Genomic DNA, 114384 nt, shown 5'->3' with positions numbered 1-114384 from the left:
CGGGCACCGGCTCTTGGGCGCTCCGGCTCCGTCCACCCGCCGGTCCGCGCTCCGCTCCCCGGACCGCCCTATTGCACATCGCCGCTGGTGGAGCCGGTGAGGTGGGCGCCACGCCCGAGGTCGCCCGGAGGGATGCCCGGATGGTGGCCACCGCGGTCGCCGGCGGGCTCCGGCGCGGCGCCGACCGCACCCGGCCCCTCCGGCCGGTCGCCGTCCGACCCGCCGTCCGGCACGCCGTCGCCGAGCGTGAGCCGGGAGACGATGCGGTAGCGGTCGCCGCGGTAGAGCGAGTGCACATATTCGACCGGCCGGCCCCCGGTATCCGTGGTCAGCCGCTCGAAGAGCAGCGCGGGCGAGAGCACCGGGACGCCCAGCAGCCGCGCCTCCGCCTCGTTGACCACCGTCGGCTCGATGGACTGCACCGCCTCATGGACCCGCACGCCGTGCCGCTCCCGCAGATGCGCGTGGAGGTGTCCCTCCGACAGCTCGCGCGCGGTGAGATCCGGCAGCAGCGGCGCCGGCAGGTGCAGATGCTCGATGGCGACCGGGGCGCCGTCGACGAGCCGGAGCCGGGAGGCGGAGTGGATCCGGTCCGCGGGGGAGATCCGCAGCTTGCGGCCGATCCGGGCACCGGCCTGGACGGTGGCGAATGCCAGCAGCCGGCTGGACCAGGTGCCGGGCGCCCGCGGGACGCCGAACGCCCGCTCCCCGGGGGTCAGTTCCTGGGTGATCTTCCCGGGCGCCACGAACACCCCGCGGCCCTGCTCCCGTACGAGCAGACCCATGGCGACGAGGTCGTCCACGGCGGCGCGCAGGGTCGGCCGGGAGACGCCGAACCGGGTGCTCAGGGTGCGCTCGGAGGGGAGGGCGTCGCCGGGCTTCCGTACGTCGATCAGTTCCCGTACGCCGGCCCGCACCCGCTCCCGTTTGAGCATCGCCCCGGGTGCCGCCCCCTGTGTCCCGCCGTCCCCGCCGTGAGCCCCGCCGTCCATGCGCACCGCCGCTCCCCCCGCTCCAACTGGTCTGCTGGTCAAGCGGAGTTTACCGGTCGGCGCGCGGCGGGGGAGGGGTGGCGGCGCCCGGCCCGGTGGCGCTTGCGCTGCCGTCCCACTCGCCCTGGACCGTGAACTCAACGTACTACAGGGTCACTTGACGACATCATTGGTCCATGCCACCTTCAGGCAGCACCTCGGCATGGGACGCCCGGTGAGCCGCTGACTGGTAAACTGGTCAAGCGGGCGGGCCGGTCACGTGGTCGCATGCGGAGCCCCCACGCAAAGGAGACGCCCTCGTGTCCCGAACCCCCCGCACCCCAGGCCGCCGGCTGCGCACCGCCCTCGCCGCCGCCGCGAGCGCCGCACTCACCGTCACCGGACTCGCCGCCACCGCCGACGCCGGGACCCCCGCGGACGGCGCGCCCGCCCCGGCCGGGCAGCACCCGGCCGCCGGTGGAGTGCTCTTCGACGACTTCGACTACACCGGCCACGACGACCCGGCCCTCGGCTCCCACGGCTGGACGGTGCGCTCCGGATCCGGCGGCCCCGGTGTCCCCGGAGCGACCTGGGCACCCGAGAACGTCACCTTCGCCAAGGACGGCGGCAACTCATTCATGACCCTGCGTACCTCCACCGCCGGGACCGCGGCGAGCACCCGGCAGGCCGAAGTCCACACCCGGGACATGAAGTTCGGCTACGGCACCTACGCGGCCCGGGTGAAGTTCCAGGACGCCCCGGCGCCCGGCCCCGACGGCGACCACCTCAACCAGGCGTTCTTCACCATCAACACGCTCAAGGCCCCCATGGACAAGGACTACGCCGAGTACGACTTCGAATACCTGCCCAACGGCGGCTGGGGCGAGAGCGGCAGCATCCTCTACACCACCTCCTGGGACACCTTCAATCCCGCCCCCTGGGAGGTGGTGAACCAGACGACGCAGCGGCGCGGCAGCTTCGCGGGCTGGCACGACCTGGCGGTCACCCTCGACTCCGGTGGCATCATCTACTACGTCGACGGGCAGGAATTCGCCCGGCACGACCCGAAGTACCTCCCCGAGAAGCCGATGTCGATCGACTTCAACCAGTGGCTGATCGACCTCGAAGGACAGACCGGCACCGCGGCCCGCGGCTACGACGAGCAGGTGGACTACGTCCTGCACGTCAAGGACCAGGTCCTGACCCCCGCGCAGATCACCGCGGCCGTCGACGAGCGCCGCGCCGCGGGTACCGCTTTCGAGGACACCGTCCCGGGCTGATACGCAGGAGAGCCCCCGGGCGGTGCCCCCCCCGGGCCACGTAGGGGGGTGCCGTACATCCCGGGGCTGACCGGCACCCTGCCCGTAGCACTCCAGACGTACAGCAGGACCCATACGCGGACTGATTCGCCGGACCCCCCGCGGCTCGTAGTTTCTTGATCAAGGCTCGAAGATGATCGAGAGGCAACGGATATATGTACGGCAAGGCATTCGCCCCGGAATACCAGGGCGAGCTCGGCTCGGCACTGGGCGTCAACTCCTCCTACGAGGACGTACTCTCGGCGGCGCAGCGCGCGCGCTCCGGCGCCGGGACCCCACTGGAGCGGGCGCGCGCCGCGCTCGCGGTCGCCGAGGCCAACCGCCGGCTGGGCAGGGTGGACGACGCGGGCGCCGCCTGGCGGGACAGCTACCGCAGCGCCCGCACCGCGGGTGACCCCGGCGCCATGTCCTGGGCCCTGTGGAGCGGCGGCACCCTCGCCCGGCAGTGCGGGACGCTGCCCCTCGCCCGGCGGCTGCTCACCCACGCCGTCGGCCTCGCCGCGGACAGCGGCGACCGCCTCGCCCACGGCTACTCCCTCGCCGGGCTCGCCGAGACCGGCCGCATCCAGGGCGACTACGCCGCGGTCGCCGAGCTGCACGAGCAGCTCCTGGAACAGGGCCGGGCGCACGGCGAGGCCCGGCACATGGTCTGGGCGATGTCCGGCATCGCCCAGATGCACCGCAACACCGGCGACCACGCCAAGGCGCTGGAGCTGTTCGAGGAGTCCGCCCGGATCGCCACCGAGGCCGATGACGCCCGCGGCCGGGCCTGGTCGCTGCGCGGCATAGCCGACGTCGTCTCGGTGCAGGGGGACCCCGACCGGGCGCTGGCGCTGCTGTCCGAGGCGGAGGTCATCTGCCGTGCCATGGATCTGGCGAGCGCGCTCGCCTACAACCACAAGATGCGCGGCAACGTCCAGTACCGCGCAGGTCGCTACGAGGAGGCCCGCGACACCTACGCCCTCGCGCTGGCGGAGTTCGCCGACATGCACGAGCCGCGCGGCGTCGCGCTCTCCCGGCTGGGCCTGGCCAAGTCCCGCGCCCGCCTCGGCCGGGACCGCAGCCGTACCCTCGCCGAACTCGACATACTGGAGCGGGACTTCGGCCGGATCGGGCTGCGTCACGCCAAGGACATGGTCATCGCGTTCCGGGCGGAGCTGACCGGGCCGTCGGCGCCAGGAACTCCCGCTCCGCACTGCGATGCCACCACGCCCCGGTCTCCCGCAGTTCCCGCCAGGTCGTGAAGCGGTAGCGGTAGACCCGCGCCCGCACCCGCGCCGGCGGCAGATCCGGGAAGGGATTGCCGCGCAGCAGTCGCAGCGTGTCCCGGTCGTTCTCCAGCAGCCGCTCGACGAACGGGACGAACCACGCCCGCGCATAGGCGGGCGAGAGCGCCGCGAACCACATCAGCCAGTCCAGTCGCAGGTGATACGGCGCGAACTGCCGCGGCAGACGCCGCACCGCGCCGGGCTTCCCGTGGAACTCGTAAGCGCGCCAGACCGTGCCGGGACCGGTCACCGCATCCGCCGTGCCTTCCACCACGATCTCCCGGCGCACCTGGGTGATACTGCCGAACGCGCCGTAGGAATTGACCAGATGGAGCGACTCGTACGACGTGTTCATCCGCTGCTGCCGGGTCAGCAGATTGCGCGCCGGACGGTAGCTCAGGCCCAGGACGAGCACGCCGAACGCCAGGACGAGGGCCTCGAACCACACCGGTGACCCGGTGGGCGTGCCGTGCGCAGCGGGCAGCAGTGGCGCGGCGGCGGAGAGGGCCAGCGCGATCGTCACCCAGTTCAGCCAGGCGAAATTGCCGGACAGCACCAGCCACAGCTGGGTCACGGCCATCGCGAGCGCGGCCCAGCCCGCCACCGGCTGCGGGGTGAACAGCAGTACGGGGAAGACGAGTTGGGCCACATGATTGGCGGCCACCTCGACCCGGTGCAGCGGCTTCGGCAGATGGTGGAAGAACCAGCTCAGCGGGCCCGGCATCGGCTGCGTCTCGTGGTGGTAATACAGACAGGTCAGATCGCGCCAGCAGCTGTCGCCGCGCATCTTGATCAGCCCCGCGCCGAACTCCACCCGGAACAGCACCCAGCGCAGCAGCCACATCACCACCACCGGCGGATCGGTGGCGGCGTTGCCGAGGAAGACGGCGAGCGCCCCGGCCTCCAGGAGCAGCGACTCCCAGCCGAAGCCGTACCACGTCTGCCCCACGTTCACGATCGACAGATACAGCACCCACAGGGCCGTCCACATCACCATCGCCGCCCACAGCGGCACCGCATCCGCCGCGCCCGCCGCCACGGCCGCCGCCAGCAGCGCCCCGCACCACGACCAGGCCGCGAAGAAACGGTCGGAGTAGTGGAAGTGGAAGACCGAGGGGGCGGCGCGGAACGGCACCCGCGCCACGAACGCCGGGACCGGCAGCATGCCGCGGGTGCCCATCAGCGCCCGGAACTGCCGGGCGGCGGCGACGAACGCGATCAGATAGAGGACGGCCAGCATCCGCTGGAAGACGAGCCGGCCGAGCCAGTAGTGGGTATCCGAGAACCAGTCCACCCGCCATGGGTAGCACTGCGGACGGGTGACCGGCGCCGCCGACATGCCGCGCCCGAAGCGGCCGGGCGCACGCGCCGCGGGGTCAGCGCGGGCCCGGGGAGCCGCCGCCCCACACGGCGCTCCAGTCCTGCCAGGAGGTCAGCGGCTTTCCGCCGGGGCTGTCGGCCCGCGGCACGTTGCGCCGCTGGAGGCGCGCGGCGCGGTCCCTGATCCGCCCGAGCTCACCGTAGAGCGACGCCCCGGGGCACGTCGTCAGGAAGCCGTCACGGTGCCCGGAGATCGCATGGAACACACAGCGGCTGCCCTCCGGGAACCGGCTGCCGTCGTTGGAGGAGAACAGCACCGCGTTGCCGCGCGCGTCGACCCCGTAGAGGCCGAGCTTCCACGCGGCGAGCCGCGCTATCGCGTTCAGCATGGCCGCCGGCACCGCCGTTTCGCCGCTGAAGTTGCCTATCGCCGCTATGCCGACGGTGCCGATGTTGAAGCCCTCGGTGTGCGCCCCGACGACCGGGCCGTCGATGCTGCCGGCCCGCCCCTCGTAGATCGCGCCGGTGCGGTCGACGAGGAAGTTGTAGCCGATGTCGTCCCAGTGCCGGCTGGCGATGTGGTCGTCCTGCACGGTCCGGATGAGGTCGGGGACCTCGGCCGGGGTGTAGTCGTTCTCGCTGTTCGTGTGGTGGACGAACACGGCCTTCACGGTGTTGGCGGTCGGCGCGTCCGGATCACGCGGGGGCGTCGGCCCGGCCTGCCAGGCGGTGCGGGAGGCGATGGCCGGCCGTGCCGCGGCGAACCGGGGCGGGGTGTCCGCGGATTTCGGCCGCGCACGGGAGGGCCGCGCGGTGCGGGCGGCGCCCGACGGCCCGGCCGATTCACCGGCGGCCAGTGCGACGCCCACCGCGCCCGCCGCGGTCGCCTTGCCCGCTCCGCGGAGCAGCCTGCGCCGGTCGATCGCCATACCCGCGAGCGTAAGACGGCCGCCGCCGGCGCGCATCCGCAGGTCACGGCCGTGCGGGCGGGCACGGGCCGGGCGGGCGGGACGGCCGGGGCGGTCGGGGAAGGGTTCGGGCCCGGGGTGGCCGAGCGGCCGGGGCGCCCGGTGCGGGACATGGCAAAGGGGCCGGTGCGGACACCGGCCCCTCGGTCAGGTACGTGAGCGGGTCACTCTGCTTTGAGCTACAGCCCCGCGAGGTGGAGCTGGGAGGACTTGAACACTCCATCTACCCGCTCACCCTCAAGCGTACTTAACGGGGCGAAACGGGCAAGTGGAGGGGTGTGGGCGCGGACGATGTCCGGCATTGGTCGCGACCGCCACTCCAGTCACGCAAAGAGGGGTGGTATTTCCGCCTTCCGATGACTTGTGCCGATAGCCGGGAAAAGTCGAGCGCACCGCGGGTGACGTCGTTACTCTTGGGGGCGACGGACGACCTTTCTGGGAGACGCCAACACCATTGGCCCCGTCGCGGGAACGCCACAAACCCTGGCTGACCTCCCGGTTTGTGAAAGAGGCGCCACCGCGTCGGAACCAATACCTCAATGAAGGAGTGCGTGGTGGCAATGCACAAGGCGCAGTACAAACAGCCCCGTCAAAAGCAGGGCGACCGTCCCGGTCGCCTCAAGGAAGTCCGCAATCTGGAGGTCTGGGACCGGGCCCCGGTCCGCCTCGCAGGCTGCGATGACGATCCCACCGAGCCGCACATCTTCCGCGGCATCGACTGATCGTGCGGCGCCGCTCCCGACCGACCGGTCAGGGGCGGCGCCCCAACAGGCACAGCAGTTTCGTCCGGTCGTCCGCGTCCGCGGGAGCCTCCACCGGGTCGGCGAACAGTCCCGATGCGCCGAGCCCCGGGGCATACGGCTCGACCTCGCGCAGCGCCGCGGTCGCCAGCTCGCCGGGCAGCCCCTCATCGGCGCCGATCGCACGGGCCAGATCCCATGAGTGCACCACCGCATCGGCCATCATCTGGCGGCAATAGGCGGGGGCCGGGCTCGTGCCGTACGACAGCTGCACGGTGCGGTCCAGCGCCCCGGGTCCCGAGAACGCCGCCACCGCGGCCACCGCGGCCCGCTCCCAGACGCCGACCGGATCGTCCCCGAGCCGGTCACCGTCGAATTCCGTGCCGACCTCGGCAATGCCTGCGCCGTCCCGCACCAGGCGCGGCACCCACAGCTGCTCGACGGTCAGGTGGTTCACCAGATCGCGCACCGACCACTGCGTACACGGCGTCGGGGCGTCCCACTGATCGTCCCGGACAGCGCGCACCCGGCTGCCGAAGAGGGCGATCGCCTCGCCGTGGATCCGCAGGAGCTCCTCTGTGTCCATGCCTCCCGAGGATAGGAGGGGGCGCCGACAATGCCCTCCCGACGCACCCCGGCCGGGCGTACCGCGCCCGGCCCCACCACCTCCCCGCCCACCCGAACGGCGGAACGCCGGCGGGTGATTTCCACGCCGGAGGCGGGAGCTGAAGGGGCGTGGACAGGGGCAGGGGAAGCGGTGCCGGCCGGGGTGGGGCGGGCCGGCCGGCACCGTACGGCCGGCAGCGGTCAGCGGGCGTACAGCTGACGCTGCGGCACGATCTGCTGGCTCTGGCTCGGGCTGGACCACAGGAGTTTCATATGGGCCTCGCCGGTGCCTTCCGTGTAGTCGACCCGGAGGGAATGCCGGTGCCCGGCCTTGAGGGTGACCGTTCCCTTGTCGACCTTCGGCCCGTGCGGGGTGCTGCTGTCGATCACCGGCTTCCCGTCGATCCACACCCGGACGGTGTCGTCGGAGACGGTACTGAGGGTGTACGTCTCGTCGAAACGCGGCTCGATGCTGCCGGTCCAGCGGGTGCTGAAATGATCGGCGGGGATCTTCGGGTCGGGTGACCCGTCGAAACGGTAGGACTTGTTGACCGTGGCGTCGACGCCGGTCACCGCGGGCGGGCCGGTGAAGGAATCGTTCGCCCAGCTCTGCGCGGTCAGCCCCTTACCGGTCCCGGCGGGCGCCGCCGCCGGAGGCCGGATGGCGAGCCGGATGACGCTCGCGAGGGGACCGGTCGCCGCGCCGGACGGGGTGAGGTCGAAGCCGTCGCCCGCCGGGGTGACCCGCACCTTCTGCGAGCTGCCCGCCACCTGTGCCGAGGTGATCGTGAACGGGGACTTGGCCGTGAGGTGCAACGGACGGCCGGCCTCGGGCCAGGAGGTGACCGACGCGTAGAGATCGTCGCCGCGCCGGGAGACCGCACCCCACGCCGGGTCCGCGACGAGCCCGGTGTGCCCGGCGCCGTGCACCGCGTCGCCCTGCCCGTGCGAGCCGAGCCAACGGCCGGTCTCGCGCAGCCGGTCCACGGACGGCTGCGGGATGCGCCCGCGCTTGTCCGGGCCGACGTTCAGCAGGTAGTTGCCGCCGCGGCTCACGACGTCGAGGAGGTTGCGGACGACGGTGGCCGGCGACTTCCAGTTGGTGTCGTATTTCGCGAAGCCCCAGTGGTCGTTGAGCGTCATGCAGCTCTCCCAGAGCTGCCCGTCGACCGGCTCGGTGGGGATCTCCTGCTCCGGCGTGCCGAAGTCACCGTCGGCCACCTCGCGTTTGCCGACGCGGTTGTTGACGATCAGATCGGGATTCAGGTCGTGCAGATACGCCTGCAGATCGGCGCCGTCCCGGCGGGACCAGGCGTTGGTGGGGTTGTCGGCGTCCCATTCGCCGTCGAACCACAGCAGCGCCGGATCGTAGTTCTGCACCAGCTCCTTGAGCTGGCCGTACATCCGCTTCTTGTAGCGCGGGAAGGTCGCCGGATCGGCGAAGTCGGGGTCGTGCCAGTCCCAGATCGAGTAGTAGAAGCCGAGCTTGATCCCGGCGGCGTCGGACGCCTTCTTCAGCTCGGCGAGGATGTCGCGGTGCGGGTCGAAGGAGGAATGGTCGCGCAGATTCCAGGAGTTCTGCTTCGTCGGCCACATCGCGTAGCCGTCATGGTGCTTGGAGGTGATGACGATGTAGCGCTGGCCCGCGTCCTTGGCGGCCTTGACGATCGCCTCGGCGTCGAAGTCCGCGGGGTTGAAGGCGGCGGCCTGCTTCTCGTACGCATCGTCGGGAATCTTGCACTCGCGCTTGATCCACTCAGCGTTGCGGCAGACCGTCCCGTCGGGCCGGGTGTATTCGCCCTCCAGGTTCGAGTACGCGCCGAAGTGGATGAACATGCCGAAGCGGTCCTGCCGCCACCAGGAGGTGCGGTCCGAGGTGAACGGATCGTCGGTGGCGTGATTGGTGCCGGGCCCGGCGACCGGCCCCGGCGGGGCCTTTGCGGCAGCCGGGGGAGTGCCGGCGGCCAGTAGCAGGGCGCCCAGCAACAGCAGGGTTCCGAGCAGCCCGGCCGGTCTTGTGCGGCTGTGCATCGCTTGCTCCTTCGGTCAGTTGGTCACGTCCGTGCCTCCTGTGCCACCCCGCATGGTGCAGTCACCGGCACCCCGACCGGAAGACCTCCGACACGACAAACATCGGAGCATCTGATGCAAGGCAGGTCAGAGGAAGGGGAGTTGAGGGGGAGTTACCGCCCTTGGCGTGTACGCAGAGGGTGCAGACCTCGGATCTAAGTGGTGATGGGAGGTGAGCGGCGGGCGTCGTGGCGAACGAGCCCCGGGCGATGGCCGGTTCCGTTCCCTGCGCGGCGCCCGCCGGGTAGCGCCCTGTGGTCAGTGCTCTGGAAAACAAGCGGAGGTGCCTGTTCAATTGGGCGCGGCCGCACCTCATTGGAGGCACCATGGACGCCGTCGCCCCATCCGCCGCCGACGCCGCCACCACCGGAGGCCCCGGTGACCGGCCATCCGTCGCCCCGCCCGCGATCCGCTCGGCCGGACACGAGCGCGGCTACCCGGAATTCCTCGACCGCGCCGCCCGCATCGCCACCGGCCTGCGCGCCCTCGGGGTGGCCCCCGGCGACCGCATCGCCCTCGTCATGCGCAACGAGCCCGCCTACCTGGAGATCACCGCGGCCGCCGCCTGGGTCGGCGCCTCGGCGGTACCCGTCAACTGGCACTTCAAGCACGACGATCTACGGCATGTGCTCACCGACAGCGGCAGCCGGGCCGTGTTCGTCCACACCGACCTGTTGGACGCGGTGATGGCGGTGCTGCCCGACGGCGTGCCGGTCATCGAGGCCGCCGTGCCCGCCGGTGTCGCCGCCGCCTGCGGGCTCGCGGCCGCGCCCGCCACCGGCGAGCACCCCCTGCTCGACCGCTGGCTGGCCGGCCACGAACCGCTCGCGGAGCCGGCCGCGCAGCGCCCGCCCACCGTCATCTACAGCTCCGGAACCACCGGGCGCCCCAAGGGAGTTCTGCGGGAGCCGGTCGCGCAGGAGCGGCTGGCCGAGGCGGTGCAGGCGTTCCTGGAGTACTTCGCCGTCGCTCCCGGGGGCCGCACCCTGATCCCCGCTCCGCTCTACCACGCCTCGCCCAGCCAGCATGCGGTGCTCGCGCTGGCCGCCGGCCTGGATGTCACGCTGATGCCGCGCTTCGACGCCGAGGAATTCCTGCGGCTGATCGAGGCGCACCGCATCGAGCAGGTGCAGGTGGTGCCCACCATGTTCGTCCGCCTGCTCCGGCTGCCCAAGGAGGTGCGCGAGCGCTACGACCTGTCGTCGCTCACCTCCGTGGTGCACGCCGCGGCGCCCTGCCCGCCGCATGTCAAACACGCCATGATCGACTGGCTGGGGCCGGTGCTGCGGGAGTACTACGGCGGTAGCGAGACCGGCGCGGTCACGTGGTGCGACAGCGCGGAATGGCTCGCCCACCCCGGCACCGTGGGGCGGGCCGAGGGCACCGCCGGCGTCGCGGTCGTCGGCCCCGACGGACAGGTGCTGCCCGCCGGTGCCACCGGCGAGATCTACCTCAAACCCTCGGACAACTGGCCGGAGTTCACCTACCTCGGCGACCCGGACAAGCGCGCCGCGATGGAGGCGCCGGGCCTGCCCGGATACGTCACCATCGGCGATATCGGCCACCTCGACGCGGACGGATATCTCTATCTCAGCGATCGCCGCAACGACATGGTCATCTCCGGCGGCGTGAACATCTACCCGGCGGAGATCGAGGGCGCGCTGCTCTCCCTCGAAGGGGTGCGGGACGCGGCGGTGTTCGGCATCCCCGACGAGGAGTTCGGGGAGGTGCTCGCCGCGCATCTGCAGACCGAGCCGGGAGTGGTGCTCGGCGCGGAGGCGGTACGCGCCCATGTCGCGGAGCGGCTCGCGGGCTACAAGGTGCCCAAGGCCGTGGTCTTCGAGGAGCTGTTGCCGCGCGACGAGTCGGGGAAGCTGTTCAAACGGCAGCTGCGGGACCCGTACTGGGCGGGCCGGGACAGCGCGATCTGAGGCGGAGCGGAGCGGGGCGGGCCCGCCTCCGGGCCCGCCGGTCCCCACCAGCCGCCTCCCGGGATCCGTTGCGCCGACTACTTGACATGCTTATAACAAGTCTCGAATTATGTGGCGCCGGGGGGACCGAGGGGACAGGAGATGCCCATGGCTGCCCAACGGCGCGCCACGACCCGGGACCTGCGGCGGGGGAACCGCTCCGTACTGCTGTGGTCCCTCTACTTCGACGGGCCGCTGAGCCGGCAGGATCTCAGCGCCCGCACGGGGCTGAGCGTGACCACCGTCTCCACCGTGGTCGGTGAACTCCTCGGCGAGGGCGTCGTGGTGGAGGCCGGGGCCGTCGACTCCGACGGTGGCCGGCCGCGCATCCTGCTGCGGGTCGACCCCGACCGGCGTTACGTCATCGGGGTCGATGTCGGGGAGACCCGGGTCCGCGTGGAGCTGTACGACCTGGCGATGAACGAGCGGGCCAAGGCCGACCACCCCCTGGAGAGCGGTCGGCACGACGTCGGTCCGGTGGTCGAGCGGATCCTCGCGGGGCTGGACGAGGTGATCGTGGCGGCGGCCGTCGACCCGGCCGACATTCTCGGCGTCGGGGTGGCCGTCTCCGGCGTCGTCGAGCGGGTCGGCGCGAGCGGGGGCGGCGCCCTGGTGCACGGCCAGACCTTCGACTGGGATGCCGTCCCGCTCGGCCGGCTGCTGCGGACCGGCACGGGTGCCCACCCGGGCACCGCCCTCCCGCTGCACATCGAGAACGGCGCCACGACCCTCGGCCAGGCCGAGATGTGGTTCGGCGCCGGGCGGGGCGCCGACCATGCCGTGATCGCGCTGATCGGGTCCGGCGTCGGCGCCGCCGTCGTCGCCAACGGCAGCTTCTACCGCGGCGCCACCAGCAGCGCGGGGGAGTGGGGGCACACCGTCGTCCAGGTCGGCGGCCGCCGCTGCCGGTGCGGAGCGCGCGGCTGTCTGGAGGCGTACGTGGGCGCCGAGGGGATCCTGGACCGCTACCACCAGGCCCGCCGCGGGCGGCCCGCGCCCGGCGCCGACGAGGAGTCCGCGCTGGCCGGTCTCCTCGCCGGCGCCGACAGCTCGCCCGCCGCACGCCGGGTCCTGGACGAGACCACCGTCTACCTCGGTGCCGGCATCGCCAACCTGGTCAATCTCTTCAACCCGCGGCGGATCATCCTCGGCGGCTGGGCCGGACTGCTGCTCGGCGGGCGGCTGTTGCCGCAGATCCGCGAGGCGGTGGCCGGTCAGGCGCTGCGGCACCCGTACGAGCGCACCACCGTCGAACTGTGCAGGCTGGGTCCGGATGCGGTGGCGCTGGGCGCGGCGACGCTGCCGGTCGAACGCTTCCTGGCGGCCGGGGGGACGTCCTGAAGGGCGTGCCGCCCGGCTGGCTGCTCCCGTAACGCCCCTTCCGCGAGGCGGAGTTGACTGGCACTATGCCCATGCCCGTGCGCATCACATAACCGAACTCTGTTCATGTATATGAGCCCTGGCGCCCATGGCGCGCAGTCGCCTTGCCCCCGCTTTGGCTTCCGCCTGTGGCTCCTATGGATGACTCCCGGAGGCGTGATCATGGAACGTCGGCAATTCCTCGCCACCGGCGCCGCGTTGACGGCCGGCGCCGCACTCCCCGCTCTCACCGGCCGGTCGGCCGGGGCGGCCGACCGCGGCGCCCGTACCGCGGCCGGCCGGCTGCCGGCCCGCGCGGAGATCGTCGCCGTCCTGCGCCGGGTCGCCGACCACTGGATCGGCGCGCACGCCGACCCCGGCGACAACCAATGGGCGCGCGCCACCTTCTTCAGCGGGCTGATGGCGCTGCACCGCCTCACCCGCGAACCCCGCTATCTCGCCTACGCCACCGGCTGGGCCGAGAAGCACTCCTACGGGCTGCACAACGGCGTCACCACCCGGCACGCCGACGACCACTGCGCAGGACAGGCCTACCTCGACCTGTACGCGCTGGACGCCTCGCCCGATCCCGCCAAGATCGCCGCCATCGAGGACTCGCTGGCGCGGATGGTCCACAACTCCGACCAGAAGCACGACGACTGGTGGTGGGACGACGCGCTGCACATGGCGATGCCGCCGTTCGCCCGGCTCGGCGCGCTGCGCGACGACCCCGCCTACTGGGACGCGATGCACGCGCTCTACACGCACACCAAGAGCGCCGAGGGCGGGCCCGGGCTGCTCGATCCCGGCACCGGCCTCTGGTATCGCGACAAGCGGTTCCTGCCGGGCGGCATCGCCTCCCCGAGCGGGAAGCCCGTCCTGTGGTCGCGCGGCAACGGCTGGGTCGCCGGCGCCCACGCCAAGGTCCTCACCGTCCTCCCGGACAGCTACCCCCATGTCCCCGCCTACCGGGCCGCGCTCGCCGCCGAACTCACCGCGCTGCGCGGCATCCAGCGGCCGGACGGGTTCTGGAATGTGAACCTGGCCGACCCCGCGCACCTCCCGGGCCCGGAGACCAGCGGCACCGCGTTCTTCACCTACGGGACGGCGTATGCGGTGCGTACCGGGCTTGTCCCCCGGGACGCCTTCCGGACGGTCGCCGCCCGCGCCTGGAACGGCATGGTGGACACCGCCCTGCACCCCGACGGCTTCCTCGGTTACGTCCAGAACGTCGGTGACCGGCCGGAATCCAGCCAGCCGGTCACCTACGACTCCACCGCCGACTTCGGCGTCGGCGGCTTCCTGCTGGCGGGTACGGAGCTGGTGGCGCTGGGCGGCGGCTGAGGCCGGCCACCGTGCCCGGCCGCGGAGGCGGCGGCCGGGCACGGCGCGGCCGGGCACGGCGCGGCCGGGCAACGCCGGTGCAGGGCCACCGAATTGACCGAGACCGTGTCCGGTGGCCCGCATGGTGGCGGGGGCCTGGCCGGGTCCGCCACCGCGGCCGTCATGTCTCCGGTCAGCTCGGGACGATCTGCAGCTTGCGGCCGGTGCCCTGCTGGAAGGTGTCCAGCGCCTTGGCGTACTCGTCCAGGCCGAAACGGTGCGTGATCATGGTCTCGGAGTCGATGACGCCCTTGCCCAGCAACTCCACCGCACGGCCGTAACTGTGCAGGATCGCCATGCTGCCGACGATCCGGATCTCGTCGTTGTAGATGCGGAACGGCGAGAAACGCGCCATTTCCTGGTCGGGCGCGCAGCCGAACTGCTGGAAGGTGCCGCCCCGCACGGGCCGGGTCAGACCGTCCTCGATGGCCCGGATGTTGCCGGTGCAGTCGGTGACCACCTCCCAGCCGCGCGGGTGGTCGGCGGCCAGCGCGTCCGCGCCGGTGGCGACGGCGTCGGCGCCGAGCTTGCGGGCGACCGCGAGACGGTCCTCGTTGATGTCGACGACCGAGACCGAGGCGGCGCCGGCGCGCTGGGCGACCTGGAGGTAGAGCAGGCCCATGGTGCCCGCGCCGTAGATGAGGAAGTGATCGCCGAGCTTGGGTGCGACGAGGTCGAAGCCGCGCACGATGGTCGACAGCGGCTCGATGAGCGGGGCGTGCGTGAGCGGCACGGTTTCCGGCAGCCGGTAGCAGTTGCGGACCGGCACCTTGACGTACTCGGCGCAGGCACCGTCGACCGTGATGCCGATGGTGCCCCAGTGTTCGCAGAGGTTGCCGCGGCCGATGGAACAGAAGTGACAGGAGCCGCAGTAGATCGCGGGGTCGGCGGCGATCGCGTCGCCCTCGGCGAATTCCGTGACGCCCGCACCCAGGGCGACGATCTCACCGGAGAACTCGTGCCCGGGGATCACCGGATAGCGGGTCGGCCCGAACTCGCCCGCCAGCATGTGCACATCGGTGCCGCACAGACCGGCAGCGGTGACCTTGACGACGACCTCGCCGGGGCCGGGCGTCGGGTCGGCGACGGTGGTGACCGACAGCTGGTTCGGTTCCTCGAGGACAACAGCACGCATGGTGGTCACAGCCTTTCGGAGGAGGAAGCGGGGAGCGGGGGCGGGAGGGGTATGGGGATGGGCGTACGGGTGCGGGCTCAGCCGACGGATTCGGCGGCGCGCAGATTGCGCGACTCGACCTGCTTGATCTTCTCGACCTTGGGCGCCGAGCCGCCACCCGCGAAGTCGGACACCAGCCAGTGCTGGAGGCACACCAGCGCCGCCTCGATGCCCATCGTCCGGGCGCCGAAGCAGGCGATCTGCGCGTCGTTGGACTTGCGGGCGCGCTCGGCGCTGTAGCTGTCGGGGATCTGCGCGGCGCGGATGCCGGGGACCTTGTTGGCGGCGATGGCCATGCCGATGCCGGTGCCGCAGATGAGGACGGCGCGCTCGTGCTCGCCGCGGGCCACGCTCTGCGCGACGCGCTCGGCGACGTCCGGGTAGTCCTCCGCCGCGGTGGCGCTCAGGTCGGTGACCGGGTGGCCCTGGCCGGTGAGGTAGGCGGTCATCGTGTCCTTCATGACGGTCCCGGCGTCGTCGGCGCCGATCGCGATGCGGTACGGGTGCTGCACGGTGGTCTCCCTCGGGGCTGGGCTGGGGCGGGTCTCGTACGGGCGGCGGGTCAGCCGCCGGAGATCTCTTCGAGGACCTTGCGCAGGCCCTCGGTGTCATGGGCGAGGCGGCCGAGGAACAGCCCGTCGACGGCGCCGGCCAGTTCGCCGTAGGTACCGGGCCCGGCGGTGCCGCCGTAGATCAGCCGGCCGCGCACATCGTGATCGCGCAGCGCGCCGCGGACGGCCTCGGCGACGATCCGGACGTGCCGCGCGGGTGCCGGTTCGTGGGCGCCGATCGCCCAGACCGGCTCGTAGGCGATGACCACCTCGCTGCCCGGCGCGGCACCGGCCAGCGCGGCCCGTACCTGGGCCAGCGTCTCCTCGACGGCCGCGCCGGTGTCCGCGCCGCGTCGTTCGCCGGCGCAGATGACGGGGACCAGGCCGGCGTGGGTGGCCGCGCGGGTCTTGGCCGCGACCGTCTCGTCCGTCTCGCCGAAGTGCCGGCGGCGCTCGGCGTGCCCGACCTCGACGTAGCGGGCGCCCGCCTCGGCGAGCATCCCGGCGGAGACCTCCCCGGTCCAGGCACCGCTGTCGGCCCAGTGCACATCCTGCGCGCCGAAGGCGATACCGGTGCCGGACAGCAGCTCGCGGGCGTCCGCCAGCGCCGGGAAGGACGGCAGGACGAAGAGATCGACGGGGCGGGGGAGCGCGGCCAGCGCGTTGTCGAGCGCCGCCACGTCCGCGAGCCACGTCCGGGTCTGCGCCAGGCCGAAGTAGAGCTTCAGCGAGACACCGATCACCGGGCGGTGGTCCGCGGGGGACGTCGAGTTCTCAGGGATCACGTCGTTCATGGTGCATCGAACATAATCACATGTGAAGTTCTCAAATCAAGGCGTGAACTTCACGAGATGGTTGTGATTTCTGCGCCCGCAGCTACCTCCCGCCACACACGGTCACCATGGCGCGCTCGTCCGCGCTCACTGCCGTACCGCCTCCACCAGCACCAGCCGCTCCGGGAACAGCGTCGGCGCCCGCACCCCCACCTCTGCCAGCACCCGCCCGGGAAGCGTCACCCCCTTCTCCCACCACGGCAGGACGGAGGGGGACGGGCCCTCGGGGCGGTCGCCCGGCGCGAGCGGCGTCACCCGGTGGTCGGCGTCCGGATCCAGCCCCGGCAGCCGGACCCTTCCCGCGGGCGCCTGCACACTCGTCGCCGTCTGGACGAGCGCGAACACCGCCCGCGCTCCGTCGGCGGCCACCACACCGTGCACCCACAGCGCCGGATCGGGGTGATCGCCGCGCACCACCGTCCCGGTGTGCAACAGCGGCCGCAGCTCCCGGTACAGGGCCACCCACTCCGCCAGCCGCGCCCGCTCGGCCCCGCTCGCCGCCGTCAGATCCCACTCGATGCCGAAGTGCCCGAACAGCGCCGTCCCGGCGCGGAAGTCGAGGGTGTGGGTGCGCCCCGTGGTGTGCGCCACCGGCGCCCCCACATGGGCGCCGAGCAGCTCCGGCGGCAGCAGCAGCCCCGTCCACCGCTGGATCCGCTGACGCTCCAGCGCGTCGAGGCAATCGCTGGTCCACACCCGGTCGGTGCGCTCCAGCACCCCCAGATCCACCCGGGCGCCACCCGACGCACAGGACTCGATCTCCAGCCGCGGATGCCGGGCGCGCACCTCGTCCAGCAGCCGGTAAGCGGCCGTCGTCTGGTGATGCGCGGCCGCGTCCACCAGGTCGCGGTTGTGGTCCCACTTGAGATGGTCGATGCGGTACTCGCGCAGCAAGGCGTCCAGCCGGCCCAGGATGTGCGCGTACGCGTCGGGGCGCGTGAGGTCGAGGACCTGCTGATGGCGGGAGGCGGGCGGCAGCCGGGACGGGGTGGCGGCCAGGAGCCAGTCGGGGTGGGCACGGGCCAGATCGGAGTCCGGGTTGATCATTTCCGGTTCCACCCACAGGCCGAACTCCAGGCCGCGCGCGTGCACGGCGTCGATCAGCGGATGCAGCCCGTCCGGCCACACCTCCTCGTCGACATACCAGTCGCCGAGTCCCGCACGAGCGTCCCGCCTCCCCCGGAACCACCCGTCGTCCAGCACGAACCGCTCCGCGCCCGCCTCGGCCGCCGCCCGCGCCAGCTCCTTAAGGGTGGCCAGATCCTGGTCGAAGTAGACCGCCTCCCAGGTGTTGAGGGTGACCGGGCGTGCGGAGGCCGGATGCCGCGCACGCTCCCGCAGATGCCGGTGGAAGCGGCCGGACAGTTCGTCCAGCCCGTGCCGCCCGTAGGAGCCGTGGACCCAGGGCGAGGTGTAGGAGGAACCGGCGGCCAGGCGGATCTCGCCGGGCAGCAGCAGCTCCCCGCCGGCCAGCAACGACCGCCCGTCGGGGAGGCGTTCGGCGAGCGAGCGGTGGTTGCCGCTCCACCCCACATGCAGCCCCCACACCTCCCCGGACCGGAAGCCGAAGCCCGCCTCCCCGGCGATCTGCAGCAGCGTCGCATCGCTGCCGGTGCGCCCGCGGCGGCCCTCCCGCAGATGGCTGCCGAGCGTGAACGCATGCCGCTGCGGGGCGCGTTCCCGCAGATGCCGTCCGGTGAGATCGAGGATCTCGGTGGCCTGCGCCGGAACGGGCAGGGCGGGAGTCAGCTCGGTGAGGTGATACGGCCCGGGGCCGGTGTTGGTGACGCGGGCGCGCAGCCGTACCAGCCCGGCCACGGTCAGCTCGGTCTCCAGGGTGAGCGCCAGGCCGCCGTCCTCGTCCACCGCCTCGACGGTGAGCCGCCCCGCGGCCTCCCGCCCGGATGGCCGTACGGATCTGCCGCGCACCGTGAACGCCGGTGCCGCGCCGCCGGTTTCGCGATGGCCGCTCAGCCCCGGGGTGCCGGGCCAGCCCGCGGACTGCTGGGGCAGCACACTCAACGGGACCGGTGCGTCCGGTGTGCTGGAGACCTTCTGGGCGGCATCGGCGCGCACCAGCGCGGCGAGCTGCGCGGGCGTCAGCTCACCGAGATCCGCGCCCCAGTGCGGGACACGCGGCAGTCCGCCGCCGGAGAGGTCCAGGACCAGGCTCGTACCGGCGGCCCGGAAATGCAGAAGAGCGTCCATGGGCGGGTGTCCCCTTCGTGACGCGTGGGCGGCGAACGGTGGCAACACGGAGCCCGTTTTCCTACCCCCGGTGCGGCGAGGGCATTCGCCCGGGACATCCACCGGGGACATCGGGCACCACCGCGATGACCCCGGAGGTAATCGACCCACCGGTCACCGGCTGGAAATGTGGGGGGCACCGCGGTACTTCGCACCGCGACGCACGACAGCGCACCCGGCGCGGCACCTCCCATCCCGTGTGACAGAGAGGCACTCCCATGAGCGCGTTCGCCCTCGCCCACCTCCGGCCCGGCCGGCCGCACGCCGATATCGCCCGCTACCTGGACAGGATCCAGGCGACCATGGACCCCTTCGGCGGGCGGTTCCGCGTCCACAACGCCCAGGTCGAGGTCCGGGAGGGGAACTGGCCCGGCTTCGTGGTGGTCATCGAGTTCCCCGACCTCGACCGGGCCCGCGCCTGGTACGACTCACCCGCCTACCAGGACATCCTGCCGCTGCGCACCCGGCACCTCGACGGCGACGTGATCCTGGTGCCGGGCGTCCCCGCCGACTACGACGCGTCGGCGACGGCCGCGACGAGGCGCGCGGCGGCCGGTGCCTGAGCCGTGCCGGGCCCGCCCGCCGACCTCACACCCCGGCCAGATCCGCCAGGACCCTCGCGCGCGCCAACTCCTCGGCCCCGCCCGCGACATCGTCGTGATCCGCGCTCCACAGCGCGCTCTCCACACCGCGCGCCACCGACCAGGCCAGCAGCCGTGCCGGGTCCTCGCCCAGCACGTCGGCGACCAGGGCGAAACGCTCCCGTAGCAGCGGCCGCGGGTCCGGGTGGGCGAAGGGATCGTCGGTCTGCATCAGCAGCGGCCAGGGGTCGTACGCCGGGTCGCCGATCATCGGCTTGGGGTCGATGGCCAGCCACGGTCCGCGCTCCGACGCCAGGACGTTGCCCGGGTTGAGATCGCCGTGCACCACGACGTCCCGGGTGGCCGTGTGCGGCAGTGTGCGCAGCAGTTCGGCGCCGAGCGTGACCAGCCCGGCGTCGTAGCCGGGGCGCAGCCGGAACATCCGGTCCTGCAGGACGTCGGCCCACTCGGCACACACCGGTCCGACCCGCTCCAGCACCCCCTCGGCCGGGGCGGGAGCGGCCCACAGCCCGCGCAGCAGACCGGCGGCGACGGTCAGCTGCCCGGCGGGCGGCAGCGTGGCGTCGCCGAGCGGGGTGCCGGGCGTGCACCGCTCGATCAGCAGCGCGCCCCGCTCGCGGTCCCAGCGGTGCAGCCGTACGGCGCCGTTGCCGCCCCAGGTGTGCAGCGCCGGCGCCTCGCCGTCGGCCTCGCGGTGCGGCCAGGTCACCTTGAGCACCGCGGGCGCGCCGTCCGGCCCCTCGGCCGGCGCCACCCACGAGCAACTCCCGCCGTGGAAGGGGGCGCCGAGCCGCAGCTCCCAGCGTTCCTCGATCTCCCGCACGATGTCCGGCAGCCGGTCGAGCCAGGCCCGCCCCGAAGGGGTCCGGCCCATTTGCGTGATCACGGGGAGTCCGGCCGGGAACCGGTCGCCGGGGAACGGGGTGTGCGCCATCCGAGCAGGGTACGGGCGTGCCCGTCGTCCCTGCCCTCCCGGTGGGCCGCAGGAGCCGTGCGGCCGTACGGGGGACCGCGCCGGACACCGGCCGCCAGCGGCGTTTTCCTGCGATCGTCTGCTGATATGTGTCGGGCATGAGCGCCCACAAACGGTTTGCCGCCCTCACCCTGATCGCCGCACTCGCCGTCGGGTGCGGAAATGGCGATGTCTCGCCGGGGGCCGCGCCGCCGTCCCAGGAGGCGGAGCCGAGCGGCAACGCGGGCGCCCCGCCGGCCAGGGCCGACGGCCGGCGGCCGTTCACCCTCGTCGCCTCCGGGGACGTCATGCCGTCCTACCCTGGCGTGCTGGAGACGGCTCAGGACGACGCGCCGGGCGCCGGCTACGACTACCGCCCGATGTTGGCCGGGGTGAAGTCCGTCATCTCGTCGGCGGACGTGGCGCTGTGCCAACTGGACGCGCCGCTGGGCCCGTTGGAGGGCCCCTTCAGCGGCCATCCCGTTTTCCAGGCCCCGCCGCAGCTGGCCACCGCCCTCAAGGACACCGGCTACGACTCCTGCTCCACCGCCTCCAACCACACCCTGGACCAGGGAGTGGAGGGTGTGCACCGCACCCTGAAGGCGCTGGACACGGTCGGGCTGCGGCATGTCGGCTCGGCGCGCAGCGCCACCGAGGGCGCCCGCCCGGCGCTGCTGCGGGCCCGCGGCGGCGCGCGGGTGGCCCAGCTCTCGTACACGTACGGCACCAACGGGGTCCAGCGCCCGGCGTCCGCGCCGTGGACGGTGAATCTGATCGACGAGCGGAAGATCACCGCGGATGCGCGGGCGGCCCGCCGGGCCGGTGCGGACGTCGTGGTCGTCAGCCTGCACTGGGGTACCGAATACCGCACCGCGCCCAATGAGAAGCAGATCAAGCTCGCCCAGGCGCTCACCGCCGGGCAGACCGACGGCCGCCCGGACATCGACCTGATCACCGGCACCCACGCGCACACCCCGCAGCCGTACGAGAAGGTCAACGGCACCTGGGTGGTCTACGGCCTCGGTGACCAGATCTCCGGTGCCATGACGAAGCCGCAGGGCAACTGGGGCAGCATCGCCCGCTTCCGGTTCGCCCCGCCCGACGGGCCGGGGGAGCGCTGGCAGGTCACCAAGGCCGAGTACATCCCGCAGCTCGCCGCGCAGGGGCCGCCGCTGCGGATGCTCAACCTCGCGAGGACCGGCAAGAAGAAGCACGCGAAGGCCCGCACCGCGATCCGCGAGGCGGTCCTCGGCCGGGACGCGGCCGAGGACGGACTCAAGCGGGGGAAGTGAACGGGCGGGTGCCGGGTGCCGGGTGCCGGGTGCCGGGTGCCGTGTGCCGGGTGCCAGGGTGCCCGGGGTGCGGAAACGGGCCGGTGGCGGGGCGTCCTCGCGTACGTCCCCGCCGTCCCGGTGTGAAACGCTGGTGACGAACCCCGTCGGCGAGCCAGGGAGAGGACCGGAGGGCAGTGAGCGAGAGTGCGGCCGTCCGGCCCCGTAACCCGCGCGGCCAGGGAGAGCGCCTGCGGGAGGAACTCCTGCGGGCCACCGAGCACCTCCTGGAGGAGGTCGGCAGCGAGGACGCGCTGTCGCTGCGCGCGGTCGCGCGGGAGGCCGGAGTCGCCGCCCCGAGCATCTACCGTCACTTCGCCGACAAGACCGAGCTGGTCTGGGCGACCCTGGAGATCAGCTTCGAGCGGCTGGCGCGGGCGATGGCCGACGCCGCCGCGAAGGCGGACGCCGACGATCCGGTGGCGCGGCTGCGCGCCCAGCTGCGCGCCTACTGCCGCTACGCCGTCGCGCACCCCGCCACCTACCGCCTGCTGTACGAGACCCGGCAGACGCCGGTCGGACCCGAGCGGCTGGCCGGACATCCGGCGGGGCTGCTGGTGCGCAGCTGGCAGGGCGCGCTGACGGCGTGTGAGGAGGCCGGCTGGCGGGTGCGCGGCTCGCGCGCCGAGGCGCCGTATGTGCTGTGGTCGTCGGTGCACGGCCGGGTCATGCTCTGGCAGGTCATGCCGAGCCGCAAGGACGCGCGGCGGCTGGACCGCTTCGTGGACGAGATCCTGCAGTTGCTGCTGGAGCGCTGAGAGCGGCGGGCGACGCCGCCCGGCCGTTCTGCCTTTTCGGGCACCGCCCTGTCATCACCTGGGCCGTTTCGTTGGGCTCACCAACGCGCCACCGGCCCGTCGACCACGCCTGCCCGGACGTCTTCCTCGTCAGCTCTCTCTCGGCAGAGCCTGATCGAGGAGGATTTCGGCCGCCGCCCGCGCGTGCCGGCCGTAGTCCGCCTCGTCCAGCACCATGGCGCGGCTGGCCGCCCCGTCCGCGAGGGTGGCCAGTTGCTCGGCAAGTGAGAGGGGTTCGCGGCAGCCCAGCTCCGCCACCAAGGCAACGATCAGTTGCACCATGCGCAGCTTCTGCTCCCGGGCGTAGGAGTGCACGGCGCTCTCCGGGTCGGGGAACTCCGCGGCAGCATCAATGAACGGACATCCGCGCACCGGAACCGCGTCCGCCACCGGCTGGTCGAACAACGTGAGAATCCGGTCACGCGGAGGGATGTCCTCGCGGGTCAGCACGCCTTCCAAGGTGGCCCCCGACAGTGCGAGGCCCTGCAAATGGGCGATGACCAGATCGTTCTTGGTGCGAAAGTGCGCGTAGAGCGTCCGCTTGGAGACCGGCGCTTCCTCCGCGACCTGTTCCATGCCGGTCGCGGTGATGCCCTGGGTCGCGAACAGCCGGGCGGCGGCAGCCAGAATGCGCTCCCGCCCGCCACGCCCCCGCCGCTGGGGAGCCGTTGCCGCCGTACTCACCGTTGCATCCATGAGGAAAGTATACGCATGCGTTTACTTCATTCGTCATGCTGCGCTAAGGTGACCTGCGTATGTAAACGGTTCCGTTTACATGAGCTCTCCGTCACCAAGGAGTCCCATGAGCAGGTTCGTTCCCACTGAGCTGAGCGGCTGCGCGGAGAAGCTGATACGCGGCCGGCACGCCACCCGCGCGTTCCGTCCGGACCGCGTACCCGAGGACACCATGCGCACGATCTTCTCGCTGGCCGGCACCGCGCCGTCCAACTCCAACGCACAACCGTGGCAGGTGGAGGTGGTGAGCGGCGCGGCACGTCAGCGCCTGGCCGATGCCTTGCTGGCGGCCCACGCCGGCAGACGCACCTCGGTGGACTTCCCGTATGCCGAGGGGATGTACGCGCAGGCGCACCGGGCTCGTCGGGCGGCGTTCGGCGCCGAACTGTACGGGGCGCTGGGCATCGGCGCCGACGATCACACGGCACGTGCGGCCTACGACACGGAAAGCCTGCGCTTCTACGGCGCCCCGCACGCGGCGTTCCTCTTCGTCCACGGTGAAGGAGAGGCGCGGCTGGCCGCGGATGTCGGCGCCTACATGCAGACGCTGCTCCTGGCGATGACCGCGTACGGCGTGGACAGTTGCCCGCAGGGGTTGTTGAGCTTCTACGCCGACACCGTCCGTTCCGAACTCGGCGTCACCGGAGGTAAGTTGCTCGTCGGCATCTCCTTCGGCCATGCCGACGAGGCCGCGCCGGTCAATCGCGTCAAGACCGAGCGCGCTCCACTCGAGTCGACCACGGCCTTCCACGGCTAGGCCATTTCGTTTGGGTCATCGTGCGGACCGGAGGGGCGAAGCCGGTGGCCACGTTGGTCCGCCGGGACGGGGATCACGGCCCGGATGCCGAGGTGGTGAAGGTGGTCGCGGAGGGCGCGGGAGGAGTGTGCCGTGTCCGCCAGGACCGTGTCCGGCCTCGTGCAGGGCCGTCCACGGCGTCGGGGAACGCGCAGGCGTGCCATGACGTCGGGGGAGGCGGGCGCATCGCCACAAAAGCGGCCTCACCCCTGTCCGGTGACGCCTCGCCACCCCGCCACGGATACCTGCCCTCTACATGTGTAAGTTTACGAGTGTTAGGCGAACCGTCGACTCATGGCGCACGCCCCCTGCCGGCGTGCGCGCGAGAAGCGAGATGAGCGAGATGACACTTTCCACCGCCCCGGCGCCGCTGCCCGTCGAGCCCCCGGCCGGCTGCCCCTTCGACCCCCCGGCCGAGTTCGGCACGCTGCGCACCACGGAGCCGATCTCCAAGATCTCCCTCGCGGACGGCAGTTGGGCCTGGCTGGCCACCCGCTACAGCGACATCCGGGCGATCCTCGGCGACACCCGCTTCAGCTCCGACACCACCGTCCCCGGCTACCCGCTCAGCGGCATGACCGGCGGCGCCAACACCGCCAACCGCGGCTTCATCCGCATGGATCCGCCCGAGCACACCCGGCTGCGCCGGATGGTCACCCGCGAGTTCATGGTCAAGCGGGTCGAGGCGCTGCGCCCGGAGATCCAGCGCATCACCGACGAGCTGTGCGACGCGATGGAGCGGGCCGAGGGGCGCGCGGCGGGCGGGGTGGACCTCGTCGAGGCGCTCGCGCTGCCCGTCCCCTCGCTGGTCATCAGCCTGCTGCTCGGCGTCCCCTACGACGACCACGACGTCTTCCAGTCACTCACCGGCAAGCTGCTCTCGCGCACCATCGCCGACGACGAGCGGGAGAGCGCACGACGCGAACTGCGCGACTACCTCGACCAGTTGGTCACCGGCAAGGAAGCGGCGCCCGGCGACGACATCCTCGGGCGGCTCATCGTCGAGCAGCAGCGAACCGGCGAGATCAGCCATGACGACGTGGCCGCCTTCGCCGCCCTGCTGTTGATCGCAGGCCACGAGACCACCGCCAACATGATCGGTCTGAGCGCCCTCACCCTGATGCGGGACACGGAATCCGCCGAGCGACTGCGCCAGGAGCCCGCGCTGATCCGTGGCGCCGTCGAGGAACTGCTGCGCTTCCACAGCATCATCCGCAACGGGCCGCGCCGGGTCGCCACCGCCGACATCGAGATCGGCGGACACCTCATCCGGGCCGGCGAGGGCGTCGTGGTGGCCGTACCGTCCGCCAACCGTGACGAGAGCGTCTTCGCCGACGCCGACCGTCTCGACGTGAGCCGCCCCAACGCCCAGCACCACGTCGCCTTCGGCTACGGCATCCACCAGTGCCTCGGCCAGGCACTGGCCCGCGTCGAACTCCAGGTCGTCATCGGTACCCTGCTGCGCCGCTTCCCGGACATGCGGCCCGCCGTGCCGGTCGACGAGATTCCGTTCCGCACCGACATGGCGATCCACGGCTGCCACGCGCTGCCCGTCACCTGGTGACACCGGGCCGCCACCCCACCCGTATCCTCCCCTCACCATCCCCATGGAGCTTCCTGCCATGAAGATCACCCTTGACGCCGACAGGTGCTGCGCCGCCGGGCAGTGCGTGCTGATCGCCCCCGACGTCTTCGACCAGCGTGACGAGGACGGCGTCGTCGTCCTCCTCGACGCCGCACCGCCCGCGCAAGCGCACGACGCGGTCCGCGAGGCCGCCGCCATCTGCCCGGCCGCGGTCATCGAGATCCACTCATGACCACCGCCACCGCCCGGCCCATCGCCGTCGTCGGGGCCTCGGCCGCCGGGCTCGCCGCCGTCGAGGCGCTGCGCCGCTTCGGCTGGAGCGGCCCGCTGACCCTCATCGGCGACGAACCGCACCTGCCGTACGACCGGCCGCCGCTGTCCAAGCAGCTGCTGCACGGCACCTGGGAGCCCGAACGGCTCCAACTGCGCACCGCCGAGCAGCTCGCAGGGCTCGGCCTAGACCTGCGGCTCGGCACCCGGGCGACCGGTCTCGACACCGCCACCCGCACCCTCACCCTCGACGGGGGTGCGCAGCTCGGCTGCGCCGGCGTGATCATCGCGACCGGCGTCACCGCCCGCACCCTGCCCGGCGCCGACCGGATCGCCGGAGTGCACACCCTGCGCACCCTCGACGACGCGCTCGCGCTGCGCGGCGCGCTCTCCGGCGCCGGGCGCCGCCTGGTGGTCGTCGGCAACGGCGTGCTGGGCTGTGAAGCCGCCGCCGTGGCACGGGAGCTGGGGCACGAGGTCACCCTCGTCGGCCGGGACCCGGTGCCGATGGCCGCCGCCGTCGGCGCCGAGGTCGGCGAACTGCTCGCGGAGCGGCACCGGGCCCGTGGGGTGCGCCTGCTCACCGGAGCCGTGGACGGCTTCGAGACGGCCGAGGCGGCGCCGGACGCCGGGCGGACACCGGCCCCGCAGGTCACCGCCGTGCACCTGGCCCATGGGAGAGCCCCCGCCGGTGCGGGCGCAGCCGGCGGGGGAGGCAGCGTGCTGCCCGCCGACGCCGTGCTGCTCGCCATCGGCTCCGACCCGGCCGTCCGGTGGCTGGACGGCGACCCGGCCCTGGACACCACCGACGGGCTGCGCTGCGACGCCTACTGCGCCGCGGCGCCCGGCGTCTACGCCGCGGGCGACGTCGCCCGCTGGGAGCACCCGTTGCACGGCCGGCCGCTGCGCTTCGAGCACCGGATGAACGCCACCGAGCAGGGCATGGCCGCCGCCCGCAACCTGCTCGCGGAACTGGCGGCCCCGACCGGGTCCGCCCCGGACGCCGCCGACCCCGCGCAGCAGCGCCGGCCGTTCGCCCCGGTGCCGTACTTCTGGTCCGACCAGTACGACATCAAGCTCCAGGCCTACGGGCTCACCACCGGCGCCGACCGGGTCGAGACCACCGTGCTGGACCGGGCCGGATGCCGCGCCGTCGCCCTCTACGGACAGAACGGCAGCGCCACCGGCGTCCTGGCGGCCGGCCTGCCGCCCCGCCAGGTCCGCGCGCTGCGCGCGGTGATCGCCGCACCCACCCCCTGGGAGGAGGCGCGCGAACGGGTCCGGGCCGCCACCACCGCGGACTGACCGTGCCCGACCGCGGCGGCGGTACCCGATCACGAGCGGCTGTGCCTGATCATGGAGGCATGGCCGACTCGTACGTACGGGTGCGCGGCGCCCGTGAGCACAACCTCCGCACCGTCGATGTGGACATCCCGAGGGACGCGCTGGTCGCGTTCACCGGGGTGTCCGGATCGGGCAAGTCCTCGCTCGCCTTCGGCACCATCTACGCCGAGGCGCAGCGCCGCTACTTCGAGTCGGTGGCCCCTTACGCCCGGCGGCTGATCCACCAGGTCGGCGCCCCGAAGGTCGAGGACATCACCGGGCTGCCGCCGGCCGTCGCCCTGGAACAGCGCCGCTCGGCGCCCACCTCCCGCTCCTCCGTCGGCACCGTCACCACCCTCTCCAACACCCTGCGGATGCTCTTCTCCCGGGCCGGCGACTACCCCGAGGGCGTCACCGAACGGCTCGACTCCGACGCCTTCTCGCCCAACACCGCCGTCGGCGCCTGCCCCGAATGCCACGGCCTGGGCCGCGTCCACCGCGTCACCGAGGACTCGCTCGTCCCCGACCCGTCGCTCTCCATCCGCGACGGCGCCATCGCCGCCTGGCCCGGCGCCTGGCAGGGCAAGAACCTCCGCGACATCCTCGCCGCCCTCGGCCACGACACCGCACGCCCCTGGCGCGAGCTGCCGCGGGCCGACCGCGACTGGATCCTGTTCACCGACGAGGAGCCGGTGGTCACCGTCCACCCGGTCCGGGACGTCGGACGCATCCAACGCCCGTACCAGGGCCGGTACATGAGCGCCAAGCGCTATGTGCTGCACACTTTCGCCGACTCCAAGAGCGACACCCTGCGCAAGCGCGTACAGGGCTTCATGGTCGCCGAACCCTGCCCGGTGTGCGACGGGCGGCGGCTGCGCCCCGAGGCGCTGGCGGTCACCTTCGGCGGCCAGGACATCGCGGTCCTCGCCGGCCTGCCGCTGAGCGCCCTCGCCGACCTGCTGCGGCCCACGGCGCAGCGGGCGGACGACGAGGTGGCCCCGACCCTCGCCCGCGATCTGGTCGCCCGTATCGAGGTGCTCACCGAACTCGGCCTCGGCTACCTCAGCATGGACCGGCCCTCGCCCACCCTCTCGGCCGGCGAACTCCAGCGGCTGCGGCTCGCCACCCAGCTGCGCTCCGGCCTGTTCGGCGTCGTCTACGTCCTGGACGAGCCGTCCGCCGGGCTGCATCCGGCCGACACGGAGTCCCTGCTCACGGTGCTGGGCCGGCTCAAGGAAGCCGGCAACTCGCTGTTCGTCGTCGAGCACGACATGGACGTGGTGCGCCGCGCCGACTGGCTCGTGGACGTCGGCCCGCACGCCGGCGAACACGGCGGGCAGGTGCTGCACAGCGGCCCGGTCGCCGGACTCGCGGACGTCGAGGGTTCCGCCACCCGCCGCTTCCTGTTCACCACCGAGCCGCCGCCCGGGCGCACCCCCCGCATCCCCTCGGGAGAGCTGACCCTGCACGGCATCACCCTGCACAACCTCCGCGGTCTGGACGCCGCCTTCCCGCTCGGTGTCTTCACCGCCGTCACCGGCGTCTCCGGGTCCGGGAAGTCGACGCTGGTCACCCGGGTCCTGGCCGAGGCCGTCGGCGAACACCTCGGTGCCGAGCGGGACGGTGCCGCCGGGTCCGGCGAGGCGGCGGACACCGACTCCGGGCCGATGGCGCGGGCCCAACTCACCGGCGCCCGGGGCCTCGCGGCCGTCGACCGGCTCGTGCGCGTCGACCAGAAGCCGATCGGCCGCACCCCGCGCTCCAACCTCGCCACCTACACCGGGCTGTTCGACGCCGTGCGCAAGGTCTTCGCCGCCACCGACGAGGCCCGCGCCCGCGGCTACACCGCCGGCCGCTTCTCCTTCAACGTCACCTCCGGCCGCTGCGAAACCTGCCAGGGCGAGGGCTTCGTCGCCGTCGAACTGCTCTTCCTGCCCGGCACCTACACCCCCTGCACCGCCTGCCACGGCGCCCGCTACAACCCCGAGACCCTCCAGATCACCTACCGCGGCCGCACCGTCGCCGACGTCCTGGCGATGACCGTCGACACCGCCGCCGGCTTCCTCGACGACGTACCGGCCGCCGCCCGCAGCCTGCGCACCCTCCAGGACGTCGGCCTGGGCTACCTGCGGCTGGGCCAGCCTGCTACCGAACTCTCCGGCGGCGAGGCGCAGCGCATCAAACTCGCCACCGAACTCCAGCGCGCCCGCCGCGGCCACACCCTCTACCTGCTGGACGAGCCCACCACCGGACTGCACCCCGCCGACACCGAGGTGCTGCTCAGCCAGCTGCACGGCCTGGTGGACGCCGGCAACACCGTCGTGGTCGTCGAGCACGACATGGGGGTGGTCGCGGGCGCCGACCACGTCATCGACCTGGGCCCCGGCGGCGGCGCGGACGGCGGCCGGATCGTGGCCACCGGAACGCCGGCCGAGGTCGCCGCAGCTCCGGGCAGCCGTACGGCGCCCTATCTGGCCCGCCGGAGGGCGCAGCCGGGGACGTCGTGACAGTCGGTTAATGTACCCAGGTCACATCACCGAGCATCACGCAGCACGACGAAGGGGGCACCTCTCGTGGCAGACATCGAGAAGGCCAGGGCGCAGTTCGACCGGTTCGACGGCGACAAGGACGGCCTGGTCACGCCGGACGAGTTCAAGCGGGCGATGGCCGAGATGGGCGACCCGTTCGTCACCGGCCCGATCGCCGAGTCCGTGATCAAGAGCAAGGACACCGACGGCGACGGCCGGATGTCCTTCGACGAGTTCTGGCAGGCGCTGCAGGACTGACGGCCGGCACGGCCCTCACACCCCCTCTTCTGCTGCCCCCGCGGCCGCACGCAGCGCCGCGAGACCGCGGGAGATGGGGGGCTGCCGCTCGCTGCCGCGGCGGACGGCCGCCACGAACCGCCGTACCGGCGCCGGGTTCCCGCACAGCGGTACCCGCACGACCGGGCAGCCGCCGGGGACCGGGGCCAGGCGGGGCAGCAGGCAGATCCCGAAGCCGTGCGCGACCAGCGCGGCGATCGCGTTCCAGTCGACCGCGCGGTGGCGCACCCTCGGGCTGAACCCTGCCGACGCGCAGGCGGCCGCCAGCAGTTGATGCTGGTCGGCCGGATCGCCCGCGCCGATCCAGGTCTCCGCCGCGGCCTCCGCCAGCGGTACGCCGTCCGCCGCCCGCGCGGCGAACGGATGCCCCGCCGGGACCAGCAGGTCCTGCCGCTCCTCCAGCGCGGTCCGCTGGGTGAACCGCGCATCGTCCGTCGGCGGGAGGCCCGGCGCCGGAATGACGACGGCGATATCGGCCCGCCCGGCCAGCAGCAGCTCGAAGCGGTTCTCCCCGGGATCCTCGCTGATCTCCACGTCCAGCCGCGGCAGTTCACGGCGCAGCCGCGCGGCTGCCGGCGCGATGACGCCGCTGATCGCCGTCGCGACACCGGTCATCCGCAGCCGCCCGGCCCCTCCTTCGCCGTGCTCCGCCAGATCGGCGCGGGCCTCCTCCCAGCGGGCGAAGAGCGCATCGGCGTGCCCGACCAGGGCCAGGGCCGCCGGGGTCAGCCGTACGTTGCGCCCCTCCGGCACCAGCAGTTCCAGCCCCGAGCCGCGCCGACAGCTGCCGTAGCTGCTGCGAGACCGTCGACGGCGTCAGACGCAGGGCCCGCGCGGTGGCGGTGACGGTGCCCTGTTCGGCCAGGACGCGGAGGGCCTGCAGACGGGGATCGATCACGCGCCGATCGTACGCAGCTGCCACATGATTGCGTGCGGAAACATTCGATGGACCCGAACGAACCGGAGCCCGGATGCCGGCGGCATGAACGAGCTGAGCGGGACGCTGCCCGAGGCCTTTCTGCCGGGGCTGTGGGCGGGCTACGCGCTGGCCGTGCCCGTCGGGGCACTGGCCGTGATGCTGGTGAGCGTGACGGCCCGGACATCGTTCCGGGTCGGCGCCTCGGCGGCCCTCGGGGTGGCGAGGCGCCGACGGCCTCTACGCCCTGCTCGCGGTGGCCGGCGGAGCCGCCCTCTCGGACGCCGTCGCCCCGGCCGCGGGCCCGCTGCGCACGGCCGCCGCCGTCCGGTTGCTCGCCATGGCCGCCCGCACCGCGGTACGGGCGGTGCGCAACCGGGGGACCGCGCCACCACGCGCCGGAAGGGACGTCCTGGGACGCCCCCTCCGGGCCTATCTCGCTTTCCTGGGGCTGACGTTGGTCAACCCCTGGGCGATCCTCTACTTCTCCGCGCTGGTGCTCGCGGGCGGCGCCGGGGCCGGCGGTCTCGGGACCGCCGGCGACGCGGCCTTCGTGGCCGCCGTGACCACCGCCTCCGTGAGCTGGCAGCTGTTCCTGGCCGCGGGCGGCGCTGCGCTGGGCAGGACGCTGACCGGCCCCCGGGGGCAAGCCGTCACGGCGGTGGTCTCCGCCGTGGTGATCTCAGCGTTGGCGATCGGCCTGCTGCGCTCCGGATGACGTGCCCACCGGCGGCGGCGCCGCCTGGTCCCCGGTGCCCCAGGCGGACGGCTGCGCGCCCACGGTGAAGGACAGTTCACGTCCCGAACGCAGATCGTCGGTCGTCAGGTACGTACGGTCCCGCTCCTGGCCGTCGAGGCGCACCGACTGCACATAGCGGTGGGCCGCCGAGGTACCGGGCGCCTTGACCGTGAAGTGACCGGACGGGTAGTAACCGCGGTCCAGCTTCAGGTCCACCCGGTCGAAGACCGGCGTGCTCAGCCCCCAGCTGTCGGTGCCCGGCTGCACGGGGAACACCCCGATCGCCGAGAGCACCATCCACGCCGACATCGTCCCCAGATCGTCGTTCCCGGTCATCCCGGTGGGAGTGTCCGTGAACAGCGTCAGCGCCGCGTGCACCACGTCCGTGGTCTTCCAGGGCGCCCCGGTGGAGAGGTAGGTGTACGGCGCGATCAGGTCGGGCTCGTTCTGCGGGTTGTACTTGTCGGCGTTGTAGTAGTCGTACGGGCCGTTGACCCACACCTCACGGGCCGTCTTCTCCGGGTCCTTCAGCAGCTGCGGGTAGGCGAAGAAGGAATCCAGCCGCTCACCGGCCTTCTTCTTGCCGCCGATCAGGTCCAGCATCCCCGGCATGTCCTGCGGGACCATCCACTGGTACTGCCAGGACGTGCCCTCATGGAAGCCCTCGCTCTTTGCCGGATCGGCCGGCCCGGCGAACGCCCCCTTCGCGTCGCGGGCGCGGAAGAAGCCGGTCGAGGTGTCGAAGATCCTGCGGTAGTTCTGGGCGCGGGCCGCATAGCGGTCGGCGTCCGCGCGGTGCCCCAGGTCGCGTGCCATCTGGGCCAGCATCGCGTCCGACAGGGCGTATTCCAGGGTGGCCGAGGCGCCGTGGTCGAAGTCCGAGTCGCCCGGCTTGGCGTGCTCGCGGCCCTTGAGGTACGGCGCGAATCCGTCCTTCAGGTACTGCGCGTTGGCCTCCCGTCCGACGGCGGGCGAGTCGGCCGGCGGCACCCCGTCGGCGTTCTTCTTCAGCGCCGCGTACGCCTCCTCCTCATGGCCCTTCAGCAGCCCCTGCTGATAGGCGTTGGTGAGGAACGGGGTGACCGGATCGCCGGTCATGATGTTCGTCTCGACCGTTCCGTAGCCCCACTTGGGCAGCCAGCCGCTCTCCTTGTCGATGCGCAGCACCGAGAGCGCCATGTCCCGGGACTCCCGTGGCGCCAGCAGCGCCAGCAGCTGCGCCTGGGTGCGGTAGGTGTCCCACAGCGACCAGTTCTGGTAGTAGGTGAAACCGTGCGCGCGGTGCGGCTTCTGGTCCCAGCCGGTGTACCGGCCGTCCACATCGCTGCCGATGTTCGGGGCGAGGAAGGACCGGTACAGCGAGGAGTAGAAGGTGCGGCGCAGCGCCCTGTCGCCGCCCTGGGCCTTCACCAGGCCGAGCCGCCGCTCCCAGGCGGCGTTCGCGGCCTCCTTCGTGCGGTCGAAGGAACGGCCGCCCTCGGCGCGGAGGTTGCGGGCGGCGCCCGGTGCGTCGACGTAGCTGACAGCGGTGGTCGCCTCGACGGTGCGGTCCTCGCGGGTGTCGAAGCGGGCGTAGGCGCCGCTCTTCCCGGTGGCGGTGGAGTCCTTGGAGCCGGCCGTCACCTTGTCGCCGTCCCAGGTCCCGTAGGAGGCGAAGGGCCGGTCGAAGCGGGTGAGGGTGTGCAGCGTGTAGGGCTTGGTGTCCTGGCAGAAGCCGCGCCCGGTCAGGGTGGTGCGGATGGTGCGTGCGTCCAGCACCTCGACGTGGCTGGTGACCGTCTTGTGCAGGGACTGGCCGACGTTGAGCAGCACATTGGCCTTGCCGGTGGCCGGGAAGGTGTAGCGCTGCTTGCCGGTGCGGGTGGTGGCGGTCAGTTCGGCGTCGATCCCGCCGTACGACTTCAGGCCGACGCGGTAGTAGCCGGGGCGCGCCGACTCGTCGTCGTGGCTGTAGGAGGCCGCGTATTTCGCGTAGTCGGTCTCGGTGATGTCGCCGGTGGTGGGCAGCACCGGCAGGTCACCGCCGAGGCCGCAGCCGACGCCGGAGATGTGGACGGCGCTGAAGCCCCGGATGTGGTCGTCGTCGTAGCCGTAGCCGGTGGTGTGGCCGGTGTCGGGGGAGAGCTGCACCATGCCGAACGGTACGGCGGCCCCCGGGTAGGTGTTGCCCTCGTTCTGGCTGCCGATGAACGGGTTGACCAGATCGGTGAGCGGGCCGGCGGGCGGCTCGGCCCGCGCGGCGGGGGCGGCGAGCGCGCCCCCGAGGAGCGTGGCCGCCAGCACCGCGCCGGCGGTGCGCAGCCGGTTGCGACTGAGCCATGGCATGGGTCCAGACCTCCGGGAGTCGTCGCTGAGCGGCCGCCCGGCCGAAGGAGGTGGGGTACCGGCGGTCGACAACGTTGTCAGAGCGGGCTCATTCTTGGTTGCCGGGCAGGAGCACGTCAAGAGTTCGGTGCCGGGAAAGCCGGGAGCTCACTTCGCCGGGTCCCGGCGCCGTGCGCGCCGCCGCGTCCGGCCCGCCCGCACGTGGCGCGCGGGCAGGCCGAACTCGCCGATACGGGCCGGACGTTGCCGCGCCACGGCCGCGCCGTCACGCGCGGCGGCCGCCGGTCACGGCGTACCGCACGCCATCGAACCCGGATCGGAGGCGTCCTTGATCAGCGCACGGTGCGCCGCCGCCAGCCGCCGCACATCCGGTTTGACCACCTTGCGGTCGTAGGTGAGCAAGCCATTCAACTCGCCCTCCACATCGGTGATCTGGGTGTAGACCGCGCCGTTGCCGCCCTGGCAGGCGAGCGTGCGGACCTTGGCGAGCTCCGCCAGATAGTCGTCCGTGTACTCGGCCTGGTCGACGCCGACATAGGTGTGCTGCACCGGCCAGGCATGCCCCGGCACCGCCAGTCCGAGACCGCCGTACTCCCCACTGACCAGGGCGCGTCTGCCGTCCGGCGCGGGGAGCTGGGCGCTCGGGTAGCCATGGGCGTCGGCCACGTCGCCGTTGCCGCCGTCCTGCGCGCCGCAGCAGTTGAGCCCGCTCATGTTGTTCACCAGCCGGGTCGGGTCCCAGGCCTTCGCCTGGTCGGCGATACGGGCCTGGTCGTACTGCCCCCAGCCCTCGTTGAAGGTGACCCACATGATGACCGCGGGACTGCTGCTGTGCTGGTCGATCATCCGCTTCATCTCGCGCTCGTACTCCGCGCGGGCGGGCGCCGACGGGCTGGTGTCGTTGTCCATCGCCGGCATGTCCTGCCACACCAGCAGACCCAGCTTGTCCGCCCAGTAGAACCAGCGGTCCGGCTCGACCTTGATGTGCTTGCGCACCGAGTTGAAGCCCATGGCCTTGTGCATCTTGAGGTCGTACGCCAGCGCCTCGTCGGTCGGCGCGGTGTGCAGCCCGTCCGGCCAGAACCCCTGGTCGAGGGTGGCCATGGAGAAGACCGGCTTGCCGTTGAGGACCGTACGGGGCGTGCCGTCGATCTTCTTGACGCCGATCTCGCGCATCCCGAAGTAGCTGCCGGTGCGGTCCGCCCCCCTTCCGGAGCCGACCGTCACCTTCAGGTCGTACAGATGCGGATCGTCCGGTGACCACAGATGCGCCCTGGGCACGGGCACGGTGAGCGGTTTGCCGGTGCGGCCGCTCGCCCGGCCCACCTCCCGCTTGCCGTCGTAGGCGACCGCGGTCACCGGCACCCCGTCGCGTACGCCGCGCGGTTCGACGGCCACCGACCGGCCGGGAACATCGGGTGTGACCTTCAGGCTGCCGGCGTGGTCGGCGGCGACCGGTTCCATCCAGACCGACTGCCAGATGCCGGACGAGGCGGTGTACCAGATGCCGCTGGGGTCCAGCCGTTGCTTGCCGATCGGCGGGCTCGCGCCGTCTTTGGCGTCCGTCGGGTCGTGGACGCCGACGATCAGCTCCTGGGTGCTGCCGGGCTTCAGCGCGTCGGTGATGTCCACGGAGAACCGGTCGTAGCCGCCCTGGTGCGTGGTGACCTTCGTGCCGTTGACGTACACCTCGGCCCGCCAGTCGACGGCGCCGAAGTTGAGGTCGAGCCGACGGTCGCTGCCGACCTTCCAGCCCTTGGGGACGCCGAAGGTCCGGCGGTACCACATCCGGTCCTCGTGCCGCTCGATGCCGGAGAGCTGCGACTCCACCGGATACGGGACCAGAATCTTCTCCCCCAGCCGCTTGCCGACGGGCGGCGCCTCCCCCTGCTGCGCGGCCGCGAACTGCCATTCCCCGTTGAGGCTTTGCCACTTGTCGCGGGTGAGCTGCGGGCGCGGGTACTCCGGGTGGGCGTTGTCCTTGCCGACGTCGTCGGCCCACTTGGTGCGCAGCTGGTACGTGGAGTCGTTGCTGCCGGTCGCCCAGTAGGCGGCGATGTCCTTGCCGTCGGCGGTGGCCAGCCCGCCCTTGCCGTCGTAGTGCAGATCGGCCTGACCGCCGTGTCCGACGACCGGCTCGTCCAGCGCGATCAGCAGGACCGACGGGTCGTCGGGGGCCGGCTTCGCCTTGCCCAGCGGCCAGCGGGCGCCCCCGATCACGGCGTCGAGGTGGTCGGTGAAGGCGGCCGGGGGAGCGGTGAGGTCCTCGGGGAAGTCCAGACGCAGGGTGCGGCCGTCGGGGAGCACGGCGGCGTCGGCCGGGCCGTCGTAGTCGAAGCCGTCCGGGAGGGTGAGGGCGGACTTCGGGACGGGGCTCTTTTTTCCGCCGGGCGGGGTCCAGTTCAGGTGCAGGGACGAGCCGCCGAAGTGTTCGAAGTACTCGATCTTGATGTCGTAGGCGTGGCCGGCCTGGAGGCTGACGGCGGGTGAGGTCTGCTCGCTGTCCCAGTCGTCGACCCAGTGGTCGATCACGGCCTTGCCGTCGATCCAGAGCCGGAATCCGTTGTCGCCGCTCATCGCGAAGGTGTGCGCGCCGGTGGTCTGCGGGGTCAGCTTCCCGGTCCAGCGGACGGTGGCGTCGTCGGCCTGTCCGGTGGCCTGCTGGAGGCGGGAGTCCAGGCTCGCGAAGTCGATGACGGGATCGACCGCGGTGGCCTTGAGCTGGTCGAAGTCGAAGGCCCCTGGGGCGGATTGGGTGAAGTAGTCGCCCTTCAGGCCGTGCACGACGGGGGTGTCGCCGGTGGCTGCGGACGCGTCCGGGCCACCGGGGGTGAGGGACAGCAGCGCCGCGGCGAGGGTGGCCGCGAGTGCTGCGCCGAGGGGGCTGCGGCCGCGTCTCTTGGGCGTGCGGCGGCGCTGGGTGAGCAGGAACGGGGAACGCACAGGACCTCCGAGGTCGGGTGTCTTCCGGCTCTGCCCCTTGCTTCACGCATCTTGTATAACGTTGGAAACAAGGGCAGTTGGCATGACAGCACGCCGTCCGCACGCTGTCCAGAGTCATGACAACGACCGATCCGGAGCGCCGGACCGGCACGGGAGGAAGCGCCGATGAGGGTCAGTCTCAAGGACGTGGCGCAGCGCGCGGGCGTCTCGATCAAGACCGTGTCGAACGTGGTGAACAACTACCAGCACGTCACCCCCGCGATGCGCAGCCGCGTCCAGCAGGCCATCGACGAGCTCGGCTACCGGCCCAACCTCACCGCCCGCCACCTGCGCAAAGGCCGTACCGGCATCATCGCGCTGGCCCTGCCGGAACTGGGCAACCCGTACTTCGCGGAGCTGGCCGGCGCGGTCATCGACGCCGCCGCCCGGCACGACTACACCGTGCTGCTCGACCACACCGGCGGGCTGCGGGAGCGCGAGATCCTGGTCAGCCAGGGCTTCAGCGCCCGGGTCATCGACGGCCTGATCCTCAGCCCCATCGAGCTGGAGACGGAGGACCTGCGTGCCCGCAGCGACGACGTGCCGCTGGTCCTGCTCGGTGAGCGGCGCTACGACCTGCCCTACGACCACATCGCCATCGACAACATCGCCGGCGCGCGGGCCGGGGTGCGCCATCTGCTCGACCTCGGGCGGCGCCGGATCGCCTTTCTCGGCGCCCGCCGGGACCGTACGCACCAGCCCGCCCACCTGCGACAGGTGGGCCGACAGGCCGAGTTGGCCGCCTGGGGGATCGCCGACGACGACGGACTGATCGGGCACACCTCCGGCTGGGACCGGCCGGACGGGGCCGGGGCGATGGCCGCGCTGCTGGACGCCGGGCAGCGTCCGGACGCGGTGTTCGCGTACAACGATCTGATCGCGATCGGCGCGATGCGGGTGCTGTCCGAGCGCGGTCTGCGGGTGCCCGAGGATGTCGCGGTGGTCGGCTTCGACGACATCACCGAGGGGCGCTACGGCGCCGTCACGCTGACCACCGTGGCACCGGACAAGCAGGTCATCGCCCGGCTTGCGGTCGAGTCGATCATCGCGAGCCTGGCTGGTGAGCCCAGCAGTCCGCGCCAACTCCAGCCAGAATTCACCCTGGTGGCGCGGGAGAGCACGTTGGGGCGGGGGTGAGGCCCGCCCGGACCGGTCGCTGCGCGAAGGGTTTACACAGCTCTTCCAACGTTATAAATATCGCTGCGGACAACGGACTTGACCGCCCGAGATGGGGTTCTGCCATGCATCCGCACGCTCGTCGACACCGTTCCGCCCTGGTCGCGGGGCTCACCCTGAGCCTGGCCCTGACCGTCACCTCCTGCGCCAAGTCCGAGGACGACGGCGGAAAACCGTCCGGCTCGTCCGGCGGCTCCGGCAGCCAGGCCGTCGAGGGACCGTCCTCCGGCAGCACGGCGGGCTGCACCCTCGACACCTACGGCGCGAAGAAGCTCGATCTGAAGAACGCCACGGTCGGCTTCTCCCAGTCCGAGAAGGAGGCCAACCCCTTCCGGATCGCGGAGACCGCCTCGATCAAGGCCGAGGCCGAGAAGCGCGGCGTCCACCTGCTCGCCGCCAACGCCCAGTCGCAGTTCTCCAAGCAGATCAGCGATGTCCAGGACCTGATCGCCAAGGGCGTCGACCTGCTGGTCATCGCGCCGCTCAACTCCGACGGCTGGGAGCCGGTGCTCACGTCGGCCGCCGCCCGGCACATCCCGATCGTCACCATCGACCGCAAGATCAACGCCAAGGCGTGCAAGGACTACGTCAGCTTCATCGGCAGCGACTTCGTCGAACAGGGCAGGCGCGCCGCCGACCGGATGATCGAGGCGACCGGCGGCAAGGGCGAGATCGCGATCCTGCTCGGCGCCGCAGGCAACAACGTCACCACCGAGCGCACCAAGGGCTTCAAGGACCGCATCAAGGACAAGGCCCCGAAGCTCAAGGTGGTCTTCCAGCAGACCGGCGACTTCGCCCGCGAAAAGGGCCAGCAGGTGACCGAGCAACTCATCCAGTCCCAGCCCGGTATCACCGGGATCTACGCGGAGAACGACGAGATGGGCCTGGGCGCCGTCAACGCCCTCAAGGGCGCCGGGAAGAAGCCCGGCGCGGTCAAGATCGTGACCGTCGACGGCACCCGGAACGCGGTCCAGGGGATCGTCGACGGCTGGATCTCCGGAGTCATCGAGTCCAACCCCCGCTTCGGTCCGCTTGCCTTCCGGACCCTGGACTCCTTCACCCAGGGCAAGAAGGTCTCCCAGGACATCGTCATCCGGGACAGCGCCTACACCGAGGACAACGCCAAGTCCGACCTGGACAAGGCGTTCTGACGGTGCCCTGGACACTTCCCGGACCACCTCCCGGACCACCTCCCGGACCACCTCCCGGCCCACCTTCCGGTGAGCGCGCCGAGGTACTCGCCGTCCGCGGCCTGACCAAGACCTTCCCCGGTGTACTCGCCCTGGACCGCGTGGACTTCACCCTGCGGGCCGGGGAGGTGCACGCCCTGGTGGGCGAGAACGGCGCCGGGAAATCCACCCTGATCAAGGTCCTCACCGGCGTGCACCGGCCCGACAGCGGCGAGCTGTGCCACCACGGCCGTGCGGTCCGCTTCGCCACCCCGCTGCAGGCCCAGCACGCCGGGATCTCGACCATCTATCAAGAGGTCAACCTCATCCCGCTGATGAGCGTGGCCCGCAACCTCTTCCTCGGCCGCGAACCGCGCACCCGCCTCGGCCTGATCGACTTCCGGCGGATGCACCGGGCAGCGGAGGCCGCCCTGCGCGACCTCGGCGTCCCCGTGGATGTCCACCAACCCCTGCACACCCTGGGAGTCGGCGCCCAGCAGATGGTCGCGCTGGCCCGCGCGATGTCCCGCGACGCCCGCGTGGTCATCATGGACGAGCCCACCTCCTCCCTCGAACCACGCGAGGTGGCCACCCTCTTCGACGTCATCCGGGCCCTGCGCGACCAAGGCGTCGCGGTCGTCTACGTCAGCCACCGGCTCGACGAGCTCTACGCCGTCTGCGACGCCGTCACCGTGCTCCGCGACGGCCGCACCGTGCACACCGGACCGCTCGCCGACCTGGACCGGCTGCGTCTGGTCTCGCTGATGCTCGGCCGTGAGATGGGGGAGGTGCGCAGTGAGGGCGTCACCAAGTTCAGCGGCACGCACGAGGGTGCTGCGGCCGAACCCGTCCTGGAGGCAACGGAGTTGACCGTGCCGCGGCGCCTGCACGGCATCTCGCTCACGGTCCGCCCCGGCGAGGTGGTGGGCCTCGGCGGGCTGCTCGGCTCCGGCCGCAGCGAGACCGCCAAGGCCCTGGCCGGTGCGCTGCCGGCCGGTGGCCGGGTCACCGTCGCCGGGCTTCCGGTCCGCCGCGGCTCGACCGCGGCCGCGCTCCGCGCCGGTATCAGCCTGCTGCCCGAGGACCGCAAGGCCGAGGGCATCCTGCCGGGGCTCTCCGTACGCGAGAACATCGCGCTGGCCGCACTGCCCCGGCTGACCCGCTTCGGCCTGGTCAGCCGCCCCCGCGTCGACCGCATCGTGGACACCTTCGTCCAGCGGCTGAACATCAAGGCATCCGGCCCCGATCAGAAGGTCGGCGAACTCTCCGGTGGCAACCAGCAGAAGGTGCTGCTCGCCCGCTGGCTCGCCATGCACCCCAAGGTCCTGCTGCTGGACGAACCCACCCGGGGCATCGACATCGGCGCCAAGGCCGAGGTGCAGCGGCTGATCGACGAACTCGCCGAGGACGGCCTCGGGGTGTTGCTGATCTCCTCGGACCTGGAGGAGCTGATCGAGGGCGCCGACCGGGTCGTGGTCCTCAGGGACGGGACGGTGGTGGGCGAACTCGCCGGGGACGAGGTCACCGAGGACCATCTGATGCGCGCCATCGCCGACGCCGCACTGCCCGCCGCGGTGCCCGCACCGTCCCCGAAGGAGGCCGCCGACCATGGCTGATCTGGCGCTCCGCCGCCTGCCCACCGACCGCGCGGCCCTGCTGCGCGGCCTCCAGGACTACGGCGTCTACGTGGGCGTCGTCGTCCTGCTGCTGGTCAATGTCGCCGTCACCCCGCACTTCGTGACCGGCGAGAACTTCCGCACCCAGGCCGTCCAGGTCGCCCCCGTCATCATCGTCGCGCTCGGCATGGCGCTCGCCATCGGCAGCGAGGGCATCGACCTGTCCGTGGGCTCCGTGATGGCGCTGGCCACCTCGATGGTCTCGCTCTACCTCGGCTACGGCCCCTGGGTCGCGCTGCTCGCCGCCGTCATCGGGGGGATGGCGGTCGGCCTCGCCAACGGCGCGCTGATCGCCTTCGTCGGCGTCCAGCCCATCGTCGCGACCCTCGCCCTGATGGTCGGCGGACGGGGCCTGGCGCTGGTGCTGCTGCCGCAGCTCAAGGACGTCCGCGACCCCGGCATGGCCCGCCTCGGGTCGGGCACCGTGGCCGGCATCCCGTATCTGGTGCTGATCGCGGCGGGGCTCGCCCTGCTGGTCGGCTTCGTCGTCCGGCACACCCTCTTCGGCCGCCGGCTGCTGGCCATCGGGGACAGCCGTCCGGCCGCCGCGCTGGCCGGGCTCCCGGTCCGCCGGGTGCTGCTGCTGGTCTACCTCGGGTCCGGCGCGCTGGCCGCGCTCGCCGGGGTCCTGGCCACCGCCCGGCTGACCGCCAGTGACCCGACCTCGCTGGGCACCCTCATGGAACTCTCCGCGATCACCGCGGTGGTCGTCGGCGGGACCCCGCTCAGCGGTGGCCGGGTCCGGATCGGCGGCACCGTCGCCGGCGCCGTACTCATCCAGCTGCTCACCGCCACGCTGATCAAGCACGACCTGCCACCGTCCTGGACCCAGATCGCGCAGGCGGTCGTCATCGTGCTCGCGGTCCGCGCGGCACGGGAGCGGGGGAAACGATGACGTCACTGCGTACCCCGGACCGCGTCGGGAGGACGGCCGCCGGCGCGTCGTCCGCCGCCCCGGGCGGTCCGACCCGTATTGAACGGCTCAGTTCCCTGGCCCAGCAGCACGGCGCGCTCGCCGCCCTGGCGGTCATGGCGCTGGTCGCGGCGCTCTCCTTCGACACCTTCGCCACCGCCGACAATCTCCAGAACATGGCGGTCTCCTCCGCGTTCCTGGCCGTGGTGGCGCTGGGCATGACGTTCGTGATCATTACCGGCGGCATCGATCTGTCCGTCGGCTCGCTGTTCGCCCTCGGCGGCGTCCTCGCGGCCTGGGGATCCCACTACGGCACCCTCGTCGCGCTGTTGCTGCCGCTCGCGGTCTGCGCGCTGATCGGGCTGGTCAACGGCCTGCTGATCGCCCGTTCCCGGCTGGCGCCGTTCATCGTCACGCTGGCCGCGATGCTCGCCGCCCGCGGTCTGCTGCTCGCGGTCACCGACGAGGGCGCCACCACCTATCTCGTCGCCAAGGACTCTTTCTTCGCGCGTCTGGGCCAGGGCGAGCTGCTGGGGGTCGGCGTCCCGGCGTGGATCACCCTGGTGCTGTTCGTCGGGGGAGCGGTGCTGCTGCGTCGTACGGGGTTCGGCCAGCGGGTGTACGCGGTGGGCGGGAACGAGGACGCCGCCGCGCTGATGGGCACCCCGGTCGCCCGCACCAAGATCCTCGTCTACACCCTCTCCGGTCTGCTCGCCGGACTGGCAGGCGCCCTGAACGCCGCCTGGCTCGCCTCCGGCGTCACCATCCTGGGCACCGGTATGGAGCTGGAGGCGATCTCCGCCGTCGTCATCGGCGGCACCCTGCTGACCGGCGGCTTCGGCTTCGTCAGCGGCTCTCTGGTCGGCGTGCTGCTCTTGAAGGTCATCCAGAACGTCATCAACCAGATCGGCTCACTGGACTCCTCCTACCAACAGGTCGTCAGCGGCGGCTTCCTGGTGCTGGTGGTGGTGGCCCAGACGTGGCTGGGGCGACGGGCCCGGCAAGGGTAGGGCGGGCGGTTCCGGAAACGGCCGAATATTGACGTATGCACGTCAAAAATCATGAGGGGTCTGTCTTGCTCTCTTCAGGGGCACGTGCCTCAATGGGCAGCGCTTCAGGTCGCTGACCCCCCATCAGCTCCGCATGCGGTCGGTGGCCTATCCCCCTCACGAAGGCGGTCCCCCCATGAAGCACGTCAGGCAGCTCAGACACGGTAAGTCCGTCGCCGGCGCCGTACTCGGCGTCGGCATCGCGCTCGCCGGCACGCTCGCGATGGCACCGGCCGCGACCGCGGTGACACCGGACACCGCGACCCTCTCGTTCGACTGCGGCAGCTACGGTTCGGGCACGGCGACGCTCACCGCGACCCAGGACGGCACCGCCGCGACCATCGATCTGTCCACCTCCGCCATCACCTCCCCGATCGACCTCGGCGCGAACTCCGTCTCCTCGAAGCTGACACTCACCAAGAACGGTTCCGGGACGACGGAGTTCAGTGGCAGCTCCAACCCGGCGATCCCGGCCGGCAGCGCCGTCTCCACCGGCCCGCTCACCGGCACCGTCGCCGCCGGCGACAGCCTGGAGGCGACGTCGCTCCAGGTGAAGGTGCTCGGCATCACCGCCACCTGCAACGCCACCTCCCCCCAGTCCCCGGGCCCGTTCGTGTTCTGACCCGCCCGGCATCACCACGCACGACAGGGGCCGCCGGGCATCAACTGCCCGGCGGCCCCTGTCAGGTGTGTCCGTGGCAGGTCACGCGGCCACTACCACCGCTGACCGCTCCCGCTCACAACTGGTCCTTGCCCCCGGGCGCGTCGGAGGCCTGGTTCGCCGTGGCCAGCTTGGAGCGCTTGCGGGAGTACGTGAAGTAGATGACCAGGCCGATCAGGAGCCACACCACGAAGCGCACCCAGGTCTGCCACTCCAGGAAGGTGATCAGCCAGATGGAGAAGCACACCCCGATCGCGGGCACCACGGGCATCCCCGGGGTACGGAACGTGCGCGGCAGTTCGGGGCGCTTGTAGCGCAGCACGATCACCGAGACGCACACCACCACGAACGCCAGCAGAATGCCGATGTTCGTCAGCTCGGCGGCCTCCCCGATCGGCAGGAAACCCGCGATGGCGGCCGAGGCGACACCGACGATCCAGGTCACCCGGGTCGGCACATGGTGCTTGACGCTGGTCTTGGCGAACCACTTCGGCAGCAGCCCGTCGCGGCTCATCGAGAACCACACCCGGGTCACGCCCAGCATGAAGGTGAACATCACCGTCAGGATGCCGATGATCGCGCCGACCGCGATGACATCCGCCAGCCCGCTCAGGCCCACCGACTTGAACGCCGTCGAGAAGCCGCTCTCCGGGTCGATGTCCTTGTAGTTCTGCATGCCCGTCAGCACCAGGCACGCCAGCACGTACAGCACCATCGAGATCGCCAGCGAATACATGATCGCCTTCGGCATGTGGCGCTGGGCGTCCTTGGATTCCTCGGCCGCCGTGCTCATCGCGTCATAGCCGAACACCGCGAAGAAGACCGTCGCCGCACCGGTGAACGCACCGCTCACACCGAACGGGAAGAACGGCTCGTAGTTGCCGGTCTGGATGTGGAAGAAGCCGACCACGATCACCAGCAGGACGACCAGCACCTTCAAGCCGACCACGATCGTCTCGAAGCGCGCGGCGTTCTTGATGCCGAGCGTCAGCAGATACGCGATGAGCAGGCACAGCGCCGCGGCGAACAGGTCCACCCGGTGGCCGCTGCCGGTGCCCGGCGCGCCCAGCATCCAGGCGGGCAGATCGACGCCCATCTCGCCGAGCAGAAAGCTGAAGTAGCCGGAGATGCCGATGGCGACCACCGCCACGATCGCGGTGTACTCCAGCAGCAGGTCCCAGCCGATGAACCAGCCCGCCAGCTCGCCGAGCACCGCATAGCCGTAGGTATAGGCCGACCCCGCCTTCGGGATCAGCCCGGCGAACTCGGCGTACGAGAACGCCGCCGCCGCGCTCGCGATACCGGCGACCAGGAACGAGACCAGGACCGCCGGCCCCGCTTTCCCGTTCGCGACCGTACCGGCCAGTGTGAAGATGCCGGCGCCGATGATGCCGCCGACGCCGATGGCGGTCAGCTGCCACAGGCCGAGCACCCGGCTGAGCTGCTGCCCCGCGCCGCCTTCCGGCTCCTCGATGTGTTCGATCGGTTTACGGCGCAAAACGCCCTGTCCCGCGCGCAGCCCCATGCGTGATCCCTCCGTATGGTCCGTCTTGGTCCGACGGCGGATCATCATGGCCCTTCGGCGGCGCCTAAGGAAGGCGACTCCCTAGTACTTCCGGCACTTACCGGCAGACGTACACGGGAGGGGTGTCAATCGGCGTCCTCCAGCCGGAAACCGACCTTCAGGCCGACCTGGTAGTGGTCGATGTCGCCGTCGACGATATGTCCGCGTACCTGGCTGATCTCGAACCAGTCGAGGTTGCGCAGAGTCTCCGAGGCGCGCTTGATGCCGTTGCGGATCGCGGCGTCCACGCTGTCCTGGGACGTGCCCACGATCTCGGTCACGCGATAGGTGCGGTCGGTCACGGTGGTCTCCCTCGCCGGGGCGGCGCTCCGCCCGTCCACCCTCCACCGTGCCTCAGGCCGGCCCGCCCCACCAGCGGAGCGGCGCCGGTGCCCGACGCGCTCCCGGGGCGGCTACGGGACGACGGTGACCGGCCAGCGCCCGGCCTTGACCAGGCGCACCGCGACCGACCCCATGATGCGGTGCCCGGCCGACTCCGAAGCGCCGACCACCACCGCGTCGGCCTTGAGCTCATCGGCCATCTGCACCATGCCGTTGTACGGGTCGCCGCGCAGCGTGTGGAACTCCCAGCGCACGTCGTATATCCCCTGCAGCCGCTCGGTCGCGTGACGGATCTCCGCCATCAGCTCCTCGGCCACCTCGTTCGTGGCGTCCACGACGGGGGCACCCATCGCCGCCCCGGCCGGCAACACCGGCTGGACATAGACCAGGACGAGCTTCGATGCCTGGCGTCTGGCCAGCCCGGCGGCGTACGCGGCGGCGTGCCACGACGAGTCGGAGCCGTCGATGCCGACGACGATGACCTTCGGGCCGTCCGTTCCGCGCTCGAAAGGCGCGGGGGTGTTCTGCTCCACAGCAGGGAGGTTATCCGTACGTGCGTGCTGATGAGCCCCCGGGCCGGGGCGTCGTGCGCCGTGGGCCGCCCGAAGGGGTCAGGCGGGCTCCGGCGGCCAGCTGTCCGGGGACAGCACACCCAGCACATACGCCCTGGCCACCAGCGCGGTGCGGCCCTGCACCCGCCAGCGGCGGGCCAGCCGGGCGAGGTGGTAGTTGACGCCGTCGACCGTCAGGCCCAGAGCCGTGCCGATCGAGGCCGTGGTCGCGCCCCCGGCGGCCAGCGCAAGGATCCGGGCCTCCACGGGGCTCGCACCGGCGCGCGGGGCCGGCTGCGGGGCCGGGTCGCGCACCCGCAGCAGCGCCAGCAGCGCGGGCGGCCGGACCGAAGGGTCACCCACCGGATCGACCGTCAGTTGCCCCTCCCGCTCCGCCCCGTCGGAGCCGGCCCGCCACTGCACCTCCACCGGATAGCGCGACCGGTGGCCCAGCCGCAGTGCGTTGGCGAGCCGGGCGAGCTGTTCCTTGGCCCGGGGCCGGAACAGGTCCAGCAGATTGCGGCCGCGCAGCTGCCCCGGAGCCACGCCCCACTGCTCGGCCATCGCCGGATTGGCGATCAGCACCTCGCCGTCGGCGTGGCACACCGCTATCGGGGTGGGGATCCGGTCCAGCAGGATCAGGAAGTAGTTGCGCCACGGACCGGCCGCGTACGGCCCGGCCGGGTCGATCGGCCCGTGGGCGCCCGCCGGGCCGATCGCGCCGGACGGCTGCCCGCCCGCGGCGTGGTCACAGGCCTGGTCGTCCATGGACCCCGCTCCGGTCCGGGCGCAAGAGTGCGCGGCAAGAAATCACTGCACAATCATGCAGTTGCCCGGTCGTGACCCGCACACCGGGCCGGTCACGCTGGAGACATGACCGACACCTTCGCGCTCCACTCCGACGAACGCGCCGCCGATGACGGCATTCCGGTCGCCGACCTTTCGGCGGCAGGTCTCACCACGGCGCCCATCCAGCAGGCCATGGACCTCGCCAGGACCCACGGCCCGGTCTTCAAGCGCAAGTTCCACGACCGCGAGACCCTCTTCGTCTCCTCGCTGGACCTGGTCGCCGAGATCGCCGACGAGACCCGTTTCGCCAAGGGCGTCTCGGTCGTGCTGGAGAACGTCAGAGAGTTCGCCGGTGACGGTCTGTTCACCGCCTACAACGACGAGCCGAACTGGGCCAAGGCACACGAGGTGCTGATGCCGGCCTTCGCGCTCGGCTCGATGCGCACCTACCACCCGGCGATGCTCAAGGTCGCCCGCCGCGTCATGGGGAGCTGGGACCGCCGGGTGGCCGACGGCGGCGCCATCGACGTCGCCGACGACATGACCCGGATGACGCTCGACACCATCGGGCTCGCCGGCTTCGGATTCGACTTCGAATCGTTCGCCCGCGACACCCCGCACCCCTTCGTCGAGTCCATGGTCCAGTGCCTCAAGTGGAGCATGACCAAATTCTCGCGAGACCCGGACGCCGACCACTCCGCCCAGGACGCGGCGTTCCGGGCCGACGCGGACTACCTGGCGTCCGTCGTCGACGAGGTCATCGCCGCCCGGACGGCGAGCGGCGACATGGGTGACGACGACCTGCTCGGCCTGATGCTCGGTGCCACGGACCAGGGGGACGGCGCGGCCGGCAACGGCCCCACCCTCGATCTCGCCAACATCCGCAACCAGGTCATCACCTTCCTGATCGCCGGCCACGAAACCACCTCCGGTGCGCTCTCCTTCGCCCTCTACCACCTCCTCAAGGACCCGGCCGCGCTGCGCATGGCCCAGCGCGAGGCCGACGAACTGTGGGGCGACGACAGCGACCCCGACCCGTCCTTCGAGGACATCGGGCGGCTGCCCTTCACCCGGCAGGTCCTCAACGAGGCGCTCCGGCTGTGGCCGACGGCCGCCGCGTTCAGCCGGCAGGCCCGCGAGGACACCGTGATCGGCGGCCGCTACCCGGTCAAGGCGGGGGAGCTGATGACGGTGCTCACGCCGATGCTGCACCGCGACCCGGTCTGGGGCGACAACCCGGAGATGTTCGACCCGGCCCGTTTCGGCCCGGAGGCCGAGGCCGCCCGCTCGCCGCACGCGTACAAGCCCTTCGGGACCGGCGAACGCGCCTGCATCGGGCGGCAGTTCGCGCTGCACGAGGCCACCATGCTGCTCGCCCTGCTGGTGCACCGCTACCGCCTGATCGACCACACCGACTACCGGCTGCGCATCAAGGAAACGCTGACCCTCAAGCCCGACGAGTTCACTCTCACCCTGGCCGCCCGTACCCCCGCGGACCGCGCCGCGACCCGCGCCGCCCTGGCCGTGCTCCCCGGCAGCGCCACCGCCGACGACCACACAGCCACCGACGACGGCCTGCCGACCCGGGCCGCGCAGGGCACCGGGCTGCTCCTGCTGCACGGCACCAACTACGGCACCTGCCGCGAGTTCGCCGAACGGCTCGCCGACGAGGCCACCGGGCTGGGCTTCGCCGCCGACGTCGCCCCGCTCGACGCGCACGCCGGCGCGCTGCCCGCGGACCGGCCCGTCGTCATCGTCGCCGCCTCTTACAACGGTCAGCCCACCGACGACGCGGCGGCCTTCGTCAACTGGCTCCGCACCGCACCGGAGGCCGCCGCGGCGGATGTGCCGTTCGCCGTCCTGGGCGTCGGCGACCGCAACTGGGCCGCGACCTACCAGCACGTCCCCATGCTCATCGACGACCGCCTCGACGCGCTCGGCGCCACCCGTCTGCTGCCCCGCGCCGAAGCCGACGCCTCCGGGGATCTCAGCGGCACCGTCAAGGAGTTCACCGCCGCGCTGCGCGCCGAGCTGCTGGCGCGCTACGGCGACCCGGCGAGCATCGGCGCGAGTGCCCCGGCCGCCGAGGACACCGGCTACACCGTCACCGAGATCACCGGCGGCCCGCTGGACGCGCTGGCCGCCCGGCACGACCTCGCCCTGATGACCGTCACCGAGGCATACGACCTCACCGCGCAGGACTGGCCGCGGCCCAAGCGGTTCCTGCGGATCGCGCTCCCCGACGGCGTCACCTACCGCACCGCCGACCACCTCGCCGTCCTGCCGGTCAACTCCCCGGCGGCCGTCGAGCGGGCCACCCGCGCCCTGGGCGTCGACCCGGACACCCTTCTCGCGCTGCACGCCGGCCGCCCCGGCCGCGACACGCTGCCCGTCGACCGGCCGCTGACCGTACGCCAACTGCTCACCCACCACCTGGAGTTGGGTACCCGCCCGACGCCCGAACAGGTCGCCCTGCTCGCCGCCGGCAACCCCTGCCCGCCCGAGCGCACGGCCCTGGAGAACCTCGCCGAGGACGACCCCCGCACCGTCCTCGACCTGATCGAGGCACACCCGGCGCTGCGCGGCGCGCTGAGCTGGCCGGCGATCCTGGAGCTGCTGCCGCCGCTGCGCACCCGGCACTACTCCCTGTCGTCCTCGCCCGCGGCGGACGCCGGACACGCCGATCTGATGGTCTCCCTGCTGCCCGGCGGCACCGGCTCCACCCATCTGCACACGCTGCGGCCCGGCGACACCATCCTGGCCCGGGTCCAGCCCTGCCGGGAGGCCTTCCGGCTCGATGCGGCCGATGACACCCCCGTCATCATGATCGCGGCCGGCACCGGACTCGCGCCGTTCCGCGGCGCCGTCGCCGACCGCGTCGCCGCCGGCCAGAGTGCCCCCGCGCGGCTCTACTTCGGCTGCGACGACCCCGACGGCGACTTCCTGCACGCCGCCGAATTCGCCGCGGCGGAGGCCGCCGGAGCGATCTCCGTACGCCCCGTCTTCAGCGCCCGCCCCGAACACGGCCACCGCTTCGTCCAGCACCGGATCGCCGCCGAGGCGGACGAGGTGTGGGAGCTGCTGGCGGCCGGCGCGCGGGTCTACGTCTGCGGCGACGGCAGCCGGATGGCGCCCGGGGTCCGGGCCGCCTTCCGCGACCTGCACGGCGGCCGGACCGGCGCCTCGGTCCAGGAGTCCGAGGCCTGGCTGCGCGAACTGACCGCCTCCGGGCGCTACATCGAGGACGTCTACGCGGCCGGCTGACGCCCCCGGGTGCAGCGGATGTCCCCCGGCGGCCACGGGTACTGGAACTCGTGGCCCGCCGGGGCCAAGGTGGAGGGTGCGGCCACCGGAGCCGCACCGTTCGACGGCCGCAGGCCAAGGCCCGCGGCCCGACTTGGGGGACACACGGCATGACCAAAGCTCTCATCATCGGCGGTGGCATCGCGGGGGCGGTGACCGCGATGGCCCTGCAGAAGGCCGGAATCGAAGCGGAGATCTTCGAGGCCTACCCGACCGGCGCCGACGACGTCGGTGCCTTCCTCGTCGTCTTCGCCAACGGCCTGGAAGCACTCCGGGTGATCGACGCGCACGGCCCCGTCGTGGACCACTCCTTTCCCGCGCAGCGGGTGGAACTCATCGACGACCGCGGTACCCGTATCGGGGAGCGGCCCCTGTCGGGTGTCGCGCAGGGCGCGGAACTCGGCCCGCGCACCCTGCGCCGCGCCACCCTCTACCAGGTCCTGCACGCCGAGGCGGCGCGCCGCGGCATTCCCGTGCACCACGGAAAGCGGCTGGTCGGCGCCGAGACCGTGCACTCCTCCGAGGGGAAGCGGGTGGTCGCGTCGTTCGCCGACGGCTCCGCCGCCGAGGGTGACCTGCTGATCGGCGCGGACGGCCTGCACTCCGTCACCCGCACCCTCATCGACCCGGCCGCGCCGCGCCCCCGCTACACCGGCCAGAACACCGTCTGCGGCTACACCCCCGACGCCAAGAACCCGCCGGCCCCCGACACCTACACCATGATCTCCGGCAAGCGGGCCTTCCTCGGCTGCACGCTCGCCCCGGACGGCTCGGTCTGGTGGTTCGCCAACGTCCCCGGCACCGAGCTGGACCGGACCGACCCGCAGGCCGCCGACCCCGCGGAATGGCGCAGGACGGTCGCCGCGCTCTTCGATGACGACGACACCCAGGCCGCCGCCCTCGTCCGGGCCACCGGCGAGCGGATCACCGTCTCCAACGCCTACGACCTCGCCACCACCCCCATCTGGCACACCGACACCATGGTCGTCCTCGGCGACGCCGCGCACGCCGCCGCGCCCAACGCCGCCCAGGGCGCGTCCATGGCCATCGAGGACGGCATCGTGCTGGCCAAGTGCCTGCGCGACCACCCGGACCCCGAGAGCGCCTTCACCGCCTACGAGGCGCTGCGCCGCGAGCGGGTGGAGAAGGTCGTCGCGGCCAGCGGCGGCATGGCGCGGCGCAACGCCTCCGGCGCCGCCGGCCAGGCCGCCCTGCGTGCGGAGCGCACGCGCGCCGAGGAGCGCCCGCAGGGCGACGGCACGGACGACCGTGACTGGCTGACCGGCTACCGCATCGAGTGGTGAGCGCGGGGGCGGCGCGGGCGGCGGGCTACTCGCCGTCCGCGCGCCGCCCCTCCGCCCCCGGCAGATGGATGACCACCAGCACGAGCGCGGCGACGGTGAAGTTCCGGGTGGCCGCGTCCAGGCCGTTCCAGTCCTTCGACTGCCACATCGCGAACCACTCGCCGCCTATCGCCAGGAACCCCGCGCCGAACAGCGCCAGCACCATCAGCAGCCCGAGGGTGGTCACCCGCCGGGCCCGCGCCACCGTGCCGCGGCGCAGCGCCATGAGCCACAGGCCCGTACCGGCCAGCAGTGCCACGGCGGCCACCGACTCCCAGGCGATGATCGCCATATAGGCGGCGTCCTGCGCGGAGTGCGAGGTGATGGCACGCCACATCAGGTCCTTGTCCTTGAACGTGGTGTCCATGGCCAGCACATGCCGGACGAACTCCCGATTGGTGTCGAAGTCGGTGATATTGCCGAAGGCCACGAGCGCGATGTACAGCGCGACCGTGGCCGTGAGCACCCCCGCCGCGACCGGCAGCGCCGTTCCGTGCTTCCTGGTGGTCATGCACTCTCCCTGAATGTCCGTGATCGTCGGGGTCGCCGTCCGTTTCCGTACCGGCCACCCGCCCCTTGGTCCCTGCCGTGCCCAACTCCCGTACGCTGCTGCCCACTCGACCGGTTGACCGGCCGGACGAGCGGCCGGACCGGCCGACGAGCCAGGGGAGAGCGGACGATGAACAAGACGCGGTGCGTGGGGACGGTAGCCGTCGCGGCGGCGACGGTGATCGCGGTGAGCGGCCCGGCGGGTGCCGAGCCGTCCGCCATGACATACGGCACCAGCACGTCGGTGGGCGTCCACAACGCCTACGAGAAGGACAAGTATCCCTACTTCGCGGACGCCTTGGACTCCGGCGCCGCCCTGCTCGAACTCGACGTCTGGTCCAACGGTTTCGGATCGTCCTGGCGGGTCTCGCACAGCAATCCGATCGCGAACAACAATAACTGCGAGAACGCCCAGGCCCCCTCCGAACTGCGCACCAAGAAGCGCGACCAGGATCTCGGCGGCTGTCTCTCCGACATGAAGGCCTGGCACGACGCCCACCCCGGACACGGGCCCGTCCTCGTCAAGGTCGAGATGAAGGACGGCTTCAACGCCAAGGGCGGCCGGGGGCCCGCGGAGTTCGACGCCCTCGTCCGGCAGAAGCTCGGCGACGCGGTCTACGGCCCCGGCGATCTGGCCGCCGGCCACGCCACTCCCGACGAGGCCGTGCAGGCCGGCGGCTGGCCCGCGCGCTCCGACCTCGCCGGCAAGTTTCTCTTCGAGCTGATACCCGGCACCGTCGAGGAGGGCAACCCGGTCGACAACCTCTGGACCGATGTGGAGTACGCGGGCCACCTCAAGGACCTCGCCGGGAAGGGGGAGTTGGCGCGGTCGACGGCCTTCCCCGCGGTGCACGGCGCGGCCGCCGGCGACCCCCGCGAGCGCTACTCCGACCCGGCCCTGCGCCCCTACTTCGTGGTGTTCGACGGCGACGCGGCGACGTATCTGAACGGCAGCATCAACACCGCCTGGTACGACGACCGGCACTACCTGCTCGTCATGACGGACGCGCACAACGTCCCGCCGGTCATCGACGGCACCCGCCCGACCGAGGCGGAAGCGCTGGCCCGGGTCAAGCAGCTCGCCGCCGCGCACGCCAGCTTCGTGACCGCCGACTGGTATCCGCTGCCGTCCGTCCTCAAGACGGTGCTGCCGCGCGGCGCCTGAGAGGGGGCCGGCGGCGGGGGCCCCGGCGCTCAGCTCACGAGGTCGCCCGCCGGTAGAGCGCGGCCACTTCCGCGCCGAGGCGGCTGCTGTACGACGTGGCGTCGTCCCCGCCTTCGTCCTGGCCCCCGATCACGCCGATCAGCGTGCCGGTACCGGTGGCCGGGTCGAGGTCGGTGAGCATCGGCCCGCCGCTCGTTCCGTTCGGGAACCCCGCGCAGGAGAAGCGGAGTTGGGTCGGACTCGCGGCGTCCACCGGGTGCCGGCAGCCGATCGGCGCGTCCTGGTCGTCGGGATAGCCGGTCAGCTGCGCCGGGCGGCCGGCCGGTGCGTCGAAGCGGATCCGTTCGGCGCCGGTGACGTCCTCGATCCGGCCGCCGTCCCGTGCCGCCGCCCCGGAACCCTTCGGCCCCACCCTCCGTACCCGCAGGAACGCCACGTCGCGGTCGGGGTCCCGGTCGCTGATCCAGCGCGGATCGACATCGATCCGGGTGGGCACCCACAAGCCGTACGGCACGATCCCGTCGTGCAGACCGGGGGCGAACACCAGCCGCGTGTGGAACCCGCCGTCATGCACGCAGTGCGCGGCGGTGACGACGAGATCGCCGGCCGGCGCGTGCACCACGCTCGCGGTGCAGTGGTGCCGGGGCTCGCTGTCGTCCTCGGGGGAGAACAGCGCGCCTATCGGCGGCGAGGGGGCGGTGGGCGCCGCTTCCGGCGGCCGGGAAGCGGGAAGCGGCGCGTGCCTGCCGCTGGGTGTTCTCCCCACCGCAGGCCCCGGCTGCTCGGTGTACGGCCCGGCCCGGACCGCCGCCGCGGCCCCTTCCCCGACACTGCGCGCCGGGAGGTACACGCCCGCGGCCACGTCCCCCGCGGCCAGATCCGGGTCGCCCCGCCCGCTCCCCAGCAGCAGCGCGCTGCCGCCCCCGACGACGGTCAGCAGGGCGAGCGCCAGCGTCGCCCGCAGCGGCAGCCCGGCGCGCCCGCGCCCCGTACGCGGCGGCGGGCCGTGCGGCGGGGCCCCCGGCGCCGCGGCGTCCGGATCCGGTGCCCTGTTCCGGTCTCGGATCGGTCCGGTGCCCAGGTCCCCGCCCGGTTCGTCGGCCGGGACGGGCCCGCGTTCGCTCGTCTCCACCTGCTGCCGCCTCGCCGTATCAGCCGGTGGCACGTCGCCGGAGGGCCGGGATGACACCGGAACCAGACATTTCCCTCAGTCTGCTGCACGGCGTCCCGGCCCGGTCCGGTGTCCCCGCCGCGCGCGGCCCGCCGCGGCCCCCGCCGGCCCGGCCGCAGCCCCCCGGCACGGCACCCGGAGCCACCGGGTGCCCCGCTCACCCATTCAGGTGGCACACCACCTGCCGCGCGCCACCGGCACCCGCCCGCCAAGGAGCGTCGCCAAAGTCCCTCCCCGGCTCACGCCGGAAGGTGCCCCCAGCCTCGCGGCGCCCGGCACGCACAGCCCCACGCCTGAACGGCGCGGGACCCCTCTGTGCTGTCGGGATCGTCCCGGGACGGCCGGTACCGGGACGATCCCGACAAGGGGGCGGGCACGGGTGCCAGGCGTCGCGAGGCAGGCGGGAGTGTGACGACAGCCCCTAGGCCGCCGCGTTGTGCCGGAACAGGGTTTCGGCCAGTCCGGACTCGTTGGGGAAGTCCATCGGGACGATGCCAAGGCCCGTCCAGTCCGTTCCGTCCGTCCCCTCCAGCAGGCTCTTGACCTGGGGATTGAGGCGGTCCGCGTTGGAGCGGGGCGGCAGCAGTGCGGAGGTGCTGACGTAGTTGACGAACAGCTTGCCCGGCTGGGCGGCGGCCTTGCGGAACTGCGCCTCGACCTTCGGGTACTTCGCGAAGGGCTCGGCCATGTAGTCGTCCTGGATGTCGAAGAGCTCCGGATCGGCGTAGCGGACGCCGCCCAGCCCGTCCGAGTCCGCCAGCAGCACGACCTTGCCGCGTGCCTGTCCGAGCGTCGGCAGGCCGGCGTCCAGCCGGAACAGCGACCGGTAGCCCTTGTCGTCCAGGTAGACCTCGAATATCCGGCGGAACTCCTCGGCGGAGACCTCCGAGTACTCCTGCTTGACCCGCATCAGCACCGTCTCGCCCGGGTGTGCCTCCAGGAACGCCCGGCAGGCGTTGAGCACATCGCCGAACATCAACTCCTGGTAGAACGCGCCGTGGTGAATGGCGAACACCCCGTCGATGGCCCGGCACCGTACGTCCAGGAAACGGATGCCGCTGTTGAGCTGGGCGTCGATCGCGGTGTTCTGGCAGGCGACCCACGGACCGCCCACTCGGGCGCCGGAGTCGTGCGTGCCGGGGATCGTCAGCCGCTGGACGGGCGTGCCGTCACCGAGCGCGGACATCCAGTCCTGCGCGGACAACGCCGCCGCCCGGCGCGGTGCCGCGCCGGCCGTGAACTGCCCGCTGCCGACGCCCGCCAGCACCCCGACGGCCGACAACCCGGCCGCGCCCCTGAGGAAACCTCGCCGATCCAGCCCCATCCCGCTACCCCTGCCCCTTGAGTCGGCACGGCGCACGACTGCCCCGGTGCGCACGCGTGATCGAAGCATCGAACCACACCGGGGGCCGCACCGGCACCCGGCCGACGGACCCGGGATCCCCGGCCGGGGGAGAGTGCCTCAGGGGCCGCGGCGAGAAGGCCGCGGCCCCGCGGTACGGATCAGACGCGGACCGAGAGCGACAGCGCGAACCGCTCCGCGCTGTCCGTCCACCACTGGCTCAACTCCATGCCGCTCGCGGCGAGTTCGGCGCGCATCCCGTCCTCGCGGAATTTGCTGGAGACCTCGGTGCGCACCTCCTCGCCCGCGGCGAACGACACCGCCAGATCCACCCCGGGGATCTTGACCGTCAGGTCCTGCCGGGCCCGCAGCCGCATCTCGATCCACTCGTGCTCGGCGTTCCACAGCGCGACATGGTCGAAGTCCGCCGGGTCGAAGTCGCCGCCCAGCTCGCGGTTGATGACCTGCAGCACGTTCTTGTTGAAGGCGGCCGTCACTCCCTGCGCGTCGTCGTAGGCGGCGACCAGTGTGGCCTCCTCCTTGACGAGATCGCAGCCCAGCAGCAGCGCGTCGCCCGGGGACAGCAGGCCGTGCACGGACCGCAGGAACGCCGACCGCTCCTCGGGGAGCAGATTGCCGATGGTGCCGCCGAGGAACGCCAGCAGCCGCGGCCCGGGGGACGGGGGGAGGGTCATCTCCTGCAGGAAGTCCGCGACCAGGGCCTGCACCGTGAGGTCCGGATGGTCGGCGAGCAGCCCCTCACCGGCAGCGGTCAGCGCGGACTCGCTGACGTCGACGGGCAGATAGGTCCGCAGCTCCGTCAGCGCGGCGATGAGGTGGCGCGTCTTGTCGGAGGACCCCGAGCCCAGCTCGATGAGGGTGTGGGCGCCGGTGGCCGCGGCGATATGGCCGGCGCGGGTGAGCAGGATCTCCCGCTCCGCGCGGGTGGGGTAGTACTCGGGCAGCCTGGTGATCTCCTCGAACAGTTCGCTGCCGCGGGCGTCGTAGAACCACTTGGGCGGCAGCTGTTTCGGCGTACGGGTCAGCCCCTGGGCGACGTCGGCGCGCAGCGCGGCGGCGGTGGCGTCGGCAGGGAGGATGCGGGTGATGCTGAGGGGGCTCACGCAGCGGGCTCCTTGAGCGGGGAGAGGCGGACGTCGTGACGGGTGGCGGTCAGCAAGGTGCCGTCGGGGACCTCGGTCCAGTGGGGGGAATCGTCGTACGGCTCGGAGGCGACGACCGTGCCACCCTCGGGAAGTGCCAGGTGGAACAGCGTGTCGCCCCAGGTCGTGGCGGCGATGGTGGTGCCGTCGGTGAGCAGCAGATTGAGCCGTGAGCCGGGCGCGGCCGCCGCCACCGCGAGAACCGTGTCGGCCAGCGCCTCGCCCGGGGCGTCGCCGCTCGTCAACCGGTGCTGGACCAGCGCCCACAGCAGCGCGGTGTCACATCGGGCCTGCAACCGCAGCAGCTCCTCGGCCGGCAGCGCGGCGGCCTGCCCGGCGAGCGAGCCCGGCCAGCCGGCCACCGCGCCGTTGTGGCTGAACAGATACCGGCCGGCGGCGAACGGCGCGGCGGCCGCCTCGGCGTCCGCGCCGGCCTCGGTGGCATCGCGTACGGCGGCGAGCAGTGCGCCGGTGCGCACCACCCGCCCCAGATCGGGCAGCTGCTCATCGGCCCAGATCGGCCCGGCCCGCCGGTAGCGGGCGGGCACCGGGTCGCCGGGCGCGTACCAGCCGACACCGAAGCCGTCGGCGTTGACCGTGCCGTGGCGTTGCAGACGGGGTGCCCACGACTGGCGGTACAGGCCGTGCGCCGGCTTGAGCACCACCTCGCCGAACGGTATCTCCGGTCCCAGGTAGGCAAGGTGACGGCACATCAGATATCGGCGTCCGCGGCGGTGCGGAAGCCGGAGAAGATCTGCCGCCGGAGGGGCAGGTCCCAGTTGCGGAACGTCCCCCGGCAGGCGACCGGGTCGACGGCGAACGAGCCGCCCCGCAGCACCTTGTACGGCCCGCCGAAGAACACCTCCGAATACTCCCGGTAGGGGAAGGCGGCGAACCCCGGATACGGCAGGAAGTCGCTCGCCGTCCACTCCCACACATCACCGATCAACTGCCGTACGCCCAGCGGTGACTGGCCCTCCGGATAGCTGCCCACGGGGGCCGGCTGCAGATGCCGCTGGCCGAGGTTGGCGTGCGCCGGCGTCGGCTCCTCGTCGCCCCAGGGGTAGCGCATGGTCCGCCCGGAGGCCGGATCGTGCCGCGCGGCCTTCTCCCACTCCGCCTCGGTCGGCAGCCGTCGCCCCGCCCAGCGTGCATAGGCGTCCGCCTCGTACCAACTGACGTGCAGCACCGGCTCGTCGGTCGGCACCGGCTCGGTCACCCCGAACCGCCGGCGCAGCCACCGGCCGCCCTCGTGGCGCCAGAACAGCGGTGCGCGCAGCCCGTGTTCGCGCACCTGCGCCCAGCCCTCCGGAGCCCACCAGCGCGGCTCGTCATAGCCGCCGTCCTCGATGAACCGCTGGTAGGCGCCGTTGCTGACCGGTGTGGTGTCCATCAGGAAGGACCGCACCGGGCGGTGGTGCGCGGGGCGTTCGTTGTCCAGCGCCCAGGGTTCGGTGGACGTCCCCATGGTGAACGGGCCGCCGGGCACCAGGACCTCGGTCGGCAGGATGCCGTCCGAGGTGACCGGCGGCGCCGGCGCCGTGAGCGCGGCGGGCCCGCGGCGCAGCTGATGCGTGATGAGCATGGTCTCGTCGTGCTGCTGCTCATGCTGCGCGATCATGCCGAAGGCGAAGCCGGCGTCGAGCAGCGGACCGCCGCGCAGCGGAGTGCTCTCCAGGACGTCCAGCACCCGGCCGCGGACCTCGGCGACATAGCCGTGCGCCTCGGCGGGCGCCAGCAGCGGCAGCGAGGGGCGCGCGGCGCGCGGATGCTCGAACGCGTCGTAGACGGAATCGATGTCCGGCCGCAGCGGGTCACGCCCGCCGACGGCGCGCAGCAGCCACTGCTCCTCCTGGTTGCCTATGTGGGCCAGGTCCCACACCAGGGGGGACATCAGAGGAGAGTGCTGCGCCAGCAGGTCGGGCTCCTCGACGCACGTGGTCAGCAGGCGGGTGCGGTCGCGGGCGGCGAGCAGCGCCGTGGCGGCACGCTCCCGGAGCGTCTCGGGATCCATGGTCACGGACTGTCCTTCCCAAGAGTGAGCTCGCCCCCGGCCGCGGGGGGCGACGAGGGGCCGGTGAGGCCCGTGGGGGCGGTCAGGTCGTCGGCGGGTGCGGCCGGCTCCGCGTACAGGGCGTCCAGATGGTCGTCCGCGGGGCAGCGCCCGCGCGCCACATAGCGCTCGGTGAACTCCCGGACGGCCGCGAGGACGTCCGGCGAGGCGCCGAGCCGCGGCAGCGCATCCTGCGCGGCGGCGAAGCAGCCCACCGCCGCGGCGTGCAGCTCCGGGTCCGTCAGCGCCCCGCGTGCCGCACGCCGCCACAGCGGATTGCGCGGCGCCGGACGCGAACCGGCGGTCTCCGCGAGGGGCTTCACCAGGCGGTAGGCACGCTCGGCCGCCTCCGGATCGTCGAAGAGCGCGGCGGTGACGGCCAGCGGCACGATCCACCCGGCCTCGCCCGCCTGCGCGTCGATCATCCGCAGCTCCAGGTGGCCGCGCGGCCGGACGGGCGGGAAGAGGGTGGTGACGTGGTAGTCGAGATCGTCGACGGTGGGCGGCCTGGGCACGCCCGTACGGACCCACTCGCGGAAGGTCAGGCCCTCGGGTGCGTCCCAGACACCGTCGTCGCAGCGGATGCACATCACCGGGGCGTCCAGGACATAGCGCGCCCAGGCGCCGCGGAGATCGGGGTCCTCGGGCGGGGCCAGGGTGCGGTCCGGGTCGAGCTGCGACCACACGACCTGCCGGGTGGTGCGGTAGCCGGTGGGGCAGCCCTCACTGGTCGGCGAATTCGCGAAGGCCGCGGCCAGCACCGCGCCCAGCAGATGGGCCAGCAGCCACCGCCGGCCGTGCCCGAGCGGCCCCGGCTCCTCGTACCCGGCGTCCACGCACACCTGCACGGACGCGGTCGCGCACATCATGGAGCGCCCGGCACCGCCCCAGCGGTCGAAATACGCCTCCATGGCGTTGTACCGCGGGTCGGTGAGCACACGCTGCGGGGCGTGCCACGGATTGTGGCCGTGGCCCGCCATGCCCAGACCCATGTCGCGCATCGCGGGACGGACCAGCGCGAGATCGGCGGCGACCGACTCGATACACGCGGTGAGGGTGGTGGCGGGGAGCGAGCTGAGCTCCAGCTGGCCGCCGGGTTCGAAGGTCAGGAGGGAGTTGAGGGGGAGGGTGCGCAACGCGGTGGCCGCGGCGTGCAGCCGGGACGGTTCGACCGGACATCGGGGGTTGCGTGCGTCGTGGACCAGCCATTCGATCTCGACGCCGATGCGCCGCGGCGGACCTGTCTTGAAACATATTCCGCGCAGGTGAGCTTCCAGGTCCGCTTCCGTCGCCGCAGGTCGTACGGGCATCGTTTCCCTCTCCCCTCCGGGGTGGCGGCAGGTTTGCCGACCTCCACCTAAGCGGGTGCGGGCGATGCGCTCAAGGGCGCAACCCCGCCGCGGACGGCGAAGGGCGGGCGCCCGCCGGGGGAGCGGACCGGCCGGGGGAGGGGGCCACCGGACGGGGCCGCGACGCCCGCTCGGCGGCAGGACCGCCTTCCCGCCCGCCATCCCACCGTAGGACCGGTCCGGGCAGCGGCGCATGTGCGGCGGGAGCGGGCCACGAGGCGGGGCGGAGGGGTCCGCCCGTTCGAGTGAGGGGCGAGGGACGCCCGCGGCGGCGCCGCCGGCGTCCCGGCGTTCACTGGCGGTAGCCCGCCAGGAAGCGGCCGATCCGGCTGATCGCCGCGTCGAGGTCGTCTGCGTGCGGAAGGGTGAGGATGCGGAAGTGATCCGGGCGCGGCCAGTTGAAGCCGGTGCCCTGGACGACCTGGATCTTCTCCCGGAGCAGCAGGTCGAGGACGAATTTCTCGTCGTCGTGGATCTTGTGTACGGCGGGGTCCAGACGCGGGAACGCGTACAGCGCGCCCTTGGGTTTGACGCAGGAGACGCCCGGGATCTCGTTCAGCCGCTCCCAGGCCACATCGCGCTGTTCGCGCAGCCGGCCGCCGGGCAGGACGAGATCGTTGATGCTCTGCCGGCCGCCGAGCGCCGCCTGGATGGCGTACTGCGCGGGTGCGTTGGGGCACAGCCGCATGGAGGCGAGGATGCCCAGGCCCTCCAGGTAGTCCGCGGCGTGTTCCTTCGGGCCGGTGACGACCACCCAGCCGGAGCGGAATCCGGCGACGCGGTAGGACTTGGACAGGCCGCTGAAGGTCAGGCACACCAGGTCGGGGGCGACCTCCGCGGCGTGGTGGTGGACCTCGTCGTCGTAGAGGATCCGGTCGTAGATCTCGTCGGCGAAGACCATCAGCTGGTGACGCCGGGCGAGGTCGAGCATGCCCTCCAGGAGCTCGCGGGGGTAGACGGCGCCGGTGGGGTTGTTGGGGTTGATGATGACCATCGCCCGGGTCCGGTCGGTGATCTTCGAGGCGAGGTCGTCGAGATCCGGCAGCCAGTCCGCGGACTCGTCGCAGAGGTAGTGCACGGCCTTGCCGCCGGCGAGCGTGGTGACGGCGGTCCACAGCGGGAAGTCCGGGGCCGGGATCAGCACCTCGTCGCCGTCGTCGAGCAGCGCCTGGACCGCCATCGAGACGAGTTCGGAGACGCCGTTGCCGAGGTAGATGTCATCGACGTCGACGTCCGGCAGCCCGCTTTGCTGGTAGTGCTGGGCCACCGCGCGGCGGGCGGAGAGAATGCCGCGCGAGTCGGTGTAGCCGTGTGCGCCCGAGAGGTGGCGGATCACGTCCTGAAGGATCTCCTCGGGGGCCTCGAAGCCGAAGAGCGCCGGGTTTCCGGTGTTCAGCCGCAGCACGCTGTGGCCGGCCTCCTCCAGGGCGTCCGCGTGGCGGATCACCGGCCCGCGGATCTCGTAGCAGACGTCGGCCATCTTGTTCGACTGCTTGAACTGCATGCGGCGGCCTCCCGGTCCTCGCTCACCGCGTGCCGCGGCGGCATCCGTCTTCGGTGGTGCGTCGTTCCCCTGCATTGTCGGCACACCGTACTTGGTTTTACCAAGTCCCAACTTGGAAAATCCAACCACATGTCTATGCTGGTGTCATGCCGCGTCGAAGTTATGACCAGTACTGCGCCGTCGCACGGGCCCTGGACACCGTGGGCGACCGCTGGACGCTCCTGATCGTCCGGGAACTCCTGGGCGGCTCCCGGCGCTACACCGACCTGCACGCCGACCTGCCCGGCGTCAGCACCGACATGCTCGCCTCCCGCCTCAAGGACATGGAACGCGACGGCCTCGTCACCCGCCGCCGGCTCACCCCGCCCGGCGCCGCCTTCGTCTACGAACTCACCGCCCGGGGCCGCGGCCTGCTGCCCACCCTCACCGCCCTCGCCGACTGGGGCGCCCCCGCCCTCGACGAGAAGCGCCCCACCGACGCCGTCCGCGCCCACTGGTTCGCGGTCCCTCTCATCGCCCGCCTCGTCCGGCACTTCAGTACGGGGCCGGAGGCCGGCGGCGCCATCGAGGTCGTCGACGTCACCCTCGACGAGGGCGAGTTCCACGTCGTCCTCGGCGACGCCGGACCGGACGGCGGCGGGTTCGGTGACGCGCCCGGCGCGCGCTACGCGGAGGGACCGGCCGAGCACCCCGACGTCCGCCTCCGGATGGACACCGCGACCTGCGCCGAGGTCGCGTACGATCACCTCTCCCTCGCACAGGGCATCGAATCCGGCCGGATCGAGGTCACCCTGACGGAGGGACACGTGCAGCCGGCACAACGGCGGCGGGAACACCCGAGGAAGAAGGCGGCAACGGCATGACGGCGCGTCCCCTGGCGGTCTTCGACCTGGACGGCACCCTCGCCGACTCCGGTCACCGGCAGGATCTGCTCACCCGCGCCCCGCGCGACTGGAAGGCCTTCTTCGCCGCCGCCACCCAGGACCCGCCACTCGCCGAGGGCGTCGCCCTGGCGCTGCGCAACGCCGAGGACTGCGAGGTCGTCTACCTCACCGGCCGCCCCGAGCGCTGCCGCCGCGACACCCTGGCCTGGCTCGCGGAGCACGGCCTGCCCGAGGGCCGGCTGTGGATGCGCCCGCACGACGACCGCCGTCCGGCGCGGCTGACCAAGCTGGAGATCCTGCGCCGGATCGCCCGCGGCCGCGAGGTCCGGCATGTCGTCGACGACGACGAACTCGTCTGTGACGCCTGCGAGACGGCCGGCTTCCGGGTGGTGCGGGCCCGCTGGGCGCGCCCGTCCGAGGAGATGCAAGACGCCCAGGAGCGGGCGGGGCGTACGTAAGGACCGGGGGCCCGGCCCACGGCGCGCACGCCTCACGCACCGTCAGGCGCCGCCACCCGTACGGCAGAGCGTTCCGGGCGTGGTGAGCGATCGGCCGTCCGTTCGGCGGCTCTGACGGGGCGTGTCCCCGAGCGGCGGGTGAAGCTCGGGAAATGGACCAAGCATCAGCATCCCGGGCGCGCCCGCGCCCCGGCCTCGCGCTCCTGCTGGCCGCGGCGACCCTCGTCGGACCTCTCATCCCGGCGGCCGTGGCCGTGGCCCCACCGGGCCCCGGAGGGCGGACCGCATCCGAACTCGCCGATTCCGATGCTGCCGACGCCAAGGCACGGGCGGCCGCCGCCCGGCGCACCGGCTCGGCCTGGCTGCCCTACTGGGACGACGTCGAAGCCGCCTACCAGGACGCCCTTCAGCACGCCTCCCAACTGCACACCGTCAGCCCCTTCTGGTACGAAGCCACTTCGGCCGGGGTCAAGGGGCATGACGGCGCCGGGCGCCGCCGCATCATCAACGGACTGCACCGTGCCGGTATCAAGGTCGTGCCCACTGTGACCGAGACCCTCGACGCCGACGCGATGGGCGACCTGACGCACGATCCGCAAAAACGCGGCGAGCATGTCGATGCCCTGCTGCGGATGGTGGAGAGCCGCACGTACGACGGCGTCGATCTGGACTACGAGAAGATGGCGGTGACGGGGGACAAGGCGGCCCGCGAACGCGTCAGGACCGGATACAACGCCCTCACCTCCGACCTGTGCGCGCGGCTGCACGCCCGCGGCAAGGAGTGCGTGGTCACCGTGCTGGCCCGCGCCTGGGGGACGGGCGAGGCCTACGACTACGCCCACCTCGGCAAGGTCGCCGACCGGGTCCGGATCATGGGGTACGACCTGCACTGGTCGGGCGGCGAGTCCGGGCCGCTGTCATCCAAGGGCTGGTACGAGGAATTCCTGCGCTACGCCACGAACACCATCCCGAAGCACAAGATCGAGGTGGCGTTCCCCGGCTACGGCTGGGACTGGGTCAAGGGCACCGTGGGCGGTGCCGGGCACGTGACGTGGAAGGAGGCCGAGGCGCTGCGCAAGCAGGAGGGCGCCACCTACCGCTTCGACGCGGCGTCCGGCACCCCGCACTTCACCTACCGGCAGGCCGACGAGGAGCACGAGGTCTGGTACCAGGACGCGCGGGGCGTACGGGCCCAGATGCCGCTGCTGAAGAAGTACGGGGTGCGGGGCACCGGGCTATGGGCGCTCGGGTTCGAGGACCCGGACTCCTGGGCCGCGCTCCGCGGCGAGTAGGTGCAGCGCCGCCGCGGACGGCGAACCGTCCGCGGCGGTGTACATCAGCACGCCCTGCCCGGAGCCGTCGGGCGTCTGCAGCATCTCGAACGCCAGCTCCATCTCGCCCACCAGCGGATGGTGGAAGCGCTTGGTGCCGAAGGTGCAGTTGCTGACGACATGGCGTGACCACAGGGTGCTGAACTCGGTCGACTTCATCGACAACTCGCCGATCAGTTCGGCGAGTTGCCGGTCCTCGGGGTGGGCTCCCGCCGCCACCCGGAGCGAGGAGACGGCCCGCCGGGTCTCCTCCTCGCGGTCCGGATACAGCTCGCGGGTGTGCGGGTCGAGGAAGAGCAGCTGCTGGGCATTGGGGCGGTGCTGCGGGCGCCCGGGGCTGTCGAAGTCCAGATGTCCGGCGACCAGCGCATGCCCGAGGCGGTTCCACGCCAGGATCTCGAAGCGCGGCCCGAGCGCGACGGCCGGCACCCCGGCCACGGCGGCGAGCAGCTGCTGCACGCCGGGGCGGACGGTGTCGGGGCGTACGGCGGGGCGCCGGCGGGGCTGTGCGGGGCGGGCCAGATCGCGCAGATGCGCCTCTTCGTCGGCGGTCAGCCGCAGGGCGCGGGCCAGTGCGTCCAGGACGCCGTCCGAGGCGTTGTGGCTCTGCCCCTGTTCGAGGCGCGTGTAATAGGCGACGCTGACGCCGGCCAGCTGCGCGAGTTCCTCACGGCGCAGGCCGGGGACGCGGCGGCGCGTGCCGTACGGGACCAGCCCGACGTCCTCGGGCCGCAGCCGGGCACGGCGGGTGCGCAGGAAGTTCCCCAACTCGGCGGGTGTGTCCAGGGCGGGTGAGTCCATGCCGGTCAGTGTGCTGCATCGCCCGGCCGCGAGCGTGTCCCTGTCAGTACCAGGCTGGGCGGGGACGGCCCCGGGGAGCGGGACGGTCTGCCGGAGACTGTTCCCTCAGGGATACCGACCGCTTAGTATGCCGGTGGCGAAGGGGCCACCGCGCCCCGCGCCACCCGCGTATCCGAGGTCTGTGGAGGCACCAGGTGAAGGCATGGCGCGTACACGCGAACGGCGAACCGCGTGAAGTGATGCGGCTGGAAGAGGTGCCGGACCCCCAGGCGGGCCCCGGGCAGCTGCTGCTGCGCGTACGGGCCGCCAACATCAACTTCCCGGACGCGCTGCTGTGCCGCGGCCAGTACCAGGTCCGGCCGCCCCTGCCGTTCACCCCCGGCGTGGAGATCTGCGGCGAGGTGCTCGCCGTGGGGGAGGGCGCCACCGGTGAGATCGGCGCGCGGGTCCTCGCCCAGCCGCCGCTGCCGGACGGCGGATTCGCCGAACTCGCGGTGGTCGACGCCCGGACCGTACGCCCGGCACCCGAGGCACTCGACGACGCCGAGGCCGCCGCGCTCCACATCGGCTACCAGACGGGCTGGTTCGGACTGCACCGCCGCGCGCACCTCCAGGCCGGCGAGACCCTGCTGGTGCACGCGGCGGCCGGCGGCGTCGGCAGCGCCGCCGTACAGCTCGGCAAGGCCGCCGGCGCCCATGTCATCGGCGTCGTCGGCGGCGCGGAAAAGGCCCGCATCGCCCGCGAACTGGGCTGCGACGTGGTCCTGGACCGGCGCAGCGACGACATCATCGCCGGCGTGAAGGAAGCCACCGGCGGCCGGGGCGCCGACGTCGTCTACGACCCGGTCGGCGGCGACGCCTACGCCAAGTCCGTCAAATGCATCGCCTTCGAGGGCCGCATCATCGTCGTCGGCTTCGCCGGCGGCGCCATCCCCACCCCCGCCCTCAACCACGCCCTGGTGAAGAATTACGCGATCCTGGGCCTGCACTGGGGCCTCTACAACACCAAGGACCCGGCCTCCATCGACGCCTGCCACGACGAGCTCACCAAGCTCGCGGCGCAGGGCGTCATCAAACCGCTGATCGGCGGGCGGGTCCCGCTGGACGGCGCCGCCGAGGCCGTCCAGCGCGTCGCCGACGGCACCTCCACCGGACGGCTCGTCGTCCTCCCCGGGCTCGACCCGCAAGCGGAGGACGCCCGATGACCGACGCCGAGGACCTGCGCCGGCGCACCGCCGCACTGCTCGCCGCACACCCGCCCGCAACCACCGAACCGCTGGAGTTCCTGCGCGCCCGATTCGACGCCGGGCTCGCCTGGGTGCACTTTCCGGCCGGGCTCGGCGGACTGGACGCCCCGCGCGCCCTGCAGGCCGTCGTCGACGCCGAACTGGCGGCCGCGGACGCCCCCGACAACGACCCGCGCCGCATCGGCATCGGCCTCGGCATGGCCGCGCCCACCCTCCTGCGCTACGGCACCGACGAGCAGAAGCAGCGCTTCCTGCGCCCGCTGTGGACCGGCGAGGAGGTGTGGTGCCAGCTGTTCAGCGAGCCCGGCGCCGGCTCCGACCTCGCCGCGCTCGCGACCCGCGCGCGGCGCGACGACGCGGACTGGACCGTCGACGGCCAGAAGGTCTGGACATCCGGCGCCCACCAGGCCCGCTGGGCGATCCTCATCGCCCGCACCGACCCCACGCTGCCCAAGCACCGCGGCATCACGTACTTCATCTGCGATATGACCGACCCCGGCGTCGACGTCAGGCCGCTGCGCCAGATCACCGGCGAGGCCGAGTTCAACGAGGTCTTCCTCAGCGGTGTCCGGATCCCCGACGCCCACCGCCTCGGCGAGGTCGGCGAGGGCTGGCGGGTCGCTCAGACCACGCTGATGAACGAGCGGGTCGCCATCGGCGGCGCCCGGATGCCCCGCGAGGGCGGCATGATCGGCGTCGCCGCCGCGGCCTGGCGCGCACACCCCGACCTGCGCACCCACGACACCCACCAGCGGCTGCTGAGGCTGTGGGTGGACGCCGAGGTCGCCCGCCTCACCGGAGAACGGCTGCGCCAGCAGCTCACCAAGGGCCAGCCCGGACCGGAGGGCAGCGGCTTGAAGCTGGCCTTCGCCCGCCTCGCCCAGGAGATCAGCGGCTGGGAGGTGGAGTTCCGGGCCGAGGACGGCCTGACCTACGACGACTGGACGCTGCGCCGCCCCGAGGGCGTCGACTTCACCGGACGCCAGGCCGGCTACCGCTACCTGCGTGCCAAGGGGAACTCCATCGAGGGAGGCACCTCCGAAGTGCTGCTGAACATCGTCGCCGAACGCGTACTGGGGCTGCCGCCCGAGCCGCGTACCGACAAGGACGTCGCGTGGAAGGACCTCCCCCGATGACCGCCCCCACCGCCGGGCCCGGCGCCCCGACGCCCGACCCCGACCTCCTCTACTCCGAGGACGAGGAGGCCCTGCGCGCCGCCGTACGGTCGCTGCTCGCCGACCGCAGCGATCCGGCCACCGTCCTCGCCGCCCTGGAATCGGACATCCCCTACGACAGAGGGCTGTGGCGCGCCCTCGCCACGGACATCGGCGCGGCCGGCCTGCTGGTGCCCGAGAAGCTCGGCGGGCAGGGCGCGACCGCCCGCGAGGCCGCTGTCGTCCTGGAGGAGTTGGGCCGCTCCGTCACCCCCGCCCCCTACCTGACCAGCGCGGTCCTCGCGGTGACCGCCCTGCTCGGCTGCGCCCCGGACCAGGAGGAGGCCACCGGGCTGCTCGCCGCGCTCGCCGGCGGCGGCACCGTCGGCGCCCTCGCCGTGCCGCTGCCCACCGCACCGGGCGGGCCGGCCCATGACGCGGTGCGCGCCGACGCACGGGGCACGCTCACCGGCCGGGTCACCTCGGTCGCCGATGCCGCGGCGGCCGAGGTCCTGCTCGTCCCGGCCCTGGGTCCGGACGGCCCGGCGCTCTACGCCGTCGCCGCCCCGGCGGACGGCGTACGCACCGAGCCGGTCACGCCGCTCGACCTCACCCGCCCCCTCGGACACCTCACCCTCGACGGTGCTTCCGGCCGCCTCCTGGCCACCGGGGACACCGCCCGTGCCGCCGTGGAACGCGCGCTGCTCACGGGCGCCGGACTGCTCGCCTCCGAACAGCTCGGGGTCGCCGAGTGGTGCCTGGCCGAAACCGTGCGCCACACGGCGGAGCGCACCCAGTTCGGCCGTCCCGTCGGGTCGTTCCAGGCGCTCAAACACCGCATGGCCGCCCTCTGGCTGGACGTCGCTTCCGCCCGCGCCGCGGCCCGCAACGCCGCCGACGCGCTGGCCACCGGCAGCCCCGACGCGGCGGTGGCGGTGGCCGTCGCCCAGGCGTACTGCGCCCCGGTGGCGGTGCGGGCCGCCGAGGAATGCATCCAGCTGCACGGCGGCATCGGCATGACCTGGGAACACCCGGCGCACCTGTACCTCAAGCGCGCCAAGAGCGACGAGATCGCCCTCGGCACGCCCGGCCGGCACCGCGACAGCCTCGCGGACCTGGTCGCCCTGAGCGCGCCCTAGGGGGAGGGGCGAGGGGAGGGGAAAGGGGGGAGGGCCCGGCGGTCCGGAGCGGCGCTCCGGCCACCGGGCCCGTCGCCTGCGGTCAGGCGGTGACGGCGAAGGGCCTGCTGTAGTCGGCGGCACTGCCGGTCTCCACCGCCACCTCCAGCGCGTAGGAGGCGCCCGGCGGCACCAGCGGCAGCGTCACCAGCGCCTCGCCCTGCGCGCCGGCGCCCGCCCGCGGGGCGACCAGCGCCAGCCGCTCGGAGTCCTCGGAACCGGTACGGGTGGTGAGCCACACGTCCACGTCCTCGCCCGTGTTGTTGGTCCACGCGACGGAGAAGCTGCCGTTCACCCGGAAGCTGAGGCCTTCGATCGGCGCCGTCACCTCGATCCGGTCCGCCTCCCGAGGGGTCGGTGCGGTGGTCGGTGCCGGCGCGGCGGTGGTGGCCGGCGCGGGGTCCCCGCCCAGGGCGGAGGTGGCGGCGCGTGCGGCGGAGCCGTTGCGGCCGGGGGCGCCGGCATGGCCGGGCGTGGCGGTGTGGTCCGCGGACGCCCCCTTCTGACCGCCCCCCTGGGACGGGGCGACCGCGAACACCAGCCAGCAGCCGGCGGCGGTGGCGGCGATGGTGATGGCCACGTCCCTGGTCATCGAGGCGGCCCTGCGCATCGTCTTCTCGTTTCCTCGGGGGGAAGGACGGGCCGAGACATCCCCGGTGACCTTGATCATCAAAAACGGCACGCGGTGTGATCACCTGTATGGGCACCTCCCGCACGCCGGGTAGCCGAAGACGGCGGACACTGCCCCCGGCGCCGCGGGCTCGCCGCCCGAAAGTCGCCACCCCTTCGATGGTGTCCGGAAAGTCGGGTTCAGGTAGCGTCGTACATATGAACACCGCAACCCGTCGTGTGCTGCTCGGACCGGTACTCCTGCTGGTGGCCGCTCTGCTGGCGGTGGTCGCCGCGATGGCGCCCGGTGCTCATGCGGCCGGCGGGCTGGACGACGCGGCCGCGTCGCTGAAGCAAGGCCCCGTCTACGTCGATCCGCGCGCCTCCGACCTGCTCTCCTCCTCCGACGCGGACGCCCTGACCAAGAAGATCAAGGACTCCGGCAAGCCGATCTTCGTCGCGGTGCTGCCGCGGGCCGACGAATTCCCGCCCGCGAACCTCCTGGCGGACCTGCGCGGCAAGGTCGGCATCAGCGGTGTCTACGCCGTCGAGCTCGGCAACGGCTTCAACGCCGGAGCCGACCCCCGGGTGATGCCGCGCAACGCCGTCCAGAACCTCGTCGGCGAGGTCAAGCGCTCCAACTACCCGACGGTCAACGAACGCCTCAACAGCTTCGTCGACTCCGCCGACAGCCAGGCCAACGGCCATACGCCCGCAGCCTGGGGCGGCGGTAACGACAGCGGATTCGGCAGCGGCGCGGCCATCGGGCTGGGTGCGCTGGTCGTCGTGGGCGGCGGTGGCGCGTATGCCATCGCCCGCCGCAACAAGCAGAAGCGGGCCGAGGCCGAGCGCGCCGCACTCGACGACCTGCGGGTCGTCGTCGACGAGGACATCACCGCCTTCGGTGAGGAGCTCGACCGCCTCGACTTCAGCCCCGGTGAGGCGGGCGCCGACGACGCGATGCGCGCCGACTACAGCCATGCGCTGGACGCGTACGAGAACGCCAAGTCGGCCATGGGGAAGGCGGAACACCCCGGCGACGTCAAGGCGGTGACCGAGGCGCTGGAGGACGGGCGGTTCTCGCTCGCGACCCTCGCCGCGCGACGCGAGGGCGAACCGCTGCCCGAACGCCGGCTGCCCTGCTTCTTCGACCCGCGGCACGGCCCGTCCGTCGCCGACGTCCAGTGGTCGCCGTCCGGCGGCACGGAACGCACCGTCCCGGTCTGCGCCGCGGACAAGACCCGCCTCGACGAGGGGCATGAGCCGATGGCGCGCACCGTGCGAACCCCCTACGGCGACCGCCCCTACTGGGACGCGGGCCCCGCCTACGGCCCCTGGGCCGGCGGCTACTTCGGCGGCGGTCTGCTGCCCGGCCTCCTGGTGGGCACCGTGCTCGGCAACATGATGTCGTCGCAGGCCTACGGCGGCGACTTCGGTGGCGTCGACGGCGGGGACTACTCCGGCTCCGACTTCAACTCCGGCGACTTCGGCGGCGGGTTCGGGGACGGCGGTGGCTTCGGCGACGGTGGCGGCTTCGGTGGTGGCGGCGGCTTCGACGGCGGCGGAGGCTTCTGAGGCGACCGGCTCCGGGACCGCCTACCAGGAGGCTCCGGCCGTTGTCGGCTGCCCGGACGGGCCCGGGTCCCGGCCCAGCAGGACGCGGGCGGCGCGCAGCGCTTCCGCCTCGTGTACGGCGAACCGTTCGCTGTCCCCTTCCTCGGCGCTCTCGGCGAGCCCGGTGGCGCAGCTCACCATCGGCCCCAGGAGCCCCGGGTCGTGGCGTCCGTAGGCGCAGTGCAGCCAGATCCGGTCCGCACCCGCCGCCGGCTCCACCAAGCCGTCGAGCATCTGCTCGGCGATCCAACAGGCCATGGCCCACTCGGCGGCGGCCGGGCCCCCGGGAGCCGGAACGGTCAGCCCCAGCTCCTCCAGCACCGCGTCGAACGCCGCGGGGGCTTCGGGTTCCTCGTTCCGTCCGAGTCCGGCAAGCCACGAGAGCGACGGGACGTCGGCCCCGGCGAGCAGGGCGTCGAGACCGGCCTTGATGAGCAGGTCGCCTCCCACGGCGCCACCGAAGGCCCGGGTCCTGGCCAGTCCGTGGAGCTGCCGGAGTGCCGCCGTGGTCCGGGTCACCGGTCGGCCTCGCCGACTGACGCGACGGCCCGCTTCGCCCCCAGGAAGCGCGCGTAGCGCGGCCGGGCCGCGAAGTCGGCGTAGGACCACACCACCGGGACGCCGCTCTCCCGGCACAGGTGGAGGACCTGGTCGGGGGCCCAGTGGACACCGACATGCGCGCCGTACCCGGGGGGCCGTCCCGGGACCGGTCCGGCGTCGAAGAGCACCAGGTCCAGGTGGTGCGGTGGGTGGGCGCGGCGGGTTGCCGCCGTGTCCGCCCACAGCTCCGCCGAGCGCAGCGGCGGTATCCGCAGCCCGAAGTGGCCGAGCACGGCGTACGCGTAGCGCTGGCAGTTCGCTCCCGCGGTGAGATCGGGAGGATGCGAGGCGGTCGGCCCGGCAAGGGCGGTGGCGGGCCCTTTGACTGACGATCCGTCATCAGCTGACGGGCATTCAGGTGTCACCGCTCCCGGATGGCGGGCCGCCGAGTAGGCGACGTTGCGGAGGGCTTCGGGAAGGCGGCGGAGTGCGTCCGGGCCGTGGGTGGCGGGGACTTGGCGTGAGGAGTCGGGCGGCACCGGACCATGATGCGCGGACCGCCCTCGTGTGGCATGCGTCGGGGTCGGCAAGGCTCAACAGGCCGGATCCGACGTCTACTCGACACCGCGAGGAGATCCCCGATGCAACGCCGCTCTCGCAAGGCAGCCCTCTGGGGCGCGACCGTGGCCGCCGTCATGGTGGCCGCCGGTCCGCTCAGCCAGGCGCATGCCGCGCCCCGGCCCGACCCCACTCCTCCCTCGGCCCGCGGCATGCTCGATGCGATGCGCCGCGACTTGGGGCTGACGCCCGATCAGGCCCGGGTCCGGCTCGCGCAGGAGGCCGAGGCGCAGCGCGCGGCGGTCGCGGTGCGCCGGGTGCTGAGCGCGCCGCCCGCCGGGATGTGGTTCGACAAGACGACCGGCAAGCTCGTCGTCGCGGTCACCGGCGCCGCGGACGCCAAGCGGGTGCGGGACGCCGGGGCGGTGCCCAGGACGGTCAAGCACAGTCATGACGCACTGACCGTGCTGGTGCGCCGGATCGCCGACCGTGCGGGGGAGGGGGTGCCGGGTGTCACCGGCTGGGGTGTGGACGAGCGTGCCAACGGGGTCGTCGTCGACGTCGACCGCCGGTCCCGCGTCGCGGAGACCGACACCTTCGAGAAGGTCGTGCGCGACCTCGCCGCGCCGGGGCGCATCCCCGTGCGCGTCGCGCGCACCGACCGGGCGCCGCGCCAGCAGGCCGGGACGGTCGTCGGCGGTGAGAAGTGGAGCCCCGGCAACGAGGGCATCTGCTCCATCGGCTTCTCGGTGACCGGCTCGTCCGCCTACAAGGGCTTCGTGACGGCCGGTCACTGCACCAACAACGCCGACCAGGTCGCGTACGGCAAGGACGGCAGCCGGATCGGCACCTCCAACGAGGGCGGCAACCACAGCGTGAACGGCCGCGAGGGCGACTTCGGGCTCGTCGACGTGACCGGAACCGGCTGGACGCTGACGCCGGATGTGGCCGGTCAGGGCGGTGCGCCGGTGACGGTGACCGGTTCGCAGGACGGTGTGGTGGGCACCTCGGTGTGCCGCTCCGGCGAGGCCAGCGGCTGGCACTGCGGCGAGATCACCCGGACCGATCAGACCGTGGACTACGGCACCGATGTCGTCGAGGGCCTGTCGTTCACCAACTCCTGCTCGGCGCCCGGGGATTCGGGCGGCTCGTACGTGACCCAGCCCGGTGACCCGCAGGCCGTCGGCATCCACTCCGGCGGCAACAGCGCCACCTGCGGCAGCGGCGGCGACACCCTCACGATCTTCCAGCCGGTGAACGAGGCCCTGGCGAAGTGGAACCTCACGCTGAAGACGGGAGCCTGAGCCGCGCGGCGAATTCGGCAACCCCTTCATGACCACTCCTTTACATGCTGTTTAATTGCGAGGTATTCGCAATAACAGTCAATCTTCATTAGGGGAGTGGGCATGACGGTCCGGTCCATACGGGGAGTGGCCGCCGCGGCGCTGGCAGGTACCGTGGCGCTCGCGGCGGCGGCCTGTTCGGCGCCGGACGACGGCCGCGGGGGCACCGCGGGGGGCGGCAAGGACACCGCCGTCGTCGGTATCGCGTACGAACCGGAGACGCTCAGCCCGCTGCTGGGATACGGCAAGGACGGCAACTCCAAGATCTTCGACGGGCTGCTCACCCACGACGCCGGGATGCACCTGAAGCCGGCCCTGGCCGCCGCGCTGCCCGAGGTCACGGACGGCGGCAAGACCTACACCTTCGCGCTCCGCAAGGGCGTGAAGTTCAGCGACGGGCAGCCCTTCACCGCCGACGATGTCGTCTTCACCTACGGGACGATCCTCGACGAGAAGACCAACAACGCCTCCAAGACGGAGCTGGACGCCGTCGACAGGGTCGAGAAGAAGGACGACCACACCGTCGTCTTCCACCTGAAGTACCCCTACGCGCCGTTCGCCGAGCGCACCGTCCTGCCCATCGCCCCCCAGCACATCGCAGGCAAGCAGGACGTCAACCACGGCGCGTTCACCACCAAGCCCGTGGGCACCGGCCCGTATGTCCTCACCACCTGGTCCAAGGGCGAGAAGCTCGCCTTCAAGGCCAACCCGTCGTACTGGGGCGGTGCGCCGAAGGTGAAGCACTTCACCATGGCGATCATCAAGGACGACGACATCCGCGCCACCCGCCTGCGCTCCGGCGACCTCGACGGCGCCATCCTGCCGCCCAACCTCGCCGCCACCTTCAAGGACGGCAGCGACGGCAACGCCGGCACGGGCCGCCGGACGCTGACCGCGAAGACGTTCGACTACCGCAACGTCACGCTGCCCACCGCCAACCCGGTCACCGGCGACAAGGCCGTACGCCAAGCGCTGGACGTCGCCGTGGACCGCGAGGCCATGGTCAAGGGCATCCTGAACGGCGCCGGCAAGCCCGCCTACGGGCCGGCCCCCACCGACAGCCCGTGGTTCGCCAAGGGCACCGAGCGCCCGCACGACCTGAAAAAGGCCGAGCACATCCTGGACGCCGCCGGCTGGAAGAAGGGCGGCGACGGCATACGGAAGAAGGACGGCCGACGGGCCTCCTTCACCCTCTGGTACCTCTCCGGCGACAAGCTGCGCCAGGAGCACGCACTCGCCTTCGCCTCCGACGCCAAGAAGGCCGGCATCGAGGCCAAGGTCGAGTCCGGCACCTGGGAGGCCATCGAGCCGAACATGAAGCACGACGCGGTGCTGGCCGGCGGCGGCAGCCCCGCCGACCCGGACTTCGACCAGTACCTCCTGCTGCACTCCTCGCTCGCCGGCGACGGCTTCAACAACATGTCCCGCTACGGCAACAAGACCGTCGACGGCAAGCTCGTCGAGGCCCGGCGCACCGACGACAAGGACCAGCGCAAGGCCGCCTACGACGCCGTCCAGCAGCAGCTCGTCGACGACCCCGCGTACATCTTCCTCACCCACATCGACCACCTCTACGTGATCGGTGACCGCTGGAAGAACCTCTCCACCCAGATCGAGCCGCACGACCACGGCCTGGCCTCCGGCCCCTGGTGGAACGTAGAGGACTGGCAGCCCGCCACGTGAGCGCGCTGACGTCCCTGCCCTGGGGGCCGATGGCGCGGATGACGGGACGGCGGGCGCTGCTCGCCGTGCCCGTCCTGCTCGCCGTCACCCTCGGGGTGTTCGCGATCGCCGCCGCCTCACCGTTCGACCCGGTACGCGCATACGCCGGCACCGCCGGGCTCACCGCCTCCCAGGACAACCTCGACCAGATCCGGCACAACCTCGGCGTCGACCAGCCGCTGCTCACCCGCTGGTGGGACTGGCTGACCGCCGCCCTCGGCGGCGACCTCGGCGACTCCGCGACCCTGCGCGCACCGGTCTCCCAGGTCATCGGCGAACGCATCGGCTGGTCGGTGCTGCTGTGCGCCCTCGCGTTCACCGTCGCCGTCGCCGCCGGCACCCTGCTCGGAGTGCTGGCGGCCCGGCGGCGCGGCGGACTCCTCGACCGTGCCGTCACCTCCCTCGCCTACGCGCTGGAGGCCGCACCGCCCTTCTGGCTCGGCCTGCTCGCCGTCTGGCTGTGCGCGCTGAAACTCGGCGTGCTGCCCGCCGGCGGGCTCACCGACACCGGCAGCGAGGTCGCGACGGCCGGCCAGATCGCCCGCCACATCGTGCTCCCCGCCCTCGTCCTCGCCGTCTCCCAACTCCCGTGGTTCGTGCTGTACGTACGGCAGGGGGTCGGCGACGCCCTGGAGGAGGATCCGGTGCGCGGCGCGCGGGCACGCGGACTGCGCGAGCGCACCGTGCTGCTCCAGCACGCACTGCGTTCCGGTCTGCTGCCGGTGCTGACCCTGATCGGCTCCCGGGTGCCGGAACTGATCACCGGCGCGCTGCTGGTCGAGACCGTCTTCAGCTGGCCGGGCATCGCCGCGGCCACCGTCCAGGCGGCGACCGCCGTGGACTTCCCGCTGCTGGCCGCGCTGACCGTGCTCGCCACCGCCGCCGTCCTCGCCGGGAACCTGCTCTCCGACCTGCTGTACGGACTCGCCGACCCGAGGGTGGCTTTCGATGGCTGACACCACGCTGCCGGAGGCCGCGGACGCCGGGCCGCGGACCCCAGCGGTCCGGCACGAGCGGCGCGGCGGGCGGCGCGCCGCCGCCGGCAGCCGCACCCTGCGGGTACGCGTCTGCGCTGCCCTGGCGTCCTCCGTGGTCCTCGCCGTACTGCTCGTGCCACTGCTCGTCCCGCTCGACCTGCAGGCCGTCGATCTGGCCGCCAAGCTGCGGGCGCCGTCCGCCGCGCACCCCTTCGGCACCGACGACGTCGGCCGCGATCTGCTGCTGCGCTGCGTCTACGGACTGCGCGTCTCACTGCTCGTCGGAGTGGTCGCGGCGCTGGCCGCCACCGTCATCGGCACGGCGGTCGGCGCGCTCGCCGGCGCGCTGGGCGGCTGGGCCGACCGCGCCGTGATGCGGGTGGTGGACCTCTTCTCGTCCGTGCCGCACCTGCTGCTGGGCATCTTCATCGTGGCGATGTTCCGGCCCGGCGTCTGGCCGGTGATCATTTCGGTGGCGCTGACCCACTGGCTGTCCACCGCGCGCATCGTGCGGGCCGAGGTGCTCTCGCTGCGCTCCCGCCCCTACGTCGACGCGGCGGTCTCCGGCGGCGCCTCACGCCTGCGGGTGACGGTCCGGCATCTGCTGCCGGGGGTGCTGCCACAGGCCGGGCTGGCAGCCGTCCTGATGGTCCCGCACGCGATCTGGCACGAATCCGCCCTGTCCTTCCTGGGTCTGGGCCTGCCCGCCCATGAAGCGAGCCTGGGCATCATGGTCAACTCCGCCCGCAGCTCCCTGCTGGCCGGCGACTGGTGGCCGACGCTCTTCCCCGGCCTCTTCATCATCGTCCCCACCCTCGCCATCGCCGGCCTGGCCGGAGCCTGGCGCGAACGGATCAACCCGCGCCGCCGATCGGAGCTGATGCTGTGAACCCGCCCGCGCACAAGCCGGCATTGGCGCCGCCCGCCGCGCCCGCCCCCCTCCTCTCCGTACGCGGGCTGTCCGTCCGCTTCCGGATGCGCGGTGGCCGGCACATCGCCGCCGTCAGCGACGCCGGTTTCGACCTCGCGCCCGGCGAGTGCCTGGCCCTGGTCGGTGAGAGCGGCTGCGGCAAGTCCGTCCTCGCGTCGGCGCTGCTCGGACTGCTGCCGGGCAACGCGCGGACGGCCGGCTCCGCCCGGCTGAGCGGCGGCGAAGGGGGCGGCACGGACGTGGAGTTGCTCACCGCCTCCGAACGGGAGCTGGCCGCCGCGGTCCGCGGCCGCCGCATCGGACTCGTCCCGCAGAGCCCCGCGGCCCACCTCACCCCCGTACGCACCGTTCGGTCCCAACTCCAGGAGACCGTCAGGGAATTGACCGGTGAGCCGCGCTCCGGGCTGCGTGCGGCGGCGGAGCGTGCGGCGCGACGTGCGGTGTTCCCGGACGGCCATCTCGACCGCTATCCGCACCAGCTCTCCGGCGGTCTCGCGCAGCGCGCCGCGACCGCGCTGGCGCTCGTCGGGGACGCCCCGCTGCTGGTCGCCGACGAGCCCACCACCGGTCTCGACCGCGACCTCGTCGACCGCACCGTCGATGAACTGCGCCGGCACGCCGACGACGGGCGGGCGCTGCTGATGATCACCCACGACCTGGCGGCGGCCGAGCGGATCGCCGACCGGGTCGCCGTCATGTACGCCGGCCGGATCGTCGAACTCGCCGACGCCACCGCCTTCTTCGGCCACCCCGGCCCCCGCCACCCGTACGCCCGCGGCCTGCTCGACGCCCTCCCGGAGCGGGCCTTCACCCCCATTCCCGGCATGCCCCCCGAGCTCGGCGCCCTCCCCGCCGGCTGCGCCTTCGCCGTCCGCTGCGACCGGGCCACCGCCGCCTGCGACACCCTGCCCCGCCCCGCCGAAGGCGTCGCCTGCCACCACCCGGTGGGCGCCGTGCCCGCCGCGCGCCGCGTACCCGGCCCGAAGGACGGTCACCGTGCTCGAACTGCGTGACATCACCGCCGGATACGGCCGCCGCGAGCCCGTCGTGCACGGCGTCTCGCTGACCGTGGCCGACGGCGAGGCCGTCGGCCTGCTGGGGCCCAGCGGCTGCGGCAAGTCGACGCTGGCGCGGGTCGCCGCGCTGCTGCACCGGCCGGACGCCGGAGACGTGATCCTCGACGGGGAGCGGGCCGGGGGCTGGCGGCACCGGGCACCGCGCCGCCAACGCACCGCATACGGCGTGATCTTCCAGCAGCCGCGGCTCTCCGCCGACCCCCGCATGCGGCTCGCCGACCTGATCGCCGAACCGCTGCGCGCGACCGGTCGCCGGGACGAAGTGCCGCGCCGGGTGACGGAGTTGGCGACCGCCGCCGGACTCACCGACGAGTTGCTCCGGCGCCGCCCGCACGAGGTCAGCGACGGGCAGCTGCAGCGGGCCTGCCTGGCCCGCGCGCTGGTGCTGCGGCCCCGCTGGCTGATCTGCGACGAGATGACCGCGATGCTCGACGCCTCCACCACGGCGGCTCTGGTCGCGGTCGTCGAGTCCTACCGCGCCGAGAGCGGCGCGGGCCTGCTCGCGGTCGGCCACGACCGCACGCTGCTGGAGCGCTGGTGCGACCGAACGGTGGGCTGGGACACCCTCGTCACGCCTACGATGTGAACAGAGTGGCCAATGGGGCCCGACCTGCCAGGGGCGGCCGGCGCCCACGGGGAACGGGAGCGATGGTGGCGGACGGAACAAGCGCGGCACGGACGTCGGGGACGGCCGACCCCGCAAACCCGGCGGAGCCCTTCACGGTCGCGGTCACCGTCCGCGGCTACGAGACGGACACCCAGGGCCATCTCAATCAGAGCGTCTACCTGCAGTACGCCGAGCACGCCCGCTGGTCGCTGCTGCAGGCGTGCGGGATCCGGCAGAGCGACATGGTGGACCGGCGCATCGGCCCGGTGTCGATCGAGACGACCATCCGCTACCTGCGGGAGCTGCGGGCCGGTGACGAGGTCGAGGTGAGCTGCGCGTTCGTCTGGGGCGAGGGCAAGACGTTCCGGATGGAGCAGCGGATCACCAGGAGCGACGGGACGGTGGCCGCCGAGATCGGCGCCGTCGGCGGGGTGATGGACCTCCAGGAGCGCAAGCTGCTCAAGGACCCCCGGGCCGCCTTCCGGGACCTGGCCGACGAGCCCGCACTGCTCGGCCTCGGCGACGGCTGACCCACCCGGGGCCGGTGGTACCGGTGGCCCGGCGGACCGCTCCCGGTGCTGGTCGTGCTCCCGATGTTGCCCGAACCTTCCCCGGCGCTCCTGCTACGCCTTGGCCGGGACCACCATCACCTCGGTGCCGGCCGCCCGCACCGCGCGGACCTGGTCGGCCGCCAGCCCGTCGTCGACGATCAGCAGGTCGAAGTCGGTCAGCGGCGCCAGCGCGTACAGCCCGTCCTTGGTGAACTTGGTGTGGTCGGCGACCAGCACACTGCGGTCGGCGCTCTCCATCATTGCCCGCTTGACCTGCACTGTTTCCGGTGAGGTGTGGTAACAGCGGCCATTGGTGACGGCTGTCGTGGACAGGAAGAGCACATCGGCGCGAAAGGCCCGCACCGAGTCCGCGGTGTGCAGGCCCATGAAGGCGTCGTACGCCGGGAAGTACGCGCCGCCCAGCGTGATCAGCGAGATGCCGGGTTCCTTGGCGAGGGTGGTGATCGCCGGCAGCGAGTTGGTGATCACGGTCAGCGGGACGTGTGCGGCGGCCTGGTGCGCCAGCATCAGGCAGGTCGTGCTGTCGTCGAGCAGCACCGTCTGCCCCGGCACCAGCAGCGTCGCCGCGGCCCGCGCCAGCAGCTGCTTGGTCTGCGCCATCGTCGTCATGCGCTCGGCGACACTGCCGTGGAACTGCGCCGAGGGCAGGCCGGTGGCGCCGCCGCGCACCTTGCGCAGCCAGCCCTGCGACTGGAGAGCGTCCAGATCACGGTGCGCGGTCATCAGGCTGATGCCGAATTCCCCGGCGAGGTCGGCGGTGCGCACGAACCCGCGGGCGATGACGGCGTCCCGCATCCGGCGGCGCCGCTCCTCCTGGGCCTCGGCCCGGTCCATCGCATGCTCCTCGGGTGTCGGTACGGATCCCGGCAGGGGGTCGGCAGAGGGCGCGCGCCGTCTGCCGTGAGCGGCTCACGGTGTGAATTCGCCGCGTGATGTTCGCACGGACTTAACGTACCGCGCCCGGTGGAGGCGACGTCCGGGCGGAGGCCGGGAGGCGACGCCACACGGCAGGTCATCGGCCCGATGTGAAGATTCCGGCGGCCATTGACGTGCCTTTCGGCCGAGCTGTTCGATCGCCTCGTCCGTCCCACTGGCCCGCCGCCGCAGAAAGGGGAGACTCGACGATGAATGCTCCTCAGGCTCCTCCGCGTTCGCTGATCACACGTCTCGGCATTCCGCCGACCCTTGCCTGGGGCTACCTCGGGCTGCTCCTCTTCATGATCGGGGACGGGGTCGAGTCCGGCTATCTCTCGCCGTACCTGAGCGACCGGGGCATCCCGGACACCCGGGTCGCGCTGCTGTTCACCGTCTACGGGATCGCGGCCGCCGTCGCCGCCTGGCTCTCCGGGGTCCTGTCCGAGCTGTGGGGCCCGCGCCGCGTCATGTGGGCCGGCCTGGGCATCTGGGGCGTCTTCCAGCTCCTCTTCCTCATCCTGGCCATCCCCATGAGCAGCTATCCGCTGATGATGCTCGGCTACGGTCTGCGCGGCCTGGGATACCCGCTGTTCGCCTACGGGTTCCTCGTGTGGATCGCGGGGGTGGCGCCCCGGGCCCGCCTCGGCACCGCCATGGGCTGGTTCTGGTTCGCCTTCACCGGCGGCCTGCCCACCCTCGGCTCGCTGGTCGCCGGCGGCCTCATCCCGCACATCGGCGCGTACGCCACGCTGTGGGCCGCGCTGGCGCTGGTGGCCGCCGGCGGACTGATCGCGCTGCTGCTCGTCCGGGACGACCGGGGCGGCAGGCGGCCACGCGGCGAAGGGCCGGGACCGGCCGCCGCGCTCCTGGGCAGCGTCACGATCCTGTGGCGCAACCCCCGGGTCGGCGCCGGTGCGGTCGTACGGGTCATCAACACGGCCTCGCAGTTCGGCTTCTTCGTGATCATGCCGATCCACTTCACCAGGACGGTGGGCTTCGGCCTCACCGAGTGGCTGCACCTGCTCAGCGCGATGTTCGCGACCAATATCTTCGCGAACCTGCTGTTCGGGGTGGTCGGCGACCGGTTCGGCTGGCGCCGCACCATCGCCTGGTTCGGCGGCGCGGGCTGCACCGTCAGCACCCTGCTGCTCTTCTACGTCCCGACCGCGGCAGGGGCCAATTTCCCGCTCGCCCTGGTGGTGGCCGCGTTCTACGGCGCTACGCTGGCTGGATATGTACCGATATCGGCCCTCATGCCGTCCCTGGAGCCGCAGCACAAGGGGCAGGCGCTGGCGGCGCTCAACCTGGGCGCGGGGGCCAGCACCTTCGTCGGGCCCGCCGTCGTCACCCTCTTCGTCGGGCCGCTCGGCGTCGAAGGGGTTGTCTGGATCTTCGCGGGGATGTACGCGGTGAGTTGTGTGCTCGCCCTCTTCCTGAAGCTCCCGGGCTCGCCGGGCCCGGCGAGCGAGGCAGGGGACGAGGCGTCCTCGGGCGCACCCGTCCGGACCCCGGCGTGAAAGGACCCCGCGATGTCCGTACTGGCCATTGACGTCGGCACCACGATGATCAAATCCGTCGTCTATGACGACCAGGGCCGGGAGAGGGCGGTCTCCCGGCTCGCCACCGAAGTGCTCCGCCCGCACCCCGGCTGGGCGGAGCAGGACATGGACGCCGTCTGGAACGCCGTCGTCCACACCGTCCGCACGGTGCTCACCGAGACCGCCGACCCGGTCTGGCTGGTGTCCTTCACCGCCCAGGGCGACGGCGCCTGGCTCGTCGACGAACGCGGCCGCCCCACCGGACCCGCCATCCTGTGGTCCGACGGCCGGGCCGGCGACCGGATCACCGCCTGGCAGCGCGACGGCGTCCTCGAAGCGGCCTTCCGCCGCAACGGCTCGCTGACCTGCGCCGGGATGCCCAACGCCCTCTTCAGCTGGCTCGCCGACCACGACCCGGACCGCCTCGCCCGCTCCCGCACCTCACTCACCGCCGCCGGCTGGCTCTTCCTGCGCCTGACCGGCGTCCGGGCCAGCGACGAATCCGACGCCTCGGCGCCGTTCCTCGACCACGCCACCGGCGACTACGACCCGCGGATCCTGGACCTGTTCGGGCTCGGCGCGTACCACCGGCTGCTGCCCACCGTCCTCGGCGAGTCCGAGCGGATCGCCGAGATCACCGGTGAGGCGGCCGGCCAACTCGGCCTGCCCGCCGGGCTGCCCGTCGTCATGGCCCCCTACGACATCGCCTCCACCGCGCGCGGCGTCGGCGTCGTCAACCCCGGCCAGGCGTGCAGCATCCTCGGCACCACCCTGTGCACCGAAATCGTCCGCACCGAGATCGACACCGGCGGCGAACCGTCCGGCATCAACATCGCCTACCGCGGCCGGGAACGGGTCCTGCGCGCCTTCCCCACGCTCAACGGCGCCGAGGTGCTCGGCTGGGCCGCCCGGACGCTGGGCGTGAGCGGACCGCCGGAACTCGCCGAGCTGGCCTTCGCGTCCGAACCGGGCGCCCACGGCCTGATGTTCCTGCCCTACCTCTCCCCGGCAGGCGAACGGGCCCCCTTCCTCGACCCGCGCGCCCGCGGGTCCTTCCACGGCCTGTCCCTGGAACACACCCGCGCCGACATGGCGCGCGCCGTCTTCGACGGGCTCTCGCTGGTGCTGCGCGACTCACTGGCCGCCGCCCGGACGGACGTCACCGAACTGCGGCTGTGCGGCGGCGGCGCGAACAGCGACGCCTGGTGCGCTCTGATCGCCGATGCGACCGGGGTGCCCACCGCCCGCTCCGGCGACACCGAACTCGGCGCCAAGGGCGCCTTCCTGACCGGCCTGGTCCGCTCCGGCGCCGAGAGCAGCATGCACACGGCGGCCGCCAAGTACGTCCGTATGCAGCGCAGTTGGAGCCCGGATCCGGAGCGCGCACAGTTCTACGCCGCGCTCTACGAGGACTTCCTCGGCCGGCGGGCGGCTGTCAGGGAGGACGGCTGGCGGGGCCGCGCGGTATGGCGGGGGAGCGGTGCCGCGGAGCGTGGACCGGGTCATCCACGGCCGGCCCCGTCGCCCGCACCGGACCGGGCCGATGCCCCGCAAGCGCCGTCGGCCCCCGCCGACCGCACCGTCCCCACCCACCGCACCGGCACCCCCGACGGAGGCACCCGTGTCTGACACCCCCACCCCGGGCCCCGACCCGGCCGTCGGCCTCGACGGCATCTGGCTCGGCCTCGACCTCGGCACCCAGAGCGCCCGCTGTGCCGCCGTCGACGGCACCGGGCAGGTCCTCGCCACCGCCTCGCGCCCGCTGACCAGCCGCCGCGAGGGCAACCGGCACGAGCAGGACCCCGAGGAATGGTGGACCGCGCTGTCCGCCGCCTGCCGCGAAGCGCTCGCCGGCATCGACGCCGGCCGGATCCGCGGGCTGGCCATCGACGGCACCTCCGGAACGATCCTGCTCGCCGACGCCCACGGCACCCCGCGCACCCCGGGCCTGATGTACGACGACGGGCGCGCCGCCGACCAGGCCGCCGCCGTCAACGAGGCCGGGGGCGTGGTCTGGCAGGAGCTGGGCTACCGCACCATGCAGCCCTCCTGGGCCCTGCCCAAACTCCGCTGGCTGCTGGACCACGCACCCGGCCCCGACATGCCGCCGCCCGCCGGCCTCCGGCTCCTCCACCAGGTCGACCTGGTGACCTGGCGGCTGGCCGGACGGCAGGTCGCCAGTGACGCCAGCCACGCCCTCAAGACCGGCTACCACCTCGTCGAGGAGTGCTGGCCACGCAAGGTGATGGCCGAACTCGGCATCCCCGAAGGGATGTTGCCCGAGGTGCGGCGCCCCGGGAGCGTGCTCGGCACCGTATGCCGCGACGCCGCGGCCGCCACCGGCATCCCCGAGGGCACCCGGATCGTCGCCGGGATGACGGACGGCTGCGCCGCCCAGATCGGCGCCGGCGCCCTGGCGCCCGGTGCCTGGAACGCGGTGCTCGGCACCACCCTCGTCCTCAAGGGCAGCAGCCCGCACCTGGTCCGCGACCCGGCAGGCGTCGTCTACTGCCACCGCGGGCCTGGCGAGAACTGGCTGCCGGGCGGCGCCTCCGGCAGCGGCGCCGGGGTCATCTCGCAGCACTTCCACGGCGAGAACCTCGACGTCCTCACCGCCCAGGCGGCCGCCCTCGACCTGGACGCCGTCGCCTACCCGCTGGTCTCCACCGGCGGCGAACGCTTCCCCTTCCGCGCCCCCGAGGCGGAACCCTTCATCCTCGGCAGGGTCCCCACCCGCGCCGAGGAGTTCCACGCCTACCTGCTGGGCCTCGCCTGCCTCGAACGGCTCTGCTTCGACTATCTCGACCACCTCGGCGCCCCCGTCGACGGCCCGCTCACCCTCACCGGCGGCGGCGCCCGCAACGCCTACTGGTGCCGGCTGCGCGCCGACGTCCTGGGCCGTCCCGTCCTGCTGCCCGAACAGGCCGAGGCCGCCCTCGGCATGGCGGTCCTCGCCGCCACCTCCTCGGGCGCAGGCCTGCGCGAGGCGGCAGCCGCCATGGTCAGGATCCGGGAGGAGATCCGCCCGGACCCGGCCCGCACGGCCCGCCTCACGCCCGCCTACCTCCGCTTCACCGACGAACTCACCCGCCGCGGCTGGCTCGACCCCGCCGTGGCCGCACACGCCCGCAGGAGGGCAGCGCAGTGACCGACTTCATCCTCGTACGCCACGGCGAAACCGTCTGGCACGCGGAGAACCGCTATGCCGGCCGCACCGACGTCCCGCTGACCGAGCGCGGCCGCGAACAGGCCGCGACGCTCGCCCGCTGGGCCGCCACCGCGCAGCTCACCGCCATCTGGAGCTCCCCGCTCTCCCGCGCCCGGCTCACCGCCGCACCCGCCGCCGACGCCTGCGGCCTCACCCCGCGCGTCGACGAGCGGCTCTACGAGGTCGACTTCGGCGAGGGCGAGGGGCTCACCCGGGACGAGATGGGCCGCCGCTTCCCGCAGCGGCTGGCGGAGTTCCTCGACGACCCGGTCGAGCGGCACCTCCCCGGCGGCGAACACCCGCGCCGGGCCGCCGAACGCGCCGCCGCCTGCCTGGCCGACATCGCCCGCGAGCAGCCCGCCGGCCGGGTCCTGCTCGTCGCGCACTCCACCCTCGTACGGGTCCTGCTCTGCCACCAGTTGGGCATCCCGCTCGCCGACTACCGCCGGGTCTTCCCGCAGTTGCACAACGGCGCGCTCACCGAGATCCGGATCGAGGGGGGACACACCGCGCTGCTGCGCCTCAACGCCCCCGCGATGGCCCCGGCACCCGCGCTGCACTGACTCCCGGCCGCCCCACCAAGCCCCGTACCGCCTTCAGGAGAACCCGCATGAGCACCCCCGTCCTCGCCGCCGGCAACCACTTCATCCGCCCGAGCCTTTTCGCGCAGGCCGTGCGCAGCGCCGCCGGGGACGCCGCGCTGGACGTACGCGAGCACCAATTCCCGTGGCCGCAGACCCCGTTCGGGCCCGTCGGCGAGGTCATCGAGGCGTCCGGCACCGAGGAAGAGATGACCGAGGCGCTCCAGGGCGTCGAGATCTGCGTCACCGAACACGGCCCGCTGACCGAGCACATCCTCGCCAACTGCCCGGACCTGAAGCTCTTTTGCACCAGCCGCGGCGGCCCGGTCAACGTCAACCTCGAAGCCGCCACCCGGCACGGCGTCGCCGTCTGCTACGCCCCCGGACGCAACGCCACCGCCACCGCCGAGCACACCCTCACCCTGCTGCTCGCCGCCGCCCGCGGAGTCGGCGACACCCACACCGACCTGCGCCGGGGCACCTGGCGCGGCGACTACTACGACTACGACAACTGCGGCATCGAGATCGACGGCGCCACCGTCGGACTGATCGGCTTCGGCGCCATCGGCAGCCGCGTCGCCAAGGTGCTGGTGGCCATGGGCGCCCAGGTCCTCGTCCACGACCCGTACGTACGCCCCGAGGCGCTGGCCGGCATCGCCGAACAGGTCTCGCTCGGCGAACTCCTCGCCCGCTCCCGCATCGTCTCGCTGCACGCCCGGGTCACCGAGGAGACCACCGGCATGATCGGCCGCGCCCAGATCGACGCGATGCCGCGCGGCTCCGTCCTCGTCAACTGCGCCCGGGGCGCCCTGCTCGACTACGACGCGGCCTGCGACGCGCTGGAGTCGGGGCAGCTCTCGGGGGCGGGCTTCGACGTGTTCCCCGAGGAGCCGCTGCCGGCCGCTTCCCGGCTGCTGACCGTCCCCGGCGCCGTCCTCACCCCGCACATCGCGGGCGGCAGCCAGGAGGTCGCACACAAGGCCGCGCGGATCGTTGCCGAGGAGGTCGGCCGCTATCTGCGGGGCGAGCCGCTGGTGAACTGCGCCAACCCGGCCGTGCTGATCGGCTCCTGAGGCAGCCAGGCAGCCAGGCAGGTAGGCAGGCCGGGTGGGCGGGGCGGGGGCCGCCCCGCCCACCGCGGTCTCAGCGCCGCACCAGCGGGAACGGCAGCGTCTCGCGGATGGACAGGCCGGTGAGGAACATGACCAGCCGGTCCACGCCGATGCCCAGGCCGCCCGTCGGCGGCATCGCGTATTCGAGGGCCTGCAGGAAGTCCTCGTCCAGCTCCATCGCCTCCACATCGCCGCCGGCCGCCAGCAGCGACTGCGCGGTGAGCCGTCGGCGCTGTTCCACCGGGTCCGTCAACTCGGAGTAGGCGGTGCCCAGTTCGGTGCCGAAGGCGACCAGGTCCCAGCGCTCGGCGAGCCGCGGGTCGACCCGGTGCTGACGGGTCAGCGGCGACACATCGGTCGGGAAGTCCTTGTAGAACGTGGGGAGTTGGGTCTTCTCCTCGACCAGGCGCTCATACATCTCCAGCACCATGTCACCACGGCCCATCTCCGGCTTCACCGGCACCGACGCGCCATGGCACAACCGGCGCAGCGCCTCGGGCTCCGTATCCGCGTCGACCGCTTCGCCCAGCGCCTCGGAGATCGCGCCGTAGACGGTCTTGACGGGCCACGTCCCCGAGATGTCGTGCTCGACGAGCCGCCCGTTCGCATCCGCCTTGCGGGCGGTGGCGCTGCCGAACGCCGCGATCGCCGCCCCCTGGATCAGCTCCCGGGTCAGGTCGAGCATCACGTCGTAGTCGGCGAACGCCTGGTAGGCCTCCAGCATCGTGAACTCGGGGTTGTGCTTGAAGGAGATGCCCTCGTTGCGGAACGTCCGCCCCATCTCGAAGACCTTCTCCATGCCGCCCACGCACAGCCGCTTGAGATACAGCTCCGGCGCGATCCGCAGGTACAGATCGAGGTCGTAGGCGTTGATGTGGGTGTGGAACGGCCGGGCGTTGGCGCCGCCGTGGATCTGCTGGAGCATCGGCGTCTCGACCTCCAGATAGCCCCGGTCGATCAGCCCCTGGCGCAGCGCCTGCACCGCCACGCTGCGTGCGCGTACGGTCTCCCGGGCGTCCGACGAGACCACCAGGTCCACATAACGCCGGCGGACCTTGGCCTCCGGGTCGGAGAGCCCCCGCCGCTTGTCCGGCAGCGGGCGCAGGCACTTGGCCGTCAGCCGCCACTGCGACACGAACACCGTCAGCTCACCGCGGTCGCTCGCCCCGACCTCGCCCTCGGCCTCGACGTGGTCGCCGAGGTCGATGTCCGAGCCGAAGCGGTCCAGCAGTTCGCTGCCGCTGCCGTCCCGGGTCAGCGCGATCTGCAGATCGCCCGACCAGTCCCGCAGCACCGCGAAGAGCACACCGCCGTGGTCACGGGTGAGAAGCACCCGCCCGGCGACGGTGACCGATTTTCCGCTGCGCGCCCCGGCCGCCAACTCCGGGAACTCGGCCTGGACCTCACCCAGGGTGTGGCTGCGTTCGACCCCCACCGGATACGGGTCGGTGCCGGCCTGGCGCAGCCGCTCCAGCTTGCGGTGGCGCACCCGCACCTGCTCGGGGAGCGCGGCCAGCTCCCGCTCGTGCCGCTCCTCCTCGGTGGCGGGCTCCTGCTGCACCAGGCCCAGTTCGTGCAGCGACGGCAGCCCGGCCGTGCTCGCCGGCGCCAGCAGCTTCTTCTTGTGGCCCTTGCCCCACAGCTTGCCCAGGCTCGGTACGGCCACGAAGCCCTCGGCGATTCCGGAGGCCAGGCCGATACGCGCCAGCGCGCCCGCGTCCGCGTAGCACAGGAAGCGCGGATACCACTCGGGGTTGTACTTCGCGTTGGAGCGGTAGAGCGCCTCCAGCTGCCACCACTTCGAGAAGAACAGCAGCAGCCGTCGCCAGAATTTCAGCACCGGACCGGCGCCGATCCGGGCGCCCTCCTCGAACGCGGAGCGGAAGACCGCGAAGTTCAACGAGACCCGGCGCACCCCGAGCTGCCCGGCGTGCCCGCACAGCTCGGCGACCATGAACTCCATGACGCCGTTGGGCGCACTGCGGTCCCGGCGCATCACATCCAGCGAGATACCGTCCGGGCCCCACGGCACGAACGACAGCAGCGCGATCATCTTGCCGTCCCCGTCGAACGCCTCGGCCAGCAGGCAGTCCCCGTCCTCCGGGTCGCCCAGCCGGTCCAGCGCCATCGAGAAACCACGCTCGGTCTCGGTGTCCCGCCAGGCGTCCGCGCGGTGGATGACCTCCTGCATCTCCTCGTCGGACAGCGCCGAATGCCGCCGCAGCCGGAACGTCGCACCGGTGCGCGCCACGCGGTTGACGGCCTGCCGGGTCACCCGCATCTCGCGGCCGTCCAGGTCGAAGTCCTTGACGTGCAGGATCGCCTCGTCACCGAGCTGGAGCGCACCCAGGCCGCTGCGCGCGAACGCCTTGGCGCCGTCCTCGCTCGCGCCCATGACGGCGGGCTGCCAGCCGTAGCGCACGGCCACCGCGAGCCAGGCCTCGATGGCCTGCGTCCACGCCTCCCGGTCGCCGACCGGGTCACCGCTGGCCAGGCAGACACCGGCCTCCACGCGGTAAGTCACCGCGGCCTTGCCGCTGGGGGAGAAGACCACGGCCTTGTCGCGGCGGCTGGCGAAGTAGCCCAGCGAGTCCTGACTTCCGTAGCGCGCGAGCAGCGCCCGGATCCGGGCCTCCTCGTCGCCGTGCAGCGCCGCCTCCATCCGCTGCGAACGGAACAGCGCCGCAGCGGCGTTCAGCAGCGCCAGCGCACCCAGCAGGCCGAGGACCGTGACGATCCAGTGCGGCGGATGCCCCTCGATCAGCCGGCCGCCGACCAGTCCGCCGCAGACGCGGTTGGCTGCCCACAGCAGACGGTTGCCGCCGCCCGCCTCCAACGACCCCGGGGCGAGCGACACCAGCCCCCAGCCGATGAGTACGGCGACCACCAGGCCGGCGACCAGCACCAGGGCGGCGCGCAGGAACGCGCCGCGCCGGGTGATCGCGTAGAACTCGCGGTGCGAGACGAGCAGCAGCACCAGTGCCGCGAGGCACAGCAGCAGGGAGAAGGCGAACTCCCAGTAGCCCGCCGCGAGGAACAGCGCATCGGCCAGCGTGACCAGCGCCATGTAGACGACGACGAACCACAGCGCCACCCGCTTGCGGGCCGTCATCGCCGCGCCCAGCAGGAAGAGGAACGCCGCGTACGCGAAGTTCGGCGCCACCGGGATCGTCAGGGTGTCCAGCCAGTAGATCACCGGGTGGAGTCCGCGCCGCAGCGGCCCGATCAGCGCGGTGAGCGCGCAGAACAGCCCCAGCAGGCTGAAGATGATGGCGAAGCCGTTGGGGACGCGACGCCGAAAGCGTCGCCACCCCGTGAGTTGATCCTGGTCCGGCACGGTGCTCATTCCGTCACATTAGGCTCTGAAAGTGGTCAGCTGCCCGACGAGAGGGCGCTGTATTCCTGCCATCGGGACCAGTCGACCCTCCAGTCGGCGATCCCGTCGGCCGCATCGGCTTTCCCTCGTACGGACGATCCGGTGACCTCGAACGGGTCACCCACCCGGATCTTGCCGTACAGCCAGTCAGCATCCGAATCGGTCATGCCGAGAGAGCCGAAACCGTCGGTCGCCGGGCCGTTCGCGTCCGCGTCCCGCGGGGTGGCGTGCGCGTAGGTGCCGGAGTCCGTGAGCCGCATCGCGTCGCGGAGCGTCCTGGCAGGGGCACGGCCCGTGCCGGGTCCCGCGGGCCGCACGACGACGGTGCCCTCCTTGGACATCAGCGGGAAGACGCCCGTCGGCGGTGCGGCGCCGCCGTCCCGGGTCCCGGCGGAAACCGGGATGCGCCGGGTGACCCGCCCGTTCTCGACGAACGACAGCTGCCGCGCGTCCAGATCGACCCTGGCCGCCCGGTCGGGCCCGATGGTGAAGGTGAGGTGGTGGTCCGCCGCGAAGTAGCGGCCGCCGCCGGAGTCCACACCCTTCAGCCCGGCCCGCAGGGTGACCCGGGTGCCCGGCTTCCAGTACTTCATCGGCCGCCAGTCGACACGGTCCTTGCCGCTGTGGTCCTTCACCCAGCCCCACGCACCGGTGGTGCGGTTGTCGGTGGTGACCTTCAGCCGCCTCTCCACCGCCGCCCGTTCGGTCACCGGGAAGTCGAAGGTGACGGTGAGGGGCTGGGCGACGCCGACGGTGGCGCCCTGTGTGCCGGGGCCGAGCACCGGCTTGTTGAGCTGGTCCGCCGCGGCCGTGGTCAGCGACTCCTTGGCCTCGTCGGTGACGCCCTGCGGGTTCTTCGTCCTGGCGACCACGGAGTACTTGGTGGCGGGCGCGGTCGGGGCGTGCGAGGTCCAGACCGTGCCGCCTTTCCCGAGACCGCCGGCCAGCTTCCGTCCCAGGGGGTCGGCGACCGTCACCGAGGTCAGCACCCCGCCGTCGGCGGACACTCTGAGCCTGTCGCCGGCCTGCACCGTCGTCGCCCCGCCGGCCGCGCCCAGAGCCACCTTCACCGGGTCTCCCTTGTCGGCCGAAGCGGCGACGCCTGAGCACCCGGTGAGCGCGCCGAGGCCCAGCAGCGGCACCAGGGCGAGCGCGCCGCGCGCCGACCGGGCGGGCCGGGGGCGGCGGGGGAGAGGGGACTGGCTCATGGCGGGGCTTTCGTCAGCGGTGCGGGGGTGGGTCGGTCGCTAAGACGGCCGCTGCGGAGACCCCGTTGCAGAGGGTGGTGTGATCCACGCCACAGATCCGTGTGCGCGGCCCCGTCGCCAGAGGCCGGTGACCCGTAGTGATCACCTGATCGGAGTACCCGGACTCGTACCGGACATACCACTCAATACGCCAAACTGGCCACTCATTGCCGTCCATTCGGACGGCGGTCGAGGAGGTGCGCGCGCCGTGGCTATTTCCATTTCGGTCGTCCTGTTGCTGGTCATCCTGACCGTCATCTTCCTGCGCAGCGGGAAGCTGAAGTTCTCGCACGCCCTGGTGTGCGGACTGCTCGGCTTCTACCTGGCCGGCAGCAGCCTCGCCCCGGACATTCACCAGGGCCTCTCCGGAGCGGCGGATGTGGTGAGCAGCGTGCGCCCCTGACGCCGGCGGCCCACCGCGATCCGGCCGTCGCCACCCCCGGCTCCACCGTCACTTCGTGTGCCGCCGCGCGTCCTGGGCCCGATCGGCAGCGCCACGGGGTCCCGCACCACCTGGCTCATACCGCTCAGCCGAAGGAGAAGACCCCGAGGGCGTTGGGCACCGGACGCTCCGCACCGCCCGACGGATGGTTGCGCACGATGACGTCCTGGCCGTACGGAGCGCGGGTGACGAGGGTGGAGGAGCCGCCGCCGTCGAGATCGACGGCGTCCCGGGCGCCGAGCCGGCTCATCAGATCCGCCAGCTCACGCACCGTCAGGCCCGGCTCCCCGGCGGTCCCGTCCAGCGCCATCAGATACAGCACCCGCCCGCCGTCCCCGATTCCGGCGGACGTACGAACCGCTGCGGCGACCGGGTCCAGGCCGTCCACCGGCTGATCGTCCCGCACGATCGGGAAGCCGCCGACCGCGAACCGCAGCGGGACCCGGCCCTGGCCGACGAGCCGGTGGCCGATGCTCACCGGCTCGCCCAGATCCAGCCGGCGCAGCTGCCGCGCCCCCTCCTCCCGCCCCACCAGCACCACGCTGCCCGCAGGCACTCCGTTGGCGCCGGGCTGCTCGGACATCGCCGTCACCCTGCCGTGCCGCACCGTCACCTCGGCGGTCTCCGCGCTGCACGGCGCCGCCCGGTCGGTGTCCGTCCCGCAGGTGGCGCGCACCCGGGAGGCCGGGCCCCACCGCGCGGTGTACGCGCCGATGCCGTTCACCGGCAGCGCGTACTGGTTGAGTCCGCGCAGGGACAGCGGCCCCTGTGCGGTGAGCGCCGCGCCGCGCAGGGTGAGCCGGTCCAGCCGCGCACGGCGGTCGTAGCCGACCCCGATGACGTCCTCGGTGCTCGCGCCGGGCGGCATCGCCGGGCCGAACCGCTGCCCGTCGGGCACCGCGCCCTTCAGCTGCCGCCCGGAGGCGACCGCCGGGCCGGCCGGGGCGCCGGTCGCCTCGACTCCCGGGTGCTGGGTCTCGGTGATGTTGAAGAAGTCGCCGTTGACGGCCCCCACCGCGCCCCGTACGGCGGCCAGTTGGGACACCGGCGCCCGCGCGCCCACTGCGTCCGGGTACAACAGGTCCACCGAGACCCGCGGATCGGTCAGATCGACCGTCAGCAGATGCCCGTGCACGGTCCCGCGCGGCACCGCCACCCGGAGTTCGCCGTACTCCACACCCGGCGCCACCGGTACGGCCTCCGTACGGCGGACCGTATCGGGCGCCGCACTGGCCGACGCCCCGCCGGCCACTGCGGCACCGATCAGCGCACCACACGCCGCCCACACCGTCAGTACCGCGCGCACACGACCGAATCGCTGCTTCACAGAGCCCCCCTGACGTCACGTCAACCGTTCCAGGTGCCACCACATTCACTCTTACCCGCAGATGTCGGGAATCCGTACACCTGAGGGACGGCCGTCGTGTCGGTCGTCGGCGTGTGTCCTTGGCGGGCGTGGGCTCCGGGCGAGGGGCCGCTCCCCGGAGCGGGGCGCGGGCGGCCTCAGCCGGGAGGGGCTGCCGGGTCCTCAGGCCCCTCCGCGCGCAGCTCGGTGAGCACCTCCCGCAGCTCCTCCTCCGGGACCGACGGCAGCAGCATGGCCACCGCCCTCAGCAGCCGGCCGAGGACGAAGGTGGTGTCGGGGGTGGTGCGGACCAGCGCCCGCACCCCTTCGACGTCGCCGTCCCGCAGACCTTCGAGCAGCGTCGTCACGGCGGGCGCCGCCGCCTCGTCGGTCTCCACCCAGCCGGCTTCGTCCGGTGCCTTACGGGCGAGATGGCGCAGGACCCGGTCGGCGGCGTCGCTGCGGTAAGCCTTGCCCACCGCCTCGTTGGCGACCCAGGTGAGAGCCGAGACGAGATCCCGGCTCTCCTCCGCGGTCATCTCCTCGGGGAGGGCCTCGTCGAACGCCTGCTGATTGCCGTGCCGGAAGGCCAGGAGGAGCCGGCCCGCCCGGGCCTTCGCCGCAGCGACACTGATGTCTGATATCTCGCCACTCACCCGTAAAGCCTAAGCCCGCGGCATGTGTCCCCGTCAGCTGGTGGTCCGTCAGGAGGCGTCGGTGACCAGCTGCATGTAGTGCGCCCAGTCCCACAGCTGCCCGGGATCGGTGTGGTCGGCGCCGGGGACCTCGACATGGCCGATGATGTGCTCGCGGTCCTTGGGGATGCCGTAGCGGTCGCAGACGGCGGCGGTCAGCAGCGCGGACTGCTCGTAGAGGGTGTCCGTGAACCACGACGGGTCGTCGATCCAGCCCTCGTGCTCGATGCCGATGCTGCGGGTGTTGTAGTCCCAGTTCCCCGCGTGCCAGGCGACGTCCTTCTCGCGTACGCACTGGGCCACATAGCCGTCGGCGGACCGTACGACGTAGTGCGCGGCGGCCTGGTGGGCCGGGTCCTGGAAGAGGTCGATGGTGTCCGCGTAGGTCTCCTGGGTCACATGGATCACCACGACCTCGACGGGGTACTCGCTCGGGCGGTCGGCCGCGGTGAAGTTGGCCTCGTCGGCCGGGATCCAGTGGACGGGGGGATACGCCGTCCCGCGCCGCCGGGCGGTGGCGGGCGAGGCCGCGCGGGCGGTGGCCGTCATGAGGGGGGTGAGTGCGGCGGAGGCGGCGAGTGCGGCGGCGCCGGTGAGCAGCTGTCTGCGTGCCGGGTGAGGGAGGTTTTGCTCCATGTGTACTCCTGACAGGGACCGAGGGTTGGTCGCGTACATGTCACGCACATCCGGTGCGTTCATCATGCGCAACAGGGCGCGCCCTGCCAAGGGCATGGCCGATCTGCCAATGGCTTGACCAAAGGCGGAACGGTGCAGGTCAGAAGTGGGAGTTAACTGATTGGCCGTCACCCGGGTGCCGCGCCCCGCGCCCTGCGGCGGGCGGGACGCGGCACCGGGGCAAGACCGCCGAAGGTCAGTGACCGATCTCTACGTCCTCCAGAACACCCAGCGCATCCGGCACCAGCACCGCCGCCGAATAGTAGGCACTGACCAGGTAGTTGATGACGGCCTGCTCGTTGATGCCCATGAACCGCACGGAGAGCCCCGGACGGTATTCATCCGGAATACCGGTCTGGTGCAGTCCGATCACGCCCTGATTCTCCTCGCCGACCCGCAGCGCCAGGATCGAACTGGTCTGGTCCGGGTTGACCGGGATCTTGTTGCACGGCAGCAGCGGAATCCCGCGCCACGCACGCACCGGCGCACCCTCGAACTCGGCGTGCGGAGGGTAGATCCCCCGGGCGTTCCACTCCCGCCCGATCGCCGCGATGGTGCGCGGATGCGCCAGCAGGAACTGCGTCTTGCGGCGCCGGGAGATCAGCTCGTCGAGATCGTCGGGGGTGGGCGGGCCGCTGCGGGTGTGGATGCGCTGCTTGAGGTCGGCGTTGTGCAGCAGCCCGAACTCACGGTTGTTGATCATCTCGTGTTCCTGGCGCTCCCGCAGCGCCTCCACGGTCAGCCGCAGCTGCTGGTCCAGCTGGTTCATCGGGTCGTTGTAGAGGTCGGCGACCCGCGAGTGAATCTTCAGCACGGTCTGCGCCACGCTGAGTCCGTATTCCCGCGGCGCCCGTTCGTAGTCGACGAAGGTCCCCGGCAGCGCCGGCTCGCCGACATGGCCCGCGGCCAGATCGATGGCCGCCTCGCCGTGCTTGTTCTGCGCGGGCACCAGCGCCGTGCGGAAATTCTCGACATGCTCACGCAGCTCGGGGGACCGGCCCAGCACCTCCTCGTAGGCCTCGCGTGACAGCGACAGCACCGTTCCGCGGGTCACCGCGCGTACGGTGTGCTCCCACTCCGCGTCCGGCACCAGCAGCGCCGCCTCGCCGAGGGCGTCACCGTCGGCGAGCACCCCCAGGACCGTCTCGTCGCCGTACTTGCCGGTGCCGATCCGGTCCAGCTTGCCGTGCGCGATCAAGATGACCCGGTCCGTCGGCCGGCCCTTCTCCGCGAGGACGTCGCCGGGTGCGAAATCCTGCTGGACGAACCGGTCGGCCAGCCCCTCCAGTGTCGGGCCGTCGTCAAAGCTCCGCAGTGGCGCCATCTCCCGCAACTCGGACGGGATCACGCGTACTTCGGCGCCCTCCGAGGCGAACTCCACCCGGCCGTCGCCGAGGGTGTGCGTCAGCCGGCGGTTGACGCGGTACGTGCCGCCGGAGACCTGCGTCCAGGGCAGGATGCGCAGCAGCCAGCGGGAGGAGATGCCCTGCATCTGCGGCGGGGTCTTGGTCGTGGTCGCCAGCTGGCGCGCCGCCGAGGTGTCCAGGCTGGAACGGTTCTGCTCGGTTCCGTCCGCCTGCGGGCCGGACGTCGGGTCCACCGATGTGGTCATGGAGAGAGTTCACCTGTTCTGGTTCGGTGTGGTCGGAGCTGAGTACGGAGGAGTGCGGCCGACGGCGCGGTGACGCGCGGCCGTCCGCGCGCGAACGCCGTCCGCACGTCGTTCAGTGGCCGATGTCGACGTCCTCGAGCACGCCCAGGGCGTCGGGCACGAGAACGGCCGCGGAGTAGTAGGCGCTCACCAAATACTTGACGACCGCCTTTTCGTCGACCCCCATGAAACGCACCGAAAGGCTCGGCTCGTATTCATCGGGAATTCCGCTGCGGTGGAGTCCGACCACCCCTTGTTTCTCCTCGCCGGTGCGCAGTAGCAGAATGGAACTTGTGCCTTCCTTCGTCACCGGGATTTTGTTGCAGGGGAAGATCGGCACCCCACGCCAGGACGGCAGCGAATGCCCCATGAAATCCACCGCCGCCGGATAGAGCCCGCGGGCACTGCACTCCCGGCCGATCGCGGCGATCGCCTTCGGGTGCGCCAGCAGGAAGCCCGGGTCCTTCCACACCGTCGCGAGCAGTTCATCGAGGTCATCGGGGGTGGGCGGCCCGGAGCGGGTGTGGATGCGCTGCTTGAGGTCGGCGTTGTGCAGCAGCCCGAATTCGCGGTTGTTGACCATCTCGTGTTCCTGGCGCTCGCGCAGCGCCTGAACGGTCAGCTTGAGCTGTTCCTCGACCTGGTTCATCGGGTCGTTGTAAAGATCGCCGACCCTGGTGTGGGTGCGCAGCACGGTTTGCGCGACGCTGAGTTCGTACTCGCGGGGCGCCAGATCGTAATCGACGAAGGTCGCCGGAATCGTCGGCTCCCCGTGATGTCCGGAGGCGACCGACACCTCCGATTCGCCGCTCGCGTTGACCGGGTTGTCCGATCCCCGGCCCGCCGTCTCAAGATGCGACCGCAGCTCGGGCGAGCGGTCGGCGATTTCCTGGGCGGCCCGGCGCGGCAGCGCCAGCACGGTCACCCTCGTCACCGCGCGATAGCTGAACGGCCAGGTCGCATCGGGGGTGGTGAGCGGCTCGTCACCGAGATGGTCGCCGCCGGCCAGCGCCGCGAGCACGGTCGCGTCGCCGTATTTGCCGGTGCCGATCCGGTCGACCCGGCCGTGCGCGATCAGCACCAGCCGGTCCCCGGGTGTGCCGGCCTCGGCGATCAGCTCACCGGGAGCGTAGTCGTGCCGGGTGAAGCGGTCACCGAGCGCCGCGAGCACCTCGGTGTCGGTGAAGTCCCGCAGCGCGGGCAGCTCCCGCAGCTCGTCGGGGATGACCGCGACCTCGCTGCCCGAGAAGTCGAAGTCGATGCGCCCGTCGCCGACGGTGTATGCCAGCCGGCGGTTGACGCGGTAGGTGCCACCGGAGACCTGCACCCACGGAAGCAGCCGCAGCAGCCAGCGCGAGGTGATGCCCTGCATCTGCGGCGCGGTCTTGGTGGTGGTCGCCAGATTCCGCGCCGCCGCGGTGTTCAGGCTGGATTGTGCGGCGCTCTCCTCCGCAGGCGCGGATAACGTCTCGTCAGCAATTGTCACAGGCTCCGCCTATCTCATCGAAAGGTGCGGCACCACCGAAATGAAGCCCCTGTGGCGGTGATTCGCCGTTGGGGTTCACCGGCAGCCCGCAGAATCGAAGATAGTGGTGCTGTTTTTATCAGCACAATCGCTCGATGGGGTGGCATGGAAATCTCTTTCCATGGAAAGGTTTAACGGATATCTACCGGGGGAGACAATGTCGTGGCGCCGGACCGGACCGGATCGTCCAGGACCGCCCCCAGCGCCGCGTGCGCCGCCCCGAGCAACGGCCCGTCAGCGGCCGGCCCCGACACCACGACCGACAGCCGGCCCGGCCGCGCGGCATCCGCGGCGACAGCCGTACGCAACGCCAACTCCCGCTCCAGGGACGGCAGCACCCAGGGAGCCAGCCGCGCCAGCGCCCCGCCCAGCACCACCGCCTGCGGGTCCAGCAGATTCACCGTCCCCGCGAGCGCGATCCCCAGGGCGGTGCCCGCCTCGTGCAGCGCCCGGATCACCCCGGCGTCGCCGTCGGCGGCCCGGTGCGCGAGCAGGGCGATCCGGCCGCCGGGTCCAGAACTCCCGGCCGCGGCCCGCTCCGTGAGGCCGCCCGCCCGCAGCACCGCCTCCTCGCCCGCGTACTGCTCCAGGCAGCCCCGGCCGCCGCAGCCGCACGGACGACCGCCCGGATACACCGGAACATGCCCCAGTTCGCCCGCGAAACCCCGCGCCCCACGCAGTAGTTGGCCGTCCACAACGATGGCGGCGCCGATGCCGATCTCGGCCGAGACATGGACGAAGTCCTGTGGCGGGGACCCGTCGGCGGCCCCGCCCAGCCGCAGTTCGGCCAGCGCACCCAGATTGGCCTCGTTCTCGACCATGAGGGGCAGGGCCGCGGCCCCCGGGGATCCGGAGCCGCCGCGGGCGGCCGGAGCCGGCGCGAGCGCCGCGGCCAGTCCGGGCCCGAGATCCGCCTCCCGCCAGCCCAGGTTGGGGGCGTGCACCACCGTCGCCGACCCGCGCGCCACCAGCCCCGGCACCGCGACCGCCAGCCCGGCCGGCCACAGTCCCTCCACGGCGATGCCCGCCGTCACCTCCGCCAGCAGCTCCGACAGATGGGCGAGCACCGCGCCGGGCTCGCTGCGCCGGTTCGCCGCATCCGCCGCCACCCGGGCCCGCACCCGGCCGCGCAGATCGACCGCGCACACGGCGAGATGGTCGACGCCGATCTCCGCGCCCAGCCCGGCCGGACCGCGGTCGCTGACCGCCAGTTCGCTGCCCGGCCGGCCCCGGCCGCTCGGCGCCGCCCGGCCCGTCTCCACCAACAGACCGGCCCGCAGCAACTCGTCCACGAGCGGGGCCACACCCGCCCGGGTCAGCCCGATCCGCGCCGCGACCCCCGCCCGGGAAACCGGGCCCTCAGCGGCCACCGCCCGCAGCACCCTCGACAGATTGCGCCGGCGGATGCCGTGCTGGGTATCGCCACGGGCAGCGGTCACGGGGGTCTCCTCGGCGGGGTCGGACGGGCGGCGTCGGGAATCGGGGCACAGGGGCACAGGTCAAACACGGGGCACAGGTCAAACACGGGACACGGGGCGAACACGGGACACGGAGACGGGCAGGGGCCCCGCCGCGGACTTACCGCCGCAGCAGCGCCGCTCCGTCGGTGAGCGTCGCCGACAACCGCTCCCAGGCGCCGCCGTCCCGCTCCCGCGCCTCGTACTCCGCGCCCCGCGCCGTGCCCCAACGGCGCGCCACCGCCGCCGGATCCTCGCCCAGCAGCAACCCGGTGGCCTGCGCCGCGGCGCCGAGCGCCACCAGCTCCTGCGCCTCCGGCACCACCACCGGACGGCCCGAGAGCCGCCGCACGGTCTCCCGCCAGGCGCGGCCCTTCGCGCCGCCGCCGATCAGCAGCAACGGCGTGTCGGATCCGGCATCCGCGTCCAGCACCAGGTCCAGGGCCTGCAGCAGGGCGAACACCGCACCGTCGTAGGCCGCTTGGAGCAGCTGCCCCGGCGTGGTGTCGTGCCGCAGTCCGTGCAGCAGGCCCGAGGCGCCCGGCAGGTTCGGGGTGCGCTCGCCGTCCAGGAACGGCAGCAGCACCGCGCTGCCGCCCGCCTCGACGCCCTCCCGGTCCCGTCCGAGGAGCGCCGCGATCCGGTCGACCGCGAGCGTGCAGTTCAGCGTGCAGGCGAGCGGCAGCCAGTCGCCGCGGGCATCGGCGAATCCGGCGACGGTGCCGGTCGGATCGGTCGGCCGGTGCGTGGACACCGCGTACACCGTCCCTGAGGTGCCCAGACTCAGCACCGGCTGACCGGGGCGCAGGCCCAGGCCGAGAGCGGCCGCCATGTTGTCGCCGGTCCCCGCGGCCACCAGCGCGCCCCGCGGCAGCGGCAGATCATCGGTGCGTACGGTCCCCGCCGCCTCGCCCGGAAGCGCGACCCGCGGCAGTGCCTGCGGGTCCAGTCCGGCATGCGCCAGGATCTCCTCGTCGTACGCCTCGGTGGACGACGCCCACCAGCCGGTGCCCGACGCGTCTCCGCGGTCGGTGACGCCCTCGCCGGTCAGCCGTTCGGTGAGGTAGTCGTGCGGCAGCCGCACCGCGGCCGTCGCGGCGGCCGCGGCCGGCTCATTGGCCCGCAGCCAGGCCCACTTGGCGAGCGTGAAGGCCGGTCCCGGCACACTCCCGACCCGGTCCGCCCAGGCCTTGGCGCCACCCAGCTCCTCGATCAGCCGCTCGCTCTGCGGCGCGGGCCGTACGTCGTTCCACAACAGCGCGGGACGCACCGGCCGGCCGGCCGCGTCCAGCGTCACCAGACCGTGCTGCTGCCCGCCCACCGACAGCGCGGCGGCCTGCCGGGCAGGCGCGCCGCACTGCCGCAGCGCCTCGCCCAACGCCCGCCACCACAGCGCCGGATCGCTCTCCTTGCCGTCGCCGCCGCTGACCGTGTGCGGCGCCTGGCCCCGCGCGATGACGGCACCGGTCCCGGCGTCCACCACCAGCGCCTTGGTGGACTGGGTCGAACTGTCGACACCGACGACGAGTGGTCCCGCTGACTGTGCGCCCATTGTGTGCTCTCCCTTGGCCGGCTCGTCGGTCCCAGGGGGTTCCCCGGTGTGCTGCCGCATATTAGTTTGGCCGCGGCAGAATTTGTAAAGCGCCCTGACGAAATGATCGGGGAAGCCGCGACGCACCAGTTGAGGGAGCCACCATGAGCCACCAGCCCGTGCCCGAGGACAAGTTCAGCTTCGGCCTGTGGACCGTCGGCTGGCAGGGCCGCGACCCCTTCGGAGACGCCACCCGCCGCGCCCTGGACCCCGTCGAATCCGTCCAGCGGCTCGCCGAACTCGGCGCCTACGGCGTCACCTTCCACGACGACGACCTGATCCCCTTCGGCGCCGGCGACATCGAACGCGAAAGCGCCGTCAAACGCTTCCGGCAGGCACTGGACGCCACCGGCATGGTCGTCCCGATGGCGACCACCAACCTCTTCACCCACCCCGTCTTCAAGGACGGCGCCTTCACCGCCAACGACCGCGACGTCCGCCGCTACGCGCTGCGCAAAACCCTCCGCAACATCGACCTCGCCGTCGAACTCGGCGCCCACACCTACGTCGCCTGGGGCGGACGCGAAGGGGCCGAATCCGGCGGCGCCAAGGACGTACGCGCCGCCCTCGACCGGATGAAGGAAGCCTTCGACCTCCTCGGCCAGTACGTCGTCGAGCAGGGCTACGACCTCACGTTCGCCATCGAACCCAAGCCCAACGAACCCCGCGGCGACATCCTCCTGCCCACCGTCGGACACGCCCTCGCATTCATCGAACAGCTGGAGCGCCCCGACCTCTACGGCGTCAACCCCGAGGTCGGCCACGAACAGATGGCCGGGCTCAACTTCCCGCACGGCATCGCCCAGGCCCTGTGGTCCGGCAAGCTCTTCCACATCGACCTCAACGGCCAGACCGGCATCAAATACGACCAGGACCTCCGCTTCGGCGCGGGCGACCTGCGCTCCGCATTCTGGCTCGTGGACCTGCTGGAGACCGCCGGCTACGAAGGCCCCCGGCACTTCGACTTCAAACCACCGCGCACCGAGGACCTCGACGGCGTCTGGGCCTCGGCCGCCGGCTGCATGCGCAACTACCTCATCCTCAAGGAACGTGCCGCGGCGTTCCGCGCCGACCCCGCCGTCCAGGAGGCGCTTCGAGCCGCCCGCCTCGACGAGCTGACGCGCCCCACCGCCGCCGACGGCCTCGCCGGACTGCTCGCCGACACCACCGCCTTCGAATCCTTCGACGTCGAGGCGGCCGCCGCCCGCGGCATGGCCTTCGAGCACCTGGACCAACTGGCCCTGGACCACCTGCTGGGGGCGGCCTGAGAGCTGCGGGCCATGGGGAGGGGGGAGGCGCTGGGGGAGGGGTGAGGCGGTGAGGGGAGGGGGTTTTCGGGGCGAGCCGGGGCCGAAGCTCAGGCCAAAGGCGCTCCCCCGCCCCCTCCCCCCTCTCCCCCTTCGGGGGAGGGGGCGGGGGGTGGGTTCGGGGGTGGGTGGGGTGAGCAGGCCGCGTTCGGCGCCGCCCGCTGGGAACCCCCCTGCCTGCCCCGACCCCGCCCGCTGGGAGCCCCCCTGCCTGCCCCGACCCCGCCCGCTCGGAGTCCGTCCGCCCGGAGCCCGCCTGCCCGGAGCCTGCCCGCCCGGAGCCCGCCAGCCCCGCAGCCCGCCCCCGGCAAGCGGCCCGCTCTCAGCCGAGCAGTTCCCGCAGGAACTGTATTTCGGCGGTCCGCTGCTCGCCGCCGCCTCCTTCGTGGGCGTTGAACCGCCACACCCGCAGGTCCTTCTCGCCCCGGTAGTGGTGGTACGCGGCGAAGCCCGTGGACGGCGGCACGATGGGGTCGCGCAGTGCCGTGCCGAACAGCGCGGGGGCGCTCGCGCGGGCCGCGAAGTTCAGGCCGTCGAAGTGGTCCAGGGTGTGCAGCGCGGTGTCGATGCGGTTCCGTTCGCCCGCGAAGTAGCGGGCCAGCTCGCCATACGGGCCCTGGTCGGTGATGTCGACGGCGCGCCGGATGTGGGTGAGGAACGGTACGTCGATCAGTGCGCCCGCGAGGCCCGGGAGCAGGCCCGTCATGGCGAGGGCGATGGCGCCGCCCTGGCTGCCCCCGGCGACCACGATCCGGTCCGCGTCGACGGCTTCGTGTCCGCGGGCGGCTTCCACGGCGCGGGCGGCGTCGGTGAAGAGGCGCCGGTAGTAGTAGTCGTCGGGATCCAGCAGGCCCTGGGTCATCTTGCCCGGTACGCCCGGATTGCTGGAGCCGACGGGGTCGGCGGTGTCTCCGGGCCGGTCGGGGCCGCTCTGCCCGCGGGTGTCCATGACCAGGGTGGCGTACCCCGCGGTGGGCTACAGCAGCCAGTTGTGCGGCAGCAGCCGCCCGCCGCCGTAGCCGATGTACTGCACCACACAGGGGAGTGGTCCGGCGGCCGCCCGCGGGAGCAGGAACCAGCCACGGATACGGTGCCCGCCGAAGCCGGAGAACTCCACGTCGTACGCGCGCACCAGCGCGAGCCCGGGCTCGACTTCGGTGAACCGCGCATCGAGGTCATGGCCGCGCGCCTCCTTGAGGGTGCGCTGCCAGAAGGCGTCGAACCCGGCCGGCTCGGGGAGCGGGGGCCGGTAGCTGCGCAGTTCGTCGAGGGGTAGGTCGATGAACACGGAAACCTCCGGGCGTAGTGTGGCGTGCTGACTGTCGCCAACCGTGCCCGTGGACCGGATATTTCAGCCGGGGGATGTTCCAGGTTGGTCACCGTGTCCCCCCAGCCCTCGTAAAGAAGCGATGATTTCCGCCATGAGCTTTCCTCCGCCGCCCCCGCCCTCGAACCCCCCGCCCCACGACAGTCCCGGTGGCTTCGGCCCGCCCGCCGGCGGTTACGGCCAGGGTGGCCAGGGGCAGGGCGGCTACGGCCCGCCGGCCGGAAACCAGCCCCCCGGTGGCTACGGACCGCCCGGTGGCGGCGGCTACGGCCCCGGTGGCCCCGGCGGCTGGCCGCAGCCGGCCGGGCCTCCGCCCGGTGGTGGCGGCAACGGCAAGACCATCGCGGCGATCATCGGCGGTGGAGTGGTCGTGGTGGCGGCCGTCATCGTCGCCGTCGTGCTGAGCAACGGCGACGACGACAGCAAGAACCGCGCGCGGCCGTCCACGTCGAGCCCCTCCGCCACCCCGTCCGAGAGTGCCTCCGCGACGCCCTCTGCCGCATACCCGACGGCGTCCGCGACGCCGACCGGCACCGACCTGGAGAGCATCATGCCGTCGCCCACCGACGGCAAGATCCCCTTCTTCCAGCTGAAGGTCGGCGACTGCTACGACCTGCCGCCTGGCGGTGGCGGCAACAACGAGTCGGCCTCCTGCAACGGCCCGCACGACGCGGAGGTCGTCACCACCCACCGTCTGGACTCCGGCCTGACGACCAGCTCGGCCATCAAGTCGAAGGCCGCGGCGCTGTGCAAGAACGAGCTGGAGAGCAAGGCGGCCCGGCAGCCGTCCCGGACGGCCGAGGGGACCTACGTCCAGTTCCCGAACCTCAGCGGCTACAAGCTGGGCATCAAAACGGTCAGCTGCAGCCTGATGGGGAACCGGACCGGCACCAAGAAGCTCACCAAGCCGCTGTCCTGAGGCGTACGGCCGGGGCGGCGGGCGGTCGCGCCCACCACCCCGGCACGCTCACCGGTCGATCCGCTTGCCGGCCGCCCCGCTGTCCGTGACCTCTCCGACCTCGGCGGCCGCCGGGTCCAGCACCCGCGCCAGGAACGTCCGGGTCCGCTCGTGCTGCGGATCGCCGACCACCCGCTCCGGGGTGCCCTCTTCGACGATCACCCCGCCGTCCATGAAGACCACCCGGTCGGCGACCTCCCGGGCGAAGCTCATCTCGTGGGTGACGACCAGCATCGTCATGCCCTCCTGCGCCAGGGAACGCATCACCGCCAGCACATCGCCGACCAGTTCCGGGTCCAGCGCCGAGGTCGGCTCGTCGAAGAGCATCAGCTCCGGGTCCATGGACAGCGCGCGGGCGATGGCCACCCGCTGCTGCTGTCCGCCCGACAGCTGCGCCGGATACGCCGCTTCCTTGTCGCTCAGCCCCACCCGCGCGAGGTTGGCGCGGGCGACCTGCACGGCCTGGGCGCGTTCGCGGCGCAGCACCCGCCGTTGGGCGATGGTGAGGTTCTCCAGCGCGGTCAGATGCGGGAAGAGGTTGAAGGACTGGAAGACCATGCCGATCCGGCGCCGTACCCGGTCGATGTCCACATCGGGGTCGGTGACCTCGGTGCCGGCCACGGTGACCTGTCCCGAGCTGGGTTCCTCCAGCAGGTTCACACAGCGCAGCAGCGTCGATTTGCCGGAGCCCGACGGCCCGATGACGCACACCACCTCGCCGCGCGCCACCGAGAAGTCGATCCCGCGCAGCACTTCCAGGTCGCCGAACGACTTGTGCAGGCCCCGCACATCGATGGCCTTCGCGTCCCCGGACGGCACCGTCCCGTCCGCGGCGTCCGCCCCGCCCGGCCTCTTCACGTTGTCTGCCCTGCCGGGCTTGCCTGTCTTGTCTGATGCGTCTGCCTTGTTCTGCTTCATGCGGTCACCTGGCCTTCGCCGTACGGGCCTCGAGCCGCCGGACCAGTTGGCCCAGCGGGAGGGTGATCACGAGATAGAGCAGCCCGGCGATCAGGATGGGGGTCAGGCTCTTGTGCTCATTGAGCGCGTCCCGGCCGAAGTTGGACAGCTCGAACTGGGAGAGCGAGAGGCCCAGCAGATAGACGAGTGAGGAATCCTTGGTGAGCAGGATCAGTTCATTCGTGAGCGGCGGCAGCACGATACGGAAGGCCTGCGGGATGACGATGGAGATCATGGCCCGGCCGTGCGACATTCCCAGTGAACGGGCCGCCTCCGTCTGTCCCTTGGGGACGGCCTGAATTCCTGCCCGGATGGTTTCCGCCATATAGGCGGCGCCCACCAGGCCGAGTGAGAGCATCACCGTGACGTTCATGTCGAGCGCCACTTCGAAGGCCAGCGGCACTCCGAAGCCGAGCGCGATGAACACCAGCAGACACGGGATGCCGCGGAAGAACTCGATATAGGTGACGGCTATCCACCGGTAGGGCGGTACGGAGGAGAGACGCATCAGCGCCAGCACCAGTCCGAGCGCGAGACCGAATCCGAATCCGAGCAGCGTGTACTTGACGGTGTTGACGAGCGCCGTGGTGATGATCTCCGGGAACAGCGCCTTGACGACCTCGACGTCGAAGAACGCCAGCCGCAGTTGGTGCCAGTCGGCGAGCAGCGCGAAGACGACCACGGCAACGACGAGGACGCCGTACTGTGCGCCGCGGATTATTCGCGCGCGCCGTCGTTTGGACAGGGGCATGAGGGCCGGCCTTCTCCGATCGTTGCGCGAGTCGCCTCGCCTGGGTGCGGTGCGAGTCGTGGCGCGGCAAGGTCAGCTCTGCGGGGCGGTCCCGAACCACTTCTTGTAGATCCGGTCGTAACTCCCGTCGGACCGCGACTTCTTGATGACCGCGTTGACCTTCTTGCGCAGGGCGTCATTGCCGGTGCGGAAGCCGATGCCGTAGTGCTCGCCGGTGTTGAATTCGGCGGTCACCTCGGTGTCCTTGTTCTCTTTCACGTAATCGAGGAGCACACCGTTGTCGTTGATCCCGGCGTCGACCTGGCCGGATTTCACGGCGGTCAGCAGCAGCCCCAGGTCCTCGAACTCCACGAGTTCGACGCCCTTGCCGTGCTTCCTGGCGTAGATTCCGCCGGTGGTGGCCTTCTGGTAGCCGAGCTTCTTGCCCTTGAGGTCCTCGACCTTCTTGAAGGGCTTGCCCTTTGTCAACAGTGCCTGGGTGGCGTTGAAATAGGGGTCGGAGAAATCCATGACCTTGTCACGCGCCGGCGTGATCGTCATGCCCGCGGCGGCCAGATCGCATTTGCGGATCGTGAAGTCCTGGCCGGTCTCGATGCCTTCGAAGGGCGTGTTGACGATCTCCTGCTTGACCTTGAGTTCCTTGGCCACCAGGTCGATCAGGTCCACATCGAATCCGACGATCTTGCCGTTCTTCTTGACCTGGAACGGCGCGTAAGGGAGGTGGGTGCAGGTCTTGAGCGTTCCCGAGGAGACCAGCTCCAGGCCGGAACCCTGCTTCCCGTCGGACTTGGTGCTGGTGCACCCCGCCAATACGGCGATGGCCGCGGCCACGGCTATGACGGGCAACGAGGAGCGAGCGGACACAGGTCCTCCAGAGCGGGATGAGGATCGACGAGCCGTGCTGTGAGCTGGCTGAATCCTGCCACCGGCCGGGGGCGCTGTCGCCGCCGTGCGGGTTGCGTCTGTGTAACGGGCCTGCGGCCGGACGCCCCCGGCGCCCCCTACGGAGGCGCCGGGGACCGGCTGTTCAGTGGCGCAGCGCGTGCGCCACGGCGGCGATGGCGTCCGGGCCGACCCGGCAGCAGCCGCCGATGAGGCGGGCGCCCGCCGCGGCCCAGTCCGCGACCCGGGCGGTGCCGAACGCCGGGCTGCCGCACCACGCCCGCGCCTCGGCGTCCCAGCTCTCTCCGCTGTTGGGGTAGACCACCACGGGCTTGCCGGTGACCCGCGCGGCGAGCGCGACGGCCCGGTCCGCGTCCTCGGGGGCGCAGCAGTTCACGCCCACGGCGATCACCTCGTCCGCGTCCGCCGCCAGGGCGAAGGCCTCCTCCAGCGGCTGCCCGGCCCGGGTCGTGCCGCCGGCGACGCTGTACGACAGGTAGGCCGGGATGCCGAGGCCGCGCACCGCCCGCAGCAGCGCACGGGCCTCGTCGGCGTCCGGGACGGTCTCCAGCGCCAGCACATCCGGCCGCGCCGCGGCCAGCACCTCCAGGCGGGGCCGGTGGAATCGCTCCAGGGCGTCCACCGACAGGCCGTAGCGGCCGCGGTATTCGGAGCCGTCCGCGAGCATCGCACCGTAGGGGCCGGCCGAAGCGGCGACGTACAGCGGGCCGTCCACCCCGCCGGCCTGCGCGCGCCGGGCGGCCTCGCGGGCCAGTTCCACGCTGCGGCCGAGCAGGCCCGCGGCCTCCGTCGTGCCGATGCCGCGCCGCGCGAAGCCCTCGAAGGTCGCCTGGTAGCTGGAGGTGATCGCGACCTGCGCCCCGGCCTCGTAGTACGCGAGGTGGGCGAGGGTGAGGGCCTCCGGCTCCTCGGCGAGCAGCCGGGCCGACCACAGCGCGTCGCTGAGGTCGTGACCGGCTGCCTCCAGCTCGTTGGACAGGCCGCCGTCGAGGGTGAGCGGCCCCGCGGCAAGGGCTTCGGCGAGTGGCGGGAACGTGCCGGTCATGGTGCGGGTACCTCTCGTTGCCGGGGCGGGTCCGCCCCGAGCCCGTTCGCCGGGGGCGGACCTCGTCAGGTCACCGGCCATTGTCGCCGGTCACGGGGCCTGGACGGCCTGGATGTCCAGCTCGACGCGGATGGTGGCGCCGATGGCGGCGATGCCGCGGGCCAGCATCTTCCGCCAGTCGAGGGTGAAGTCCTCGCGGTGCAGTTCGGTGACGGCGGTGCAGGCGGTCCGGGTCTCGCCCGCCATGCCGGTGCCGATGCCCAGGTAGCGGGTGTCCAGCTGGACGGTGCGGCTGACGCCGTGCAGATGCAGGACGCCCTGGACGGCCCACCGGCTGCCGCCCTTGTGCACGAACCGTTCACCGGCGAACTGGAGGTAGGGGAAGCGGGCCACGTCGAGGAACTCCGCCGACCGCAGGTGCTCGTCGCGCATCGCGACACCCGAGTCGATGCTGGCCGCGTCGATCGTCACCTCGACCCGGGAGTCCCGCATCCGCTCGCCGATCCACAGGCCGCCCTCGAAGCGGTTGAACCGGCCGTGGATCTCGGCGAGTCCGATGTGCCGGGCGGTGAAGCGGATCGCGGTGTGATCGGGGTCGATCCGCCACTGGCCGGGGGCGGGCATCGGCGGCGCCGGCGCCAGTTCCAGGGAGACCGGGCGCGGCGCCGTCCGCACCCCCTCGGTCACCTGGGCCTCGAACCGCTCGGGACGAAAGCCGTCGGAGGTGACGACGAGGTGGTACCCGGCCGGTGGCAGCGTCGCGGTCAGCCGCCCGTTCGGGTCGGTCCTGCCGCGCATCACCTCCTGGCTGCCGCCGTCCCTGACCGAGATCTCGGCCCCGGACATCGGCAGGCCGACGGGGTCGTGGACGGACAGGTCCAGCGCTCCGGATCCGCTGGGGAGCGGGGCCCCGGTGCTGTACGGGGAACGGTCGCGGAGACGGTGGAGGAAGGCGAACGCCATAACAGGACGGGGCCTCTCATCAATGGTGGGGAAAGGGGCGGTTTGGTGCGTTGTGCCTCCATCCTGTCATTGGTCCAGACCGCGAAGGGTCATCGGATGTCAAGAGCTGAGGAAAGGTGACATACATCGCAGCGATCGGCCCTGGACGGGCGCCGGGCGCCGAACCCGCGGGACCCCTCAGCGCAGCGACGAGAAGACGAAGGAGAAGCGGGCCGGCGCCACCTCCAGCCGGTACTGCGGCAGCACCCCGGGCCCGCACGACTGACTGCCGATCCCGTGCTGCGCGTGGTCGAGGTACACCCACAGCACGTCCCCCGGCCGCAGGTCGGTGGTGTGCCGTGCCGCGTCCAACTCGTCGAGGGACCAACGGCGCGCGGTGAGGGAGAAGTCCGGTTCGCCCGCGATCCGCAGCCCCGAGCCGTCGCTGCGGGACAGCTGGGCCCACCGGACACCCGGCCGCGCGCCGTTCTCCTGCGGCCGTACGTACGGCGTCTGCAGGGCGTCCACCGGCAGCGCCCAGCGGCCCACCCGCGCTGCGGCCCTCGTGTCCGGGTAGCCCTCGCCGGGGCCGCCGCCGAACCACTCCGCCAGCCCCAGGCTGCCGCACAGCGCCATCCGTACCCCCAGCCGTGGCAGTGGCGCCGGCCAGTCGCCCTCGGGGTCGACGCTCAACTCCAGCCGCAGCCTGTCCTGTTCCGCCGTCCAGCGGTACACGGTGCGCAGGGCGAGCGGCGATCCGGCCGGCGCCACCCGGGTCCGTACCACCAAGGCGTCCGGGCCGGTCTCGACGGCGTCGACGCGGTGCTGCATGCGGTGCAGGCCGAGCCGCCGCCACTCGGCGGCCGGGGACGGCCCCGTCGGCCGGGGCGCGGCCTCGTCGTTGTCGGTCGGCGCCCGCCACACCTCCAGCCGGGGGCCGCCCAGTTGCACCCCGTCCAGATAGCCGAGCGCACCCGTGGTGGCGTCGAAGGTCCCGGGGCCGAGCACGATCACATTCCCCACGCCGCGGCGTGGCGCCGAGGCGGCCGCCGGGGTGCCGGCGGCCGGGCGCGCGGCCGCCGGCAGCTGTCCCCAGGCGACCTCGTGCCCCGCCCGCGCCCAGGCCACGTCCTCGGCGAGCTCGGCCCGTACCGTCCACCACCGCTCTCCGTCGTCGTCCGCCACCACGGGCGGCGCCGGCAGCGTCACCTCGGTGGACTCACCGGCCGCCACAGGGGGCACCGCGAGCCCGCCGTGTGCCCGCACCTCGCCCTCGACCTCGTACGACCAGCGGAACGCGAGATGGCCGAGGTCGGCGAAGTCGTGCAGATTGGTGATCCGGACGGCACCCGCCGCCCCGCTGCCGCCGTCGGCTCGTCCCGGCTCGATCCGTACCGGCTCGATGACCTTCTTGAACTCGGTCAGGCCCGGCGACGGCACCCGGTCGGGGAAGACCAGCCCGTCGCAGACGAAGTTGCCGTCGTGCAGCTCCTCACCGAAGTCGCCGCCGTAGGCGTGGAACACCTCGCCGTCCGGCGTCCGCTGCCGCAGCCCGTGATCGATCCACTCCCAGACGAAGCCGCCCTGGCAGCGCGTGTACTTCTCGAAGAGCCGCTGGTACTCGCTCAGCCCGCCCGGACCGTTGCCCATCGCATGGGCGTACTCACAGAGAATGAACGGGAGTTCACGGCGCCGGGCATCTTGCGCCGCATCGGGCAGCGGCTCCTCGGCGCGCCGCCCGATGCGCTCCACCTCCGCGTGGTCGGCGTACATCCGCGAGTACACATCGGTGTCGGCGCAGCTGCGGTCGCCCTCGTAGTGCAGCGGACGGGACGGATCGCGCTCGCGCATCCAGGCGGCCATCGCCGACAGCCCCCGCCCGGTGCCGCATTCGTTGCCCAGGGACCACAGGATGATGCTGGGGTGGTTCTTGTCCCGCTCCACCATCCGGCGGGCCCGGTCGAGCAGCGCCGCCTCCCAGCGCTCGTCGTCGACCGGATTGTCCCGCCAGCCCTGCTGGGAGAATCCGTGGGTCTCCAGATCGCACTCGTCGACGACCCACAGCCCCAACTCGTCGCACAGACCGGGAAAGGCGGGGTGCGGCGGATAGTGGCTGGTGCGCACCGCGTTGATGTTGTGCTGTTTCATCAGCAGCAGATCGCGGCGCATCGCCTCGGGGCCGAGGGTCCGCCCGTAGCGCGGATGGAACTCGTGGCGGTTGACGCCGCGCAGCAGGATCCGGCGCCCGTTGACCTTCAGCAGCCCGTCCTCGACAGCGACCGTACGGAAGCCGATGCGCAGCGGGATCCGTTCGCCGGGGGTGCGGAGTTCCGCGTCGTAGAGGTGCGGCTGCTCGGCGGTCCACGGGCGCACCGGTACAGTCACGCTCTCGCCCGTGGCGATCTCGACGCCGAGCGCCGGCACGCTGACCCGGCCCGCCGGTTCGCAGTCCACCCGCAGCGTGCCGTGGCCCGTGACGTGATCGAATCCGGCGTGGACGAAGTGGTCCACGACCGAGCCCTCGGGGCGCCGTTCAACCGTGACGTTCCGGAAGATCCCCGGCAGCCACCACTGGTCCTGGTCCTCCAGATAGCTGCCCGACGACCACTGGTGGACGCGTACGGCCAGCACATTGCGGCGGGGTCGCAGCAGATGCCCGACCTCGAACTCGTGCGGCAGTCTGCTGCCCTTGAAGTGCCCCAGCTCCTGCCCGTTGAGCCACACCCGCGCGCAGGACTCCACCCCGCCGAAATGCAGTACCGCGGGCCCCTCGCCCCAGCCCTCCGGCAGATCGAAGAGCTGCCGGTGATCACCGGTCGGGTTCTCGTCGGGCACCCGCGGCGGGTCGACGGGGAAGGGGTAGGCGGTATTGGTGTACGCGGGCGCCCCGTAGGCCGGCGATCCCTGCGGCCCGCGCCGCCGCGCGCCGTCACCCTCGTACGCGGTCTGCGGGGTGGCGCGTCCGCTGAGCGCCCAATGGCCGGGCATCCGGATGTCCTGCCACGCCGTATCGTCGAAATCGGGCCGGGCGAACGACTCGTCCGCGGCTGTGGCGGTCGGCGACAGCCTGAACCGCCAGGTGCCGTGCAGCGAGAGCCGCGCGGCATCCGACCGCGCGTACCAGGCGCGCGGCGGCAGGGCCCCGCTCCCCGGCGAACGGTCCTCGTAGTACGGCGGCGGTGCCGTGCGGCGGGTGAGGCCCTCGTCCTGTGGTGCGTGGCCCGTTCCGCCGGGTTCCTGTGGCGGCCGCTCGTGAGACAGGTGCTGTGGCGCGGGGCGTGCATTGCCGGTCACTGGTCCTCCTGCTGCGGGGCGACGGCCTGGCGTGGGGGATTCGGATCAGCGAATCATGACCGGGCGCGCACCGCAGCCGGATGCGGAGGATGGACGGAAGGCGGGTCGCGCCCCGGACGGGCGCGGGGAGGCGAGCCGGCAGCGGGAGGCCCGCCCGGCCGTACCGTCAGCGGGCCACCCCGGCCGCGAACGGGATCTGCGCGGCCGGACCGAAATCGCCGGCCGGTGCCCACGGGTGGCGCCACAGACCGGCGTCCCGCAGCAACGGCAGCACGCCTTCCCCGAACCAGTACGCCTCCTCGACATGCGGATGCCCGGAAAGAATGAACTCGTCGATGCCCAGCCGGTGATACTCGGCGATCCGCTCCGCCACCTCCGCATGGCTGCCGACCAGCGCGGTGCCCGCCCCGCCCCGGACCAGCCCGATCCCGGCCCACAGATTGGGCGCGATCTCCAGCCCGTCGGTGCTGCCGCCGTGCAGCGCCAGCATCCGCCGCTGCCCCTCCGACTCGCTGCGGGCCAGCCCGGCCTGGACGGCGCGGACCGCCTCCGGCGTGAAACCGTCGAGCAGCTGCTGCGCCTGCGCCCAGGCTGCCTCGGCGGTGTCGCGGGTGATGACATGCAGCCGGATGCCGAACCGCACCCGCCGCCCCGCGCGAGCCGCCAGCTCCCGGATCCACGCGATCTTCCGCTCCACCTGGGCGGGCGGCTCGCCCCACGTCAGATAGACATCGGCGCTCTGCGCCGCGACCTCGCCCGCGGCGGGGGAGGAGCCGCCGAAGTACACCTCGGGGACCGGATCCGGCACCCGCGCCAGCCGGGCACCCTCCACCCGCAGCTGCTCACCGTCGTGATCCACCGTGCCGCCCTGCCACAACTCCCGGACGATGCGCAGGAATTCACCGGTCCTGGCGTAGCGCTCCTCCTTGTTGAGGAAGTCCCCGTAGGCGCGCTGCTCATGGCTCTCCCCACCGGTGACGACATTCAGCAGCAGCCGGCCGCCCGAGTGGCGCTGGAAGGTGGCCGCCATCTGGGCGGCCAGGGTCGGGGCGATGATGCCGGGCCGGAACGCCACCAGGAACTTCAGCCGCTCGGTCTCGCGGGCGAGCATCGCGGTGGTGAGCCAGGCGTCCTCACACCAGGCACCGGTAGGGGTGAGCGCCCCCTCGAAGCCCAGGTCCTCGGCGGCGCGGGCGATCTGCGTGAGATAGCCGAGGGTGGCGGGACGCTCCCCGCCGGCCGCCCCTGCGGGCAGGCCGTGGCCGCCGCCGACGACATGACGGCTGTCGCCGTAGGTGGGCAGGAACCAGTGGAAGGTGAGAGACACGGGAACTCCGTTGCGGATGCGAGGTGTTGGGGAGGGGGATGAGGGTGCGGGCGTGAGTGGGGAGAGCCGGGAGCGCGGGGCGGCGGATCCGTCAGAGCAGGCCGTGGCGGGGCGGCCGGGTGCCGTTGAGGACGTACCGGCCGATGTGCTGCACCTTCCAGCGGACCGGATCGTGCAAGGTGTGGGTGCGCGCGTCCCGCCAGTGCCGGTGCAGATTCAGGCCGTCGCGCGCCGCCCGGGTCCCGGCGACCTCGAACAGCGCGCTGCCGGTCTCCACCGCCGCCTGCGCGGCCACCACCTTCGCCGCGGCCACCGCGACCGACGCCTCGGCGGCCGAGTCGTCGCTCAGCCCGTCCGCCGCCTCGTCGACCGTCCGGGCCGCCGACGCCAGCAGCGCCTGTGCGGCCCGCACCCGCACCGACAGTTCGCCGAACCGCTGAATCAGCAAGGGATCGTCGGCGGCGCTCTCCACGCCGCTCTCGAACCACGGCCGGCTCTTGGTGCGGACGAAGGAAACGGCCTCCGCGAGCGCCCCGGACGCCATCCCGGTGTCGATCGCCGCATGCAGCAACTGCGCGATGGCTCCGTGGAGTTGGGGACCCTCGAAGGTGAGGTGATGCGGTACGACGCGGTCGGCGGGCACCACCACATCCGTCAGCTGGACCGTTCCGCTGGCCGTGGTCCGCTGCCCCATCCCGTCCCAGTCGTCCACGATCCGCACCCCGGCCGCATCGCCCGGCACATACGCCACCTCCAACGCATCGCCCCGGCCGCGCGCCAGCACCGGAATCCAGTCCGCGAACAGCGCCCCCGTCGAGTAGTGC

General features: G+C 72.4%; 94 protein-coding genes and 3 pseudogenes (1 of these 97 cut by a window edge). 47 read left to right on the top strand and 50 right to left on the bottom strand.

All coding sequences use genetic code 11. The annotated features are described in order from the left end of the window. Nucleotides 1-68: 68 nt before the first annotated feature. Entirely contained in the window at nucleotides 69-992 is a 924-nt protein-coding gene (locus tag ACIRQ7_RS11605) for a GntR family transcriptional regulator (RefSeq protein ID WP_404261818.1), read from the bottom strand. A gap of 455 nt (nucleotides 993-1447) precedes the next feature. Here ACIRQ7_RS11605 and ACIRQ7_RS11600 point away from each other — a divergent pair. Together ACIRQ7_RS11600 and ACIRQ7_RS11595 are read left to right on the top strand one after the other, a co-directional pair. After that, a pseudogene (locus tag ACIRQ7_RS11600) lies at nucleotides 1448-2251 on the top strand (glycoside hydrolase family 16 protein); the annotation flags it as partial. A gap of 194 nt (nucleotides 2252-2445) precedes the next feature. Further along, nucleotides 2446-3534 carry a tetratricopeptide repeat protein gene (locus ACIRQ7_RS11595; RefSeq protein ID WP_404261816.1) on the top strand — a complete coding sequence of 363 codons (1089 nt, stop codon included), beginning with the start codon at nucleotides 2446-2448 and terminating at the stop codon, nucleotides 3532-3534. Here the strand turns inward: ACIRQ7_RS11595 and ACIRQ7_RS11590 are convergent. Together ACIRQ7_RS11590 and ACIRQ7_RS11585 are read right to left on the bottom strand one after the other, a co-directional pair. Beyond that, nucleotides 3428-4852 carry a lipase maturation factor family protein gene (locus ACIRQ7_RS11590; protein ID WP_404261814.1) on the bottom strand — a complete coding sequence of 475 codons (1425 nt, stop codon included), beginning with the start codon at nucleotides 4850-4852 and terminating at the stop codon, nucleotides 3428-3430. The two genes, ACIRQ7_RS11595 and ACIRQ7_RS11590, sit on opposite strands and share 107 nt — an antisense overlap. A gap of 82 nt (nucleotides 4853-4934) precedes the next feature. Continuing rightward, nucleotides 4935-5807: a peptidoglycan recognition protein gene (locus ACIRQ7_RS11585; RefSeq protein ID WP_404261812.1), complete on the bottom strand. Its 873-nt coding sequence runs from the start codon at nucleotides 5805-5807 to the stop codon at nucleotides 4935-4937. 593 nt (nucleotides 5808-6400) lie between these two features. Between ACIRQ7_RS11585 and ACIRQ7_RS11580 the strand changes: the two genes are divergently transcribed. Beyond that, nucleotides 6401-6568 (top strand): hypothetical protein, encoded by a 168-nt coding sequence (locus ACIRQ7_RS11580; RefSeq protein WP_401467685.1) that lies wholly within the window; start codon nucleotides 6401-6403, stop codon nucleotides 6566-6568. A gap of 28 nt (nucleotides 6569-6596) precedes the next feature. On the opposite strand, the gene ACIRQ7_RS11575 is transcribed toward ACIRQ7_RS11580, so the two are convergent. Both ACIRQ7_RS11575 and ACIRQ7_RS11570 read right to left on the bottom strand, forming a co-directional pair. Next, complete coding sequence (locus ACIRQ7_RS11575; RefSeq protein WP_404261810.1) at nucleotides 6597-7172, bottom strand: TIGR03086 family metal-binding protein; 576 nt, start codon at nucleotides 7170-7172, stop codon at nucleotides 6597-6599. Nucleotides 7173-7393: 221 nt separating this feature from the next. Further along, complete coding sequence (locus ACIRQ7_RS11570; protein WP_404261808.1) at nucleotides 7394-9223, bottom strand: alpha-L-fucosidase; 1830 nt, start codon at nucleotides 9221-9223, stop codon at nucleotides 7394-7396. Nucleotides 9224-9588: 365 nt separating this feature from the next. On the opposite strand from ACIRQ7_RS11570, the gene ACIRQ7_RS11565 reads away from it, so the two are divergent. The 3 genes from ACIRQ7_RS11565 (at nucleotide 9589) to ACIRQ7_RS11555 (ending at nucleotide 13935) form a co-directional block, all read left to right on the top strand. After that, the gene (locus tag ACIRQ7_RS11565) at nucleotides 9589-11193 is read left to right on the top strand and encodes an AMP-binding protein (protein WP_404261806.1); all 1605 of its coding nucleotides are present in this window, start codon (nucleotides 9589-9591) and stop codon (nucleotides 11191-11193) included. Between the two features lie 147 nt (nucleotides 11194-11340). Beyond that, entirely contained in the window at nucleotides 11341-12573 is a 1233-nt protein-coding gene (locus tag ACIRQ7_RS11560; protein ID WP_403670032.1) for an ROK family protein, read from the top strand. A 201-nt stretch (nucleotides 12574-12774) separates the two neighbouring features. Continuing rightward, nucleotides 12775-13935, top strand: coding sequence for a glycoside hydrolase family 88 protein (locus tag ACIRQ7_RS11555; RefSeq protein ID WP_404261805.1), 1161 nt, complete (start codon nucleotides 12775-12777; stop codon nucleotides 13933-13935). Nucleotides 13936-14107: 172 nt separating this feature from the next. Here ACIRQ7_RS11555 and ACIRQ7_RS11550 read toward each other — a convergent pair whose 3' ends face one another. From ACIRQ7_RS11550 to ACIRQ7_RS11535, 4 genes are all read right to left on the bottom strand, one after another. Then, nucleotides 14108-15109: a zinc-dependent alcohol dehydrogenase family protein gene (locus tag ACIRQ7_RS11550; protein WP_401466588.1), complete on the bottom strand. Its 1002-nt coding sequence runs from the start codon at nucleotides 15107-15109 to the stop codon at nucleotides 14108-14110. Nucleotides 15110-15186: 77 nt separating this feature from the next. Next, nucleotides 15187-15660, bottom strand: a complete 474-nt coding sequence (locus tag ACIRQ7_RS11545) for an RpiB/LacA/LacB family sugar-phosphate isomerase (protein WP_404261803.1) — start codon at nucleotides 15658-15660, stop codon at nucleotides 15187-15189. Nucleotides 15661-15710: 50 nt separating this feature from the next. Then, on the bottom strand, nucleotides 15711-16493 hold the full coding sequence (locus ACIRQ7_RS11540; RefSeq protein ID WP_404261800.1) for a triose-phosphate isomerase family protein: 783 nt from the start codon (nucleotides 16491-16493) through the stop codon (nucleotides 15711-15713). Between the two features lie 126 nt (nucleotides 16494-16619). Further along, nucleotides 16620-18740, bottom strand: a complete 2121-nt coding sequence (locus tag ACIRQ7_RS11535) for an alpha-galactosidase (protein ID WP_404261799.1) — start codon at nucleotides 18738-18740, stop codon at nucleotides 16620-16622. Between the two features lie 257 nt (nucleotides 18741-18997). Between ACIRQ7_RS11535 and ACIRQ7_RS11530 the strand changes: the two genes are divergently transcribed. Then, a complete protein-coding gene (locus ACIRQ7_RS11530; RefSeq protein ID WP_401466576.1) occupies nucleotides 18998-19342 on the top strand; it encodes a DUF1330 domain-containing protein in 345 nt (114 codons plus the stop codon). Between the two features lie 25 nt (nucleotides 19343-19367). On the opposite strand, the gene ACIRQ7_RS11525 is transcribed toward ACIRQ7_RS11530, so the two are convergent. Beyond that, nucleotides 19368-20315, bottom strand: coding sequence for an aminoglycoside phosphotransferase family protein (locus ACIRQ7_RS11525; RefSeq protein ID WP_404261797.1), 948 nt, complete (start codon nucleotides 20313-20315; stop codon nucleotides 19368-19370). Nucleotides 20316-20452: 137 nt separating this feature from the next. On the opposite strand from ACIRQ7_RS11525, the gene ACIRQ7_RS11520 reads away from it, so the two are divergent. Both ACIRQ7_RS11520 and ACIRQ7_RS11515 read left to right on the top strand, forming a co-directional pair. Continuing rightward, on the top strand, nucleotides 20453-21625 hold the full coding sequence (locus ACIRQ7_RS11520) for a CapA family protein (RefSeq protein ID WP_404261796.1): 1173 nt from the start codon (nucleotides 20453-20455) through the stop codon (nucleotides 21623-21625). 176 nt (nucleotides 21626-21801) lie between these two features. Continuing rightward, nucleotides 21802-22422: a TetR/AcrR family transcriptional regulator gene (locus ACIRQ7_RS11515; RefSeq protein WP_404261795.1), complete on the top strand. Its 621-nt coding sequence runs from the start codon at nucleotides 21802-21804 to the stop codon at nucleotides 22420-22422. 129 nt (nucleotides 22423-22551) lie between these two features. Here the strand turns inward: ACIRQ7_RS11515 and ACIRQ7_RS11510 are convergent, their stop codons facing one another. Next, a complete protein-coding gene (locus tag ACIRQ7_RS11510) occupies nucleotides 22552-23157 on the bottom strand; it encodes a TetR family transcriptional regulator (protein WP_404261793.1) in 606 nt (201 codons plus the stop codon). 106 nt (nucleotides 23158-23263) lie between these two features. On the opposite strand from ACIRQ7_RS11510, the gene ACIRQ7_RS11505 reads away from it, so the two are divergent. From ACIRQ7_RS11505 to ACIRQ7_RS11480, 6 genes are all read left to right on the top strand, one after another. Continuing rightward, complete coding sequence (locus tag ACIRQ7_RS11505) at nucleotides 23264-23953, top strand: nitroreductase (RefSeq protein WP_404261791.1); 690 nt, start codon at nucleotides 23264-23266, stop codon at nucleotides 23951-23953. A gap of 382 nt (nucleotides 23954-24335) precedes the next feature. Further along, nucleotides 24336-25556, top strand: a complete 1221-nt coding sequence (locus ACIRQ7_RS11500) for a cytochrome P450 (RefSeq protein WP_404262301.1) — start codon at nucleotides 24336-24338, stop codon at nucleotides 25554-25556. 58 nt (nucleotides 25557-25614) lie between these two features. Next, nucleotides 25615-25809: a ferredoxin gene (locus tag ACIRQ7_RS11495; RefSeq protein WP_404261789.1), complete on the top strand. Its 195-nt coding sequence runs from the start codon at nucleotides 25615-25617 to the stop codon at nucleotides 25807-25809. Continuing rightward, the gene (locus tag ACIRQ7_RS11490) at nucleotides 25806-27152 is read left to right on the top strand and encodes an NAD(P)/FAD-dependent oxidoreductase (protein ID WP_404261787.1); all 1347 of its coding nucleotides are present in this window, start codon (nucleotides 25806-25808) and stop codon (nucleotides 27150-27152) included. The genes ACIRQ7_RS11495 and ACIRQ7_RS11490 overlap by 4 nt, the downstream gene beginning before the upstream one ends. A 59-nt stretch (nucleotides 27153-27211) precedes the next feature. Next, entirely contained in the window at nucleotides 27212-29677 is a 2466-nt protein-coding gene (locus ACIRQ7_RS11485; protein ID WP_404261785.1) for an ABC transporter, read from the top strand. A 66-nt stretch (nucleotides 29678-29743) separates the two neighbouring features. After that, nucleotides 29744-29956, top strand: coding sequence for an EF-hand domain-containing protein (locus ACIRQ7_RS11480; protein ID WP_401466550.1), 213 nt, complete (start codon nucleotides 29744-29746; stop codon nucleotides 29954-29956). 15 nt (nucleotides 29957-29971) lie between these two features. Here the strand turns inward: ACIRQ7_RS11480 and ACIRQ7_RS11475 are convergent, their stop codons facing one another. Both ACIRQ7_RS11475 and ACIRQ7_RS11470 read right to left on the bottom strand, forming a co-directional pair. Further along, a complete protein-coding gene (locus ACIRQ7_RS11475; protein WP_404261783.1) occupies nucleotides 29972-30748 on the bottom strand; it encodes a LysR substrate-binding domain-containing protein in 777 nt (258 codons plus the stop codon). A 67-nt stretch (nucleotides 30749-30815) separates the two neighbouring features. Then, nucleotides 30816-30893, bottom strand: a pseudogene (locus ACIRQ7_RS11470) (hypothetical protein); the annotation flags it as partial. A gap of 274 nt (nucleotides 30894-31167) precedes the next feature. Between ACIRQ7_RS11470 and ACIRQ7_RS11465 the strand changes: the two are divergent. Next, nucleotides 31168-31629 carry a LysE family transporter gene (locus ACIRQ7_RS11465; RefSeq protein ID WP_404261782.1) on the top strand — a complete coding sequence of 154 codons (462 nt, stop codon included), beginning with the start codon at nucleotides 31168-31170 and terminating at the stop codon, nucleotides 31627-31629. Here ACIRQ7_RS11465 and ACIRQ7_RS11460 read toward each other — a convergent pair. Both ACIRQ7_RS11460 and ACIRQ7_RS11455 read right to left on the bottom strand, forming a co-directional pair. Further along, on the bottom strand, nucleotides 31594-33975 hold the full coding sequence (locus ACIRQ7_RS11460) for a GH92 family glycosyl hydrolase (protein ID WP_404261780.1): 2382 nt from the start codon (nucleotides 33973-33975) through the stop codon (nucleotides 31594-31596). The two genes, ACIRQ7_RS11465 and ACIRQ7_RS11460, sit on opposite strands and share 36 nt — an antisense overlap. A gap of 285 nt (nucleotides 33976-34260) precedes the next feature. Continuing rightward, nucleotides 34261-36918, bottom strand: a complete 2658-nt coding sequence (locus tag ACIRQ7_RS11455; protein WP_404261778.1) for a PA14 domain-containing protein — start codon at nucleotides 36916-36918, stop codon at nucleotides 34261-34263. Nucleotides 36919-37083: 165 nt separating this feature from the next. Between ACIRQ7_RS11455 and ACIRQ7_RS11450 the strand changes: the two genes are divergently transcribed. From ACIRQ7_RS11450 to ACIRQ7_RS11425, 6 genes are all read left to right on the top strand, one after another. Further along, complete coding sequence (locus ACIRQ7_RS11450; RefSeq protein ID WP_404261776.1) at nucleotides 37084-38094, top strand: LacI family DNA-binding transcriptional regulator; 1011 nt, start codon at nucleotides 37084-37086, stop codon at nucleotides 38092-38094. 104 nt (nucleotides 38095-38198) lie between these two features. Next, nucleotides 38199-39284 carry an ABC transporter substrate-binding protein gene (locus tag ACIRQ7_RS11445; RefSeq protein ID WP_404261774.1) on the top strand — a complete coding sequence of 362 codons (1086 nt, stop codon included), beginning with the start codon at nucleotides 38199-38201 and terminating at the stop codon, nucleotides 39282-39284. Between the two features lie 101 nt (nucleotides 39285-39385). After that, complete coding sequence (locus ACIRQ7_RS11440; protein ID WP_404262300.1) at nucleotides 39386-40918, top strand: sugar ABC transporter ATP-binding protein; 1533 nt, start codon at nucleotides 39386-39388, stop codon at nucleotides 40916-40918. After that, nucleotides 40911-41873, top strand: a complete 963-nt coding sequence (locus ACIRQ7_RS11435) for an ABC transporter permease (RefSeq protein WP_404261773.1) — start codon at nucleotides 40911-40913, stop codon at nucleotides 41871-41873. Before ACIRQ7_RS11440 ends, ACIRQ7_RS11435 begins: the two co-directional genes overlap by 8 nt. Further along, nucleotides 41870-42901, top strand: coding sequence for an ABC transporter permease (locus tag ACIRQ7_RS11430; RefSeq protein ID WP_404261771.1), 1032 nt, complete (start codon nucleotides 41870-41872; stop codon nucleotides 42899-42901). The genes ACIRQ7_RS11435 and ACIRQ7_RS11430 overlap by 4 nt, the downstream gene beginning before the upstream one ends. Nucleotides 42902-43076: 175 nt before the next feature. Continuing rightward, a complete protein-coding gene (locus ACIRQ7_RS11425) occupies nucleotides 43077-43562 on the top strand; it encodes a hypothetical protein (RefSeq protein ID WP_404261769.1) in 486 nt (161 codons plus the stop codon). Nucleotides 43563-43677: 115 nt separating this feature from the next. On the opposite strand, the gene ACIRQ7_RS11420 is transcribed toward ACIRQ7_RS11425, so the two are convergent. The 4 genes from ACIRQ7_RS11420 to ACIRQ7_RS11405 all read right to left on the bottom strand — a co-directional run bounded on the left by ACIRQ7_RS11420 (nucleotide 43678) and on the right by ACIRQ7_RS11405 (nucleotide 46826). After that, complete coding sequence (locus ACIRQ7_RS11420; RefSeq protein ID WP_404261767.1) at nucleotides 43678-45126, bottom strand: amino acid permease; 1449 nt, start codon at nucleotides 45124-45126, stop codon at nucleotides 43678-43680. Between the two features lie 125 nt (nucleotides 45127-45251). Beyond that, nucleotides 45252-45467, bottom strand: coding sequence for a dodecin (locus tag ACIRQ7_RS11415; RefSeq protein WP_401466514.1), 216 nt, complete (start codon nucleotides 45465-45467; stop codon nucleotides 45252-45254). Between the two features lie 111 nt (nucleotides 45468-45578). Next, a complete protein-coding gene (locus ACIRQ7_RS11410; protein WP_401466511.1) occupies nucleotides 45579-46040 on the bottom strand; it encodes a universal stress protein in 462 nt (153 codons plus the stop codon). Nucleotides 46041-46118: 78 nt separating this feature from the next. Next, nucleotides 46119-46826: a PAS domain-containing protein gene (locus ACIRQ7_RS11405; protein ID WP_404261765.1), complete on the bottom strand. Its 708-nt coding sequence runs from the start codon at nucleotides 46824-46826 to the stop codon at nucleotides 46119-46121. A 105-nt stretch (nucleotides 46827-46931) separates the two neighbouring features. On the opposite strand from ACIRQ7_RS11405, the gene ACIRQ7_RS11400 reads away from it, so the two are divergent. Then, nucleotides 46932-50111, top strand: coding sequence for a bifunctional cytochrome P450/NADPH--P450 reductase (locus ACIRQ7_RS11400; RefSeq protein WP_404261763.1), 3180 nt, complete (start codon nucleotides 46932-46934; stop codon nucleotides 50109-50111). Between the two features lie 149 nt (nucleotides 50112-50260). Continuing rightward, entirely contained in the window at nucleotides 50261-51454 is a 1194-nt protein-coding gene (locus tag ACIRQ7_RS11395; protein ID WP_404261762.1) for an FAD-dependent monooxygenase, read from the top strand. Nucleotides 51455-51479: 25 nt separating this feature from the next. Here ACIRQ7_RS11395 and ACIRQ7_RS11390 read toward each other — a convergent pair whose 3' ends face one another. Continuing rightward, nucleotides 51480-52004 (bottom strand): DUF2165 domain-containing protein, encoded by a 525-nt coding sequence (locus ACIRQ7_RS11390; protein ID WP_401466500.1) that lies wholly within the window; start codon nucleotides 52002-52004, stop codon nucleotides 51480-51482. Between the two features lie 168 nt (nucleotides 52005-52172). On the opposite strand from ACIRQ7_RS11390, the gene ACIRQ7_RS11385 reads away from it, so the two are divergent. Beyond that, on the top strand, nucleotides 52173-53207 hold the full coding sequence (locus tag ACIRQ7_RS11385; protein WP_404261761.1) for a phosphatidylinositol-specific phospholipase C domain-containing protein: 1035 nt from the start codon (nucleotides 52173-52175) through the stop codon (nucleotides 53205-53207). Between the two features lie 34 nt (nucleotides 53208-53241). Here the strand turns inward: ACIRQ7_RS11385 and ACIRQ7_RS11380 are convergent, their stop codons facing one another. The 7 genes from ACIRQ7_RS11380 to ACIRQ7_RS11350 all read right to left on the bottom strand — a co-directional run bounded on the left by ACIRQ7_RS11380 (nucleotide 53242) and on the right by ACIRQ7_RS11350 (nucleotide 61789). Next, nucleotides 53242-54339 carry a trypsin-like serine peptidase gene (locus ACIRQ7_RS11380; RefSeq protein WP_404261760.1) on the bottom strand — a complete coding sequence of 366 codons (1098 nt, stop codon included), beginning with the start codon at nucleotides 54337-54339 and terminating at the stop codon, nucleotides 53242-53244. A gap of 460 nt (nucleotides 54340-54799) precedes the next feature. Beyond that, entirely contained in the window at nucleotides 54800-55702 is a 903-nt protein-coding gene (locus tag ACIRQ7_RS11375) for a phosphatidylinositol-specific phospholipase C (protein WP_404261758.1), read from the bottom strand. A 179-nt stretch (nucleotides 55703-55881) separates the two neighbouring features. After that, a complete protein-coding gene (gene egtD / locus ACIRQ7_RS11370; protein WP_404261756.1) occupies nucleotides 55882-56844 on the bottom strand; it encodes an L-histidine N(alpha)-methyltransferase in 963 nt (320 codons plus the stop codon). After that, a complete protein-coding gene (gene egtC, locus ACIRQ7_RS11365; protein WP_404261755.1) occupies nucleotides 56841-57596 on the bottom strand; it encodes an ergothioneine biosynthesis protein EgtC in 756 nt (251 codons plus the stop codon). The genes egtD and egtC overlap by 4 nt, the downstream gene beginning before the upstream one ends. Then, nucleotides 57596-58897, bottom strand: a complete 1302-nt coding sequence (egtB, locus tag ACIRQ7_RS11360) for an ergothioneine biosynthesis protein EgtB (protein WP_404262298.1) — start codon at nucleotides 58895-58897, stop codon at nucleotides 57596-57598. Before egtB ends, egtC begins: the two co-directional genes overlap by 1 nt. 2 nt (nucleotides 58898-58899) lie before the next feature. Continuing rightward, nucleotides 58900-60246, bottom strand: a complete 1347-nt coding sequence (gene egtA / locus ACIRQ7_RS11355) for an ergothioneine biosynthesis glutamate--cysteine ligase EgtA (protein WP_401466482.1) — start codon at nucleotides 60244-60246, stop codon at nucleotides 58900-58902. Nucleotides 60247-60577: 331 nt separating this feature from the next. Next, a complete protein-coding gene (locus ACIRQ7_RS11350; protein ID WP_401466479.1) occupies nucleotides 60578-61789 on the bottom strand; it encodes a pyridoxal phosphate-dependent aminotransferase in 1212 nt (403 codons plus the stop codon). Between the two features lie 146 nt (nucleotides 61790-61935). Between ACIRQ7_RS11350 and ACIRQ7_RS11345 the strand changes: the two genes are divergently transcribed. The 3 genes from ACIRQ7_RS11345 to ACIRQ7_RS11335 all read left to right on the top strand — a co-directional run bounded on the left by ACIRQ7_RS11345 (nucleotide 61936) and on the right by ACIRQ7_RS11335 (nucleotide 64423). Further along, entirely contained in the window at nucleotides 61936-62652 is a 717-nt protein-coding gene (locus ACIRQ7_RS11345; RefSeq protein WP_404261753.1) for a winged helix-turn-helix transcriptional regulator, read from the top strand. Next, nucleotides 62649-63131 (top strand): hypothetical protein, encoded by a 483-nt coding sequence (locus tag ACIRQ7_RS11340; protein WP_404261751.1) that lies wholly within the window; start codon nucleotides 62649-62651, stop codon nucleotides 63129-63131. The genes ACIRQ7_RS11345 and ACIRQ7_RS11340 overlap by 4 nt, the downstream gene beginning before the upstream one ends. Nucleotides 63132-63283: 152 nt before the next feature. Continuing rightward, the gene (locus ACIRQ7_RS11335; RefSeq protein ID WP_401466470.1) at nucleotides 63284-64423 is read left to right on the top strand and encodes a glycosyl hydrolase family 18 protein; all 1140 of its coding nucleotides are present in this window, start codon (nucleotides 63284-63286) and stop codon (nucleotides 64421-64423) included. Here the strand turns inward: ACIRQ7_RS11335 and ACIRQ7_RS11330 are convergent. Next, the gene (locus ACIRQ7_RS11330; protein ID WP_404261749.1) at nucleotides 64367-65263 is read right to left on the bottom strand and encodes a helix-turn-helix domain-containing protein; all 897 of its coding nucleotides are present in this window, start codon (nucleotides 65261-65263) and stop codon (nucleotides 64367-64369) included. The genes ACIRQ7_RS11335 and ACIRQ7_RS11330 overlap by 57 nt on opposite strands. A 194-nt stretch (nucleotides 65264-65457) precedes the next feature. Between ACIRQ7_RS11330 and ACIRQ7_RS11325 the strand changes: the two genes are divergently transcribed. From ACIRQ7_RS11325 to ACIRQ7_RS11315, 3 genes are read left to right on the top strand one after another with little or no spacing between them, the layout of a single operon-like run. Next, nucleotides 65458-66468, top strand: a complete 1011-nt coding sequence (locus ACIRQ7_RS11325) for an NADPH:quinone oxidoreductase family protein (protein ID WP_403669953.1) — start codon at nucleotides 65458-65460, stop codon at nucleotides 66466-66468. Further along, on the top strand, nucleotides 66465-67646 hold the full coding sequence (locus ACIRQ7_RS11320) for an acyl-CoA dehydrogenase family protein (RefSeq protein WP_404261748.1): 1182 nt from the start codon (nucleotides 66465-66467) through the stop codon (nucleotides 67644-67646). The genes ACIRQ7_RS11325 and ACIRQ7_RS11320 overlap by 4 nt, the downstream gene beginning before the upstream one ends. Continuing rightward, entirely contained in the window at nucleotides 67643-68803 is a 1161-nt protein-coding gene (locus ACIRQ7_RS11315) for an acyl-CoA dehydrogenase family protein (protein ID WP_404261746.1), read from the top strand. The genes ACIRQ7_RS11320 and ACIRQ7_RS11315 overlap by 4 nt, the downstream gene beginning before the upstream one ends. Before the next feature lie 82 nt (nucleotides 68804-68885). On the opposite strand, the gene ACIRQ7_RS11310 is transcribed toward ACIRQ7_RS11315, so the two are convergent. Continuing rightward, complete coding sequence (locus tag ACIRQ7_RS11310; RefSeq protein WP_404261745.1) at nucleotides 68886-69524, bottom strand: hypothetical protein; 639 nt, start codon at nucleotides 69522-69524, stop codon at nucleotides 68886-68888. Nucleotides 69525-69670: 146 nt separating this feature from the next. Here ACIRQ7_RS11310 and ACIRQ7_RS11305 point away from each other — a divergent pair, with 146 nt between their 5' ends. Beyond that, entirely contained in the window at nucleotides 69671-71026 is a 1356-nt protein-coding gene (locus ACIRQ7_RS11305; protein ID WP_404261744.1) for a hypothetical protein, read from the top strand. 21 nt (nucleotides 71027-71047) lie between these two features. Here the strand turns inward: ACIRQ7_RS11305 and ACIRQ7_RS11300 are convergent, their stop codons facing one another. Further along, nucleotides 71048-71584, bottom strand: coding sequence for a hypothetical protein (locus ACIRQ7_RS11300; protein WP_404261743.1), 537 nt, complete (start codon nucleotides 71582-71584; stop codon nucleotides 71048-71050). Next, nucleotides 71581-72144 (bottom strand): cell wall hydrolase, encoded by a 564-nt coding sequence (locus tag ACIRQ7_RS11295; RefSeq protein WP_404261741.1) that lies wholly within the window; start codon nucleotides 72142-72144, stop codon nucleotides 71581-71583. The genes ACIRQ7_RS11300 and ACIRQ7_RS11295 overlap by 4 nt, the downstream gene beginning before the upstream one ends. 102 nt (nucleotides 72145-72246) lie before the next feature. Between ACIRQ7_RS11295 and ACIRQ7_RS11290 the strand changes: the two genes are divergently transcribed. The 7 genes from ACIRQ7_RS11290 (at nucleotide 72247) to ACIRQ7_RS11260 (ending at nucleotide 79349) form a co-directional block, all read left to right on the top strand. Continuing rightward, nucleotides 72247-73467, top strand: coding sequence for a S1 family peptidase (locus ACIRQ7_RS11290; RefSeq protein ID WP_404261740.1), 1221 nt, complete (start codon nucleotides 72247-72249; stop codon nucleotides 73465-73467). A 102-nt stretch (nucleotides 73468-73569) separates the two neighbouring features. Next, nucleotides 73570-75189 (top strand): ABC transporter substrate-binding protein, encoded by a 1620-nt coding sequence (locus tag ACIRQ7_RS11285; RefSeq protein ID WP_404261739.1) that lies wholly within the window; start codon nucleotides 73570-73572, stop codon nucleotides 75187-75189. Nucleotides 75190-75218: 29 nt separating this feature from the next. Beyond that, a complete protein-coding gene (locus ACIRQ7_RS11280; protein ID WP_404262296.1) occupies nucleotides 75219-76184 on the top strand; it encodes an ABC transporter permease in 966 nt (321 codons plus the stop codon). After that, on the top strand, nucleotides 76177-77094 hold the full coding sequence (locus tag ACIRQ7_RS11275) for an ABC transporter permease (RefSeq protein ID WP_404261737.1): 918 nt from the start codon (nucleotides 76177-76179) through the stop codon (nucleotides 77092-77094). Before ACIRQ7_RS11280 ends, ACIRQ7_RS11275 begins: the two co-directional genes overlap by 8 nt. An 86-nt stretch (nucleotides 77095-77180) precedes the next feature. After that, the gene (locus ACIRQ7_RS11270; protein WP_404262294.1) at nucleotides 77181-78149 is read left to right on the top strand and encodes an ABC transporter ATP-binding protein; all 969 of its coding nucleotides are present in this window, start codon (nucleotides 77181-77183) and stop codon (nucleotides 78147-78149) included. Next, on the top strand, nucleotides 78133-78798 hold the full coding sequence (locus ACIRQ7_RS11265; RefSeq protein WP_401466433.1) for an ABC transporter ATP-binding protein: 666 nt from the start codon (nucleotides 78133-78135) through the stop codon (nucleotides 78796-78798). Before ACIRQ7_RS11270 ends, ACIRQ7_RS11265 begins: the two co-directional genes overlap by 17 nt. Nucleotides 78799-78860: 62 nt before the next feature. Beyond that, nucleotides 78861-79349 carry an acyl-CoA thioesterase gene (locus tag ACIRQ7_RS11260; protein ID WP_404261736.1) on the top strand — a complete coding sequence of 163 codons (489 nt, stop codon included), beginning with the start codon at nucleotides 78861-78863 and terminating at the stop codon, nucleotides 79347-79349. Between the two features lie 93 nt (nucleotides 79350-79442). Here ACIRQ7_RS11260 and ACIRQ7_RS11255 read toward each other — a convergent pair whose 3' ends face one another. After that, the gene (locus ACIRQ7_RS11255) at nucleotides 79443-80225 is read right to left on the bottom strand and encodes a DeoR/GlpR family DNA-binding transcription regulator (RefSeq protein WP_404261734.1); all 783 of its coding nucleotides are present in this window, start codon (nucleotides 80223-80225) and stop codon (nucleotides 79443-79445) included. Between the two features lie 290 nt (nucleotides 80226-80515). On the opposite strand from ACIRQ7_RS11255, the gene ACIRQ7_RS11250 reads away from it, so the two are divergent. The 5 genes from ACIRQ7_RS11250 to ACIRQ7_RS11230 are packed head-to-tail and all read left to right on the top strand — an operon-like array spanning nucleotide 80516 to nucleotide 86706. Then, a complete protein-coding gene (locus ACIRQ7_RS11250) occupies nucleotides 80516-81823 on the top strand; it encodes an MFS transporter (protein WP_404261732.1) in 1308 nt (435 codons plus the stop codon). Nucleotides 81824-81835: 12 nt separating this feature from the next. Then, nucleotides 81836-83473 (top strand): FGGY family carbohydrate kinase, encoded by a 1638-nt coding sequence (locus ACIRQ7_RS11245; protein WP_404261731.1) that lies wholly within the window; start codon nucleotides 81836-81838, stop codon nucleotides 83471-83473. Then, nucleotides 83388-84992 carry an FGGY-family carbohydrate kinase gene (locus ACIRQ7_RS11240; protein WP_404261729.1) on the top strand — a complete coding sequence of 535 codons (1605 nt, stop codon included), beginning with the start codon at nucleotides 83388-83390 and terminating at the stop codon, nucleotides 84990-84992. The genes ACIRQ7_RS11245 and ACIRQ7_RS11240 overlap by 86 nt, the downstream gene beginning before the upstream one ends. After that, entirely contained in the window at nucleotides 84989-85615 is a 627-nt protein-coding gene (locus ACIRQ7_RS11235; protein WP_404261727.1) for a histidine phosphatase family protein, read from the top strand. The genes ACIRQ7_RS11240 and ACIRQ7_RS11235 overlap by 4 nt, the downstream gene beginning before the upstream one ends. Nucleotides 85616-85662: 47 nt before the next feature. Further along, a complete protein-coding gene (locus ACIRQ7_RS11230; protein WP_404261726.1) occupies nucleotides 85663-86706 on the top strand; it encodes a 2-hydroxyacid dehydrogenase in 1044 nt (347 codons plus the stop codon). Nucleotides 86707-86776: 70 nt separating this feature from the next. Here ACIRQ7_RS11230 and lysX read toward each other — a convergent pair whose 3' ends face one another. Both lysX and ACIRQ7_RS11220 read right to left on the bottom strand, forming a co-directional pair. Beyond that, complete coding sequence (gene lysX, locus ACIRQ7_RS11225; RefSeq protein WP_404261724.1) at nucleotides 86777-90091, bottom strand: bifunctional lysylphosphatidylglycerol synthetase/lysine--tRNA ligase LysX; 3315 nt, start codon at nucleotides 90089-90091, stop codon at nucleotides 86777-86779. 26 nt (nucleotides 90092-90117) lie between these two features. Continuing rightward, the gene (locus tag ACIRQ7_RS11220) at nucleotides 90118-91329 is read right to left on the bottom strand and encodes an Ig-like domain-containing protein (RefSeq protein WP_404261723.1); all 1212 of its coding nucleotides are present in this window, start codon (nucleotides 91327-91329) and stop codon (nucleotides 90118-90120) included. 247 nt (nucleotides 91330-91576) lie between these two features. Here ACIRQ7_RS11220 and ACIRQ7_RS11215 point away from each other — a divergent pair, with 247 nt between their 5' ends. After that, entirely contained in the window at nucleotides 91577-91771 is a 195-nt protein-coding gene (locus ACIRQ7_RS11215; RefSeq protein WP_401466403.1) for a hypothetical protein, read from the top strand. Nucleotides 91772-91895: 124 nt separating this feature from the next. Here the strand turns inward: ACIRQ7_RS11215 and ACIRQ7_RS11210 are convergent, their stop codons facing one another. The 7 genes from ACIRQ7_RS11210 to xylB all read right to left on the bottom strand — a co-directional run bounded on the left by ACIRQ7_RS11210 (nucleotide 91896) and on the right by xylB (nucleotide 100710). After that, on the bottom strand, nucleotides 91896-93137 hold the full coding sequence (locus tag ACIRQ7_RS11210) for a phosphodiester glycosidase family protein (RefSeq protein ID WP_404261721.1): 1242 nt from the start codon (nucleotides 93135-93137) through the stop codon (nucleotides 91896-91898). 176 nt (nucleotides 93138-93313) lie between these two features. Beyond that, nucleotides 93314-93811, bottom strand: a complete 498-nt coding sequence (locus ACIRQ7_RS11205; protein ID WP_404261719.1) for a hypothetical protein — start codon at nucleotides 93809-93811, stop codon at nucleotides 93314-93316. 48 nt (nucleotides 93812-93859) lie between these two features. After that, the gene (locus ACIRQ7_RS11200) at nucleotides 93860-94486 is read right to left on the bottom strand and encodes an N-acetylmuramoyl-L-alanine amidase (protein WP_404261717.1); all 627 of its coding nucleotides are present in this window, start codon (nucleotides 94484-94486) and stop codon (nucleotides 93860-93862) included. Between the two features lie 235 nt (nucleotides 94487-94721). After that, nucleotides 94722-96137 (bottom strand): family 2B encapsulin nanocompartment shell protein, encoded by a 1416-nt coding sequence (locus ACIRQ7_RS11195; protein WP_404261716.1) that lies wholly within the window; start codon nucleotides 96135-96137, stop codon nucleotides 94722-94724. 112 nt (nucleotides 96138-96249) lie between these two features. Then, on the bottom strand, nucleotides 96250-97662 hold the full coding sequence (locus ACIRQ7_RS11190; protein ID WP_404261714.1) for a family 2B encapsulin nanocompartment shell protein: 1413 nt from the start codon (nucleotides 97660-97662) through the stop codon (nucleotides 96250-96252). 170 nt (nucleotides 97663-97832) lie between these two features. Continuing rightward, complete coding sequence (locus ACIRQ7_RS11185) at nucleotides 97833-99140, bottom strand: ROK family protein (RefSeq protein WP_404261713.1); 1308 nt, start codon at nucleotides 99138-99140, stop codon at nucleotides 97833-97835. Between the two features lie 139 nt (nucleotides 99141-99279). Next, on the bottom strand, nucleotides 99280-100710 hold the full coding sequence (gene xylB, locus ACIRQ7_RS11180; protein ID WP_404261711.1) for a xylulokinase: 1431 nt from the start codon (nucleotides 100708-100710) through the stop codon (nucleotides 99280-99282). Nucleotides 100711-100853: 143 nt separating this feature from the next. On the opposite strand from xylB, the gene xylA reads away from it, so the two are divergent. Continuing rightward, nucleotides 100854-102017, top strand: coding sequence for a xylose isomerase (xylA, locus tag ACIRQ7_RS11175; RefSeq protein WP_404261710.1), 1164 nt, complete (start codon nucleotides 100854-100856; stop codon nucleotides 102015-102017). A gap of 361 nt (nucleotides 102018-102378) precedes the next feature. Here xylA and ACIRQ7_RS11170 read toward each other — a convergent pair. Continuing rightward, nucleotides 102379-103344 (bottom strand): annotated as a pseudogene (locus tag ACIRQ7_RS11170) (acetylxylan esterase). 133 nt (nucleotides 103345-103477) lie between these two features. Here ACIRQ7_RS11170 and ACIRQ7_RS11165 point away from each other — a divergent pair. After that, entirely contained in the window at nucleotides 103478-104302 is an 825-nt protein-coding gene (locus ACIRQ7_RS11165) for a hypothetical protein (protein ID WP_404261709.1), read from the top strand. 48 nt (nucleotides 104303-104350) lie between these two features. Here ACIRQ7_RS11165 and ACIRQ7_RS11160 read toward each other — a convergent pair whose 3' ends face one another. From ACIRQ7_RS11160 to ACIRQ7_RS11125, 8 genes are all read right to left on the bottom strand, one after another. Further along, a complete protein-coding gene (locus tag ACIRQ7_RS11160) occupies nucleotides 104351-105259 on the bottom strand; it encodes an amino acid ABC transporter ATP-binding protein (protein ID WP_404261707.1) in 909 nt (302 codons plus the stop codon). 4 nt (nucleotides 105260-105263) lie between these two features. Continuing rightward, nucleotides 105264-106049, bottom strand: coding sequence for an amino acid ABC transporter permease (locus ACIRQ7_RS11155; RefSeq protein WP_403669890.1), 786 nt, complete (start codon nucleotides 106047-106049; stop codon nucleotides 105264-105266). Nucleotides 106050-106121: 72 nt separating this feature from the next. Beyond that, nucleotides 106122-106913: an ABC transporter substrate-binding protein gene (locus ACIRQ7_RS11150; protein ID WP_404261705.1), complete on the bottom strand. Its 792-nt coding sequence runs from the start codon at nucleotides 106911-106913 to the stop codon at nucleotides 106122-106124. 163 nt (nucleotides 106914-107076) lie between these two features. Further along, entirely contained in the window at nucleotides 107077-107997 is a 921-nt protein-coding gene (gene mmuM, locus ACIRQ7_RS11145) for a homocysteine S-methyltransferase (protein ID WP_404261703.1), read from the bottom strand. Between the two features lie 90 nt (nucleotides 107998-108087). Then, nucleotides 108088-108960 carry a YceI family protein gene (locus ACIRQ7_RS11140; RefSeq protein WP_404261702.1) on the bottom strand — a complete coding sequence of 291 codons (873 nt, stop codon included), beginning with the start codon at nucleotides 108958-108960 and terminating at the stop codon, nucleotides 108088-108090. A gap of 177 nt (nucleotides 108961-109137) precedes the next feature. Next, entirely contained in the window at nucleotides 109138-112233 is a 3096-nt protein-coding gene (locus ACIRQ7_RS11135) for a glycoside hydrolase family 2 TIM barrel-domain containing protein (protein ID WP_404261700.1), read from the bottom strand. A gap of 166 nt (nucleotides 112234-112399) precedes the next feature. After that, nucleotides 112400-113560 carry an LLM class flavin-dependent oxidoreductase gene (locus ACIRQ7_RS11130; RefSeq protein ID WP_403669880.1) on the bottom strand — a complete coding sequence of 387 codons (1161 nt, stop codon included), beginning with the start codon at nucleotides 113558-113560 and terminating at the stop codon, nucleotides 112400-112402. 91 nt (nucleotides 113561-113651) lie between these two features. After that, on the bottom strand, nucleotides 113652-114384 hold the 3' portion of the coding sequence (locus ACIRQ7_RS11125; protein WP_404261698.1) for an SfnB family sulfur acquisition oxidoreductase. Its footprint extends 473 nt past the window's final position; only the last 733 of its 1206 coding nucleotides appear in the window; its start codon lies off the right edge, out of view; the stop codon is at nucleotides 113652-113654.

This window comes from Streptomyces sp. NPDC101393 (genome assembly GCF_044767385.1).
In the GTDB taxonomy this organism is placed as follows: domain Bacteria; phylum Actinomycetota; class Actinomycetes; order Streptomycetales; family Streptomycetaceae; genus Streptomyces.
Note: the sequence above shows the minus strand (reverse complement) of the source record. Positions and strands in the feature narration are given on the sequence as shown.

Coding starts and splice junctions, on each gene's coding strand:
- ACIRQ7_RS11605 (WP_404261818.1), bottom strand. CDS start 992: ATGGACGGCGGGGCTCACGGCGGGGACGGCGGGACACAGGGGGCGGCA.
- ACIRQ7_RS11595 (WP_404261816.1), top strand. CDS start 2,446: ATGTACGGCAAGGCATTCGCCCCGGAATACCAGGGCGAGCTCGGCTCG.
- ACIRQ7_RS11585 (WP_404261812.1), bottom strand. CDS start 5,807: ATGGCGATCGACCGGCGCAGGCTGCTCCGCGGAGCGGGCAAGGCGACC.
- ACIRQ7_RS11575 (WP_404261810.1), bottom strand. CDS start 7,172: ATGGACACAGAGGAGCTCCTGCGGATCCACGGCGAGGCGATCGCCCTC.
- ACIRQ7_RS11570 (WP_404261808.1), bottom strand. CDS start 9,223: ATGCACAGCCGCACAAGACCGGCCGGGCTGCTCGGAACCCTGCTGTTG.
- ACIRQ7_RS11565 (WP_404261806.1), top strand. CDS start 9,589: ATGGACGCCGTCGCCCCATCCGCCGCCGACGCCGCCACCACCGGAGGC.
- ACIRQ7_RS11560 (WP_403670032.1), top strand. CDS start 11,341: ATGGCTGCCCAACGGCGCGCCACGACCCGGGACCTGCGGCGGGGGAAC.
- ACIRQ7_RS11555 (WP_404261805.1), top strand. CDS start 12,775: ATGGAACGTCGGCAATTCCTCGCCACCGGCGCCGCGTTGACGGCCGGC.
- ACIRQ7_RS11550 (WP_401466588.1), bottom strand. CDS start 15,109: ATGCGTGCTGTTGTCCTCGAGGAACCGAACCAGCTGTCGGTCACCACC.
- ACIRQ7_RS11540 (WP_404261800.1), bottom strand. CDS start 16,493: ATGAACGACGTGATCCCTGAGAACTCGACGTCCCCCGCGGACCACCGC.
- ACIRQ7_RS11535 (WP_404261799.1), bottom strand. CDS start 18,740: ATGGACGCTCTTCTGCATTTCCGGGCCGCCGGTACGAGCCTGGTCCTG.
- ACIRQ7_RS11530 (WP_401466576.1), top strand. CDS start 18,998: ATGAGCGCGTTCGCCCTCGCCCACCTCCGGCCCGGCCGGCCGCACGCC.
- ACIRQ7_RS11525 (WP_404261797.1), bottom strand. CDS start 20,315: ATGGCGCACACCCCGTTCCCCGGCGACCGGTTCCCGGCCGGACTCCCC.
- ACIRQ7_RS11520 (WP_404261796.1), top strand. CDS start 20,453: ATGAGCGCCCACAAACGGTTTGCCGCCCTCACCCTGATCGCCGCACTC.
- ACIRQ7_RS11510 (WP_404261793.1), bottom strand. CDS start 23,157: ATGGATGCAACGGTGAGTACGGCGGCAACGGCTCCCCAGCGGCGGGGG.
- ACIRQ7_RS11505 (WP_404261791.1), top strand. CDS start 23,264: ATGAGCAGGTTCGTTCCCACTGAGCTGAGCGGCTGCGCGGAGAAGCTG.
- ACIRQ7_RS11500 (WP_404262301.1), top strand. CDS start 24,336: ATGACACTTTCCACCGCCCCGGCGCCGCTGCCCGTCGAGCCCCCGGCC.
- ACIRQ7_RS11495 (WP_404261789.1), top strand. CDS start 25,615: ATGAAGATCACCCTTGACGCCGACAGGTGCTGCGCCGCCGGGCAGTGC.
- ACIRQ7_RS11490 (WP_404261787.1), top strand. CDS start 25,806: ATGACCACCGCCACCGCCCGGCCCATCGCCGTCGTCGGGGCCTCGGCC.
- ACIRQ7_RS11485 (WP_404261785.1), top strand. CDS start 27,212: ATGGCCGACTCGTACGTACGGGTGCGCGGCGCCCGTGAGCACAACCTC.
- ACIRQ7_RS11460 (WP_404261780.1), bottom strand. CDS start 33,975: ATGCCATGGCTCAGTCGCAACCGGCTGCGCACCGCCGGCGCGGTGCTG.
- ACIRQ7_RS11450 (WP_404261776.1), top strand. CDS start 37,084: ATGAGGGTCAGTCTCAAGGACGTGGCGCAGCGCGCGGGCGTCTCGATC.
- ACIRQ7_RS11445 (WP_404261774.1), top strand. CDS start 38,199: ATGCATCCGCACGCTCGTCGACACCGTTCCGCCCTGGTCGCGGGGCTC.
- ACIRQ7_RS11435 (WP_404261773.1), top strand. CDS start 40,911: ATGGCTGATCTGGCGCTCCGCCGCCTGCCCACCGACCGCGCGGCCCTG.
- ACIRQ7_RS11430 (WP_404261771.1), top strand. CDS start 41,870: ATGACGTCACTGCGTACCCCGGACCGCGTCGGGAGGACGGCCGCCGGC.
- ACIRQ7_RS11425 (WP_404261769.1), top strand. CDS start 43,077: ATGAAGCACGTCAGGCAGCTCAGACACGGTAAGTCCGTCGCCGGCGCC.
- ACIRQ7_RS11420 (WP_404261767.1), bottom strand. CDS start 45,126: ATGGGGCTGCGCGCGGGACAGGGCGTTTTGCGCCGTAAACCGATCGAA.
- ACIRQ7_RS11405 (WP_404261765.1), bottom strand. CDS start 46,826: ATGGACGACCAGGCCTGTGACCACGCCGCGGGCGGGCAGCCGTCCGGC.
- ACIRQ7_RS11400 (WP_404261763.1), top strand. CDS start 46,932: ATGACCGACACCTTCGCGCTCCACTCCGACGAACGCGCCGCCGATGAC.
- ACIRQ7_RS11395 (WP_404261762.1), top strand. CDS start 50,261: ATGACCAAAGCTCTCATCATCGGCGGTGGCATCGCGGGGGCGGTGACC.
- ACIRQ7_RS11390 (WP_401466500.1), bottom strand. CDS start 52,004: ATGACCACCAGGAAGCACGGAACGGCGCTGCCGGTCGCGGCGGGGGTG.
- ACIRQ7_RS11385 (WP_404261761.1), top strand. CDS start 52,173: ATGAACAAGACGCGGTGCGTGGGGACGGTAGCCGTCGCGGCGGCGACG.
- ACIRQ7_RS11375 (WP_404261758.1), bottom strand. CDS start 55,702: ATGGGGCTGGATCGGCGAGGTTTCCTCAGGGGCGCGGCCGGGTTGTCG.
- egtC (WP_404261755.1), bottom strand. CDS start 57,596: ATGTGCCGTCACCTTGCCTACCTGGGACCGGAGATACCGTTCGGCGAG.
- egtB (WP_404262298.1), bottom strand. CDS start 58,897: ATGGATCCCGAGACGCTCCGGGAGCGTGCCGCCACGGCGCTGCTCGCC.
- egtA (WP_401466482.1), bottom strand. CDS start 60,246: ATGCCCGTACGACCTGCGGCGACGGAAGCGGACCTGGAAGCTCACCTG.
- ACIRQ7_RS11350 (WP_401466479.1), bottom strand. CDS start 61,789: ATGCAGTTCAAGCAGTCGAACAAGATGGCCGACGTCTGCTACGAGATC.
- ACIRQ7_RS11345 (WP_404261753.1), top strand. CDS start 61,936: ATGCCGCGTCGAAGTTATGACCAGTACTGCGCCGTCGCACGGGCCCTG.
- ACIRQ7_RS11340 (WP_404261751.1), top strand. CDS start 62,649: ATGACGGCGCGTCCCCTGGCGGTCTTCGACCTGGACGGCACCCTCGCC.
- ACIRQ7_RS11335 (WP_401466470.1), top strand. CDS start 63,284: ATGGACCAAGCATCAGCATCCCGGGCGCGCCCGCGCCCCGGCCTCGCG.
- ACIRQ7_RS11330 (WP_404261749.1), bottom strand. CDS start 65,263: ATGGACTCACCCGCCCTGGACACACCCGCCGAGTTGGGGAACTTCCTG.
- ACIRQ7_RS11320 (WP_404261748.1), top strand. CDS start 66,465: ATGACCGACGCCGAGGACCTGCGCCGGCGCACCGCCGCACTGCTCGCC.
- ACIRQ7_RS11315 (WP_404261746.1), top strand. CDS start 67,643: ATGACCGCCCCCACCGCCGGGCCCGGCGCCCCGACGCCCGACCCCGAC.
- ACIRQ7_RS11305 (WP_404261744.1), top strand. CDS start 69,671: ATGAACACCGCAACCCGTCGTGTGCTGCTCGGACCGGTACTCCTGCTG.
- ACIRQ7_RS11290 (WP_404261740.1), top strand. CDS start 72,247: ATGCAACGCCGCTCTCGCAAGGCAGCCCTCTGGGGCGCGACCGTGGCC.
- ACIRQ7_RS11285 (WP_404261739.1), top strand. CDS start 73,570: ATGACGGTCCGGTCCATACGGGGAGTGGCCGCCGCGGCGCTGGCAGGT.
- ACIRQ7_RS11280 (WP_404262296.1), top strand. CDS start 75,219: ATGGCGCGGATGACGGGACGGCGGGCGCTGCTCGCCGTGCCCGTCCTG.
- ACIRQ7_RS11275 (WP_404261737.1), top strand. CDS start 76,177: ATGGCTGACACCACGCTGCCGGAGGCCGCGGACGCCGGGCCGCGGACC.
- ACIRQ7_RS11270 (WP_404262294.1), top strand. CDS start 77,181: ATGCGCGGTGGCCGGCACATCGCCGCCGTCAGCGACGCCGGTTTCGAC.
- ACIRQ7_RS11260 (WP_404261736.1), top strand. CDS start 78,861: ATGGTGGCGGACGGAACAAGCGCGGCACGGACGTCGGGGACGGCCGAC.
- ACIRQ7_RS11255 (WP_404261734.1), bottom strand. CDS start 80,225: ATGGACCGGGCCGAGGCCCAGGAGGAGCGGCGCCGCCGGATGCGGGAC.
- ACIRQ7_RS11250 (WP_404261732.1), top strand. CDS start 80,516: ATGAATGCTCCTCAGGCTCCTCCGCGTTCGCTGATCACACGTCTCGGC.
- ACIRQ7_RS11245 (WP_404261731.1), top strand. CDS start 81,836: ATGTCCGTACTGGCCATTGACGTCGGCACCACGATGATCAAATCCGTC.
- ACIRQ7_RS11240 (WP_404261729.1), top strand. CDS start 83,388: ATGCCCCGCAAGCGCCGTCGGCCCCCGCCGACCGCACCGTCCCCACCC.
- ACIRQ7_RS11230 (WP_404261726.1), top strand. CDS start 85,663: ATGAGCACCCCCGTCCTCGCCGCCGGCAACCACTTCATCCGCCCGAGC.
- lysX (WP_404261724.1), bottom strand. CDS start 90,091: ATGAGCACCGTGCCGGACCAGGATCAACTCACGGGGTGGCGACGCTTT.
- ACIRQ7_RS11220 (WP_404261723.1), bottom strand. CDS start 91,329: ATGAGCCAGTCCCCTCTCCCCCGCCGCCCCCGGCCCGCCCGGTCGGCG.
- ACIRQ7_RS11200 (WP_404261717.1), bottom strand. CDS start 94,486: ATGGAGCAAAACCTCCCTCACCCGGCACGCAGACAGCTGCTCACCGGC.
- ACIRQ7_RS11195 (WP_404261716.1), bottom strand. CDS start 96,137: ATGACCACATCGGTGGACCCGACGTCCGGCCCGCAGGCGGACGGAACC.
- xylB (WP_404261711.1), bottom strand. CDS start 100,710: ATGGGCGCACAGTCAGCGGGACCACTCGTCGTCGGTGTCGACAGTTCG.
- xylA (WP_404261710.1), top strand. CDS start 100,854: ATGAGCCACCAGCCCGTGCCCGAGGACAAGTTCAGCTTCGGCCTGTGG.
- ACIRQ7_RS11165 (WP_404261709.1), top strand. CDS start 103,478: ATGAGCTTTCCTCCGCCGCCCCCGCCCTCGAACCCCCCGCCCCACGAC.
- ACIRQ7_RS11160 (WP_404261707.1), bottom strand. CDS start 105,259: ATGAAGCAGAACAAGGCAGACGCATCAGACAAGACAGGCAAGCCCGGC.
- ACIRQ7_RS11155 (WP_403669890.1), bottom strand. CDS start 106,049: ATGCCCCTGTCCAAACGACGGCGCGCGCGAATAATCCGCGGCGCACAG.
- mmuM (WP_404261703.1), bottom strand. CDS start 107,997: ATGACCGGCACGTTCCCGCCACTCGCCGAAGCCCTTGCCGCGGGGCCG.
- ACIRQ7_RS11140 (WP_404261702.1), bottom strand. CDS start 108,960: ATGGCGTTCGCCTTCCTCCACCGTCTCCGCGACCGTTCCCCGTACAGC.